Origin of the sequence: Pseudomonas sp. SC11 (assembly GCF_047039205.1) — a bacterium.
GTDB lineage: Bacteria > Pseudomonadota > Gammaproteobacteria > Pseudomonadales > Pseudomonadaceae > Aquipseudomonas > Aquipseudomonas boreofloridensis.
The window spans coordinates 3,527,920-3,643,262 of record NZ_CP178183.1; the positions used below are offsets into that span (position 1 = coordinate 3,527,920).

Consider the following 115,343-nt stretch of genomic DNA (forward strand, 5'->3'; position numbering starts at 1 on the left):
CGCCGAGAACCTCAACGCGCCCTATGGCCTGGCCTATGCCGACGGCAAGCTGTACGTGGCCAATCAGGATGCGCTGGTGCGTTTCGATTATCAGGACGGCCAGACTCAGGCCACTGGCGCACCCACCACGGTCACCGAACTGCCCTCGGCGATCAACCACCACTGGACCAAGGCGCTGACCATCAGTCCCGACGGCCGCTACCTTTACGTGGGCATTGGCTCGAACAGCAACATCACCGAGCGTGGCATGGAGGTCGAGGTCGATCGGGCGATGGTCTGGCAGATCGACGCCCAGACCGGCGCGCACAAGCCCTACGCCACCGGCCTGCGCAACCCGACCGCGCTGACCATCCAGCCCGACTCCGGTCAACTCTGGGCAGTGGTCAACGAGCGCGACGAACTGGGGCCGGACCTGGTGCCGGACTACCTCACCTCGGTCCGTGAAGGCGCCTTCTACGGCTGGCCCTGGAGCTACTGGGGGCAGAACGTGGACACCCGCGCTCAGCCGCAGAACCCAGCGAAAGTCGCCGCCGCGATCAAACCGGACTACAGCCTTGGCTCGCATGTGGCGGCACTGGGCGTCGACTTCTCGGTGGCGGCCATGGGCGAGCAGTTCGCCAATGGCGTATTCGTCGGCGAACACGGCAGTTGGAACCGGCCCAACCCGGTGGGCTACAAGGTGATCTTCGTGCCGTTCAGCGATGGCAAGCCGGCGGGCGAGCCGATCGACTTCGCCACCGGCTTTCGTGGCGAAGACGGCAAGACCCGAGGACGCCCAGTCGGGGTGACCGTCGATCCGAAAGGTGCGTTGATCATCGCCGACGATCTGGCCAACACCGTATGGCGAGTCAGCCGTAACCCGTGAACCTCAGCGGGGGCGGCGGCATGCCGCTCCTGCTCCTTCAGTAGGAAATCTCCCTGCACCACAGGTTATGCCAGCGCCGCAGTACTGTTTTCTGTAACGAAAATGTAATATTCGTTTTCGCAGATAAAACAACAACGCTGGAGCTTCCCATGCTTGCCTTCTTCCGCCCTGCCGCACACCGGGCGCCACTGCCCGCCGATCAAGTCGACAGTACTTACCGCCGCCTGCGCTGGCAGATCTTCGCCGGTATCTTCATCGGCTACGCCGGTTACTACCTGCTGCGCAAGAACTTCTCCCTGGCCATGCCCTACCTGATCGAAGAGCAGGGCTATACCCGTGGTCAATTGGGTGTGGCGATCTCCGCCATCGCCATCGCCTATGGCCTTTCCAAATTCCTCATGGGGCTGGTGTCCGACCGCTCCAACCCCCGCTATTTCCTGCCCTTCGGCCTGCTGGTGTCGGCCGCGGTGATGTTCGTGTTCGGTTTCGCACACTGGGCCACCTCCAGCGTGACCATCATGTTCGTGCTGCTGTTCATCAACGGCTGGGCCCAAGGCATGGGTTGGCCGCCCAGTGGCCGCACCATGGTGCACTGGTGGTCGCAAAAGGAACGTGGCGGTGTGGTGTCGGTGTGGAACGTGGCGCACAACGTCGGCGGCGGCCTGATCGGTCCACTGTTCATCCTGGGCCTGGGCTGGACCAACGACTGGCATGCGGCCTTCTACGTACCCGCGGCCGTCGCCGTGCTGGTGGCCGTGTTCGCCTTTGCCACCATGCGCGACACGCCGCAGTCGGTGGGCCTGCCGCCGATCGAGGAATACAAGAACGATTACCCCGAAGGCTACGATGCCAGCCACGAGCAGGAATTCAGCGCCAAGCAGATCTTCGTCAAGTATGTGCTGCGCAACAAGATGCTCTGGTACATCGCCCTGGCCAACGTGTTCGTCTACCTGCTGCGCTACGGTGTGCTCGACTGGGCGCCGACCTACCTCAAGGAAGCGAAGCACTTCACCGTCGACAAGACCTCCTGGGCCTACTTCTTCTACGAATGGGCAGGCATTCCGGGCACCCTCCTGTGCGGCTGGATGTCGGACAAGATCTTCCGGGGCAACCGTGGCCTGACCGGTATCGTGTTCATGGCGCTGGTGACCATGGCCACCCTGGTGTACTGGCTCAATCCACCGGGCAATCCTACCGTCGACATGATCGCGCTGGTATCCATCGGTTTCCTGATCTACGGCCCGGTCATGCTCATCGGCCTGCAAGCGCTGGAACTGGCGCCGAAGAAAGCCGCCGGCACCGCCGCCGGCTTCACCGGCCTGTTCGGCTATCTGGGCGGCTCGGTCGCCGCCAGCGCAGCGATGGGCTACACCGTCGATCACTTCGGTTGGGACGGTGGCTTCGTGCTGCTGATCGGTGCTTGCGTACTGGCCATCGCCTTCCTCTTGCCAACCTTGCGTCACACCCGCGTCGCGAGCAGCAGCCGCTAAGCAGAGCGCCGTTACGCCGGATAGCCATTGAACGACATGCTTTGAAACACTTGCTGACAGGCCCGCCCGTCCCGGGCCTGTCAGCCCACTTCCTCAGGTTTTCTCTCGTTTGAACGACGTTGGCTTCGTCCTACGCGACAGGGCCGCGGAAACGACTAGGCTGTTACGGCGGTCCTAGCTTGCAATGGCCTTCATTCAAACGACCCACAAGAGAAAAACGCTATGAAACGCACGCTGCTCCTCGGTCTACTCGCCAGCCTCTCCCTCGGCGCCCATGCCGCCTCCGTGGAGGTGCCGATCAACCTGGTCAGCGCTGACGGTGCGCCACAGCCGATCGGCCAGGTGACCATCAGCGAATCGGCCTACGGCCTGATCTTCACGCCTCAACTGAGCAAGCTGCCCGCTGGCATCCACGGCTTTCACGTGCACGAGAACGGCAGTTGCGATGCTGGGGTCAAGGATGGCAAGAAGGTCGCCGCACTGGCCGCTGGCGGGCACTTCGATCCGGCCAAGACCGGCAAGCACCTGGGCCCCTACGGCGACGGCCACCTCGGCGATTTGCCGGCGCTGTATGTGACCACCGATGGCAACGCCACCTATCCAGTGTTGGCACCGCGCATCAAGAAAATTTCCGAGATCAAAGGCAAGGCCCTGATGGTCCATGCTGGCGGCGACAACCATGCCGACATGCCCATGCCCTTGGGCGGTGGCGGCGACCGCATGGCCTGCGGCGTGATCTGAACCCGCGTGGCCGGGCGTCAGTAATCGCCACGCTTGCGAAATGCCCAGCGCCCGGCCAGCACCGTGAAAGTGAACACCAGCGCCACCAGCACCCAGAATCCATTGGGATCGTCGGCCAGCGGAATGCCGCCGACGTTCATACCGAAGAAGCCGGCGATGATGTTGATCGGCAGCGCCAGCACGGTTACCACCGTCAAAGTGAACAGCGTGCGGTTGTTGTCCTCGGTCAGCTTGGCCGCGATTTCTTCCTGCAACAGCTTGATGCGCTCCACCAGCGCGGTGAGGTCGTTGATGATCACCGCAAACTCCTCGGTGGCCGCACGCAACTGCCGCATGTCCTGCTCGCGCAACCACTCCGGCGGCCGGTTGAGCAGCCGCAGCAATGAGCCAGGTTCTAGCGCCAGCAGCCGCTGCAACCGCACCAGCGCCCGACGCAGGGTACTGAGCTCGGCGCGGTTGACACCCAGGCGCTGGGACAGCAACTGATCCTCGATACGGTCCACATGCAAGGTGGTTTCACGCACCACCTGGGTGAGCAGGTCGCCCTGATCGCCCAACAAATGAATCAGCAACTCGACGGTCGAGTCGAAACGCTCGCCGCGCTTGACCGACGAGCGCAAGGTATCTACCGACTGCAGCGGATGCAGGCGCGCACTGACCAACAGCCGACGGCGCGCGCAGGCCCACAATGTCGACACCTCGGAGGACACCCGTCCGAAGCTGAACACCACGTCATTGACCACGGCCAGCAAGGCCGCATCGGTGTGCTCGATGCGCGTGGAGCGAGAGCCCTCGCGCAGGGTCTCGAAAAACGTCTCCGGCAACGCCAGGTTGCTGCGCATCCAGCGTTCGCACGAAGCGTGAGCAAGATTCAGGTGCAGCCAGAGAAAATGCTCGGAGTCGTCGTCCTCCTGCATCAGATGCATGGCCTGATTGGCGTCGATCTCGCGTCCTGGCTCGCCGGGACGGAACACGAAACCGCAAAGCAGGCCATGCAGCTCGGTTTCCTGGGCACCGTGCGCGGCGCCTGCCAATGGGCGAGTTTTGTCGGATGAGGATGAATGATGTGTGGGCAAGGTGAGGCCCTGGCGCGGTGGAGGATGGCGCGATCATAGGTAAGCCAATATGACGATCTTGTGACCATGTACTGATCTTCATCCAGCCGCCCACACCGTCATTCTGGGGCCGCTGGGCGACCCCATCCTCCGGGAGGCCTCAGGCTGCCTTGCGCCCCAGGGCGATCGCCTGCGACGCCGCCAGCATTGACCGCAGCAGCACGGCGCAACCGGCTGCCAGATCTTCGGGCGCAGCGTTCTCGATCTCGTTGTGGCTGATGCCGTTCTCGCACGGCACGAAGATCATCCCCGCCGGGCCGAGTTCGGCCAGGAAGATCGCGTCGTGCCCTGCCCCGCTGACGATATCCATGTGCGACAGGCCCAGGCTTTTCGCCGACTCACGCACCGCATCGACACAGCCCTTGTCGAAATACAGCGCCGGGAAGTCGGCGGTCGGCGTCAGCTCGAAGCTCAGCCCGTGTTTCTCGCACGTGCGCTCGATGACTTCGCGCACCTCGGCGATCATCGCGTCCAGCCGCTCGCCCTGCAGATGACGGAAGTCCAAGGTCATGCGCACTTCACCCGGAATCACGTTGCGCGAGCCTGGGTAGGCTTGCAGACAGCCGACCGTGCCACAGGCATGCGGCTGGTGACCCAGGGCGGCGCGGTTGACGGCCTCGACCACTGCCGCCGCCCCCAACAATGCATCCTTGCGCAGGTGCATCGGCGTCGGCCCGGCATGCGCCTCGACGCCGCGCAGGCTCAGGTCGAACCACTTCTGCCCCAGGGCGCCGAGCACCACACCGAGGGTCTTGTGCTCGTCTTCCAGAATCGGGCCCTGCTCGATATGCGCCTCGAAGTAGGCGCCCACCGGATGCCCCAGCACCGCACGCGATCCGGCGTAGCCGATCGCCTGCAACGCCTCGCCGACGCTGACACCCTCGACATCGCGTTTGGCCAGCGTTTCCTGCAGGGTGAACTTGCCGGCGAAGACCCCCGAACCCATCATGCAGGGCGCGAAGCGCGAGCCCTCTTCGTTGGTCCAGACCACCACCTCCAGAGGCGCCTCGGTTTCCACGCCCAAGTCGTTCAAGGTACGGATGACCTCCAGGCCCGCCATCACCCCGAAGCAGCCATCGAACTTGCCGCCGGTGGGTTGGGTATCGATGTGACTGCCGGTCATCACCGGCGGCAGGTCTGGGTTACGCCCGGGACGCCGGGCGAATACGTTGCCCACCGCATCGACGCTGACGCTGCAGCCGGCGGCTTCGCACCACTGCACGAACAGGTCACGGGCCTGGCGGTCGAGGTCGGTCAGCGCCAGCCGACAGACCCCGCCCTTGGGCGTTGCGCCCAGGCGTGCAAGGTCCATCAGCGACTGCCACAAACGGGCGCTGTCGACATGGCGGTCGGTGGAATTCAGCACATGCTCGATCGGTTTCATCGCAAGTCTCCTCAGGCGTTTTCTTGTTCTCAGGGTTCAAGGCAGTGGCTTGACCAGCGGCGCCGGCCCACGCACCGCGACTCGGCCCAGGGCGTAGTACAGGCCGGCACCGAGCAGCGATCCGGTGAACCAGCCGTAGTCGTAGAACCAACTGAAGCGGCTGTTGCCGATCGACATCAGGGTCAGCGCCACGGGCACCGCGAAGGCCAGAAAGCCGGCACGGTTCCATGCGGGGTACACGTCATCGCGGTACAGTCCGGCCAGGTCCAGGCGTTGCCGACGCACCAGGAAGTAGTCCACCACCATGATGCCGGCGATAGGCCCGAGCAGGCTCGAATAGCCCAGCAGCCAGTTGGAATAGACCGTCTCCAAGCTGATATCGGAGACGATCCAGCCCAGCTTCTTGAACAGTTCGTGGGCCATCAGCGCCAGGCCGATCAACCCGGTGAGCCAGACCGCGCGGCTGCGACCGATCAGGCGCGGAGCAATGTTCTGAAAGTCGTTGGTGGGCGACACCACGTTGGCAGCGGTGTTGGTGGCCAGGGTCGCCAGCACGATCAGGGTCATGGCCACCGCCACCCAACCAGGGCTCTGGATCTTGCCGATCAGGGTCACCGGGTCGGACACCGTCTCCCCCACCAAGGAAGCGGAGGCGGCGGTCATGATCACCCCCAGCGAGGCGAACAGGAACATCGTCAGCGGCAGGCCGAATATCTGCCCCAGTACTTGGTCTTTCTGGCTGCGGGCGTAGCGGCTGAAGTCGGGGATGTTCAGTGACAAGGTGGCCCAGAAGCCGACCATGGCGGTGAGTCCGGCGCAGAAGTATCCCACTACGCTGGCGCCCTCCGGACGCTTCGGCGGCTGGGCCAACAGTTCGCTCATGGACATGTGCGGCAAGGCCCACACCAGCAGCCCCACCCCTACGGCAACCAACAGCGGTGCCGCCAGGGTTTCGAGCAGCTTGATCGACTCGGCACCGCGCAGCACCACCCATAGGTTCAGCGACCAGAACAGCATGAACCCGATCACCTCACCCGTGCCGCCCAGGCTCTTCCAGCCCTCGAACAGCGAGCCAAGCAGCAGGTGGATGGCCAGGCCACCGAACAAGGTCTGGATGCCGAACCAGCCGCAGGCCACCACCGCCCGAATCAGGCACGGCACGTTGGAGCCGAGGATGCCGAACGAAGAACGCAACAGCACCGGAAACGGAATGCCGTACTTGGTTCCGGGAAACGCATTGAGTGTGAGCGGAATCAGCACGATGAGGTTGGCCAGCAGGATTGCCAGCAACGCCTCGCCAACGCTCAGACCGAAATAGGCCGTCAGCACCCCACCCAGGGTGTAGGTCGGGACACAGATGGACATGCCGACCCATAGGGCGGTGATGTGCCATTTGTTCCAGGTGCGCTGGTGCACCTGGGTCGGTGCGATGTCGTGGTTATAACGGGGGCTGTCGAGTACATCGCTACCGGCTGCCAGTTCGTACAGCCCGTGATGTTCGATCACCTGCGATCTGCTCTGTTGCATGGGGCCTTCTCCAGAATTGTTCTAGTTATTCGCTCATCGGCTGATTCGATGGCCGGAGTAAACACATCACCAGTACTGCACCTCCGGTCCGGCCTGGCGGTGGGGCCGCAGTCAAGATGCGTGCCGAACAGGCGGGGGCACCACGCTCGGCCACTGCCAACTGGAGGTAATTCACTGATCTGCAAGGCATTGATCGACGACGCTCGACGACACCGGGGTTACCGGGTTCTGTCGATACGCTCGTCTCGGGCCGGCCCTGGCCCCTACACCGGTATCACCCTGGTGCAGCCTGGTTTTTTTTCGGTGTGGTTCGCACCGACCTGCCAGGTTTCAAACGGCTGATTTCGCATGGAAAATCTTGACCAGATTTCGATCTTGTCAAGTGCGTCAAAATGGTGAGAACGTGCCCCAGATTGGGGATTTATGCTTTTTATTGTTATTTTTCAATAAGTTATCAACCGAATAAGCTTATAAATTATTTTCTTGATCAAACGACGATCAGCATCTAGATTCCAATCTTGTCATGCGTGACAGGATTGCTCTGCACCCTCGAAACGCTGGCACTCACAATTTCAAGAACCGGCAAAACGACCGGTCAGCCTGCGAGGAAGACGGCATGTCCCTGTTGATCCGTGGCGCCACCGTGGTCACCCACGAAGAAAGCTTTCGCGCTGATGTCCTGTGTGCTGATGGTCTGATCCGCGCCGTCGGCCAAGACCTCGAAGCCCCCGGCGGTTGCCAGATTCTCGACGGCAGCGGCCAGTACCTGATGCCCGGCGGCATCGACCCCCACACCCACATGCAATTGCCGTTCATGGGCACCGTGGCCAGTGAAGATTTCTTCAGCGGCACCGCCGCAGGCTTGGCTGGCGGCACCACCTCGATCATCGACTTCGTCATCCCCAACCCGCAGCAATCGCTGCTCGAGGCCTTCCACACGTGGCGCGGCTGGGCACAAAAGTCGGCCAGCGACTACGGTTTCCACGTCGCGATCACCTGGTGGAGCGAGCAGGTCGCCGAAGAAATGGGTGAACTGGTCGCTCGGCATGGCGTGAACAGCTTCAAGCACTTCATGGCCTACAAGAACGCCATCATGGCCGCCGATGACACCCTGGTGGCCAGCTTCGAGCGCTGTCTGCAACTGGGCGCCGTGCCGACCGTACATGCAGAGAACGGTGAACTGGTGTTCCACCTGCAGAACAAGCTGCTGGCCCAAGGCATCACCGGCCCCGAGGCGCACCCGCTGTCACGTCCGGCGCAGGTGGAGGGCGAAGCGGCCAGCCGCGCGATCCGCATCGCCGAGACCTTGGGCACGCCGCTGTACCTGGTGCACATCTCCAGCCAGGAGGCGCTGGACGAAATCGCCTATGCCCGCGCCAAGGGTCAGCCGGTGTACGGCGAAGTGCTGCCGGGCCACTTGCTGATCGACGACAGCGTCTACCGTGACCCTGATTGGCACACAGCCGCCGGCTATGTGATGAGCCCACCCTTCCGCCCCCGCGAACATCAGGAAGCACTGTGGCGCGGCTTGCAGTCGGGCAACCTGCATACCACCGCCACCGACCACTGCTGCTTCTGTGCCGAGCAGAAAGCCATGGGCCGCGACGACTTCAGTCGCATCCCCAACGGTACCGCGGGTATCGAGGACCGCATGGCGGTGTTGTGGGATGCCGGGGTCAACAGCGGTCGTCTGTCGATGCACGAGTTCGTCGCCCTCACCTCCACCAATACGGCGAAGATCTTCAACCTGTTCCCGCGCAAAGGCGCGATCCGCGTTGGCGCCGACGCCGACCTGGTGCTGTGGGATCCTGAGGGCACCCGTACCATTTCGGCCACTACCCACCACCAGAAGGTCGACTTCAACATCTTCGAAGGCCGCACCGTGCGCGGCATCCCCAGCCACACCATCAGCCAGGGCCGGGTGCTCTGGGCCGACGGCGATCTGCGCGCCGAACCAGGTGCGGGCCGCTACGTGGAACGACCGGCCTACCCCTCGGTGTACGAGGTACTGGGTCGGCGAGCCGAACAACGGCGGCCGACGCCGGTTCAGCGCTGAAGCCGCAGGGCTGACCTGCAGCGTCCGACAATAACGACTCAGAAACACCTGTTGACTGCCATCCCCTGAACGGACGGGCGAGTAACCGCCGCCTGTACCCATAAGAAAAGAGAGAGGCTACAACCGTGATCGACACCCTGAACCACCTACCACGTCCCAGAGCCGGCGCCGACCAGCTCGATACCGCCTTCAGCGACCTCGCCCCGCCCCTGACTGCGCGCCAGGCCGCCGTGGAAAGCGCGCGCTGCCTGTACTGCTACGACGCACCGTGCGTCAACGCTTGCCCGAGCGAGATCGACATTCCGTCGTTCATCCACCGCATCAGCGACGACAACCTCCAGGGCGCCGCCGAGCGAATTCTCTCGGCCAACATTCTCGGCGGCAGTTGCGCGCGGGTTTGCCCCACGGAAATCCTGTGTCAGCAGGCTTGCGTGCGCAACAACGCCCAGGAATGCGCGCCCGTGTTGATCGGCCAGTTGCAACGCTATGCGCTGGACAACGCCCACTTCGCCGCCCATCCGTTCCAGCGCTCGCCGGCCACCGGCAAACGCATCGCCGTGGTCGGCGCCGGTCCTGCAGGACTGTCCTGCGCGCATCGTCTGGCGCTGCACGGGCATGAGGTCGTGGTGTTCGAGGCCCGCGAAAAAGCCGGTGGGCTGAATGAGTACGGCATCGCCCGCTACAAGCTGGTCGATGACTACACCCAGCGCGAAGTGCAGTTTCTGCTTGGCGTAGGCGGTATAGAAATCCGCCACGGGCAGCGTCTCGGGGACAACCTGAACCTGGGCGAATTACGCGAGCAATACGACGCGGTATTCCTCGGCCTCGGCCTGAACGCCGTGCGCGAACTTGGCCTGGCCGATGAAGATGCGCCGGGCATGCTCGCCGCCACCGACTACATTCGTGAACTGCGTCAGACCGACGATCTCAGCCAACTGCCTCTGGCCGAGCGCTGTCTGGTGATCGGCGCCGGCAACACCGCCATCGACATGGCCGTACAGATGAGCCGGCTGGGCGCGCGCGACGTCAACCTGGTATACCGCCGCGGCGTCGCCGACATGGGGGCCACCGACCACGAACAGGCCATTGCCAAGGCCGACCAAGTACGACTGCACACCTGGGCGCGTCCCGAGGCCGTGCTGCTCGACGAACAGGGCCGGGTCCGGGGCATGCGTTTCGTTCGCACCGCGTTGGTCGAAGGCCGTCTGACCGACACCGACGAGACCTTCGAGTTGGCCGCAGATGCGATCTTCAAGGCCATCGGCCAAGGGTTCGACCACGCCGGCCTGGCCGACCCGATTGCCGCGCAGCTGGCACGCGACGGCGAGCGCATTCGCGTCGACGCGCAGATGTGCACCAGCCTGCCTGGCGTCTATGCCGGCGGCGACTGCACCGCGCTGGGCCAGGACCTCACCGTCCAGGCCGTGCAACATGGCAAGCTGGCCGCCGAAGCCATCCATGCCCAACTCATGCTCAACGTGGAGGCTGCGTAAATGGCCGACTTGTCCATCGAATTCGCCGGCATCAAGGCGCCTAACCCGTTCTGGCTGGCCTCCGCGCCGCCCACCGACAAAGCCTACAACGTGATCCGCGCCTTCGAGGCCGGTTGGGGCGGCGTAGTGTGGAAGACGCTTGGCGAAGACCCCGCTGCAGTCAACGTGTCGTCGCGCTACTCCGCGCACTTCGGCGCCAACCGTCTGGTGCAGGGCATCAACAACATCGAGCTGATCACCGACCGTTCGCTGGAGGTCAACCTGCGTGAGATCACCCAGGTGAAGAAGGACTGGCCGGACCGTGCGCTGGTCGTCTCGCTGATGGTGCCGTGCGAGGAAGAGAGCTGGAAGTTCATCCTGCCGCTGGTGGAGGCGACCGGCGCCGACGGCATCGAGCTGAATTTCGGCTGCCCCCATGGCATGCCCGAGCGCGGCATGGGCGCGGCGGTCGGCCAGGTGCCTGAGTATGTGGAAATGGTCACACGCTGGTGCAAGACCTATTGCTCACTGCCGGTGATCGTCAAGCTCACCCCCAACATCACCGACATTCGTCAGTCGGCGCGGGCGGCCCATCGCGGGGGCGCGGATGCGGTGTCGCTGATCAACACCATCAATTCGATCACCAGCGTTGACCTGGAACGCATGGTCGCTCACCCCATCGTCGGCGATCAGAGCACTCACGGCGGCTACTGTGGTTCGGCGGTCAAGCCGATCGCGCTGAACATGGTCGCCGAAATCGCCCGCGACCCCGAAACCCGTGGCCTGCCCATCTGTGGTATCGGTGGCATCGGCACCTGGCGAGACGCCGCCGAGTTCATCGCCCTGGGCAGCGGCGCGGTGCAGGTGTGCACGGCCGCGATGCTGCATGGCTTTCGTATCGTCGAAGACCTGCAGGACGGTCTGGCGCGCTGGATGGACCAGCAGGGACACCGCAATTTGGAGGCCTTCCGGGGTCAGGCGGTGGCCCACACCACCGACTGGAAGTACCTGGACATCAACTACAAGTCGGTGGCGCACATCGATCAGTCGGCCTGCATTGGCTGCGGACGCTGTCATATCGCCTGCGAAGACACTTCGCACCAAGCCATCGCCAGTACCCTGCAGGCTGACGGTACTCACACCTACAGCGTGATCGAGGAAGAATGCGTCGGCTGCAACCTGTGCCAGATCACCTGCCCGGTGCAGGACTGCATCGAGATGGTCGCCCAGGACACCGGCAAACCGTACTTGAACTGGACCCAGGATCCACGCAACCCCTACCGTGAAGCGAGCTGACATCGCTCACCCTGCAAATGAGCCCGCTCCGTCAAGTTACAGGGGCGGGCCGCCCAGTGCAGGTGCGACTTCAGTGACCTTCACCGCTAGGGCTCCAGACCGATCCCCCGCAGAATCACGCCAGTCACCGTTTGCACGGACCGCTCGAAGGCCATGTCCGAGAGCGGCTCGCCGTCGTTGAGCAACGCCACCTGATAGCCGAAGTCGGCGTAATGCTGAGTCGAGGCCCAGATCATGTAGAGCAACGCCGACGGCTCCACCGGCAGAATGAGCCCCTGCTCCACCCATCGGCGAATCTTGGCTTGCTTGAGCTGTGCCCACGGCACCAGCGAATCGCCCAGGCTGTCACCTAGCAGCGGCGCCCCATGCAGGATTTCCTCGGCCCAGACTTTCGAACCCAGCGGACGCGAACGCGAGTGGCCCATCTTGGCGCGGATGTAGCTGGTCAGCACAACGCGCGGGTCGTCGAAACGCTCGAAGCACAGCGCATCCTGCTTCCACACCTCCAGCAAGTCCTGCAGCACCGCGCGGTACAGCTCGTCCTTGGTATTGAAGTAGTAGTGCAGGTTCGAGCGCGGCAACTGCGCACGCTCGGCGATATCGGCCATGGACGTGACGCCGTAGCCTTGCTCGGCGAATACCTGCTCGGCGGCCTGGAGAATCTTCTCGATGTTGCGACGGCGGATCTCGATCTTGTGGTTGGCCATGGGGCGTCCGAAACGGCGTTAACCGGCCAAGGCTACCACGCAGGTTCATGTGGCGCGCCCTGCAGATCGCCGACTGTGCTTCGTCCTCCAGTTGCAGCGTCACAACCCCGCCTTCGTTCTGGAAACCCCTTGCCCATGCGTCAGACTCTTCCCCTTTCCCTGCTGGCCCTGTGGGTCAGCGCCACCGCCCAGGCCGCGGAGCCCATCGAGCTGGGCCAGGTGCTGATCCAGGACCAGGAGCACGCCGAGCTGCAGGATGCCGCCGCACGCCTGCACGAGATCCCCGGTGCCAGCAACCTGGTGGACATGGACAGGGTCGACCAGGGGCGCGTGGCCAGCAACCAGGATGTGCTGGCCTATCAACCGGGCGTGTTCGCCCAGTCGGCCGGCAACGATGGCATCAAGCTGTCGATTCGCGGCTCCGGCATCAATCGCGCACCGGGCGCCCACGGCTCTGGGGTCTACACGATGTTCGACGGCTTGCCGCTCACAGGGCCAGGCGGTACGCCCTATGAGCTGTTCGAGCCGCTGTGGCTCAGCCGTGCCGAAGTCCTGCGCGGGGCCAACGGTTTCGATCGAGGCGCCCTGGCCTTGGGCGGAGCGATCGATTACGTCACCCACACCGGGCAGGATGCCGCGCCTCTGCAGGTCCGCTACGAGGTCGGCAGCCGGGGCTATCAGCGCCGGCACATCAGTTCCGGACAGGTGCTGGGCGATCTGGACTACTACGTAGCCCTGACCGACGCCGACTACGATGGCTATCAACGCCACAGCAGCGGCAGCGCCAAAGGCATCGCCGCCAATATCGGCTACCGCTTCAACCCGAACCTGCAGACCCGCTTCTACCTGCGCTACCGGGAGACCGAAAACCAGCTGGCCGGACGCCTGACCAAGGCGCAGATCAAGCACGACCCGCGCGCCGCCAATCCGGGCTATCTGGCACGCGACGACAGTCGACCTCAGCCGGGTAGCACCTGGGTCGGCAATAAAACCACCTTCTTCCTCGACGACGACTCACGCCTGGAAGCGGGACTGGTCTACCACGACTATCCCATGGACCTGCGCGAAGGCCCGATGCGCCTGAAGGTGGCCTACACCGACGTCAGCGGTACGCTCAACTACATGCGCCGCGACACACTGTTCGGCCTCGACAGCAAAACCACCGTCGGCTGGCGCACCACCAAGCATCTGCCCAACAGCGGCGCGTCGCAGTTCGTGCGTAACGGCGATGTCTTCGGCCCACGCAGCCGCGATTTCAGCTACCAAGGCTCGGATACCGTCCTGCATGCAGGCAACGACCTGGAACTGCTGCCCGACCTGTGGCTGACCACCGGCCTGGCGATGATCTACACCCGCCGGGAGAGCGCGGTCAGCTACCCGGCCAATGGCGGCAAGGTCAGCCAGCACGACTGGGACTACGCGCCACGCGTGGGCCTGCGCTACGACATCGATCCACAGACCCAGGTCTACGGTAACCTCAGCCGCTCGGTAGAGCCACCGCACCCCTGGTCGCTGATCTGGAGTTCGACGGTAGCGACTCAGCCAATCAAGCTGCAGAACCAGACCGCCACCACCCTCGAACTCGGCGCGCGCGGCGATGCCGCACTGGGGCACTGGGAGCTGGCCTGGTACTACTCGCAGGTCCGCCATGAACTGCTGGCGGTGGAAATCGTCCCGGGTCAGCCGTTCAAAGAGTTCAACGCCAGCGCCACAGTGCATCAGGGGATCGAGGCCGGGCTGGACAGCCTGCTTTGGCAGCGGCCCGGTGCCGGTAAGTTGTCGCTGCGTCAGGCCTACACCTTCAGCGATTTCCACTACCGCGACGACGACCGCTTCGGCGACAACCGCCTGCCCGGGATCCCCATGCACGCCTACCAGGCCGAACTGCGCTACGACTGGCCGAACGGCTTCAATGTCGGCGTCAATACGCAGATCGCCTCCAAAACACAGGTGGACTATGCCAACAGCTACCACGCCGATGCCTACGCGCTGCTCGGCGCGCGGCTGGGGTGGGACTCGCCCAAACGCGATTGGCAGACCTGGCTCGACCTGCGCAACCTCACCGGACAGCGCTACGCCGCCACCGTGACACCTGGCTTCGATGACCGCGGCAACGACATGGCGCGCTCGACGCCAGGCGAGGGGCTGGCCGCTTACGTGGGTGTTTCTTACACCTTGAAATAAGAAGCGGACACTTGCCAACACTTCATGCAGCCGTTGATTGCTGGGAACAGGCCTCAAAGGCTGTATGAACAACGGCAAAATTTCCAATTTCGACGGTTTATACGGAAGAACCCTACGAACATCGAATGAAAGCTCTTTCCGCTGATTGTCCGTTAACGACCGGCACAGGCCTTTGAAACGGCCGACGTCTGCCCACCTAAACGCGTCCGCTTGAAAAACCGTCGTCAAGCGGTGCAATTGTGACCCCTGGTGTCATCACGCAGCCGCCCCGCCCGTTGCCGTCTATGAGCACAGCACATGACTGGGAAACACTGTGTCTGCGGGCCATCCGGCACCGCCAAAGACACTCACTGTTCTAGGAGTTTCATCATGGGATATCTCTTTCGTGGTCTGAGCAACAAGCTGAACGAGCAGGACGCCGAGCGCGTCGAGCAACCTGTCGAACAGGCCACAGAGCAGCGCGAAGCCCTGCAACTGGCCGAGCATGAGCAGGTTGAGCTCAAAGGCGAATAACCTTGCCTGCAAGGCGGCCCTCCAGCCGCCTTGCCCCCAGGAGTCGCCATGGATATCACACAAGTCGCTGAGCGGGAGTTGCCTCTCACCTTGGCCAGCCAGCGCATAGACGAGCAACTGCGGCAGTTGTCGCTCAGCGTCCATGAGCAATGGAGCGGCACCAACGTGGGCTCGGCACGCGTCACCCTAAGTCGTCACTGCGGCGCCAGTAGCCAGGGTTGCGGCAAAGGTCTTGAGGCAGAAGCGCGGGTTGGCGCACGCTTCGAAGCGCTGGAACACTTCCTCGAGCAGCACCACGTACGCGCGACCCACCTCAGCGTGGCTGCCCGTTTGGCGCGCATGCCAGCGCTGCAGCAGGACATACTCCAGCCCTGGCTGGCCGAGCAGCCGGAAAAAACACTGGCTTGCCAGGCCTACCATGATCTGGACGGGGAATGGCTGTTCGACTATCCACTTGCCCTCAGCTTGCCTGATCATGCCGACCACCCTCTACCCGGCGAGACCTTCGACTACCGCGGCCTGCGGCGCTACAGCAGTAACGACGGTGCAGCCATCGGCGCGACCTACCTGGAGGCGGTGCTACACGCGCTGAACCAAAGCATCGAGCGCGACGCGCTGTCACTGTTTTTTCTACGTCACTATTTCTATCGGCAGCCCTCGCTGCTGCGCTGGGTCAGCAAACCAGACCCCAGCTGCGCCCTTGGCCACCTGTGGCGGCAAGCCGAGCAGTGCCTTGACGCGCAGATTCGAGTGCTGGACATCAGCAGCGAATTTGCCAGCCGCACCTACCTCGCACTTCGCATCACAACGGAGACGACGTTGCATGGCGCCTTGTTTGGTGCCGGTGCATCGCTCGACCCCTGGCATGCAGTGCGCCGAGCAGTCACAGAGCTGGTTCAGGTCCAGCTCAACAGCCAGGTTGCAGAGGCCAAAGCCGAGCTGACGCTGGCTGAGCAACAGCTACGCCCGTTCCCGCGCTTGCACGCGTGCTTGCAACTCGACCTCGGCACAGTGCATCAAGCAGCCGGCGAAGTCGTGCCGCTACCTCCAGCGCCCCCCTTCACGACGGTCCGTGAGCAGGTAGCACAGCTGTGGGCGGACCTGCGAAGGCATGGCCAACACGCCGGGGTTTGCGAGGTCTTTCGAGGCCAGAACGGCATAAGCCTGGTCAACGTGGCCATTCCCGGCCTTGAGCGTTTTCATCTCGTGTGCAGCGGAAATGTGGTCTGTCCCGGCCCCAGAGGCCGTTCCCTACAAAACCGAACACGGTGAGTCCCGTCATGCAAAAGCACTACGCCGAACGCGAATGCTGGATAGCTCGTCACCTACCGGCCTTCACTCACGAGCCAGGCACCGTAGCATGCTTCGAAGAGCCTATGGGGCACGGCCTGAATAACCTGTTCGTGCTTGAGCTGAAGGGCGTCAACTACCTCGGTCGCAAGCTGTTGGACGAAACAGGCGCGCTGGGTAGCCTCCTCAGCCCAAGGATGCTGTTAGGCCCCTTACTCAAGGCCAGACACACCCACCATTGCCTACGCCTGCACTACACCGCCCTGAGTCTGGAAGAAAAGCACCGTGTCTTCGTCCAGGCTTCATGCAGTCCCGACGCAACGGTCCACTTCCCCTTCCCTGTGCTCGACGAACACGGCAATGAGCAGGTGGCACCCTTGTCGTTCTGGGATGACACGCCACGGCTGGCTCGCCACCTGGATCCCCAGGAGACGCATTTCCGGCAGCACTGCCTCAGGTTACTGTCGAAGCGCCTTGCACCGGGGGCAGTGGTCTACGATCCGGCGTGCTCGACCGGCACGTTCATCGCCAGTCTCGCGGCAGGCTTGCCGCACGTGCAGTGTCTGGGAAGCGATATCTCGGCTGCCATGATCGACCATGCACGCGTCCAGCACGTGCATCCTAATCTGCGCTTCGCACTGACCGATGCAGTCACCCCGGCAATTGCACCCGGGCAATGCGATGTCCTGGTCCTGCGTTTTCTCAATGCCGAAGTCATGCGCCAGCATGAAGCTGTGCACTTGTTCGAACGCCTGGTTCCTCTGGTTCGGTACGGCGGACTGCTGATTGTGTTCGGACATACGCCCGTGCTGATTCCCATGAAAGCCGAAGCCAGGCGCCTGGGTCTGAACATGACAGGCGCCCTCGCCCGATGCCCCCATACCCAGGCGCTGTTCCAGCTCTTTACGCTGGAACGGTCCTGATTCGGCTCACGACGGCAACTGTACCTGTGGCGTGGTCTCGGTGAAGATGGTCCAACTGGCGATGAACAGGGCAGCGATCAGTGGCCCGATCACGAAACCATTGAGCCCGAATACCGCCAGCCCACCGAGGGTCGATACCAGGATCAGGTAGTCAGGCATACGGGTGTCCTTGCCCACCAGGATCGGCCGCAGCACATTGTCCACCAGCCCAATGACCAGCGTGCCGAATGCGGCCAGTACGACCCCTTGCCAGATGGCGCCCGTGAGCAGGAAGTACACCGCAACCGGCCCCCAGACAATGCCAGCCCCCACCGCAGGCAGCAGCGAAAGGAATGCCATCAACACCGCCCAGACCAGCGCACTGGGAATGTCCAGCGCCCAGAAGATGAAACCACCCAGGGCGCCCTGGGTGATCGCCACCAGCAGGTTGCCTTTGACGGTCGCACGCACTACACGGTTGAACTTCAGCTGCAGGCGGCGCTTCTGCTGCTCGGGCAGAGGTACAGCCTGACGCACCTTGCGCGCCAACTCCGGCCCCTCGCGCAGGAAGAAGAACAGCAGGTAGAGCATGATGCCGAAGCTGACCAGGAAATCGAAGGTGCCCTGGCCAAAGCTGAAGGCCTGGCTGGCGAGGAACCGGCTGCCCTGGGTCGCCCATTGGGTGATCTTCTCGCGCAGACCGTCGAGGTTGCCGACACCCAGGCGGTCCAGCCCGTTCTGCGCGAAGTGCGGCAGCATGTCGCGACCGCGCTCGACGTAACCGGCGATGTCCAACTGGCCACTTTCAATGCGCTGGTACAGCGTCGCGCCCTCCTGCACCAACAAGGCGCTGATGACAATAACGGGCAGAACCGCGATCAGCAAACAGATGGCAAGCGTCGCGCACGCGGCCAGATTACGCCGACGGTTGAAGCGAATAAGCAGATTGCGCTGCAAGGGCGCAAACAGAATGCCGAGGATCACGCCCCAGAAAATGGCGCCATAGTAAGGCAACAGAATCCACACGAAGGCGATGGTCACCAGCGCCAGCAAGACGGCCAGTGCCCGATTTTGTAGAGCGGTTTGATTCATGGGGATTCCTCGGTTGTCCTGGACCTTAGTGCGCAGCGCGCAGGCAAAAGTGCCATCAGCCGCTTGATTCAGATCAACACGCCACGGGCGCCCTATCGCTAGCATTCGCGCCTTTTGCCCCGGTGCGTCCATGAACTCTCTTGCCAAGCCTGAATTGCTCGCCCCTGCCGGCTCGCTCAAGACGTTGCGCTATGCCTTCGCCTACGGTGCAGACGCGGTCTATGCCGGCCAGCCGCGCTACAGCCTGCGGGTGCGCAACAACGAATTCGATCATGCCAACCTGGCCGTGGGCATCCAGGAAGCGCATGCCCTGGGCAAGCGGTTCTACGTGGTGGTCAACATCGCGCCGCACAATGCCAAGCTCAAAACCTTCCTCAAGGATCTCGAGCCGGTGATCCAGATGGCACCCGACGCGCTGATCATGTCCGATCCCGGTCTGATCATGCTTGTGCGTGAACACTTCCCGCAGATGCCGGTGCACCTTTCGGTGCAAGCCAATACGGTGAACTGGGCCAGTGTCGTGTTCTGGCAGCAAATGGGGCTGAGTCGGGTGATTCTGTCGCGCGAGCTGTCGCTGGAGGAGATCGAGGAAATACGGCGGCAGGTGCCTGACATGGAGCTGGAAGTCTTCGTACATGGTGCGCTGTGCATGGCTTACTCCGGTCGCTGCCTGCTATCGGGCTATCTGAACAAGCGCGACGCTAACCAAGGCACGTGCACCAATGCGTGCCGCTGGAAGTACCAGGCCACCGAAGCCTGCGAAAACGTCACCGGCGAGATCGTGCGTACGGTCGAGCCTACGCTGGGCGTTGGCGCGCCCAGCGATCAAGTCTTCCTGCTCCAGGAACACAACCGGCCAGATGAGCAGATGCCGGCATTCGAGGACGAGCACGGTACCTACATCATGAACGCCAAGGACCTGCGCGCCGTTCAGCACGTCGAACGCCTGACGCAGATGGGCGTGCACTCGCTGAAGATCGAGGGCCGCACCAAATCGCATTTCTATTGCGCGCGTGCCGTTCAGGCTTACCGAAAGGCCATCGACGATGCGGCGGCCGGACGGCCATTCGACCGCGGTTTGATGGACGATCTCGAATCGCTTGCCCAGCGCGGCTACACCGAAGGGTTCTTGCGCCGACACGTGCACGATGAGTATCAGAACTATCAACGCGGCCATTCGGTTTCAGAACGCCAGCAGTTTGTCGGTGAGTTGACTGGCCAGCGCGTCGACGGACTGGCTGAGGTCAAGGTCAAGAACCGTTTCACAGTGGGCGACACGCTCGAGCTCATGACCCCTCGCGGCAATTATCATTTCGACCTCGATCGTCTGAGCGATCGCCAGGGCAATGCCATCGATGTCGCCCCAGGAGACGGGCATGTGGTGTACCTGCCGGTGCCCGAGCAGGTGCCGCTGGAATTCGGACTGCTGATGCGCGACTTAGGCGAAGCACAAGAACACGCCTGACAAAACTGTCATCTGCGCTTCAGGCTAAGGTCAGACAAGGCGCTGCATGCTCGACCGTTACGTGATGCTAGCGCGCGCAATGCAGGCGCATTGATCGAGGAGTGTTTTCATGCTGAACAAGCACCTGTTGGCGTTCGTACTGCTGGCCTGCGGCGGCCTGGCCCAGGCCTGCGAGGTCGTCGATGTCTACCGCGACCCGAACTGCGGTTGCTGCAAACAGTGGATCGCCCACCTGCGCGACAACGGTTTCACGGTCAATGACCATGTCGAGCCGAACATGAGCGCGGTGAAACAGCGCCTGGGCGTCGCACCCAGACTCGCCTCGTGCCATACCGCAGTGATCGACGGCAAATTCGTCGAGGGCCATGTGCCCGCCGAGCAGGTCCGCCTGCTGGCTCAGCGAGACGATCTGGTGGGTGTGGCAGTGCCGGGAATGCCGATCGGCTCCCCGGGGATGGAGATGGGGGCGCGTAAAGACGCTTACCAGGTGATCGGCCTCACGCGCAAGGGTCGGGACACCGTGGTCGCCGAGTACTGATGATCAGTTTAGGGGCCCTGTTTCTCAGCGCCTTCGGTGCTGCCACGCTGCTGCCGCTGCAGTCCGAGGCCGTACTGGTCGGCTTGCTGCTGCGCGATCCTGACGCCTGGCTGCTCCTGCTGTTGGTGGCCACCTTCGGCAATGTGCTCGGCTCGGTGGTCAATTGGCTGCTGGGCCGGGCAATCGAACGCCTGCGTGATCGACGCTGGTTCCCGTTCAGCGCCACTCAGTTGCAACGCGCACAATGCCACTACCAGCGCTGGGGACAGTGGTCGCTTTTACTGAGCTGGGTGCCGGTGATCGGCGATCCACTGACGCTGGTCGCGGGAATCCTTCGCGAGCCGCTCTGGCGCTTTGTGTTATTGGTGACCCTGGCCAAGGCTGGTCGCTACTGGGTTCTGATACTGATTACCCTGGGCTGGTTTCACACCGGGTGACACCTTTGTCCGCTGCGCAGGTCAACCGACTGCTACAGTCGCCGCTTCCTATATGACCGAACTCGGAGTCTTCGCCATGCTGCGCATAACCGCATTGACCTTGGCATGCCTGGCCGGCGCTCCGGCCCTGGCCGCTGAATCCGTCACCTACGGCAAGCAGCTCGAAGGCTTCGCCTACCCTCATCCATTGCAACATTTCAACTTCAGCTCACAAGGCCAGACCGTGCAGATGGGCTACATGGATATACCCGCCCGAGGTCATGCCAATGGTCGCAGCGTGCTACTGATGCATGGCAAGAATTTCTGCGCCGCCACCTGGGAGTCCTCGATCGACGCTTTGAGCAAGGCCGGCTATCGGGTCATCGTTCCCGACCAAATCGGTTTCTGCACCTCCAGCAAACCCGCGTACTACCAGTACAGCTTCCAACAGCTGGCGGATAACACCCATGCGCTGCTCGAACGCTTGGGGATCGACCAGATCAGCCTGGTGGGCCACTCCACGGGGGGGATGCTAGCCACCCGCTATGCCCTGATGTACCCACAGCAGGTCGAGCGCCTGGCCATGGTCAACCCCATCGGCCTGGAAGACTGGAAAGCCCTGGGTGCGCCTTACCGCACGGTGGATCAATGGTACGAACGCGAGCTCAAGCTCAATGCCGAGGGCGTGCGCAATTATGAACGCACAACCTACTACGCCGGGCGCTGGAAGCCCGAATACGAGCGCTGGGTAGATATGTTGGTGGGCCTGAACCAAGGACCAGGACATGAAGCGGTGGCGTGGAACTCTGCGCTGATCTACGACATGATTTTCACGCAGCCGGTGGTCTACGAGTTCAAGAACCTGCAGATGCCGACGCTGCTGATGATCGGCGACCAGGACACCACTGCCATCGGCAGCGACATCGCACCGCCCGAGATCAAAGCCAAACTGGGCCACTATGCGGTACTGGGCCCTCAGGTGGAAAAACTGATACCCCAAGGCAAACTGGTGACCTTCAAAGGCTTGGGTCACGCGCCGCAAATCGAGGCGCCCGAGCGCTTTCACGACGCGCTGATCGACTGGCTGCGATAGGTCCTCAGGCGAAGCGCTGCAACTGCATTTCCTGCAAGCGACTCAAGGTTCGGCGGAAGGCAAATGACAGGTAACCTTCGGTATACAGCGCCTCGAGCGGCACGGCAGCCTCCAGGTACAAGGCGATTCGCCGGTCGTAACATTCGTCGACCAGTGCGATGAAGCGCCGCACACTGTCATCGCGCGGTGACAGCGCCGGCAGCTCGCGGTCGCCAGCGATCACGCGCTGCGCGGCATCTTCCGTCCCTCGGGCGATACGCCCGGCGCGCTGTTGGCCACCCAGTGCGGGCACGGCGCTGACCAGAATCGCGCTATAGCGATCGCACAAGGCCATGAAGTCAGTCGCCGCTAACGCTTGGTCGCACAAGTGCGTGAAGTCGCACCAGATCACCCGCTCACTGCGACGAATGACCGTGACGTGCCGTGTGCCGATCTGCAGCGCTAGCTCAGTAGCCGTTTCGCCGGCGCTCAGTTGACAGAACACGGCCGCCAACGCAGAGGCGGTGCCTGCCTCGCTCACCCAGTAGCGCTGCAACTGCGCGCCGGGATGCAGCCGGTGATCCTGATCGCCAGCCACCGCCACCCGTTGCATATGCTGCTCGATCGCCGCAATCGCCGGCAGGAAGCGCTCGCGGTTGAAGCCATCGGCATAGAGCTGATCAGGCGGTTGATTGGAGGTCGCGACCAGCACGACACCTTGTTCGAATAGCGCCTGGAACAGGCGTCCGAGGATGATCGCATCACCGATATCGGTGACGAACAGCTCGTCGAAGCACAACACACGGATGTCCTGCGCCAACGCCTGAGCCAGGGCCTGTAGAGGATCGGCGGTGCCCACGAGCTGGAACAGGCGCTGGTGCACCCAGGCCATGAAGTGATGGAAATGCTGACGCCGCGACGGCACTTCAAGGCAGCGATGGAACAGGTCCATGAGCCAGGTCTTGCCACGCCCCACCGGCCCCCACAGATAGACGCCTTGGACGGCACGTCCTTGCTGGACGGCCTCGAAACAGCGCTCAAGGGCGCTGACCGCCGAGGCCTGCGCGGCATCGGCGACGAAACCCTCGCGTTGCAAGGCTTGTAGGTAGAGCGCAGCGGGCGTCATGGCGGCATGCCTGGGCAAAGCCGCCATGATAGTGCAAGCAGCGTTGGCGTGGGGCCGCCGATCAATCCTTGCTCAAGCCCACCTTGAGTAGCGCGCCATCCTGCGCATCGGTCAGCACATAGAGATAGCCATCAGGGCCAACCCGCACGTCACGAATTCGCGCCTTGAGCTCGCCAAGCATGCGCTCTTCGTGGACCACGTTGTCGCCGTCGAGCTGGAGACGGATCAACTCCTCAGTGGCCAAGGCCCCGATGAACAGATTGTGATCCCAGGCCTTGAAGGTGGGGCTGTCATAGAAGGCCATACCACTGATGCCGGGTGATTTCTCCCAGACGTGGTGTGGGTCTTCCATGCCGTCAACATGCTTGCCCTTGGCCTCGGGAATCGGCAACAGGGAATAATCGATGCCGTGGGTGGCAATCGGCCAGCCATAGTTCTTGCCCGGTTGAGGAATATTGATTTCGTCGCCACCGCGCGGCCCATGCTCATGTGTCCAGAGCTGGCCCGTCCAAGGATTGAGCGCCGCACCCTGCTGGTTGCGGTGGCCGAACGACCAGATTTCCGGCCGCACATCTTCCTGACCAACGAAGGGGTTGTCCTTGGGTACTTCGCCATCGGGCAGGATTCGCACCAACTTACCTTGCAGCTTGTCCAGGTCCTGGGCAGTGGAGCGCTGATTGTTCTCGCCCAGGGCGATGAACAAGTAGCCGTCACGGTCGAACACCAACCGGGAGCCGAAGTGATTACCCACCGAGAGCTTCGGTTGCTGGCGGAAGATCACGTTGAAGTTCTCCAGACGCGATCGATCCTGGGACAACTGCGCCCGACCAACCGCCGTACCGGCCTTGCCGTCCGCGCCCTCCTCGGCATAGGACAGGTACACCGTCCGGTCTTTGGCGAACTCAGGTGAGAGGGCCACATCCAACAGGCCGCCCTGCCCTTGCGCCCAGACCTTCGGCACGCCCGACAACGGTGGGCCGACCTTGCCTTCGGCATTGACGATGCGCAGATTGCCTGGCTGCTCGGTGATCAGCATGTCCTTGCCACCAGGCAGGAAGGCCAGCGCCCAAGGGTGGTTGAGTCCATCGGCGACAGTGCTGACCGTCAACTCGCCTTCTTCACTGGGCAAGCGCTGTTCGGCAGCGGCCTGCGCCAGCAATGGAAACAGTGCAGCAGCCGCCAGTGTGGTCATCCAGGTACGTGGTGTCATAGGGGATTCCTTCCAGAGGGATTCAAGGCGTGCGTTGCGAGTCGCGTGGAGGCCGACGGGGCTCCAGGTTCGGTGTCTGCTGCTGACGACGCAGGTTGTCGCCATTGCCGATGCCGCGGTTTTCCAGCGTCGGGGCACGTTCAACAGGTGCCGTCGAGGGCCCCCGTACCGGGGGCGTAGCCGGCACGCTGCCCTGGCGACTGTTGGGGTTGGCGCGCTGGATCGGACTGTTGTAGGGGTTGTTCGAGTCACTGGCGGCCAGCAGGGGGAGCTGCACAGGGGCAGCCTGTACCGGCAGACACAGGAGCAGGCTGATAGCCAAGAGCGGCAGTGTGGGATTCATGCTTCACCTCCGGTACGAAAATTCGTGACCAAGCGTTGGATAGCCTAAGTCTCGACAGGTTCGCCAAAAAAGCATGAAGCCGTATGGAGTTGATTCGCGATGTTTCAGCTAGGCAGGTGGGCACTGCGAGCCCCCTGCCTTGACCAGACGCGTGCAGCCGGTCAGTACGCCAGACTCCAGGTCAGGCTGTAAGTACGACCCCTGCCTTGGTAATCATACAAGTAGGCAGGGCCGTAGGTCGGCGAATAGAACAGCGTCGCCCGTTGGCCCCATACCGTGCTGTATTGCTTGTCGAACAGGTTCTGGATACCCGCACTGAAGGTCCCGAAGCCGGTTTCCTGGCTGCCCAGCAAATCGAAGGTGGTGTAGCCGTCGATCTGATGGTCGGCATCGTCCTTGAGCGTGAAGGCCCTGTTGGCCTGCAGACGCGCGCTGCGCCCATCGCCCTTCCAACCGACGAACGCCGTAGACTTGGAGAGCGAGGCGTAACGCGCATCACGCTTGTTCCAGCCGCCGTTGGCCGCCTCCTCCTCAGAACGTACCAGGTGCAAGGTGCCGCCAGCCTCCCAGCCGCTGTCGAAGTGCCGGGTCAAGGCACCTTCGAAGCCGAAGTCGCGACTTTTCTGCTCATCGACATTGATGGTCAAGGTCTGCTGGTCGACGTTGATGATCTTGTCCGACCAGATGTAATACAGCGCCGCCTGGGCATCCCATTGCAGATCGCTGTAGCGCCAGCCCATCTCGACCTGGCGACTCTTGATGCCAGCCAGAGGGTTGTCGGCCACGGACAGCCCTGGCTTGCCGTAGTACTTGGCCGGGTCTGGCAGATCGAAACCTTCGCCGTAATTGGTCCATATCTGGTGACCGTTCTTGAAATCGTAGATCGCGCCCAGGTTGTACAGATTGACCTGATAGTCGTTGCTACCGCCCGGCACTCGTTTGAAGTCCCCCACGTCCACGTCCATCTGCTGACGCCGAGCGCCGCCGGATAGCGTGAGGTTATCGGTGAGGCGCCAATCGGCCTGGGCATAGAGCGAGACACCGTCGACCCGATAACTGGGATAGCGCGCTGCCTTGCTGGCCTTGTCCAGGTCGAGACCGCCGCTGTTCGATGAAGTCAGCGCATCGAAGGTGGTCTGCTCGGCGCTGAAGCGCTCGCGATCGATATCGACGCCGTAGGTCAGCTTCAAGCGATCCCATTGCTTGGAGAACAGCGCCTTGAGGCTGCTGACCTCGAAATTCTGCTGCGAGGCTGCGAAGTACACGCCGCGCGATCCACGCGGCGAGCCGGCGTTGTAATACGGGAACGGGTAGAAGTTGTCGTTTTCCTTGCGATACGAGGCCTGCAGGTAGAAGTCCTGGCCAAGCACATCGCTATGGTGATAGTTGGCGTTGAGCAGCAGACGCCGGGTACGCGGTTGCAAGTCGGAGGAATAGCCACCGCGCAATTGCGCGTCTTCCAGATCCGACGGCGCGTTGTGCTTGAGGTTGGGGAAGAAAATGCCCGTGCTGCCCGTGTTACCGGAGTCGTAGTACTGGGCAAGAAACTCCAGGCTCTGTTCGTCGTTCAGTTGCAGGCCGAGTGTGCCCAGTAGGTCGAGGGTGCGGTTGTACTGCAGATCGGTCTGCGTGTTGTCGATGAAGATCTGCTTGCCGGCACCGTCATAGAAGGCCTGGTTCTGCTCACCGGAGATACCCAGACGGGCGCTGATCCGCTCATTACCGCCACTGATCGACTGAGCGATGCGGGTCGCCAGGTCGTCGCTGTTGTTGAAACCGCTGCTGGCACCGATCTGCGTCTCGAAACGCGCCGGCCCCGGCTCCCCCTTCTTGGTCACGATATTGATGATTCCACCGGTGGCACCGCCGCCATAGAGGGCGCTGGCGCCGGAAAGCACCTCGACGCGCTCGACGTTGAACGGCGAAATGCTGTCGAACTGACGCGAAAGACCACGCGAGCTGTTCTGACTGACACCGTCGATCATCACCAGCACATTGCGCCCACGCATGTTCTGGCCGTAATTGGTGCGGCCTTCCGGCGCCAAGTCCAGGCCAGGGACGAGCTTGCCAATCGCCTCTTTGAGGCTCACGCCGCTGTCGATCTGCTCGCGCAGTTGCTGTTGATCCACCACCCAGACAGTACCGGGGATTTCACTGATCGCAGTGCTGGTGCGAGAGGCGACACTCACCTCGATGGGCTTGAGGTTGATGCTCTGCGGCGCTACGTCGGCCCTGCGCAGTGTGACGGTGCGGGCATCGTTGAACTGCCAGTCGATACCCGTACTGGCCAGCAGCACCTGGAGAGCTTGGTTGATGGTGTAGCTACCCTGCAGAGGTGGTCCGTCCAAACCAGCGACATCGGCCGTGGTGTAGAGCACATGCAGGCCCGCCTGGTCGGCAAAGGCGGTCAGTGAGCGATCCAGCGGTTGCGCGGGCAGGTCGAGCCGAACTTGGCGTGACTGCACCTGGGCACTGTCGAGGGACTCGGCAGCCAGCAGCGGCAGCGGGCCTGCCAGCGACAGCACGGCGCTGCAGGATGCCAGGACATATTTGAAACCACCGCCGCAGCGGTTCAGGGAATTGAGCGTGGCCTTCACAAGTGAGCTTCCAGGCGAGTCGAGGGGGGGTACGGATCAGTCCCCCTACGACGATCTGGCCAGCGGAAACTTGCAGCAGGAAATGAAAAATATTTCGATTATCTTCTCGATCAACGCACCACTGCCAGAAGAGGCAGGTAGGTCACTGTCAAACCGTAGCGCTGCTCCAGGGTACGAAGCAAACCGTCCGGCTGGTCGAGATCGAACACCCCGCTCACTTCGAGGCCTGCCAGGCGGGCATCGGAAATGATGATACGCCCATGACGGTATCGCTCCAGTTCGGCGAGTACCTGGCCAAGCGGCTTGCCATTGAAGATCAGCTTGCCGCGCCGCCAGGCGGTCCGGGCCTCGGCATCAGGGGTGAGTGCAAGCTGTCGCCCACCGAGTTGAGCTTCGCCCCGGGTCAACACCACTTCAGCACCGGACGCCTGGCGTCTCACGCTGAACAAGGCATGGCGGCCCTCGACCGGTTCGCCTCCGGCATCGACCACGAACGGACGCGGATCGCTGGCGGTATCGAACAATGCTTCACCTGTCTGCAGCACGACCTCACGCCGTGTATCGCTGAATGACACCGACAATGCGCTATTGCCGTTCAGAGTGACACGTGTGCCGTCGGCCAGAGTGAAAGTCTGACGCTGGTTCATTGCGGTGTGATAGTCAGAAAACCACATCGGCGCTTGCTGCCATCCGGTGCAAGCGATGGCGACCATCACTATCGATGCGGCCAGTGCGCGTGGCCAGCGCCGCCGAGAACGCGATAGCGGCTTGGCGTGCAACGTCCGTGCAGCCTGGGTCTGCCCGAGATCGCCCCACAGCGCCTCGGCCTCACGAGCGGCACGCGCATGGGCCGGACTGGACGCACACCAGCGCTGGTAACGCTCATGGTCATCGGCACCGGCATTACCGGAGTGGAGCACGACCTGCCAGTCGAGGGCATCGTCGCAGAGGTCGTTGTGGGGAGGTCGCGGGGTCATCGCAGGCCGCTCAGTCATGGTTTTGCTCGAGCCAGTCACGACAGTGGCGTAGGGCCTGGCCGATGTATTTTGCCACCATGCTCGGGGAAACGCCCAGGCGCTGAGCGATCTGCGCCTGAGTCAGGCCCTCGACCCGGTTCAGCAGCAGGGCCTGACGGGCGTTGCTCGGTAACTGCAGCAAGGCGTCATCCAAGATTTGCAGGCGCTCGCGAGCTAACAGCGTAGCTTCCGGGGCGGGCGAGGGACACGGGATTTCGCCCCTACCCTCCTCCGGTTCATGATTCGACGCTCGGCGTCGCTCGTGCCGCAGCGCGTCGATGGCCAGGTTGCCGGCGACGCGGAAGATGAAACTGCGTGGGTGCGCGACCGCGATGGCCTGTGCCTCGATACGCACCAGGCGCAGGTATGTTTCCTGCGCAACGTCGGCGGCGCGCTGTCGGTCTTGCATACGACGCGTGAGGAATGACAACAAGTCGTCGTAGTGCTCCTGGAAGCTTGCCAGCAGGCTGGACACGGGAGACGTCAGCATGGAGAGATGATGCCAGTAGGATTGGTGTTAATGCGAAAGAGTATCTTTCATATCCACTGTCACTTTCAACGACACGCCGCATTTGCCACACTGCGCGCTCGTCCACACGCCAAGGCGCCTGCTCATGACTGTCCGCTTTCGCTCAAGACCAGGCCTGTGCATGGTGCTGATGCTGGCCCTGCTGCTCAACGCCTGCGCGCTGTTGCAACCACGAGATCCTCTGAATATCAGCGTCATCGGTATCGAACCTCTTGCGGGGCAAGATCTAGAGTTACGCATGGCAGTCAAGATCCGGATTCAGAACCCCAACGAAACGCCTGTGGATTTCAACGGCGTTGCCTTGAATCTGGAGGTGAACGATCAACCCTTGGCGGCTGGTGTCAGCGATCAACGCGGCCACATCGGGCGTTATGAGGAGACGGTCATCGTAGTACCGGTGAGCATTACCGCGTTTTCCTTTCTACGCCAAGCCTACGGCCTGAGCCGTGCACAGTCGTTACAGGGTCTGCCCTACATACTACGTGGCAAGTTGGCCGGGGGTCCGTTGGGAACGATCCGTTTCACCGACAAGGGCAAACTCGATCTGCCCCAGCCAGGTACTTTCGGCTGGTAGCCCTCAACGATTGGCGCTGGCGGCGGCCATCATCTTGTTGATTTCGCTGCGAATCATGTTAGCGAATTCAGGGGGCGATATGCCGTCCAGCTCCGCACGCACCCACTCCGCCCACTTGCCCTTGCGCCGCGACTTTTCGGCAATCATCCTGGCCGCCTCGGCTTTGGCCTTGCCCAGGTTGTTCTGCCACAGCTCGAACAAGCGCGCCTTTTCCGACTCGATCTGCGCACGCTCGGCGAAGTCTCTATTGGCCAGATTGAAACTCATGGTCTTTCCTGCCGCTTGAAAATGAGCGATATCTTACACGCTTGCGATGCACCATCGCCAAGCCAGTGCAACTTTCGCCGACCACTGCTTTCCACTGTTTACACCAACACACCTACAAGGAGGCATCCATGGCCAGGAAATCCAACGCGACCAGCGAAACCGAGCAGATCAAGGATCAGGTCTTCAGCGAGTTGCAGGCGCTTATCGAGGAATCGGAAAAGCTTTTGGACAGCAGCGCGTCTTTGGTGGGCGAGGAAGCCGATACGCTGCGCGCCCAGCTCGGTCTGAAGCTGCGTCAAGCGCGTCAGGCCACCAGCCGTCTGGGGCAAAAAGCGCAGCCGGTGGTCGAGGCGACTGAAGAGCTGATCGGCATTCATCCTTGGCAGACTGTGGCGATCTCCGCTGGCATCGGTCTGGTGGTAGGCCTGCTACTCGGCCGTAGGCAGTAAATTAAGGAAACTTCTGGCCCACTCAGGCTGGCTGGGCCATTGGGATACCGCTGTGAAAGCGCATTTCCCCATCGGCGGAACTTATCAGTTCCGCCTCTATCTCCCGAACCTTGTGCACCACCTGCGCGATATCTGACGCCTCTCCATACTCATACGCCAGTTTCAAATAGCCTTGATAGTGGCGTGCCTCGCTTTTGAGCAAGCCGTGATAGAACGTACCCAGTTCTTCGTCCAGGTGTGGGACCAAGGCCGCGAAGCGCTCGCAACTGCGGGCCTCGATGAAAGCGCCGACCACCAGGGTATCGACCAGCTTCACCGGCTCATGGGCACGCACCACTCGCCGCAGTCCAGAGGCATAACGTCCGGCTGAAACGGGGCGCAACGGTACACCCCGACGCTTCATCAAGCGCAACACTTGCTCGTGATGCACCAGTTCCTCACGCGCCAGGCGCGACATCATATTGATCAGCTCCAAATGCGTGTTGTACTTGGCGATCAAACTGAGTGCGGTACTGGCGGCCTTGAACTCGCAGTTCTTGTGGTCGATCAGCAAGGTGTGCTCATCGGCCAACGCAGCCTCGATCCAGGCGTCGGGTGTGGGGCAGCCAAGAAAGGCATCGATTTCAGGAATCAGGGACATAAATTCACGGAGGTTGGCAACGCAGAAGCGCGGGATTATACCGACGGTGACAGCCATCGCCAGCGCTTGCGCTTGATACAGGTCAAACGGCATCGCCGCATTGGCCAACTATAGTCAGGTATGAGCCCTCGCGATCCAAGGAGTTTCATGCCATGCAAGCCGTTCGCAGCATCCTCGTCGTGCTCGACCCTGAACACGCCCACAGTCGCGCGCTGACCCGCGCCAAGCTGATTGCCGGGGTTACCGGTGCACGCCTGCATCTGCTGATGTGTGACAAGAAGCGCGACCATCACGCACTGCTGAGCTTGCTCGCCAGTCAGTTGCATGACGATGGCTACGATAGCGTCAGCCACGAACAGGCCTGGCAGGACAGCCTGCATGAGTCGATCATCGCTGTGCAGCAGGCCGAAGGCTGTGAATTGGTCATCAAAGAGCATCACCCGGATAACCCCCTGCGCAAAGCTCTGCTGACGCCTAGCGACTGGAAACTGTTGCGCAACTGTCCGTGTGCCGTACTGATGGTCAAGAGCGAGCGGCCTTGGACCGGCGGCGCCATTCTGGCGGCAGTGGATGTGGGCAATCAGGATGAAGATCACCGCCGCCTGCATGCCAGTATCATTGACCATGGCTACGCTATCGCCAGCTTGGCCAAAGGTGAACTGCACGTGATCAGCGCTCACCCTTCGCCCATGTTGGCTGCCTCCGATCCGGTGTATCAGCTCAGCGAGACTATCGAAAAGCGCTACCGTGAGGCGTGTTCAGTTTTCCAGGCGGAGTTCGACATCAGCGATCAGCGGCTGCATGTCGCCGAAGGGCCAGCGGATGTGCTGATTCCTTACACCGAAAAGAAGATCGATGCGGTGGTGACCATTATCGGAACAGTTGCGCGCACGGGTATCTCCGGGGCCCTGATTGGCAACACTGCTGAGGTGGTGCTCGACGCGCTTGAAGGCGATGTGCTTGTGCTCAAGAGTGATCAGGCTGTAAGCGCCCTCACACGACCGGTCAAGGTGTGAGAGCTCCAGTTGGGGTTGCAAGCTGCCTCCCAGGAGGGTAGCGCTGATTGTGAAAACACCAAAAAAACAAAACCCCTACCTGCTCACGCAGATAGGGGTTTTGCGAAATAAATCTTGACGATGACCTACTCTCACATGGGGAAACCCCACACTACCATCGGCGATGCATCGTTTCACTGCTGAGTTCGGGATGGGATCAGGTGGTTCCAATGCTCTATGGTCGTCAAGAAATTCGGTTGCCAGCGCGCCCTTACGGACACCCCAGCCTATTCGGATATGTGATTCTGTGGTTCGTCGCGAACTTTCGGTTCTCTCGTCTTCACCACCACAATTCGGCGCTCACGCTCAAATTGCTTGGGTGTTATATGGTCAAGCCTCACGGGCAATTAGTATGGGTTAGCTCAACGCCTCACAGCGCTTACACACCCCACCTATCAACGTCGTAGTCTTCGACGGCCCTTCAGGGGATTCTAGATCCCAGTGAGATCTCATCTTGAGGCAAGTTTCCCGCTTAGATGCTTTCAGCGGTTATCTCTTCCGAACATAGCTACCCGGCAATGCCACTGGCGTGACAACCGGAACACCAGAGGTTCGTCCACTCCGGTCCTCTCGTACTAGGAGCAGCCCCTCTCAAATCTCAAACGTCCACGGCAGATAGGGACCGAACTGTCTCACGACGTTCTAAACCCAGCTCGCGTACCACTTTAAATGGCGAACAGCCATACCCTTGGGACCGGCTTCAGCCCCAGGATGTGATGAGCCGACATCGAGGTGCCAAACACCGCCGTCGATATGAACTCTTGGGCGGTATCAGCCTGTTATCCCCGGAGTACCTTTTATCCGTTGAGCGATGGCCCTTCCATACAGAACCACCGGATCACTAAGACCTACTTTCGTACCTGCTCGACGTGTCTGTCTCGCAGTCAAGCGCGCTTTTGCCTTTATACTCTACGACCGATTTCCGACCGGTCTGAGCGCACCTTCGTACTCCTCCGTTACTCTTTGGGAGGAGACCGCCCCAGTCAAACTACCCACCATACACTGTCCTCGATCCGGATCACGGACCTGAGTTAGAACCTCAAGGTTGCCAGGGTGGTATTTCAAGGATGGCTCCATGAGAACTGGCGTCCCCACTTCAAAGCCTCCCACCTATCCTACACAAGCAAGCTCAAAGTCCAGTGCAAAGCTATAGTAAAGGTTCACGGGGTCTTTCCGTCTAGCCGCGGATACACTGCATCTTCACAGCGATTTCAATTTCACTGAGTCTCGGGTGGAGACAGCGCCGCCATCGTTACGCCATTCGTGCAGGTCGGAACTTACCCGACAAGGAATTTCGCTACCTTAGGACCGTTATAGTTACGGCCGCCGTTTACCGGGGCTTCGATCAAGAGCTTCGCTTGCGCTAACCCCATCAATTAACCTTCCGGCACCGGGCAGGCGTCACACCCTATACGTCCACTTTCGTGTTTGCAGAGTGCTGTGTTTTTAATAAACAGTCGCAGCGGCCTGGTATCTTCGACCGGCATGGGCTTACGGAGCAAGTCCTTCACCCTCGCCGGCGCACCTTCTCCCGAAGTTACGGTGCCATTTTGCCTAGTTCCTTCACCCGAGTTCTCTCAAGCGCCTTGGTATTCTCTACCTAACCACCTGTGTCGGTTTGGGGTACGGTTCCCAGTTATCTGAAGCTTAGGAGCTTTTCTTGGAAGCATGGCATCAACCACTTCGTCGCCTAAAGGCAACTCGTCATCAGCTCTCGGCCTTGAAATCCCGGATTTGCCTAAGATTTCAGCCTACCACCTTAAACCTGGACAACCAACGCCAGGCTGGCCTAGCCTTCTCCGTCCCTCCATCGCAATAACTGCAAGTACAGGAATATTAACCTGTTTTCCATCGACTACGCTTTTCAGCCTCGCCTTAGGGACCGACTAACCCTGCGTCGATTAACGTTGCGCAGGAAACCTTGGTCTTTCGGCGTGCGAGTTTTTCACTCGCATTGTCGTTACTCATGTCAGCATTCGCACTTCTGATACCTCCAGCAAGCTTCTCAACTCACCTTCACAGGCTTACAGAACGCTCCTCTACCGCATCACCAAAGGTGATACCCGTAGCTTCGGTGCATGGTTTGAGCCCCGTTACATCTTCCGCGCAGGCCGACTCGACTAGTGAGCTATTACGCTTTCTTTAAAGGATGGCTGCTTCTAAGCCAACCTCCTAGCTGTCTAAGCCTTCCCACATCGTTTCCCACTTAACCATGACTTTGGGACCTTAGCTGACGGTCTGGGTTGTTTCCCTTTTCACGACGGACGTTAGCACCCGCCGTGTGTCTCCCATGCTCGGCACTTGCTGGTATTCGGAGTTTGCATCGGTTTGGTAAGTCGGGATGACCCCCTAGCCGAAACAGTGCTCTACCCCCAGCAGTGATACATGAGGCGCTACCTAAATAGCTTTCGAGGAGAACCAGCTATCTCCGAGCTTGATTAGCCTTTCACTCCGATCCACAGGTCATCCGCTAACTTTTCAACGGTAGTCGGTTCGGTCCTCCAGTCAGTGTTACCTAACCTTCAACCTGCCCATGGATAGATCGCCCGGTTTCGGGTCTATACCCAGCGACTAAGCGCCCTATTAAGACTCGCTTTCGCTACGCCTCCCCTATTCGGTTAAGCTCGCCACTGAATATAAGTCGCTGACCCATTATACAAAAGGTACGCAGTCACCTAACAAAGTAGGCTCCCACTGCTTGTACGCATACGGTTTCAGGTTCTATTTCACTCCCCTCTCCGGGGTTCTTTTCGCCTTTCCCTCACGGTACTGGTTCACTATCGGTCAGTCAGTAGTATTTAGCCTTGGAGGATGGTCCCCCCATGTTCAGACAAAGTTTCTCGTGCTCCGTCCTACTCGATTTCATTGAAAAGAGATTTTCGTGTACGGGGCTATCACCCACTATGGCCGCACTTTCCAGAGCGTTCCACTAATCTCAAATCAACTTAAGGGCTGGTCCCCGTTCGCTCGCCACTACTAAGGGAATCTCGGTTGATTTCTATTCCTCAGGGTACTTAGATGTTTCAGTTCCCCTGGTTCGCCTCTTGCACCTATGGATTCAGTACAAGATACCTAGGTTATCCTAGGTGGGTTCCCCCATTCAGAGATCTCTGGATCACAGTCTGTTTGCCGACTCCCCAAAGCTTATCGCAGGCTACCACGTCTTTCATCGCCTCTGACTGCCAAGGCATCCACCGTATGCGCTTCTTCACTTGACCATATAACCCCAAGCAATCTGGTTATACTGTGAAGACGACATTCGCCGAAAATTCGCACGTCGCTCTTTCGAGCAGAACTCACAAATTTTACCTCAGCCTGATTTCCAGCAGTGAAACTGGTCATCAGTCTGTATCTATCACATATCCGAATTTTTAAAGAACGATCTGGCAAAAGCCAGAAATCAACATTCCAACGCGGCGTCAACGCGACGCGCGAATGCTCATTTCTGAGTTCTAACAGTGCTGTACAAAGGTGGTGGAGCCAAGCGGGATCGAACCGCTGACCTCCTGCGTGCAAGGCAGGCGCTCTCCCAGCTGAGCTATGGCCCCGTGTATCTGCTACATCTCGTAGGCCGCACCAAGTAATTGGTAGGTCTGGGCAGATTTGAACTGCCGACCTCACCCTTATCAGGGGTGCGCTCTAACCAACTGAGCTACAGACCTATAACAGGGTCGCGTTACAGCATCGTCTTTTCACAATGAATCAAGCAATTCGTGTGGGAGCTCATCAGCAGGCTGATGTCTTCGATTAAGGAGGTGATCCAGCCGCAGGTTCCCCTACGGCTACCTTGTTACGACTTCACCCCAGTCATGAATCACACCGTGGTAACCGTCCCCCCGAAGGTTAGACTAGCTACTTCTGGTGCAACCCACTCCCATGGTGTGACGGGCGGTGTGTACAAGGCCCGGGAACGTATTCACCGCGACATTCTGATTCGCGATTACTAGCGATTCCGACTTCACGCAGTCGAGTTGCAGACTGCGATCCGGACTACGATCGGTTTTGTGAGATTAGCTCCACCTCGCGGCTTGGCAACCCTCTGTACCGACCATTGTAGCACGTGTGTAGCCCAGGCCGTAAGGGCCATGATGACTTGACGTCATCCCCACCTTCCTCCGGTTTGTCACCGGCAGTCTCCTTAGAGTGCCCACCATGACGTGCTGGTAACTAAGGACAAGGGTTGCGCTCGTTACGGGACTTAACCCAACATCTCACGACACGAGCTGACGACAGCCATGCAGCACCTGTGTCAGAGTTCCCGAAGGCACCAATCCATCTCTGGAAAGTTCTCTGCATGTCAAGGCCTGGTAAGGTTCTTCGCGTTGCTTCGAATTAAACCACATGCTCCACCGCTTGTGCGGGCCCCCGTCAATTCATTTGAGTTTTAACCTTGCGGCCGTACTCCCCAGGCGGTCAACTTAATGCGTTAGCTGCGCCACTAAAATCTCAAGGATTCCAACGGCTAGTTGACATCGTTTACGGCGTGGACTACCAGGGTATCTAATCCTGTTTGCTCCCCACGCTTTCGCACCTCAGTGTCAGTATCAGTCCAGGTGGTCGCCTTCGCCACTGGTGTTCCTTCCTATATCTACGCATTTCACCGCTACACAGGAAATTCCACCACCCTCTACCGTACTCTAGCTTGCCAGTTTTGGATGCAGTTCCCAGGTTGAGCCCGGGGCTTTCACATCCAACTTAACAAACCACCTACGCGCGCTTTACGCCCAGTAATTCCGATTAACGCTTGCACCCTCTGTATTACCGCGGCTGCTGGCACAGAGTTAGCCGGTGCTTATTCTGTCGGTAACGTCAAAATTGCAGAGTATTAATCTACAACCCTTCCTCCCAACTTAAAGTGCTTTACAATCCGAAGACCTTCTTCACACACGCGGCATGGCTGGATCAGGCTTTCGCCCATTGTCCAATATTCCCCACTGCTGCCTCCCGTAGGAGTCTGGACCGTGTCTCAGTTCCAGTGTGACTGATCATCCTCTCAGACCAGTTACGGATCGTCGCCTTGGTGAGCCATTACCTCACCAACTAGCTAATCCGACCTAGGCTCATCTGATAGCGCAAGGCCCGAAGGTCCCCTGCTTTCTCCCGTAGGACGTATGCGGTATTAGCGTTCCTTTCGAAACGTTGTCCCCCACTACCAGGCAGATTCCTAGGCATTACTCACCCGTCCGCCGCTGAATCGAGAAGCAAGCTCCTCTCATCCGCTCGACTTGCATGTGTTAGGCCTGCCGCCAGCGTTCAATCTGAGCCATGATCAAACTCTTCAGTTCAATACTGCTTGGGTTTTTAAGAAACCCTAAACTTGGCTCAGCAATCTCAAATGACTATGTGATTTCTCGCATGGCCACTTGTGATGCTGATAATCTAGGCGACGATCAGTCCGTACTCACAAGCACCCACACGAATTGCTTGATTCGATTTGTTAAAGAGCGTTTGGCTAAGAGCGTTTCGTCTCAACCGAGGCCGCGCATTCTACAGCAGCCTTACTTCGTGTCAAGCGTTTATTGTGAAGTTTTTTCCGAGAAACTCGTTTAGCTTCAAACACTTGACTCGCTGCGATCTCTCGTAGCGGGAGGCGAATCATACAGCACCAACCGATGCTGTCAACCGCCTTTTTCACCGCTTTCAACCCGAGGATCGAAGCCCTTCGCACCGCGCCGAACTCGCTTAACTCGTTGATTCTCAAGAAGTTTCGCGTTCCGTTTGCTGCGGAAGTGGGGCGCATTATAAGGGGATCTGAACAGCGGTCAAGGCTTAATTTCAAATAAATTCAAATAGTTGATTGGTGCAACGGTAATCAAGGCCATCAAGCGCCGCCCCTGCGCCCTATAAATCAAGCCTCACCGATAAGCCAATCATGACCCAGTTGCATACCCAGCGACCAATTGCGCAATATAGTGCGCAACTGAATCGCCTTCCTTCTGGACTGTCCTACCCAATGAACAATACCTGCCGCGGCTTGGCCACCACGCTTTTCCCCATTGGCCTGCTGCTAATCGCCATGGCCTCGATCCAGTCAGGCGCCTCCTTGGCTAAAAGCATGTTTCCAATCGTGGGTGCCCAAGGCACTACAGCATTGCGCCTGATCTTTGCCAGCATCATCATGCTAGCCCTACTGCGGCCGTGGCGCGCCAAGCTCAACGCTCGCACTCTGCGCAGCGTCATCATTTACGGGTTGGCCTTGGGCGGCATGAACTTCCTCTTCTATATGTCTCTGCGTAGCGTACCGCTAGGCATCGCTGTGGCCTTGGAATTCACGGGACCGTTGGCGGTAGCGATCTTCGCCTCGCGCCGCGCACTCGATTTTCTCTGGATCGCGTTGGCGATCGCCGGCCTGCTCTTGCTGATGCCGACCGGACAAACTGACGCTGCCTTAGACCTCACAGGCGCTGCGTACGCATTGGGGGCGGGCGTGTGCTGGGCGCTGTACATTTTATATGGGCAACGCGCAGGCGCTGAAAATGGTATCCAGACCGCAGCCCTTGGCGTGTTGATCGCAGCCCTGTTCATCGCCCCCATTGGGATTGCACACGCAGGCAGCGCCTTGCTGACACCTGGGCTAATTCCGATAGCCCTGGGCGTGGCGGTGCTTTCTACCGCCCTACCCTACAGCCTAGAGATGGTCGCACTCACCCGCATGCCAGCTCGCACCTTCGGCACCTTGATGAGCATTGAGCCGGTCTTCGGGGCGCTGTCCGGATTGCTATTTCTCGGTGAAGTGCTGAGCTTGACACAATGGCTCGCAATTCTGGCGATCATCACGGCCTCCGTGGGCGCAACCCTTTCCATGCGCAAGGAGAACCCTCCACCTGTTGCAGTCGATTGATCTGAGAAATACTTTCATTGGCCCTTCTTCAGCCTTGTACCGGTCTATCAGGCTGTTTAAGCTGTCGAAGAATCATCATTTTCAGACGATCTACTAAGCTGGGCACGGAAGCAGGGAGTTTCAGGAAGAACGCAGTCACCACTGAAAGGGCCTACACCTGTAAACGCCCTGATAAGGACAGGAATGAAACGTATTTTTCTCATCCTGGCCATCGTGGCCATTGCTGGGTGCGCCGCTACCGCCAAGACCGAGGTGAAACGAGGAAAGAAAGGCATCCACATCAATTGCTCGGGCCTCTCCTCCTCTTGGGATAAGTGCTACGCCAACGCTCAAGCCTCTTGCAGCAGCAAAGGGTACAAAGTCATCGCTCGCTCCAGCGACAGTGAGGAGGAGCCTGGCGATTATGTGTTCGGAATCAATCCGGCCGGCTATACCAGTCGCAGCATGATCGTGATCTGCAAGTAAAGAAGGGCAGCGTTCGCTGCCCTTCTTTCAACTCTCTCATAGAGGCAGGGTCCGGCGCTCCAGCCACGCAAGGGCATCACCCTCAAGTAGAGGCGCAAGACGCTGGCGCACTGCCTGGTGATACTGATTGAGCCAATGCCGTTCTGAAGCGTCCAGTAACTCTGGTATCAGGCAGCGTGTATCGATCGGGCACAGGGTCAACGTTTCGAACGCCAGAAACTCGCCGAAGACACTTCGCCCTGCTTCGCGATTGACCACCAGGTTTTCGATCCGTACGCCCCACTCACCCGGCCTGTAGGTACCCGGCTCGATGGAACTGATCATGCCCTCCTGCATCGCTGTCTGCGGACTGGCGGAGGCTTGATAGGCAATCACCTGCGGCCCCTCGTGCACATTCATGAAGTAGCCTACCCCATGCCCTGTGCCATGCCCGTAATCGACTTGATCAACCCACAGCGGTGCCCTGGCGATGGCGTCGAGCATCGGCGAGAGAATCCCTCGCGGAAACTTCGCGCGTGATAGTGCGATCATGCCTTTGAGCACGCGCGTACAGTCTGTCTTCTGCGCCTCGCTGGGCGTACCGATCGGCACCATGCGGGTGATGTCGGTAGTCCCCCCAAAGTACTGTCCGCCCGAGTCGATGAGCAGCAAGCCATCACCCTCGATCACCGCATGGGACTGGGCAGTCGCGCGATAGTGCGGCATTGCGCCATTGGCATTGAACGCAGCAATGGTCGAGAAGCTCAACGAGACGAAGTCAGGCCGTCGCGCCCGCGCTGCACTCAAGTGCTCATCCACCGACAGCTCGGTGATGACCTCCTGTCCCAGAGTCATTTCGAACCAGGCGAAGAACTCGCACAAGGCTGCACCATCCTGTTCCATTACCTTACGGATATGCATCAGTTCGGCCTCGCTTTTGCGCGACTTACTCAACGTCGTCGGGTTGAGGCTCTCGATCCACGTAACGCGTTCATCGACAGACGCCAGAAGACCACAGGTCACACGTGCCGGATCAAACAAAAGACGGTGATCAGTTTCGATCGCGGCCAGTGCTCGATGGACTTCATTGTAATCCTGCACCTCGACACCATCGGCAGCGAGTGCCTGACGCAGGCTGGCATCGATTTTTTCCTGCGCAACGAAAAGCGTCGCTCGGTCACCACCGATCAAGGCAAACGCCACAAACACCGGGTTGTAGGAGACATCGCTACCCCGCAGATTGAGCAGCCAGGCGATGTCATCCAAGGTGGCAATGAAATGCCAATCAGCATCCTTCTCGGCCATTGTGCAGCGCAACGCTGCGAGTTTGTCAGCGCGCGCACGCGTGGCATAGGGCGCCAAGTGTTCATAGACACGATTGCCGGGTAACGCCGGACGCGCACTCCACACCTCGTCAAACACGTCCAGATGGGTGAGCAATTTCGCGTGACGTACTTTCAGACGCTCTTCCAGTTGACGGGCGGAGGTCAGGGACATCACCGCACCATCGACTGCAACCACCCCGCCACTGACGGTATGCGCGCCCAGCCAATCGAGTGCGCCGGGCCCACCTCCCTGCAGCTTCATCAGTTCGATGCCACTGCCTGACAGCTCCACTGCGGCTTGTTCCCAATAGCGGCTATCGACCCATAGACCGGCGAACTCCGCCGTGACCACCAGCGTTCCCACAGACCCCTGAAATCCAGAAAGCCACTGACGGCCTTGCCAATGCTCAGGCAGGTACTCCGACAAATGAGGATCGGCAGAAGGCACCAACAAGGCATCGACGCCTTCTCTGGCCAGCACCTGACGAACACGTGCCAGACGCGAAGGAACGGAATCCTGGGGGGTTGGGGAACGGCTCATGCACTCTCCTGCGGCAATATCGTCGACGGTTTCAGACGCTGGATAATGGAACAGCAGGCCATGTCCTGCAATCGGAGCCAGATGCCGGTGCTGCCGTCAGTTATGCCAGCGCGGCTCGATCAAACGGTCGGGGCGAAACGTCGTCGATAGTCACTGGGTGTAAAACCTGTGGCGGCCTGGAACACCTTGCGAAACGCGCCAGGATCCTGGTATCCCACCTCCCAGGCGATATGGTCCACGTTACGCCTAGTAAACTCCAACAAGCGACAAGCACGCCCCACCCGGATCTGCTGACAATAATGAGTAGGACGCAATCCAGTTGCAGCACGGAACCGGCGAAGGAAGGTGCGCTCCTCCAAACCGGCGCATGCCGCCATGCTGCTCACACTTGCGTGTTGCACCCCACCGCCCTGCAACCAATGCTGCACTTTGAGCACAGCCTCATCACCATGGTCCAGGCGAGGGACGAACAGTGCTCCCGCGACTGCGCTTGGCAGCGGCTCCAGCGAAAGGTATCGGGCAGTCTCAAAGGCGAGCGTGGCGCCAAGAAAACGCTCGAGCAATCGCAGTCCCAGCCCGGTCCAAGCCATCAAGCCCGCCGAGGTCACGACGTCGCCGTCGTCCAGTAGGGGCACATTGGCGTCAGCGCGGACCTCGGGGTAGCGCTCGAGCAAAGCGTGCACGTAGTTTTGGTGAGTGCTCGCCGGACGCCGATCCAGCACCCCGCTGGCGGCGAGGAAGAACACACCAATGCATACTGAGGCCAGCACCGCACCGCGTCCGTGCCAGTCACACAGGTGCGGACAATGACGCTCAAGCAGCTCCGAGGGGGGCGCGCCACCAAGACTGGGCGGGATCACCAACACGTTGAGCGCATGGACCGCTCCCGGGTGACTGTCATAGACAGGGGCCAATCTGCCGAAGCCATCGAGCTGCCAGTGAGTGACGCGGATCCTCGACAACTGAATATTGCCCATCTCTCCAGCCACCCTGTTGGCGACTGCGAACAGATCCGTCAAGCCGTGTACCGCCGCGATCTGCACATCCGGGTAGATCAACACGCCTACTTCCACTTCAGACCCCATGTCAGTTTTTGCCTTCAATCTGTCGGTCGCGCCAATCCCGGCCGGCCCCATCTCGGGCTAACCTCATCGCACTCTCAGCACACTTCACCGGAGACTCCCGACATGGCTAAAGAGGCCCTTATTCTCATCGATATCCAGAACGATTACTTCCCCGGCGGCAAATGGACCTTGGACGGCATCGAAGCGGCGGCCGACAACGCCGCGCGCCTGCTGGCCAAGGCTCGCGAACGCGGTGACCTGGTGGTGCATGTACGCCACGAGTTCGAGTCGGCTGACGCGCCGTTCTTCACGCCTGGATCGCACGGCGCGCAAATCCATGTAAAGGTGCTACCCACCGCCGATGAGGTGGTTGTGCTCAAGCATCAGGTCAACGCCTTTCGTGACACTGAGCTCAAGAAAGTGCTGGATGAGCAGGCGGTAAAGGCGATAACCATTGTCGGAGCCATGAGCCATATGTGCATCGACTCGGCCACCCGCGCCGCAGCAGACCACGGATACCAAGTGACAGTGGCACACGACGCCTGCGCAACGCTAGGACTTACCTTCGCCGAGCACAGCATACCGGCTGAGCAAGTGCATGGCGCAGCCATGGCCGCCCTGGCATTTGCGTTCGCTCGCGTACAAGACACCGCCTCACTGCTCCCCGAGGCGTGAAGCACTGCGCTCAAATCACTACGTTGCGCACGAAGCGAGTGGGTTGGTCGCCGTCGTTACGGTAGGCATAACGGCAATTGCTTTGGAAGATGTAGAAGTCGCCTGCTTGCAGGCGCACTTCGCCCCCCTCGATCACCACGGTCAGGCAACCTGAGCAGACATAGATCTGCTCACTCCAGCCTTCAGCATCGGCCTCACTGGCATAGTGCTCGCCTGGCCCCAGGGTCCACTCCCACAACTCCACTTCACGCCGTGCCGAACTGCTACCCAGCAATACAGCACGACTCTCGGGGTGCTGCCCAGCCCAGGCCAGTTGGTTGATGCGTGCCGAATCACGCTGTTCCGGCGCCTGGATAAGCGTACTGAACGCTACGCCCAAGGCTTCGGCGATCAGGTCAAGGGTGGTCAAGCTCACATTCTTTTCGCCAGCTTCGATGGCCACTAGCATCCGTCGGCTGACGCCCGAGCGCTCTGCCAAAAGAGTCTGGCTATAGCGTTGCTCAGTGCGCAAGCGGCGGATGTTCTGGCTGACGTATTGCAACACCGAAGCGCGGTGGGAAGAATCTCTGTGCACTATATTGCTCACCAGAAGGGGCTGCGCAGTATACTGCGCACTTTGCGGCGATTGTGCGCCGCCCTCCACGAGTGCGCAAGATCATGAGCCAGCCCAACTGCCGTCCACGGCCTTCCATCTATTTCCGCCTGAGCAAAGCTGAGATGGTGCTGGTGTTCATTACCATGCTGTGGGGCGGAACCTTCCTAATCGTCCACAACGTCATGAGCGTCAGTGGGCCGATGTACTTCGTCGGACTGCGGTTTGCCGCAGCGGCGCTGTTCGTCGGGCTGGTCTCGATGCGCGCATTGCCAGGACTGACATTCACCGAATTGAAAGCCGGGGTAGTGATTGGCGCCTCGATCATGCTCGGTTACGGACTTCAAACCATGGGCCTGCAAAGCATCAGCAGCAGTCAGTCAGCCTTCATCACCGCGCTGTACGTGCCTTTCGTGCCCGTGCTGCAGTGGCTGGTACTAGGGCGGCGGCCTGGCTTGATGCCCAGCCTCGGAATCGTCTTGGCCTTCGTTGGCCTGATGTTGTTGGCAGGCCCTGAGGGCGGCACTTTGCACATGAGCGAAGGTGAACTGGTGACGCTGATCAGCGCGGTGGCGATCGCCGGTGAAATCATCCTGATCAGCCGCTATGCCGGTAAGGTGGACGTGCGCCGAGTGACCGTGGTGCAACTGGCGACCGCTTCTGTGCTGTCATTTCTGATGACTATTCCAACTCAGGAGCGCTTGCCTGATTTCTCCTGGCTACTGCTTATCAGCGCCATTGGCCTGGGCGCCATGAGTGCAGTCATCCAAGTCGCGATGAATTGGGCGCAGAAGTCGGTATCGCCCACCCGGGCTACCTTGATCTACGCCGGCGAGCCGGTCTGGGCAGGGATTGTCGGTCGTCTTGCCGGAGAACGCCTACCGGGCTTGGCGCTGTTGGGTGGCGCATTGATCGTGACAGCGGTCGTTATCAGCGAACTGAAGGTCCGGCGCAGGAGCACCGTGCCGGACGATACCTCGGCGCCCTCACCGAACAATGCAGGCGAGAGCGGGCGTTGAACTCTCGCCCAATGACTATGCTCTGAAAAAAACTGTTATAAAAAAACTGCTTGTCACCACGCTTTTGTAGGATTCTGCCACAGCTTGCGTGTTGGTGATCCACCACCTGCGCACGTATGATCCTTGACCAACCTTCGCAGATTAGAACGCTATGTCATTGATAGTGCTATTGCTTCTGCCGTTCATCGGCAGTTGCCTGGCAGCCGTCCTGCCGCACAATGCGCGTAATGCCGAGTCCATCCTTGCCGGACTCGTAGCCCTGGTCGGCACTGTCCAGGTGGCGCTGCTGTATCCGCAGGTCGCGCACGGCGGCGTGATTCGCGAAGAATTTCTGTGGTTGCCGAGCCTGGGCTTGAACCTTGTGCTGCGCATGGACGGCTTTGCCTGGCTGTTTTCGCTGCTGGTGCTGGGCATCGGCACCCTGGTGTCTCTGTATGCGCGCTACTACATGTCGCCCCAGGATCCAGTGCCACGCTTCTTTGCCTTCTTCCTGGCCTTCATGGGTGCCATGCTCGGCTTGGTGATTTCCGGCAACCTTATTCAACTGGTGTTCTTCTGGGAGCTCACCAGCCTGTTCTCCTTCCTGCTGATTGGCTACTGGCACCACCGCGCCGACGCCCGTCGTGGCGCCTACATGGCGTTGATGGTCACCGGCGCAGGCGGGCTCTGCCTGCTGGTCGGGGCGCTACTGCTCGGACATGTGGTCGGCAGCTACGACCTGGACAAGGTACTGGCCGCCGGCGATGCCGTGCGCCAGCATGCGCTCTATCCGGTACTTCTACCGTTGATCCTCCTGGGCGCCTTGAGCAAGAGTGCGCAATTCCCCTTCCAGTTCTGGCTGCCGCACGCAATGGCTGCGCCCACGCCAGTTTCTGCCTACCTGCACTCGGCAACCATGGTCAAGGCAGGAGTGTTCCTGATGGCTCGGCTTTGGCCAACACTGGCAGGCACCGAGGAATGGTTCTGGATCGTCGGCGGTGCCGGTGCCTGCACTTTGTTACTCGGTGCGTTCGCCGCCATGTTTCAAAACGATCTCAAGGGTTTGCTGGCCTATTCGACCATCAGCCACCTGGGTCTGATCACCTTGCTACTGGGACTGAACAGCCCGCTGGCAGCGGTAGCAGCGGTCTTCCATATACTCAACCACGCCACCTTCAAGGCATCGCTGTTCATGGCCGCTGGCATCATCGACCATGAAAGCGGCACCCGAGACATCCGACGCCTCAGCGGTCTGATCCGCCTGGTGCCGTACACCGCCACTCTGGCCATGGTCGCCAGCGCATCCATGGCAGGCGTGCCGCTGATGAACGGCTTCATTTCCAAGGAAATGTTCTTCGCTGAAACCGTGTTCATCACCTCATCAGCCTGGGTCGAAATAGCCTTGCCAGTGATCGCGACTCTGGCCGGAACCTTCAGTGTGGCCTATGCGTTGCGCTTCACCGTCGACGTTTTCTTCGGACCCACTGCGCAGGACCTGCCACATACCCCGCACGAGCCGCCACGCTGGATGCGTGCACCGGTCGAGCTGTTGGTGCTGACCTGCCTGGTAGTCGGCATCTTTCCCGCCCAATCTGTCGGCCCGTTACTGGCTGCTGCGGCGCTGCCGGTGGTGGGCGGAACGCTGCCAGAGTACAGCTTGGCAATCTGGCATGGCTGGAACGCACCGATGATCATGAGCCTGATCGCCATGTGTGGCGGTGTGGTGCTGTACCTGCTGCTGCGTAAGCAACTGCGCCGGGGCCGCTTCCCTTACCCGCCGCTGATCGAACGCTTCAACGGCAAGCGCCTGTTCGAACATGGCCTGGTACGCCTGATGCTGATCGCTCGACGCGCCGAGGCCCTGTTGACCAGTCGCCGCCTGCAGACACAACTGTTCATGCTGGTAACAGCCGCGTTCATTGCCGGTCTATCACCGATGCTCTATAGCGGCATCAGCTGGGGCGACCGGCCGAAGATCCCGGGTTCCGGCGTATTCGTAGTGATGTGGCTGATCGCGATCGCCTGCGCGATCGGCGCCGCCTGGCAGGCCAAGTACCACAGGCTGGCCGCACTGATCATGGTCAGCGTGTGCGGGCTGATGACCTGTATCACCTTCGTCTGGTTCTCGGCACCCGACCTGGCGCTCACCCAATTGGTGGTCGAAGTCGTGACCACCGTTCTGATTCTGCTAGGCCTGCGCTGGTTACCACGCAGGATCGAAGGCGTCACGCCACTGCCCGGCAGCCGCGAGCGGGCGCGGGTACGACGTCTGCGCGATCTGCTGCTGGCGATCCTGGTCGGTGGCGGCATGGCGCTGCTGTCGTATGCAATGCTGACGCGTGCCACCCCCAATAACATTTCTTCGTTCTACCTCAGTCGCGCCTTGCCAGAAGGCGGAGGCACCAATGTCGTCAATGTGATGCTGGTCGATTTCCGCGGTTTCGACACCCTCGGCGAAATCACCGTACTCGTGGCCGTCGCGCTGACTGTCTTCGCCCTGCTGCGTCGCTTCCGCCCGCCAAAAGAAAGCATGCAACTGCCAGCACAGCAGCGCCACCTGGCCCCGGACCTGGTCACCGACCTGGTGAATCCGCGACAGGTTGCCGATACCGCGCTGGGCTTCATGATGGTCCCGGCAGTGCTGGTGCGATTACTGCTGCCCATCGCCCTCCTGGTGTCGATGTACCTGTTCATGCGCGGTCACAACCAACCCGGAGGAGGCTTCGTCGCTGGTTTGGTGATGTCCGTGGCCTTCATTCTTCAGTACATGGTGGCCGGCACCCAGTGGGTCGAGGCGCAGATGAGCCTGCGTCCACTGCGGTGGATGGGCACCGGATTACTGTGCGCCACTCTCACCGGTATCGGCGCCATGGTCCTCGGTTACCCATTCCTCACCACACACACCGCGCACCTGCACCTGCCTTTGCTTGGAGATATCCACGTGGCCAGCGCTCTGTTCTTCGACGTCGGCGTGTACACAGTGGTGGTCGGCTCGACCCTCCTGATCCTCACTGCTCTGGCGCACCAGTCGGTACGCGCCTACCGCCCGGGCAACCAGAAATCCAGCCAAGCAGGAGCCGCCTGATGGAAGAAGTCATCGCAGTCGCAATCGGCGTACTGACTGCCTCCGGTGTGTGGCTGGTACTGCGTCCACGCACCTATCAGGTGATCATGGGGCTGTGCTTGCTGTCCTATGGCGTGAACCTGTTCATCTTCAGCATGGGCAGCCTGTTCATCGGGAAGGAACCGATCATCAAGGAAGGCGTGCCACAGGATCTGCTGAACTACACCGATCCGCTACCACAGGCCCTGGTACTGACCGCCATCGTCATCAGTTTCGCCATGACGGCCTTGTTTCTGGTGGTGCTCCTGGCCTCGCGAGGTCTCACAGGTACCGACCACGTCGACGGCCGGGAGCGTGGGGAATGAGTGGGATGAATCAATTGATCGTAGCCCCCATCCTACTGCCGTTGGTGACTGCCGCGATCATGCTGCTGATCGGCGAGAAACACCGCCAGTTCAAGGGCCGGCTCAACCTGCTGTCCAGCCTGATCGGCCTGGGGGTCGCCATCACGCTGCTGCTGTGGGTGCGAAATCAGGGCCAGGCCGAATCCATCGGCGTGTACCTGCCGGGCAACTGGCCAGCGCCGTTTGGCATCGTACTGGTAGTCGATCATTTATCGGCGCTGATGCTGACGCTCACCGGAGTGATCGGCGTCAGTGCACTGCTGTTCGCGCGTGCCCGTTGGGATGGTGCCGGGGCCAGCTTCCACGCTCTGTTCCAGATCCAACTGATGGGTTTGTACGGCGCCTTCCTCACGGCCGACCTGTTTAACCTGTTCGTATTTTTCGAAGTCCTGCTGGCAGCGTCCTACGGCCTGTTGCTGCATGGCTCGGGCAGGGCTCGAGTCAAGGCCGGCCTGCATTACGTCGCCATAAACTTGTTCGCTTCTTCTCTGTTCCTGGTCGGGGCCGCCATGCTCTACGGCGTGACCGGCACGCTGAACATGGCCGATCTGGCATTGAAAATTCCTCTGGTGGCCGAGGCCGATCGCGGCCTGCTACACGCCGGTGCTGCGATCTTGGCCATGGCCTTCTTGGTCAAGGCCGGGGTCTGGCCGTTGAATTTCTGGCTGGTGCCGGCCTATGCCTCGGCCAGCGCACCGGTGGCGGCGCTGTTCGCTATCATGACCAAGGTTGGACTGTATGCCTTACTGCGCTTGTGGACACTGCTGTTCTCCGAACAGGCCGGCGCCTCGGCACACTTTGGTGGGCAATGGCTGGTCTATGGAGGATTGGTAACCCTGGCTGTGGCAGTGGTCTCCATTCTGGCTGCGCAGCGCCTGGAGCGCTTGGCGGCACTCAGTATTCTGGTCTCGGCCGGCACTCTGTTGGCAGCGGTCGGCTTCGGCCAGCCGGTTCTCACTGGCGCAGCGTTGTTCTATCTGGTCAGTTCCACTCTTGCACTGTGCGCCTTGTTCCTGCTCGCCGAACTGATCGAGCGTTCGCGCTCGGCCAATGAGGCGCCCCTGGATGATGAGGAAGATGCCATCCCCCCCCTGCTCGAGTCTCTACATCCGCCCAAGGGCATCAACTTGGACGATGAGCAGAAAGCCGTCATCGGACAGATCATCCCATGGACCATGGCCTTCCTCGGTCTGAGCTTTATCGCCTGTGCGCTGCTGATCATTGGTATGCCGCCACTGTCGGGCTTCATCGGAAAGCTCAATCTGATCAGCGCGCTGTTCAACCCACTGGGCCTTGGCGCTGCGCCAGAACAGCCATTATCGGCAGCGGGCTGGTGCCTGGTGGCATTACTCTTGCTCTCCGGGATGGCATCGTTGATCGCCTTCGGCCGAGTCGGCATCCAACGGTTCTGGAAACCCGAAGAGCCGGCCTCTCCTCTGTTGCGTGGCTACGAATGTATGCCGATCGTGCTATTGCTGGGCTTGTGTATCCTAATCAGCGCGCAGGCCGAGCCCCTACTGCGGTATACGCAGGATACCGCCGCTGGCCTGCAGGCACCGGATACCTACATCCAGGCGGTCTTGTCGACGCGCACCCTGCCCGGCCCAACCACGCTCTCGCAGGTACAGCCATGAAGCGACTGTTCCCCGCCCCGCTGCTGTCCCTGTCGCTGTTCGTACTGTGGCTGGCTCTGAACGTTTCGATCAGTCCCGGTAATCTGCTGCTTGCCGCAGCGCTAGGTATTCTTGCGCCCCTGCTAATGGCGCCGCTGCGCCCCCAGCATGCACACGTGCGCCGCCCCTTGACGGTCATCCGCCTAATCGCTCGCGTCGGCCTGGACGTGATTTTATCGAATCTGCAGGTGGCCTGGGGCGTGCTACGGGCGCGCACCCATCCCCCTCGCTCGTCGTTCGTGCATATCCCTTTGGCACTTCGCGATGCTCACGGGTTGGCCGCCTTATCGATGATAACCACGGTGGTTCCTGGAACAGTCTGGTCGGAGTTGGCCCTGGACCGCAGCGTGCTGTTGCTACATGTGTTTGACCTTGACGACGAAGACACCTTCATCGCGCATTTCAAACACACTTACGAACGTCCGCTGATGGAGATCTTCGAATGACTGGCCTACTTGCCAATGCCATCCTCGCCAGCCTGTTCATCTTCGTCATCGCCATGGCGCTGGCATTGATCAGGGTGTTTCGCGGCCCCTCGGCACAAGACCGAGTGCTGGCGCTGGACTACCTGTACATCCTGGCGATGCTGATGATGTTGGTGTTGGGCATCCGATATGGCAGTGACACCTACTTCGAAGGCGCCATGCTGATCGCACTGTTTGGCTTCGTCGGGTCATTCGCCCTGGCCAAGTTTCTGCTACGCGGGGAGGTGATCGAATGATCCAGACCGTTGAGTTGCCATTCTGGCTGGAGTTAGTCACCGCCGCACTGCTACTGACGGGCAGTCTGTTCGCCTTGCTCGGCGCAATCGGGCTGGTGCGACTCAGAGACTATTTCCAACGCATGCACCCACCGGCACTGGCTTCGACTCTTGGTGCCTGGTGCGTGAGCCTGGCATCGATTCTGTACTTCTCCGAGCTCAAGCACGGGCCCGTGCTGCACGCGTGGTTAATCCCCGTCTTATTGTCAATCACTGTGCCGGTGACGACATTGTTGCTGGCGCGGGCAGCATTGTTCCGCAAGCGCATGGCGGGCGATGCGGTGCCTGGAGAAGTCAGCAGCGGCAGCAATCGCATCCACTGAGCACGGATACCCAGTGCCCATTGATGAGCTGATTACTTTGCTTGAACGTTTGCAGTCTCAGTCTTGCAGACACGTCACTTGAGCAAGGCCTGGATCTGCTCGTGCAAGGTATCAAGGTCGAAAGGCTTCGCCAGAATCGGCGCCTTGCGTGCAATAGGGCTGCCCGATTCAAGAATCTCGGCTGGGTAGCCGCTGATGAAGATCACTTTCAGATCCGGCCGCAGTTTAAGCGCAGGCTCAGCGATCTCCACTCCGGAAATGCCACCCGGCAATCGGAAATCGGTGACCATGAGGTCCAAATGCGGCTTGCTGGCCAGAATGGCGAAAGCTTCTGCCCCATCTTCCGCCACCAGCACGTGGTAGCCCTGCCCTGCCAGATAGTCGCGCAGGATCATCCGGATCAGCGGTTCATCTTCCACTACCAGTACTACATCTTGTGCGTCTTCGCTCATGACAATGCCTTGAATTTCAAAAAGTTGGCTATCTGACCCCAGGGTCACGCAGAGGTTGCCTGGGTCTGGTCACTTTGTTGGCCGACAGTCGCCAGTGGCAGCAGGATACTGAATGTGGAGCCCCTGCCTTCCTCGCTGTCGACCCGGATCCGCCCGCCATGGGCGTGAACAATCTGTTCTGAAATGAACAGCCCAAGACCCAATCCACCACTGGCCTGCTGAGCGGATACCCGTTCGAACTGGTGAAAGATGCGCTGCTGGTTGGCAGCGCTGATGCCGATGCCATGATCCTGAACCTGCACGCAAGCCATCCCGCATTGCTCGAAAACCCTCACCTGCACTGGACGCCGTTCGCCATAACGCAAAGCGTTGGACAACAGATTGGCCAGCACTTGCTCAATCCGAAATTCGTCCCACTCACCCTGCAAGGGCTCGCAACGGGTCAATTCGATGGAGGTGTCCAACGCTGCGGCCTGAGCAGCGAAGCGCTCGACCAGCCCCTCGACCAGCTTGGCCAGGTCCACAGCGCGTGGCCTGATCGACAATTTGCCGGTACGGATTCGCGAAACATCCAGCATGTCTTCGATCAGGCGGATCAGGCTGTTGATCTGCCGCTCATCACGCTCGACCATGGCCTGCAAGTGCGTCTCGCTGAATGCCGCCAAGTTGCCTCGGGCCAAGTGCATCTTGCGCAATTGCGTTTCCAGAATCAGGCCATTGAGCGGCGTGCGAACTTCATGGGAAACGATCGACATGAAGTCGTCGCGCATTTGCACTGCCCGCTCGAGCTCACCGCGAGCCACCTGCAACTGCGCCAGCAACTGCTCCTGCTCCTGACGGCTGCGCTCCAGCGCTTGCAACTGGCGGCCGAGCACTTGGCGCTGCCTGTACAGATCGACGAAGACCGACACCTTGCTTTTAACCGCCTGGGTATCCAATGGTTTGTGCAGGAAATCGACCGCACCGCTTTCATAGCCTTTGAAGGCGTAATTCAGTTCGCGACCGGCGGCGCTGACGAACACAATCGGGATGTTCTTGGTCTTCTCCATACCGCGCATCAGCTCGGCCAACTCGAAACCGTCCATACCCGGCATCTGCACATCGAGAATAGCCAGGGCGAAGTCGTGCTCGAGCAGCAGCGAAAGAGCCTGCTCGGCCGACTGAGCGCGGTGCACCTCGCGATCCTCACCTTGCAGAAGAGCATCGAGGGCCAGCAGGTTTTCCGGCAGATCGTCGACGATCAGCAGTTTGGCGATGATGTGGCTTAGCATGTGCTGGTTTCCAGGGTGGCGAGCAACTGCCCGATACCGCTCAGAGAAAGAATATGATCGGGCCGATGCAGGGCCAGAGCAGCCTCGGGCATTAACGCGACCTGTGCTTCGCGGGGATCCTGAACCAGCGTCCGACCTCCGCATTTCTTGATATAGGCCAATCCCTCGGCGCCGTCTTCGTTGGCACCGGTGAGCAACACGCCAAGCAGAGCTTCGCCGTAGGCATCGGCGGCCGAATGAAATAACACATCGATTGCAGGCCGAGAGAAATGCACCGGCGCCTCTTGGCTTAGCGACAAGCTCAGGTCACGTTCCACCGAGAGGTGATAGGCCGGCCCTGCCACGTAGATGCCTCCCACCTCGATGGGCTCCTTGTCACAGGCCTCACGTACGGACCGACGCAAGCGCCGCTGCAACACCTCGGCCAACTGGCTGTGACGATCCGCCGGCAGATGCAACACGCAGAGCACCGGCGGCTGAAAATCTATCGGCAGAGCGCCAAGCACCTCGAATAGCGCCGCAACGCCACCCGCCGAGGCACCGATTACCACCGCGCGAACGCCCATCATGTTTTCCGGTAGATCCGCTCGGGCCGCACCAAAGGCTCGAAGCGATCACCGTACGCGGAAAAGTCAACTGACTCTTTGCTGCCAAGGAACAAGAAGCCCCGGTGGCACAGCGACTCGTGGAACAGACCCAGCGCACGGTCCTGCAGATCTTTGTTGAAGTAGATCAGCACATTCCGGCAGGACACCAGTTGGGTTTCGGAAAACACGCTGTCGGTAGCCAGGCTATGGTCGGCAAAGGTGACGTTGTCTCGCAAGCTGCTGTCCATGATGGCATTGCCGTAGGCCGACGTGTAGTAGTCGGAAAAGTCGCGACGCCCCCCGGCCTTGCGGTAGTTTTCTTCGTATTCGCGCAGGCTCTGCATCGAATAGATACCCTGCTTGGCTTTGTCCAGCGAGCTGGGATTGATGTCGGTGGCATAGATGATGGTGCGTTCCAGCAACCCTTCCTCGCGCAGCAGGATCGCCATGGAGTAGACCTCTTCACCCGTGCTGCATCCGGCGATCCAGATTTTCAGCGACGGCCAGGTTCGCAATAATGGCACCACCTCCTGGCGCAACGCCAGGAAATGGCCAGGATCACGAAACATTTCGCTGACCGGAATCGTCAGGAACTGCAGCAACTGCATGAACATGCCAGGATCGTGCAACACGCGTTCCTGCAATGCCGTAACGGTACGGCAGTCGAACTGACGCAAGGCATGAAGAATTCGGCGCTTGATCGAGGCACCGGAGTAATTCCTGAAGTCGTAGCTGTACTTGAGGTAGATGGCCTCGATCAGCAGACGAATTTCGATATCGGTGTTGCGCTCGCTAATCAAATTCGCTCCAGTTGCGGCAGCCAGACGCGGATCAGGGAGAACAAACGGTCCAAGTCGATTGGCTTGGCCAGGTAGTCGTTGGCGCCGGCCTGCAAGCAGCGGTGCTGGTCGTCTTTCATGGCCTTGGCAGTCACCGCGATGATCGGCAACTTGCGCCAACGAGGTTGCTGGCGGATCAACCGGGTGGCTTCGTAGCCATCCATTTCCGGCATCATCACATCCATCAACACCAGGTCGATGTCGCTATGCTGGTCAAGCCGCTCAAGGGCTTCACGACCATTGCGGCCTATCTCGACGATGGCGCCCTTGTGCTCCAGTGCACTGGTGAGGGCGAAGATGTTGCGTACATCGTCGTCCACCAGCAAGATTTTGCGCCCCTCGAACACCTTGTCACGGCTGCGGGCCGTCTTGAGCATGCGCTGGCGTTCGTGGGACAACTGCGACTCGACCTTGTGCAGGAACAGCGTCACCTCATCGAGCAGACGCTCCGGCGAGCGGGCGCCTTTGATGATGATCGAGCGCGAATACTTGAGTAGGTCGGTCTCTTCCTCGCGGGTCAGGTTACGGCCCGTATAAACGATCACTGGAGGGAAGCTGCGGATGTCATCGGCGGTCATGCGCTTTAGCAACTCGTTGCCCAGCATGTCGGGCAGCTTGAGGTCGATGATCATGCAGTCGTAGATGTTTTCGCGCAGCAGCTCCAGCGCGTCCTGAGCCATGGCCACCGCAGTGATCTCGATGTCGTCATCGCCGATCAGGCGCGCAATGCTTTCACGCTGAAGATCGTCATCCTCCACCAGCAGAATGCGCTTGAGCTTCTGCGTGAGTTTGTCTTCGAGGCGCCCGAAGACCTCCTTGAGTTCTTCACGGCTGGTCGGCTTGACCGCATAACCCACCGCACCCATGTGCATGGCTGCTTCGACGCGATCTTCCACCGAGATGATGTGCACAGGGATGTGACGGGTACTGGCCTGCTCTTTAAGACGCTGCAGCACGGTCAGTCCGGAGTGGTCGGGCAGACGCATGTCCAACAACACGGCATCGGGCAAGTACTGGGCGGCCAGGGCGAAACCGTCGTCGGCAGCATGGGCGACCAGACAGTTGTAGCCCAGCTCGTGAGCCAGATCGTAGAGAATACGGGCAAAATTGGGCTCGTCCTCGATCACCAGGATGCAGCGACCCGTGAACGGCGCCTGTGCACGGTCATCGGCGAAACTCGGAGTCAGCACTGTCGGCTGAGGCATCGGCGCGGCCCGCACTATGGGTGGCAGGCGATCGAGTGTCGGTCGAGGGCTCTGAACCTCTCCCTGCGCATCCGCCGACTCATAGCGCTCAGGAATGGTCAGACTGAAGATGCTGCCCTGACCGTCACTGCTCTGCACCGTGATCTGCCCACCCAACAGGTGTGCCAGGTCTCGCGAGATCGATAGCCCCAGGCCGGTACCGCCAAAGCGGCGATTACTGGTGCCATCGACTTGGTGGAAGGCACCGAAGATGGCCTCCTGCTGATCGGCGGGAATGCCGATTCCACTGTCACGGACGGTGAAAACGATACCCGTGTCAGGCCGATGGCTGATGCTCAGGCTGACCTGACCTCGATCGGTGAACTTGATGGCATTGGACAACAGGTTCTTGAGAATCTGCTCCAGGCGCTGGCGGTCGGTGAACAGCGTGCTCGGCACCTGCGACTCGAGCGACACCTCGAAGCCCAGTTGCTTGTCGTCGGCCAGCGGCTGGAACATGCCGCGCAAGCCTTCGACCAGGCGCACCACCTGGGTGGTCTCCGGTCGCACCTCAAGCTTGCCGGCCTCGACCTTGGCGATATCGAGGATGTCGTTGATGAGGTTGAGCAGATCGTTGCCGGCCGAGTAGATGGACTCGGCGAACTTGATCTGCTCCTGGGTAAGATTGCCTTCGCCGTTCTCGGCCAGCAACTTGGCCAGGATCAGCGAGCTATTGAGCGGCGTACGCAGCTCATGAGACATGTTGGCGAGGAACTCGGACTTGTAGCGGCTCGAACGCTGCAGGTCCTCGGCGCGGGCCTGCAGCTCCTGCTGGGCACTGTTGAGTTCGCTGTTCTTGCGGTCCAGGGCCACCGTCCGCTCGGCCAGTTGCTCGTTAGTCTGTTCCAGTTCGGCCTGCTGGGTCTCCAGATAGGCCTGGGATTCCTTGAGCACACGAGACTGCTCCTCGAGCTCTTCGTTGGCGGTCTTGAGCTCCTCTTGCTGGACCTGCAACTCTTCATTCAACTGCTGCGTCTCGGCAAGCACCTCTTGCAGTCGCTGACGATAGCGCGCGCTCTCGATGGACATGCCCAAGTTATCGGCAATGCGCTCGAGCAGTTCGCCATCGCGGTCCAGCAACGGGCGCAGGAAGCCCAACTCAAGCACGCCATTGACCTCACCTTCATCGCTCGAAGGAATCAACAAAGCACTGCGCGGCAAGCCGCTGCCCAGGCCGGAACTCAGGCGATAGTAGTCCGCGGGCAGATCGTCCAGCCGGATCAGTCGCCGCTCACGCACGCTCTGCGCCAGAAGGCCTTCGTGCTCTCCCAGGGTCTGGCTACGTTTCTGTTGCTCGGCATCCAGGCCATAGGTAGCGACGCGCACCAACTGGCCATGGGCATCGCGCACGTAGAGTGCGCCCACCACGCTCCCCAGGTAGCTGGCGAAGAAGCGCAGGACGTTGTCGCCCAGAGCCGTCAGCGTCAGCTGACCCAGCACTTGCTGCGACAATTGCTGTTGCCCGTTACGTAGCCACGCCTGGTGCTCCAAACGCTCGGCGGCACGCTGTTGAGCCTTGAGGTTGCCGACATAGCTGTCGGACAGCGCCAGCAGATCGCGGCGCCCGAGATAGGCTAGCAACCCGCTGAGGCCGACGATGAACAGCACGAACGCGGTAATGGCCGTGACTGTGACGGTGCTGACCTGCTCGGTACGGGTCTGGCGCAGTTGCTGCTCGGTTGCGATGAAGTCCTCGAATTCTTTGCGGATCTGGTCAGTGATGCGCTTGCCGCGACCGCCACCGATCGCACCCTGGAAGTCACCGCTCTGGCGACGCAGGGTGATCAGTTCGCTGCCGAAATCGTTCCAGGCGCGTTGCAGGCCTGTCAGGCGATTGATGCGATCAACCTGCGGGAGATTGTCACCGACCATTTCGCGCAGATTCTCCAGGCTGCCGAAAATCTGCGGCTTGGCCACCTCGTAGGGATCGAGAAAACGCTCATCACCCGTAATCAGGAAGCCGCGCATGCCGGTTTCCATGTCGATCGAAAGCTTGACCGTTTCATTGGCATTACCGATCACCCGGTCGGTGTGCTCCACCCACTGCATGGCCGATAGCAGGTAGTTGATTACCGCGACGAAGGCCACGGCGCCCAGCAGCCCGACACCTAACGGCAGGCCGATATTGCGGCTCAGCAGTCTGCGGAAGCTGCGTTGATCCATGGAGGCTGCTTGAATCATCTGATAACGCCCGAACGAAGAATCCATTGAAGAGTAGGTGGACGACACTGCTAGCACGGCGGCCGTCGCTGACCTTTGCATCCAGTGCTGCCACGGTCGTTAAGCACTGTGAGCGCTACTGGATCGGGGCATTTAGCCAGTATTTGAAGGCAACCCCATAGAATCGTTCCATCCAATTGCAAGGCCCGCTATTCTGAGGGAACTTCTGCGCTGGTAACAGACACAGAGTTACTACCTCTCCCTGCAACAGGATTCAATACATGCACCTTCTGGTAGTCGAAGACGACGACATCGTTCGTATGCTGATGGTCGATGTGCTCGACGAACTGGGCTACAAGGCGGTCGAGGCGGAAAATGCCACCAAAGCCTTGGCGATCCTCAAGGACAAAACCCAGCCGCTGGCGTTAATGATGACGGACGTCGGGTTACCCGATATGCGTGGCGATGAATTGGCCTGCCTAGCACGCGAGATCCGGCCCTCGCTGCCGGTTCTGTTCGCCAGCGGTTATGCGGAAACCGTGGACGTTCCGGAAGGCATGCACTTGATCGGCAAGCCATTCAGTATCGACCAATTACGCGACAAAGTGGTCAGCATTCTCGGTACGCCCTGACCCCCCCCTCGACCGGTACCCAGCTTCACCCCTCACGGCGCAACAGGTAGGTATCCATGATCCAGCCTTTGCGCCTTCGCGCCTCCAACCGTAGCGCAACGATCTGCGCTTTCACTTCCATGAGCGGCCCAGACATCAGAATCTCGTCCGCCGTTCCCAGATATGCCCCCCAATAGATCGTCAGATTTGGGTCATCCAGTTCGGCGAAGGTGGCGTGGCCATCAAGCATGACTACCACATTATCGAGTGTCTCCAGCTCGGCCAAACGGCGGGCCGGCAGTACCGTCAACGGCTCTCCGATGCGATTGAGCGTCAAGCAATGACGTGCGGCGAGCGCCTGCACACTGCTGATACCGGGAATCACCTCCAGCTTCAACGCCATCCCCTGCTCGCGCACCAGATCCAGGACGCGTAGGGTACTGTCATAGAGCGTAGGTTCCCCCCACAGCAGGAACGCCCCAATATCGCCTTCGTGGAGTTCATGCTCCATCGCTTGGCGATACAAATTCGCCCGTGCCCGGTGCCAATCCTGCACTCCGCTGATGTAATCTTGCGCACCGCCGTCTCGACACGGATCCGTCACACGCACGATTCGATAGCCGTCATGTGGAAGGTAACGCGCCAGAATGTCCTTGCGCAGATGCGCCAACTCTTCCTTGTCGCCGCCCTTCTCAATCATGAAAAAGACAGTCGCACGCCGCATCGCATCGACCGCCTCGAACGTGATCTGACGAGGATCGCCGGGGCCTATGCCAATCAGCAACAGTTGCTTCATGCTGCCTCCTCTACAAGATGATTCGGAACTATCGATCGGCGAACGACGTAGGGCTACAACGGTTTAGCCAGCCCACCGGTATACAGGGTCACGCTTTTGATGACCGCCAATCATCAATGACTATACATTCACACCGTAAATACGGCAGGCTAGCAACGTTTGAGGTATCCACGCTGTGCAGGGTGTGAAACTAACGGAATTATCCAGCAGGGAGGCATGATGTTAGAGACAGCTGCGGCGCGCTGGGCAAGCGCGGGCAATCTTCGGCCATTGCTGGAGGGCATGCCCAAGCTCGTTCATCTTCTGGGTTTCGAATTCTATCTCTTCACCAGCCCAACTTCGCAGTTGCACTCAAACCTGGGGCCGGAAGAACTGGCATGCCTGGACGCGTTCGCCAGCAGTAATCCGATTCCGGGATACGTCGAAACCCATGAACTGCCGCTACTGTGGACGGTCGACGCATTCTTGACAGCACCTGAGCTGTGGGCTGCCCTGCAAGCCAGTGGTTTGCGTCATGGCTGGGTCCAGCCGTCACATCTTGACGGCACCCACAGCAGCCTGACGGTCCTACGCCCCCGTTGTGTCATCTCCCCTCAAGAGCTCTACCGCAAAGCCGGTTTCGTCATGTGGGCGGCGCAGCAGTTGCATCGAGCCTCACTGATCCATCACCAAGGTTCTGAAGTCAGCGACACGTGCGGCCGCTGACGGCACGGGTCAGCAGGCGCCGCAAGAACACCTCAATCAGCCGTCAGCCCTTGCCTTCAAACGCTCCCGTACTCCGGCCACTACCTGCGCGATGGCGACCTCCAGTGCTCCCTCGTTGCGACACACCAGCCAGCCCTGGCCGGCCATTGCCTGCTCGAAAGCATCGGTGCAAGCTGCATGGTCCTGAGCGCTCTGCAGCACTGTGCTGCGCAGACCGCCGCGGCGTGCCTGCGCCCTGGCCCACGACAGCCCCGAGCGAGTGATTACGGCCACTTGCAGATCCGGCACTTGGACACCGCGTTCAAGATTCAGCCGCTGAATGTCCGCGAAAGAAACAGTGCGCCGAAATGCCGCATCTGAGGCGTACCAGCGGTCCATCAGGATGATGCTGCCGGGCAACTGGTTGGGCAGCACGTGACGTGAGATCCAGGCACGGCTGTCCGCCAGTTGCTCACAGATACGCAGCTCCAGTTCAACACAAGGCGCTCTGGCGAACGCATTGACGAGCGCCATGGTCTGCGCCCGGAATGGATCGTGATTACGCTCGCTGAGTCGTACTACCTTGTGACCCTCGAGCCGTAGCGCACGAGCGATGGCTTCGAGCAAGGTGGTCTTGCCGACACCTTTGGGACCGTCCAGTGAGACAAAGAGTGGTGCAGACATCACTGAATCTCGACTGTGGTAGATGGCGTGCGGCAAGCAGCGCCCACATGACAATGGACCCAATGCCTGAGGAAAAATCGGGATTGGTCAGGACGCCTCGCCAGCCGCTCTTCGAGCGCACCACATACAGGCTTGAACGAGGTTGCGAGCGAAGCGAACACCATCTCGCTGACCGCTTCCAGGGCTGACTGTTTCGTGCAGTTCATGGCGTTCGGCTGCTCGACTATGGCTACTTGGCGTTCAAGTGTACTGAAGTCCTGGATGAGCTCGCATGACAGGCGTGGATAGGCCGGTCGTAGTCTAGAAGAGGCTGAAATGAATAAAGACGCCTAATGTGCAGGTCACCTGCATGGGTACCATGAGCAATCACTCATATAGGTGACGCGACCTTGAATGCTAAGTAACCATCAGCGGCATACCGCACATTGAATCTGCCTAGGATAATGGCGCCGACACGCCGCCCTCAACCTACTTCAGATTGGCCCCTCTTGGAGCCGGGCCCCCGTGGCTGGCTCCAGATCGGACGACCGCTGCAACAATCCGCGCGGCAATTTGAAACCTTTGAAAGGCTCTTGCGTGATGGGGTTGAAAGCTTTCTCGGCGTTGAGCCGATAACGCATCACACCGTCACCGGTGCGGAAGCTCAAGTCCACGCTGGTCGCCGTGCGCCCATTGAGCGAGCCACGACTGAGCAAGCGGAACATCGACCACGGCCCGCGGTATTCCAGGCTGCTACTGTTGCCGTTCTGCCTAAGCAAAGTCAGGTTGCTACGCACATGCTGCCCCAGGGTATTAGGCCAGATGATACCGATGATCTGGCGCGGACCATGGGTGTAAGAAATCAACTGACCATCGAGGTCAAGCAGACTGGTGCGCTGGTTGGCGCTGAGCCCCAGCGGCTCAATACTAAACTGCACGCTCAGGTTGCCGCGCTGATCAAAGAACGTTTCGCGGATACGATCTGCCTGCTCCAACTGCTCGATCACATCGCTGCGAATCAACGACCGACCTTGCTTGTCAGCCTGCATGGCTTCGAGATTGTCCTTTAGGAAAACCCGCAGGTATTGATTGTTGAACTGCTGCAGCCGCCCCTTCGGCCCAAAGAACGCTTCAAAGTCATCCAGCGAAGCATCGGGTGCCCGCACCACAAAGGGGTAGCGCCCGGCCAGGCGCTGCTGGAAGAAGCTGTACACCTCGGCATCCCAACGGCGCTCGAGCTCGCGCAGCGCCTCGACGTTGAGCACTTGTGCCGTTTGATCGGCCAATTTTCCAACCTGATGGTTGATTGGCTCTGGCAAGCCGGTGGCTACGCGTTGCAGGGTGCCGATCGGATCAGGTCCTGTCATCGAGAAGCGCTGGAGCACCGCTTGGAGTGCCGCTTTGCCTCTGTCCGAACTGTCCTGCACCGCCTTCGCGTAGTCGTGTACAGCGGCGATAGCACCTAGGGTTTCATCGTAATAGCTAGGCTTTTCATCCGTTGCGCGCAGCATGGCGGACAGCCCCGCAAAGGCACGCTGAATCGCCCACGCTTGCTGTTGCTCGGACTTGCGGGTTGTCGGGCCTAACATCTCAGCCTTCGCAACTGCATCAGTCTCCACGGCGGATGTCAGCCAAGTGTTGGCCCTCACCGTGTCCAACAGCCGATGCAGGGGCGCAGCTGGACCGGTGAACTGCTGCAGCACCTCAACGCCATGATCCAGATCGCGGAAGTCGGCCACCGAGAAAGCATTCAAGGCACGCCGCCAACTGTCGATGAAATCGGCGCTGTACAAATTACGCAGCCGTTCACCCAGCGCCTCTCGGTCGGCATCCGAATAGTCGAGCTTGCCGCGCTCACCCAGTGCCCACTCGTCGACCATCGCCATTTCGGCAAAGCGCTGACTATGCGGCTCGAAGTATTGCCTGAAGCCCTTTGCCGTAAGCATGGGTGCTACCAGCACACTTTCACCCTGCCTGCCACCGACAGACGACTGGTATACCACATCGAAGGCCGGCCCGACCTGAAGACGCAGGTCCAAGTCAGTAGGCAATTGTTTTCCTGCCTGCTGCTTCAGGCTCGAATAGACCCGCTCTGGCAGCGGCATCTTGCGTAGACTTTGCTGCACCTCAGCGATTCGCTGGTTGTATTGCGGCAGCTCGGTATCGGCATAGGCCATCGCGTACTTCAGGTGCCGCATGAGGTCGCGTTGCAATTGGCCCTGGCCAGGAAATTTTTGCTGCCACTGGCGAGCCATCCAATCCTCTACCCATTCGGGTCGGCGGTTCTGGCGATCCTCCAGCATCCGGTAGACCCTTAGGGCCGCCATCTGCTGCTCACTGCCTGGGGAGGCCGTATCCATGACATCGATTACCCCGCTGGCCAAGGCCGGCAGGAAACGTTTCGAGAGCAAGCTAAGGTAAGCCTCATCGACACGCGGACCGATGACACGCCCCTGATACAAACCTAAGTCAGCCACACCCGGCCATGCGTCACGGTAGTCGCCAAATACCGACACGGCATCGCGGATCTGATCCAGCGGCTGTAGCAGGTTGTGTCCAGTCGGGTCCAGACGCTGGTCCACTTCACGATGACTGTACACTCGACTTTTGGCGAGCACGTTGGCGGCCTTCGCGCCATTGATTTCGAAATAACGTTGCCAACTGGCGATGGTCACACTAAGAGCCAGTATCCCCACACCCGTGCCAACCCAGAGTAACTGCCGCTTCCTAAGCGCCACTCTGATGTTATCCCCGGCAAGTCCGGCTTCCTGATAGATGACACGCCTGAAGGCATGTTGGATGAAATAGACCAGTGCCTTGCCCTGAGCCTTGCCCTCGCGCAGCGGAAGTTTTGTCTTGTAGGGCTGTGCGGCCTCACGAACGAATGCATTGAGCATGTCGCCTTGCTGTACCACCGAAGACCAGTACACACCACGCACCAGTGCTGGCGTGGTGAAGCGGTCACTTGCCAATGCTTCTTGCAGGAATCCCAGTAGTATCGGGCGCAGCCCAACCAATTGGGCGTGCAATGAGAAAAGACGCGCCCGCAGTGTTGCATCGCCTAATGTATCGAGTCGGTCCAGCACCTGCTCAAATACTTGGCTGATCATTCGGTCGTAGTGATCGCTAAACTCGTCCAGCCAGGCGTCGAACGTGCCAATCGCGTCCAGCTTGAAGGTGAAACCCAGCATCTTTTCCCGCGCCGCGGCGGGAAGCCCGGCGTAAAGCTGATCGAAACCATCCAATAAGTCGAACTTGCTCAATATCACATACAGCGGCAGGCGCGAGCCCAATTGGCTACTCACCTCGTACACCCGCGTGCGCAACACGTGCGCCAGCGCAATACGTTGCTCAGGCGTGCCGTGCAGCAGTGCAGGCAAATCGACGACCAGCAACACACCGTTGAGGGCTCTCTGGCTTCGGTTGCGCAGCAGCCAGTCCAGCAGGTGCTGCCATAATCTGGCCGAAGTGGCGGGTGGCACTGCGCCTGCTTCCTCGGCAGGCGAAGCGTCCCCTGATTCCTGACTGATAAAGGCGCCTGGCGGGTCAATGATCACCGCATCGTTGCTGATCCACCAACCGATCGGGTAGGCCAGTGATTGCACTTGTCGGCCGCGCGCCTGTGTCTGGTCGATACGAGTCAGAGAAAAATTCTGTTCGGTACGGTCGATCAAGCTGGTCTTGCCTGCATACTGGTCGCCCACTACCAGGTACCAGGGCAGTCGGTACAATGCACGTCGCCCACCGGCATTGTGCAGGAATCGCGACAGCCCTTGGTCCAATGCCTTCTCTTGCGCTTGAACGAACGGCAACGTTTGGTCCAGCTCGGCTGCCACGGCCTGATTGCGCTCGGACTGCAGGCGTTGATTACGCCCGCGCAGCACAACCAGCCAGCACAGCAGCGGTATTAGCACAAGCACCAGGCTTGCCAACCCCCGATGGGCCGTGCTGGCCAACGGCTGCTGCTCGTGCCACCTCCATTGCGGACCAAGCCACCAAATGGCAACGAGCATCAGCAGAGCAGCCAGCACGAGCAGCAACGGCATCGCCAGACCAATACGCGTTACCAGCGGCAAGTTCCAGCGTTTGAGTTGCTTCCATAATTGCGTCATCAAGACTCCTGCTCCTTGCTCCGTTCAACCAGCAACTGGGGGGCGGCATACTGCTGAAGCCGTTGAAAGACCTCTGGCTCCCATGCGCTGGCGGTGGTGTGCTGCATCGTCCGGGCAACGCTCGCGCACAGGTCCTGCGCCAGCCAGGACACCCCCCGCGCAGCCAGCAAGTCAGCAGCGATCACTGTGGTATGGCAGCGCTCCCGGGGCGTTCGCAAATCGGCCTGCATCCCTTGCAGCCTGAGCAGAACCGGTTCGACGCCACCGGCTTCCAGTTGGCCGGTCAGCTCCTCGCGCAAGCTTGAAAACTCCTGAGCGCCTGCGTCCTGATCAGATTGCCCTTGAGAGCCCTTGAGCCAGGCCAGGCATTGGTCATCCACGAATACCCGGCCGTCGCTGAAACACAATTGCTGCAACGCCGGCATGCGCAGCACGAACCGCGCGGTGGCAGCGCGAATAGCCTCGGCCACTTCGCCCATCGCCAACCGGGTTGCGGCGGTCGCCGCGAGGAAACTGCCGCGAATCCAGTAAGGGCAAGCCGTCACGCTTTTCTCGATCCGCTGCAGCAATGCGGCATCAAGCGTCGTGCCGCCTATGGCTTCCTCATAGTCACCGGCAATGTCCTGCGGAACCGCCATCAGTTCCGTACGATTGTCCTGCCTGGTCTGCGGCGCAGCCTGAATATGTGCCCACAGGCCGAAGCGGCGTAACTGGTAGCCGGTAGGATCGTAGGGGTCCTGCTGATTGATGAGCTCAGCCATGCTCAATAGGGCCCGCCGCGTTTCTCGCTCGTTGCTCAGCGACACTCGCGGCGCTGGCTTGGCGATGACCTGCGCAAGCGGTGCAGAGTCGGTGCTAGGAGCAAGATTAGTGGCCACGCCGGACTCGCCAACACCGCTGGCAAGCTCCAACTGTTTACGTAGCACGCGCTCCAACTCCCCCAGACCCCCGGCATCCAATTGTGCGGTGTTCTGTTGCTGCTGTAGGCGCGTCAACCCATCCAGAGCCATTGCGGCATGGGAGGTGCTGTAAGTAAAACGGTCTAGCCGCGGTAGAGCCTCGATCAAACGCGTGACCACGATGACGACCAGCTTGCGCTTGCCTAGGTAGCCCTTGGGGCCCGGTTTGGGATGAGCGGCTTCCCAATAGCGCTCAACAACACCTGCCAACAGCTCCAAGGTAAATACCCAGCGCTGCCAGCAATCGACGCGCAGCCATGCAGCACTCAGGTGGGCGACGATCCGCAAATGCTTGCACTGCTGGCCTAAGTATTGCCGGGATGCTTCTTCGATGTAGACCCAGTCGATCGAGGCTTCCTGCAGCCCGCCCAGCTTGACCATCTCCTGATCAATGGCCTGATACGTTTCGTCCTCCACATCGAACAGGCCGGCAGGTGCCTGTGGGTCAATCGGCGCAAGCAGCCGGGCGATTTCCTCAGCCGAGACCTTTGCTACCAGCGACATGTCTTGCGCGCCTTATCGATGAGTGGATCAAGCCCTTGGGCATCGAAGATCAAGCCATCGACCGCCGGGTTGTCGCTCTGAACATGGATGCGATGAGCTCCGATCAGTTGCCTAATCTGCTCGATACCCGGTAAACCTCGACCAGCATCGAGTACCTGGCCGTTTTCCAGCACCCGCCATGACGTCGCGTGTGTCGAGCGCTGCTCGCCCTGCAACCGCACCTTCACCCGACCCACATCGACAGGGCGGCCGAGGACCAACTGCAATCTGGAGATGTTCTGCACACAGCTAATGACCAGGTACGGAGCTGGGGCTGCCGATGCGATAGCGGGCGCGGAAAACAACAACCCCTCCCCTTCAGCGCTCAGGCGAAACGTCAGGTCCTCTGGCGGCCGACCCGCCTCGTGATCCAATACGCGGCGCAGGGTGGATGAGTCCTGCTCCGGCGCGGACCACCTCACCGGCTCAATGCGAGCCGGTGTTCCGGCGGACTTGTCGAAACAAGCCAGGCGCTCGAGGTTGGACACAATTCTTGGGCAATCTCGATCAGCGTATGCAAGCACCGGCATACAACCGAGTAGCAGCGAAATAGCTACGCTATATGTACTCCGCACAATCACTGACAATAACTTCCTGTTCTAGATCTGCACTTGGCCGAGACCAGGCCTGCGCACCACTCAATGTCAGCCGGGCCTGGAAACTGGCGAAAGCGTAGGCCATAGGAAAGAAAAATAACAATCAAATATTCATTTACAAATTCACGCTCGACCAAGCAGCCCGTCCCAGTGCAAGGTTTTGAATGTTCGAATCGCCGCCAACTTCTAAAGCCAAATTTCGCACTGTCATCAGAGAATTTTCCTACAAGTAATTTTTAAAATTCATATTTTCGGAAACTTCCTACATATCAAGGAGAGACTTTCAATGGTCAAGAGCACTGGCTCCGTCGCGCCCAAGGAACGTATAAATATCAAATATGTTTCGGCAACTGGAGACGAGCAAGCCGAAATAGAGCTCCCCCACAAGATGTTGGTCATGGGCGATTTCGGCTTGGATGACAACCGTGCTCTGGAGGACCGCCAGGTCATGCGTATTGATAAACACACGTTCAACAATGTACTGCATGACGCCGACGTAAGCTTAGGCATGTCCGTACCTTCCATGCTCAATGCCGCGCCAGGGACAGAGCTCGCTGTGCAATTGCAGTTCCGGTCGATCAATGACTTTGGGCCAGACCGGATCGCCCGTCAGATACCGGAGCTGAACAAACTGCTGGAGTTGCGTGAAGCACTGGTTGCCCTCAAAGGCCCGCTGGGCAATGTGCCGACATTTCGCAAGCACTTGCAGCATCTGTTGAGCAATGAGCGTGCACGAAAGCAGCTCGCTGAAGAACTGGACATAGTGTTCGAAGCACCAAAACAAGACTGAGACAACGGAGCGTCCCATGCCTAAGCAAAACATCACTCCTGTGGCCGTTGAAAAAACTGCGGACACATTGGGCTCTGCCAGTTTACTCGACGAGCTCATGGCGGAAACCAAATTGATTCCCGTACAAGAGGGTTATCAGGTCGCCAAGCAGGGCGTCTCGGCCTTTATCGCTGAACTACTTAAAAGTAATGATCCAAATCAAATAATCAATAAACATCGCGTCGATCAGATGATCGCCGAGGTGGATCGGGTACTCAGCAAACAGATGGATGCGATCCTGCACCAGCCTGAGTTCCAGCAGCTTGAGTCGTCGTGGCGCAGCCTCAAACTTCTGGTGGACCGCACTGACTTCCGCGAGAACATCAAGCTTGAAGTCCTGCATGTCAGTAAGGACGACCTACTCGACGATTTCGAGAATGCTGCCGATATCACCTGCAGCGGAATGTACAAACACGTTTACACAGCAGGTTACGGTCAATTTGGCGGCGAGCCAGTTGCGGCCATGGTGGGCAACTACAACTTCGGCCCCTCTTCCCCGGACATCAAACTGCTGAGTTACATGGCCTCCGTCGGCGCAATGTCTCACGCTCCCTTTCTCGCAGCCCCATCCCCTGAGTTCTTCAATCTGAGCAGCTTCGAAGATCTCCCCAACCTGAAAGAGATCAAGGACATTTTCGCCGGCCCGCGGCATGCCAAATGGCGAGCGTTCCGTGAAAGTGAGGATGCCCGCCATGCAGCGCTGACCGGTCCGCGTTTCATGCTCCGCTCGGCCTATCACCCGCAAGAGAACCCCGTCCAGAGCTACCACTACTACGAGAATATCGACGGGGAGCACGACAACTACCTGTGGGGCAATTCAGCGTTCCTGCTGGCCAGTTGCATCAACGACAGCTTCGCCCGATACCGTTGGTGTCCGAACATCATCGGCCCGCAGTCCGGTGGCACCGTCGAGGATCTACCGGTGCACCTGTACGAGTCCCTCGGCCAGTTGCAGGCCAAGATCCCGACTGAGGTGCTGATTTCCGACCGCAAGGAGTTCGAGTTGGCTGAAGAAGGCTTCATCGCCTTGACCATGCGCAAGGACAGCGACAACGCCGTGTTCTTCTCCGCCAACTCGGCACAAAAGCCGAAGAACTTCCCCAAGACCCCAGAAGGGCTGCAAGCGCAGACTAACTACAAACTCGGCACCCAGTTGCCCTACCTGTTCATCGTCAACCGCCTGGCCCACTACATCAAGGTGCTGCAGCGCGAGCAGATCGGCAGCTGGAAAGAGCGTCGTGACCTTGAGTCCGAGCTCAACAAATGGATCAAGCAATACGTTGCCGACCAGGAAAATCCTTCTGCCGATGTGCGCGGCCGTCGGCCATTGCGTGCCGCGAGAGTCGAGGTGTCGGACGTTGCCGGCGATCCAGGCTGGTATCAGGTTTCGCTCGCCGTACGCCCGCACTTCAAGTACATGGGGGCGAACTTCGAAATTTCCCTGGTTGGGCGGCTCGACACGCAATGAGTGGATTTTTCGATCGTTTGACGGCGAATCAATCCGTCTGCCGAGAGCCGTCCCGGCAGGAAAACGCTAGTCAAAAATTCGCTGCCATCAAGCGCCACCTCGAAATATTGCTCAACGCTCGTCAGGGTTGCTCGCAAAGCAGCCCTGAGCTGGGCCTGCGTGACTTCAACGGACACGACGCAAGCAGTGGCGATCTGCTGCAGCAAGTGAGCGCAGACATCCGTCGCACCATTCTGCGCTTCGAACCGCGCGTGCACGTGCACGCGCTCAAAGCAATGCCCGATTGCCACGCCTCGCTGGAACTGCATTTCAGGCTGGACTGCCACATACAGGTCAACAACCACTCTGAGCAGTTGCAACTGGATCTGCTGGTCAACGGCCATAACCACCACACCCGAGTGAGGTGACGCATGTCGCTCAAGGATAGATTCAGCGAAGAGTTGCGTTTCCTCCATGAGCTGGGGAATGACTTCGCCAAAGACAACCCGCAGCTTGCCCGACTGCTAGGCAAGGGTGGCAGCGACCCGGATGTCGAACGCTTGATGGAGGCTTTCGCTTTCCTCACCGCCAAGCTGCGGCTCAAGCTGGAAGACGATCTCCCTGAGCTAACGCATCCAATGCTGCAGCTGCTGTGGCCCAACTACCTGCGGCCGCTGCCGAGCGCCACGATCATTCAGTTCACGCCACGCAAGCAGGCACTCAGTCAATCCCAGCGTATACCGAGGGGTTCGCGACTGTTTTCCAAACCTGTGGATGGGGTGCCCTGCGAGTTTCGCACCTGTACCGAAGTGGACATCCATCCATTCGCGATCGACAAGGTACACGCTACCCAAACACTCGACAGTTCGGTAGTCCGGCTCGACCTGCGAACCTTGGCCAAGCGGCCGTTGAACACCATGAGCTGCCACAGCCTGGACTTCCATCTGAGCGGTGACACCCAGACCGCCCGCACCCTGTATCTCTGGATCGCTCAGTACCTCAAATATGTCAGTGTGGTGATCAATGGTGAAGTTCGCCGACTACCAGCCAGTAGCCTTGCTTTCCCAGGCTTCAGACCAGACGAGGCTTTACTGCCCTACCCGCAAAACGTCTTCGATGGTTACCGAATTCTTCAGGAATACTTCGTTTTTCCTGAGCGCTTCCATTTCTTCACGCTAACGGGTCTGGAAAGGATCTGGCCTGATCAAGTGGCCCAGCACGTGGGCTTGGAGTTCCACTTCACCCGCCAGTTGCCCGACTTACTGCATGTCGCAGAAGCAGACTTCAGCCTGTGCTGTACACCTGCGGTGAACTTATTCGCACACAGCGCGGAACCAATCGACCTTTCGAATAAGGCTGCTCAGGTCGAGCTCACGCCCAAGGGGAGCGAGCGGCATGCCTATGAGATCTTCAGTGTCGATCAGGTAATCAGCACCCGCACGACAACCGACGGTACTGTCGGCGGACACCTGCGGACCTTCCGCCCTTTCGAATCGTTCGCTCATGAGATCGAACATGCTCAAGGACGCACAGCACTGTACTACCGCTACACACTCGAGCAGTCCCTGCGCGGTGATGGCGTTACGCACCGCATCGCCTTTGTGCGCGCGGACGCCAACGCTTACATCGGCGAGCTGGAAACCGCATCCATCGATCTGACCTGCACCAATCGCGACCTACCGCTGGCACTGGCAGTGGATGATATCAATGTAACCTCCGAGGTCACGCCTCCACTTGCCAGCTACAGCAACATCTGTGCCCCTACGCGCCCCTATCGGCCGGTGTTGGACGGCCAACTGCAGTGGGTCCTGATTTCCAACATGTCACTCAACTATCTGTCGTTGCTTTCGGCTGAAGCGCTTAAGGCGATCATTCGGGCCTACGACTTCGCGGCGTTGCACGATATCCAGCAGACACGCACCACCCGCAAACGCCTCGATGGCATCCAGGATGTTCAAACAGAGCCATTGGACTGGCTGATCAAAGGACAGCCCGTTCGTGGCCTGCGGACACGATTGAAGCTGGATCAGACGGCGTTCCTCTGCGAAGGCGACCTCTACCTATTCGGTTGCGTGCTCGCACACTTCTTCGCCCTCTACGCCAGCATCAATTCCTTCCATCAACTGGAAGTGATCAACATCACCAATAATGAGCATTACACATGGCCAATCCAGACCGGCAAGCAACCGCTGATCTAGCCGACACGTTGCTCGCCGAGGCACATCAGTACAACTTCTTCCAGTTGCTGGAGCGCCTGCACGGCTTGCACGAGGATGATCTGGAACCGCGTTGGCCAGATAGAGCCACCCGCCTGCGTGTACGGCTTGGCTGCGACCCGCGGCTCACCTTTCCCATTTCGGACGTGTACAAAGCGGAACGCATGCCTGCGGCGCAAGACCGGTACCGCATCTGCACCACATTCATAGGCTTGCATGGCACGGACTCCCCGTTGCCGTCCTACTACCTGGAGCAGGTGGCGTATGAGCATGCGCACGGTATCGGTGTGCGTCCGGCCTTCTTCGATTTCTTCAATCACTACCTGCTCAGTCTGTTACACCGCATCTGGCGCAAGTACCGCTACTACATTCGTTTCCAGCCGGGTGCCAGCGATGGCTTCTCCCAATATATCTTCGCCCTGCTTGGATTGAATGACAAAAAGCTGCGCGGCGACACGGCACTGCCTTGGAGTCGACTGCTCAGTTTTGCCGGCGTGATCGCCAGTCGCAGCCGTTCGCCAGGCACCGTCGCCGGCATCATTGCCCACTGCTTCGACCTCAAGCAGGTACAGATTCGAGAGTTCGAAACCCGCTCGGTTTACACCACGACCCAGCAACGGGTAAGCCTGGGTTGCAGCAATGGCAATCTGGGCAGTTCCTTCACGATCGGCAGCCGCACACGAACTCGCAGCAGCAAGTTCACCATAGTGATCAGTGAACTCGATCAGGATCAATTGCGCGACCTGTTGCCCAGTGGCATCAACTTCAATCGCCTGCGTGCATTGATCGACTTTCTGCTACGCGATGGCCTGGCCTACGACCTGGAGCTGCGCCTCAAGCAGAACGCCCTACTGCCCTTTCGCCTGCACAACAGCCAGGGCGCCTACCTGGGCTGGACCAGTTTCGTTGATGACCGCAACGGTCAGATCGCTCCGGTTGTACGGTTCCGGGGGCGCTCATGAGCTCCTTGACCTTGAGCATCACCAACCTTGAACAACTGCGGCACAACGTCACTGCCCGACATCAGTTCGATTGCTCCGGCGGCACTATTGGCAGCGCAGGGGCTACCTGGCGGATTGATGATCGTGAAGGGAACGTTGCGCCGATCCACTGCGAGATTCGCTGGTTCGAGGGCAGTTTCTGTGTAATCGACCGCTGCCAACGCACCTATCTGAATGACAGCCTTGAGAGTGTGGGATCGCTCACCGCCAGACGGCTGTTAGAAGGTGACCAACTGCGCATTGGCGCTTGCCTGCTGCAAGCTCAAGTTTCACAAGCTGATGTGCGCTCGCTGGAAGACCTGTTCAGCCCTGACCAGAGAACCCTTGATCAATGGCTACTCGATGTACCCGCCCCAGCGTGGCAGCCCGTATCTGTCACCCGTGACGCTGCGGTTGAAATCTGTGCCGCCTTCGAATCGAACATGGGTAAAGACCCCTTGGTCGCTCTAGACACTGTGGCAGCGCCTGTACAGGAAAACCCGATGGACCACCTGATTACGGGAAAACACCCATGACCCGTTGTTCGTTCTCTGCTGGTCTGCTGACGGTGTTGATCGGAGTTTCCGGTTGCACTTCTCTGAGCAAAATCGGCCAAGTGATCATGGACCCCTCTGTACCCGTAGGCCCACCCAAGGAGCATCTCACCCAGGTCGCGTTCAGTATCAACGCCAGCCCGACACTCAACGGCAACGCTCACAGCGTCGAGGTGCCCATCGAGCAGCCTGACGCACTGGAACCGAGCCCCTACGCGGTCAGTTTGAGCGCAGGCGATCCGTACGCCTTGACCGAGAAAGTCGGGACCTTGTTCGAATACCTCCAGCAACAGTTCCCTGCCATGTCGCCGGTCTCGATGCCTCTGGACGAGGACGACGACCTGCTGCGATCGCCCATGGAAGAGAGCACTCCTGGCAGCTACGACGACCCGGCCGTGGTCCTGACCTTACCCCACACCACCACCGTGGCCGCCGAGCCTATCGCTACACCCATAGCGATCAAGATCCTGCAACTGCGTGACGACTCGCTCCTGCGCAATAGCGTCTACGAACTGCTGGAAAAGGATCCGGCCAAGGCGCTGCGCAGCACCTACATCCGTGATGACGACTACCTGCTGCGACCTGGCCAGTTCAAGTTCATCCCCTTTGCGCCTATTGATCCGGAAACCCACTTCATCGCGGTGATCGCCGGCTACCGCAACAAGGAAAACGCCACCTGGAGCCAAGTGCTGCGCATTTCCCCTCGCGGCCACCAGATCATCCTGTCGGTGTTGCTCAACGACACGCAGGTTCTGCTCAGAGAGGAAGACTGATGCCCGCCCAGCCTTCCTTTCTTAATTACGCTGACACGGAGCGCTCATGAGTTCACGCAATTCCGTCCTGTGGCCTGAAGGCCTGTTCGTCAAACCGCAGCATTTTCAACAGGCGGCTAGAGCCAGCGAAGCGGCCCTGCTCCAACGCATAGGGAGCTTGAATGCAGCTTTCTTTGGGTTCAGCGAACTGCTGTTGAACGACGAGTACCTCAGCCTGGGCAAGATCGCTATCACCCGTGCGCGGGGCATCATGCCGGATGGTACAGTGTTCGATATCCCCGCCGATCTGCCGCCCCCTCCACCATTGGAAATCGAGGATGACGGGGCGAAAGACAGCGAGATCTACCTGTGCCTGCCGCTGCGCACCGAAGGTGGCCGAGAGGTAAGCTGGCCAGGCAACGCCGCCAACTACCGATACAGCGCTCATGCCGAGGAGATCAAGGACACCCACAGCGCGGACGGTGACCTGGTACAGGTCGACTTGGCAGTGCCCAACTTTCAGCTCAAGCGCAAGGCCGATGACAGCAGTTCCTACACCCGCCTGGCCGTGACACGGATTCTGGAGCGGCGTCCCGATGGCAGCCTGCAGTTGGACGAAGGCTTCTACCCCACCAGCATTTCGGTACGCGCCATACCAGCGCTGCAGCGCTTCCTGGAAGAGATCACCCACACGCTGCGCGAACGCGCACGCAATCTAGCAGCCCGCATCGGCGCCTCTGGGCAGTCCGGTATCGCGGACATCCGCGACTTCAACCTGCTGCAGGCCATGAACCGCTGGTGGCCTTGCTTCCAGCACCTAGCCAGGCAAGGCCAGACACATCCCGAGCAGCTATATCTGTGCATGAGCCAGGCCAGTGGCGAGTTCGTCACCTTCACTGACGAGACCCGGCTGCCGCAGGAATACCCTACGTATCAGCACACCGCGCTGCGCACGTCGTTCAAACCACTGCAAGATACCCTACGCCGAGCGCTGAGCACCGTACTACAACCGCGCGCCGTTTCGTTGCCTCTGCAGACGCTGGAGTACGGCGTAATGACGACCTTACTGGAAGACCGCCGCCTGATCGACCAGGCGGACTTCATCCTGGCGGTCCGGGCCAATCTGCCACCGGACACGTTGCGGCAAATGTTCGTGCAAAAGGCAAAAGTCGTTGCGCTGGAGTCACTGAACGAGGCAGTGCCACTGCAACTGCCGGGTATTCCATTGCTTGCACTGCCCGTGGCACCTCGAGATCTGCCTTTCCATGCAGGCTTCACCTACTTCGAACTGGAGCGTCGCGGTCCGGCATGGTCGGACATGAAGACCTCGACCGGGTTCGGTATCCATGTCGCTGGCGAGTTCCCCGGGCTCGAACTGCAGTTTTGGGCAATCAGGAGTGAATGAGATGAGTGATGTTATTCACGTCAGCCAGGATGGCGACAGCGGCCTCTTCGACACGATGGCCAAGGCAAGTAGGGAAGCTAGGAAATCATCCGTCGACACCGACCCGAATGCGCAGGCAAAAACTTCTTTTCAAAGCTACTTCGCCGACCCCGACTTCCAACTGTGCGGCGGATACGCCAATCCTATGCTGGATGCTGCCGTACCTCTGTTCGGTCTGGTAATACGCCTGCGGACACTTGATGCATTGCCCAACATCAAAGATGTGTATCAGCAGGTCCGCAACCAGATTGACACCATCAGGGAGCAGGTGCGCCAGCACGGCTACGAGCATGCTCAGTTGCTGGCGTACTCGTACGGGCTATGTCTCTACATTGATGAAGCGGTCATGGAACGACCATGGGGTAAAGCCAGTTGCTGGAGTCAGGAACCCTTGCTCAGCATCTTCCACGACGAAACCTGGGGTGGGGAAAAACTCTTCACGGTGCTTGCTCGGCTGATGCAAGAACCCAAGCGCTATCACGACGTACTGGAGTTCATGTACTTCGCGTTGTGCCTAGGCCTGAAGGGCAAATACGCCATCGCTCCGAAAGGCGATGAGTCCTTGAACGCTTTGATCCACAAGCTGCACGGGATCATCCGTGAACTACGCGGCCCAGCTCCGATACACGTCTGCGATCCCTACACCAACGTGGCCCCGCGCAACTACCGCATGAACCGGCAATGGCCATGGTGGAGCCCGCTGGCAATATCTGCTGCAGCCATGGCTGTGGCCTACAGCATCTACAGCTACCGCCTGCACCTCATTACCACAGAGGTGCTGGCATCGCTCAACGGCATCTTGCAGCAGTAGTCAGCCGACATCCGGCGTAATGGAATTCAACGAATTGACGAGGCAATTGCTTCGTTGACAAGCCCATCGTTCCCGATGGCCACGCCACCGCCTGTGCGCGTGCTCAATCTACATGGACGCAGGAGAAACTGCCATGCCAACACCCGCTTACATCAAGATCGAAGGCCAGACCCAAGGCAACATTACCGCGGGCGCTTTCACGTCCGACTCGGTGGGCAATGTGTTTGTCGAGGGCCACGAAGACGAGATTCTGGTGCAGGAAATCAAGCACCAAGTGACCGTGCCCACAGATCCGCAAAGCGGTCAGCCCGCCGGACAACGGGTGCATAAACCGTTCATCTTCACCAGTTCGCTGAACAAAGCCACACCGTTGATGTATCAAGCCTTAGCCAGCGGTGAAATGCTGCCTACCGTCGAAGTCAACTGGTACCGCACCTCGGTCGAAGGCAAGCAAGAGCACTTCTTCACGACCAAGATGGAGGATGCAACCATCGTTGATATCAATACGGTGCTGCCTCATGCACAAGACAAGACTAACGCGGAGTTTACCCAGCTTATCGAGGTATCGCTGTCGTACCGCAAGATCTCTTGGACCCACGTAACCGCGGGCACCGAGGGCTCCGACGACTGGCGTAAGCCGATCGCCTGATTTAACAGAAATGCCCTGGCAGTCATCGCTGCCTGGGCCTTTCGTACCTCAGACGGCGGACAGGGATTGCTTATGCCTAGCCAATCTAAATTGCGTTACAGCTTCCATCCACTCGTTGGCAACGCCCAGTTCGAAGTGGTGTCGTTCACCCTCAACGAGGGCCTCAGTCAGCCGTTCACGCTCGAACTTCAACTGGTCAGCCACGACAACGATATCGATTTCGGCAACCTGCTCGACCAGCCCGTCCTGTTCACCCTCTGGGAAGGTGAACGCCCAGTGCGCTACGTGCATGGTCTGGTCAGCCGTTTCAGCCAGGCTGAAAGTGGCTTCTATCGCACTTACTATCACGCGCTGGTTGAGCCACAACTGGCCCGTGCCGACTTGCGCTCGAACTGGCGTATCTTCCAACAGAAGACCGTGCCGCAAATTCTTGAGTTGATGCTCAAGCGCCAGGGCATCGACCAGTACGAAATACGTGCCAGCATGGACCACCAGGTCCGCGAGTTCTGCGTCCAGGCCGGCGAGACGGACCTGGCGTTCATCGCTCGTCTTGCTGCTGAGGAAGGTTTTGTCTACCGCTTCGTGCACAGTGACAAGCTGCACAAACTGATCCTCACCGATCGACTGCAATCACTCGGGCTAATCAGTCATGGCGCCATCAAGCCCGAGGATGAAGACGAGGGCTTCTTTGATAACGACGAGCCTGTAGCCCCTGATAGCGTGCTGTACCAAGCCAGCAGTGGTGGCGATCAAGCCATGCCCTGCCTTCGGCGCTTGCGCTACAGCGAGCAGGTGCGCACCGCTGCCCAGGTTCAGCGCGACTACACCTTCACCAACCCTGCCTATCGACAGGAGCACAGAGCCGCTGGCCCCTTCCTGGAACATCAATCCAAAGACTACGAATACTTCGATTACCCAGGCCGCTACAAGCGCGATGCCGCTGGCAAGCCGTTCACCGAAAACCGGATCACGGCACTGCGCCACGATGTCCGCATTGCGGAGGTTGAGGGTGACGATGTTCGCCTGCAACCGGGCCTGAGCTTCACGCTGAACGGACACCCGCGAGGCGACCTAAATGCCCACTGGCGAGTGAACACGGTCACTCACAAGGGCAGCCAGCTCACGAGCCTGCAGGAAGAAGCCACAAGTATCGACCAGAGTACGCGCTATCAGCAGACCGCCGTACTAGTCCCCGGCCAGACCGAATGGCGACCCTCCCCACTGGCAAAACCGCGAATCGACGGCCCGCACATGGCCACCGTGGTCGGTCCGAAGGGTGAAGAGATCTATTGCGACGAGTGGGGGCGGGTCAAGGTCAGTTTCCCTTGGGATCGCGAGAGCGAGAACAACGAGTTCAGCTCCTGTTGGGTGCGCGTCTCCCAAGGCTGGGCCGGGGGCAGTTGGGGCTCGATGGCTATTCCGCGCATCGGCCAGGACGTGATCATCCAGTACGTCAATGGCGACCCCGACCAACCCATGATTACCGGGCGCACTTACTGTGGCGATCAACTGCCGCCCTATGACCTGCCCGAACACAAGACCCGCATGACAATCAAGAGCCAGACCCACAAAGGGGATGGTTTCAACGAGCTGCGCTTCGAGGATGAACTGGGACGGCAAGAGGTATTCATTCATGCCGAGCGGGATCAGAACAATGTGGTCAAGCACGATGAGACTACCCAGATTGGAAATGATAGATCTGAACGTGTCGCGCGGGATGAGCAGATCAACATTGGTCATGACCGACACGAGGAAGTGGGTAACGATCAAAGTTTGAAAGTTGGAAGAGACCATCATCGTCAAATAGGCCGGGATGACGTGCTTCAAATTGGCCGCCATCGCATGATCACAACTGCAGAAGACCGTACCGAGCAGGTGGGTAATAACAGGTGCGACAAAACCACAGCCAATCACTCGATAGAGATTGGAGGCCACTTGGAGCAACAGGTGGTTGGACATGTTGAGCTAAGGGCTGGGCAAGCGATTCGCCAAGAAACGCAAGTCATAGAGTTTCAGGTATCAAACAGTCTGACCATCAAGGCTCCGGGAGCAACATTGAGGCTCGATGGGAGCGGCATCACGCTTGACGCCGTTGCAATCAAAATCAATGGCCCCGTCGCACAAAGCCCGACAGGAAGCACACATAACCTCACCATTAGTTCCGCGCCAGCGCCTGCGGAACCTATCTGCATCAGCTGTTTACTGAAAGCCATTGCAGAAGGTCGTAATGTCATTCGCATGGAAGGGGAGAACAAATGAAAGACCTCCTCGTCGAAAAACTATTCCGTCCTCTACGGCAAGCAGAACACTATCGACTTTCCGCTGTTCTCGAACTTTCACGATTAAGCATTGACCAGTTGGAAAACCTGGTACAGCAGGAGCGCGGAATATTATGTCCACTGATGCAACAGGATGAGCTCAGCAACGTGCGCCAGTTCGGCACTGGTTTATATGCAGCCACCACCAACACCACATTACAGGGCCAATCTGATTTCTTCTGGGAGTTGAGCGAGTTCGCAACCGATGCAATCTGCGGCTGGATCATCAGCGCGTTGCCTGCTGCTGCGTTAGCCACGCACTTGGCGCAAGCCAACACCGTTCTGGCACCTGACGGCCAACGCTACTTACTGCGCTATCACACCGAACAATGTCTGCGTGTGCTGCATGCACGTAAGGATCTGCCTGGAATCATCGAATGGTTTGCGCCCATCCATAGTTGGTGGGTGCCTTATCCAGACGCCGATGAAGAAATCTGGTGCTGTCTGATGGGTGGCGACAGATCGGCAACGGATGAACTCAAAAACCTTACGCTAGACCATGCGTGCTGGGAGGCACTGGCAGGAGACCCGCTTGAACATCAACTCGCCAATCAACTGAAAAGCTCGCTGAGAGAGTGTCAGATTTTTTGTGTGCGGGCCGATAACGGCCTGCCCTCAGGCTGGCCATGCTTTTACCAGGTCGGCCTGATAAATCGATCTCCGTACAGAATCGCGAATTGATTCATCGCATTTTTCCAATCATGGGCCGCTGAGCCCCAGTTTGCCGTGATGTTCCGCAGCCCCAGCCAGATCAGCTTGGTGGCGGCCTCATCCGTTGGGAAGTGACCGCGCGTTTTGATGATCTTGCGTAGCCGGGCATTGATGCTTTCGATCGCGTTGGTCGTATAGATCACTTTTCGAATGCCTGACGGGAAGACAAAGAATGGAATCACTCGATCCCAGGCTCTTCTCCATGCCGCAACTACCGTTGGGTACTGTTTGCCCCAAGGGCCGTTTTCAAAGGCATCCAGTGCCTGCTCAGCCGCCTCGGCGTTGATGGCCTGATAGATCGGCTTGAGCGCTTTGGCCAGATCACGACGCTTATCCCACGCCGCATAATCGAGACTGTTGCGGATCAAGTGGACGATGCATGTTTGCAGCGTGGTGGCCGGAAACACGGCGCTTAGCGCCTCTGGCATCCCTTTGAGGCCGTCGGTGACGGCGATCAGCACATCCTCAACGCCGCGCGTCTTGAGGTCATTGAAGACCTTCATCCAGAACTTCGCACCTTCGGTATTTTCGATCCAGATCCCGAGAATATCGCGCGTTCCATCGGGTAGAACGCCCAGCGCCAAGTAAATCGCTTTGTTGCGCACAAGCCCTTCTTCGCGAATCTTGACTCGCAGTGCATCAAAGAAAATGACCGGGTACATCGGCTCCAGCGGCCGCTGTTGCCACGCGCCGATTTCCTCCATCACCTCGGCCGTGACCGAACTGATGAAGTCATGCGAAACATCCGTTCCGTATTGCTCGGAGAGGAATGCGCGAATTTCCCGAACGGTCATGCCTCGGGCATACATGGCGATGATCTTGTCATCGAAACCGGTGTAACGGCGCTCATGTTTGGGAATCAGAATGGGCGCAAAACTACCGTCTCGATCACGGGGGATATCCAGCCGCAGCGGCCCCTCTCCAGTCAGAACCGTCTTGCCAGTCCTGCCATTGCGCTGATTGGTTTCATCCTCTGGGCGCTGCGCGCCCGGCAGATACCCCAGATGGTGACTGAGCTCGGCGTTCAAGGCCCGTTCGATCAGCGCCTTCTTGAACGCCGCAGAGGCATCTTCGATAGCCTCCGCAGTCATCAGGCCCTCACCGAACTGCTCAAGCAGCTCCTTGGGGATTTTTGGTAGGTCACGCACGGGTTTTTTCTTGGTTGGCATACATGCACCTCTTGCTCATGTTATGCCCGAACACAAAATTTCTGACATACCCCTCGCTGACCGCAAGTGGGCAACCTGAACAATGCCACGGTGTACGTCTGGGCAGGGTACGCAAGTACCTCGCTGCTGCGCGAGAAACAGGATTTATCGAACAACAAGACTTGATCACCTACGTCACCTATTCAGCGCTGCTTGGCGACAGACTGACGCTCGACCCCATTTGGCAGGCGGCCATGAAAGAGTCTCTTGAGCAAAGACTGCCACTTGCCCAACGCCTTGAAACACACCTGCACCCGTTACTTCGCTAGGGACCGCTCATGCTAGATCTGAAGACGCTGCTAGAAATCAACCAGCAGAACTGCGAGGCGTTGCAAGATCCTTTTTCCAAAGGGCCGGAGGTCAACTGCACACGCACCTTTACGGTGCTGCCATTGCGCTACGCCGCCGTGGGTGGCAGTGCCCATCAGCGGCAACGATTACCTGCCCTGCCTGAACACCTGCGTCATCCGCATCACGTCACTGCGCTGCGCCATGCCGACTACGCCATTCGCCCGCTTCGCGAAGGCTTCCTGTATGTCATGGAAAAGCGCAAAAGCACTGGGCGACACAGTCTGCACCTACCCTATCGAATCGCCGCGAACGGGGCCCTATCGCTCGTCAATCCTGAACATCCAGAGCCTCAACCATCCGGTACACAAACCCTCCAGGCCTTCATTCGCAACATGGCTTGGGCGTTCCAGATTCAGGACCTCGATGACCTGCTTGAACTGCGCCTGTTCTACAGCCCTGACCCTTTGACCATCGCCGCCCAGCAACAATTGCTGCGTCGACGCGACAGGCTACCGGCCTTGAACATAGCGCCCTTCGCCGGTCCCAGCTGTCCGACGCCCAGGCCTTACACGCTCCGTCATGACCAATTGGAGCTTGTCGCCGACTTTGCCGCCGAATCCAACGACGCGTTGCGCACGCTGCTGGACGCCCAAGTATTCAGTGCCCCCAGCATCAGCTCACTGGCTGCGGCGCGGAAGGCACTGGGTCCTTTGGGCGATAGACCTCAAGCACGGGGCGTCGCCATCGTGGTGGAGGATGCCATCGGTATTACTCAGGAACTCAACGCCTGGCGCAACGCCGGCATGGAGCACCTCAAGCACTGGTTGGAATCCAGCGCCGAAAAAGACGGCCCTAGTAACGAGCGCAAGGTTCTGGTCGCACACGCATTCACAGAACTGCATCAGCAATTCACTGAGCGCAAAGTCGCCGCGCTGGTCGATCACCATAAAGAGGCGATGCGCGCTTATCTCGCCCCGAGCGAACAGGCCGTTCATCCGCAGATGGCCGAATGGTGGGCGCAGACCCAAGAAGCCATTCTCGACAGCGCCAGCGAACTGAAAAGGCAGAGTCTCGAGACCCGTGCGAGAAGCGGCGAATTCGCCAAGCATTTCGAAGAGCGCTACTTGTCACAGGTGAACCTACAAGGTATGCACCAACACCTTGATTCGTTCGATGCGCAGAGCCTTGAAGCACAACGTCTGGCCGAGTCCAGAGCGGCAGATCACCTCGCGTGGTTGAAGTCCTCCGAGCTGCTGAACGCACTTGCCCACTACGACGAGAACGATATCGCCAACGGCCTATGCTTTGCACACCAGACCGGGCTGTGCGTGGTCGGTCTCGAAGGCGTGCCCGCCGGCGCAGCGTTACTTGCCCGATGGTGGCACGCCGACAATATTTCCCCTGATAACTTGGCACTGCGCTCGTTTGTCTTCAACCAGCACGAGACCGCAGAGGTGCTCGAGCAAACGCGCGCAAAGCTGGCTGCATTGCCGCCGGATGGCGATCATTGGCAGCAACTGGATACGTCGCTCAAACAAGCCAAGGAACTCGCCGCACACTTCAGCCAGGTGGACAGCCACCTAGACCAGCTCGCGCAACACAGCCCTGCCAACACGGCCGGCGCGTTGGCCTGGCTCGGTCAATTGGGGCGACAGAGCTTGTCAGTGGGGGCCCCGGGCAGCGTCGATCGCTTGCTGTACCGACGCCTGAGCACTTACCTCATCGCCTCACTGGGCGAGCAAGCCGTGAACCTGCGGCTGAGTGAGCAGGCGCTAGACGGTCAAACCGCGTCAGCCGGTCGTGTCGCGGCACCTGTCGTGCGCCGCCTCGATCGAGCGTATGTCGAGACCTTGCACGGGGTACACGGCAATCAGTTTTATCGCCTGCGTGTGGCCAGTGCGCTACTACTGCTGGAGGCCGGACTGCTGCTGTTGCAAGGACGGAAAGACGACAAGAATCGACGCTTCTGGAGTGAGGTTACTGCGGCCGCATTGACCAGTGCGGCTGCAGGGATGGAACTACTTGCAGTGGGGACTGAAGTAACGCTTAGAGGTGTTGGGGAGAACAGCGTTACTGCGCGGGGTGCGCAAGTTAGCCTGGGGCGTTATCGGCTGTGGGGGGCTGGGTTGGCGACGGTGGGTGGGGTTATCAGTATGGCATGGGATGTCTCCGATGCTATAGATGCGAAAAACAAATCCAAACCAATATTAGCAACCGCTTATGGAACTAGAATAGGTGCCACTTCCGCCCTACTCGTGGGACAAGGAGGCATAGCGTTTTCACAGGCTAGTGCGTTCTTCCATTGGATGTCGGTTAGCTCACCCACTATAAGCAGAAGTATTTCAAGCGCGACTTTGTCAAGATCATCTATGCGATTAGCAGCCAACAGGGCTGCCATGCTTTGGCTTAGTCGTTTGAGCTGGATCGGGAGCACTATCGTGCTTGCTAGCAGCATCGTTTTACTGATTCTCGATGAAGATGCGTTAGAGAAATGGTGCAGAAAATGCTGCTTCCGCCTTCAACTATCTCACCCAGGTTACGCAGAGGATGCGGAAGAACTTGAAGCTTTGTTCAGTGCGATTAGCGAGGTCATATAATGTATTTTGTTGAATGGCTTTCATGGCTTGCTTATATTGATCCAAAAGAAGAGCGTGATGCTTTTGAGAAGCAGCATAAAAAAGTTAAAAAAGAAGTTTTATATGAAAGCGACAATCAAGAAATGCTCGAATACGCTAAGAGACCCGCTTGCAATACCCCCAAAAGTCGCGGGCCAGTCTATATTTACAACGAGCAAATACTAGAAATGCGCTATGGCATGTGGGAAGATAAACGAGGACTGATAAGTATACTATCACTCACGGCCATAGTTTACTCATTAGTAAACATAGCTATTGTGTTAGAGGACATAAAATTCTTATTCAGCCTATCAATCAACTACAACGGCGAGCCCTATGGTGAGCAGCTTTTCATGGTGTCCTTTTTCCTCACCATGGGCTTAGGTACATTAGCGCTTTATCTAAAATTTGGACTGCGTTTCACACGATTCGAGATGTTCACATCCCGCCACTTGCTAATACGCTTCAACCGCACTACACAACAAGTCTACCTGCATCGCCCATCATACTGCGGCGGTATCGTCACACTCCCTTGGCACGGCGTCACGTCCAGTGGCTCGGATAAAAAATATGCCACTGCCGGTGGCTTAAGCCTTCCTTTGGATCTCGTATGGCCGGCATCATTCGCCGGCGCACTTCATCCCGAATTCATCTACGTAGGCAAGGCCACCAACAACTTCGCGGAACTGCAAGCCGAATGGGAGTTCATCCGCCGCTTCATGGATGAGGGGCCAGAGGGTCTACCACGCCCCCGCATCACCTCGCACTTCCCTTGGCCCTGGCAAGCCTTCACCCCTCAATTCGAAGGGCTGACCCACTACTTTCGAACCTCCTCCCGAATTACCAAGATCGGCCTGCTCTTGATCTCCCCCGCCTTCCTGATCATCGGAACCGGTCACTGGCTGAGCCTCATGCTGTGCTGGAAACCGCGCTGGCCAAAAATCATTCGTGAAGCCGGCCTGCCCGGAAAGCCCGTTCCGCCATTCACCACGCTTGATGACTACCCACCGGCTATCCAAGAACGGTTGCGCGAAAACGCTTACCTCTGGGCTGCTCGCCCAGGCAAGCGTCCAGAGAGAAAGAAACGCACCTCTACGCGTAAGCCAAAGACCGAAGTGGAAACCTCGACCCTCGAAAAGGAGATCCCCTGTGAAACCCATCGTGCTGATCGGCCATAAACATGATTGCCCCCTTCATGGCGAGGGCGAAGTCATCTCCGGCACCTCCAGCCTCACTGTGAAAGGCCGAGCGGCCGCGCTTGTGGGGGACCGCATTAGTTGCGGCGCCATTATCCAGACCGGGACATCGAGCTTTCACGTAGAAGGGAAATCAGTCGCCCGCCAAGGCGATCGCACCGATCATGGTGGCGTGCTGATAGAAGGTGACTCTGATTGGCAAATCGCATGAAAAATGTCCCAGTCAGCCACCGCTAGGACGGCAGCGGTGAAGCTGCGGCTCAGTGGGCAGGTACTGGAAGGCCAAACCGCATCGCCCGGCCGCGTCGCGTCACCTGTCGTGCACCGTTTCGATCGACCTTAACGGGGTGCACGGTAATCAGTTCTATCGCCTACGTGTGGCCAGTGCGCTACCTGCTGGAGGCTAGGTTGCTGTTACCAGGAAGCGAGGCGACAAATTAGCCCGGGGCGCCATCGATTGTGTGGCGCCGGGTATCTGCGGGGTGGTTTTGCCTAACAAGTCGATGACTACACAGCCGCTGCAGTCATCGTGCAGCCTGTCAGGGATGTCGAGAACGGAATAGTTGCGCTTTGAAGGAGTAGATCAACAAACCGGCACGTTGCAAGTCTGGATTTCGTGGACTCATTTCTGGGCTAGAAAAGCCCGGATGGCCATGGATCGAAGTGGCTCTGACGGAAATGAAAAAAGACGCCTAAGCGTCTTTTTTCGAAGATTTGCAGATTTGAGTAAACCTGAAAATCAATATTTGGAGCGGGAAACGAGACTCGAACTCGCGACCCCGACCTTGGCAAGGTCGTGCTCTACCAACTGAGCTATTCCCGCGTCGTGATAGGCGCCATTCTAACGAGCTGCCAGCGAAGGTCAACCCCTTGATTCAAAAAAACTTTTACTTCTGCTCCGAGCCTTCGCGCAAGTGCGGCCACGCCGCCAGCAGGTAGTGCACCATCGACACCAGCGTCAATCCTGCCGACACCAGCAGCAACGCGTAGCCCAACGCGACCCAGAAGGTCAGTACTGGCGGATTGCCCAGAAGGATCACCAGCGCCAGCATTTGCGCAGCAGTCTTCCACTTGCCGAGGTTGGACACCGCCACGTGCGCCCTCGCGCCCAATTCGGCCATCCACTCGCGTAGCGCCGAGACCACGATCTCGCGACCGATGATGATGGCCGCTGGCAGCGTCAGCCAGAAGTTGGCATGCACCTGCACCAGCAGCACCAAGGCGACGGCGACCATCAGCTTGTCTGCCACAGGATCCAGGAACGCACCAAAAGGCGTGCTCTGTTGCAGTCGACGCGCCAGATAGCCGTCGAGCCAGTCGGTCGCCGCAGCAATCGCGAACACACTGCTGGCCGCTACGTAGCTCCAGTGATAAGGCACGTAGAAGAGCAGGATGAAGATTGGAATGAGCAGGACGCGTAGAACGGTGAGCAGGTTTGGAATATTCATCGATACGACTGGCTGCAGGTTGAGCCCGGCATTCTACTCGCTATGCAGGCTGGCATAAATCGACTCGGCAAGCTTTTTACTGATGCCGGGTGCCTTGGCGATCTCATCGGCACTGGCCCGGTTCAGCTCTTGCAGGCCGCCGAAATGTTTCAGCAGGTCGCGACGGCGCTTGGGGCCGACCCCGGCCACATCCTCCAGACTGGACGTTCGGCGAGCCTTGCCGCGTCGCGCACGGTGACCGGTGATGGCAAAGCGGTGAGCCTCGTCGCGAATTTGCTGGATCAGGTGCAGCGCCGGCGAGTCGCCCTTGAGGGTGAACTCGTGGGCTGCATCGTTGAGATACAGCGTTTCGAAACCGGCCTTGCGGGTCACGCCCTTGGCCACCCCGAGCAGGGTGAGGTCGGAGAAGGCCAATGACTGCATGACCTCTCGCGCCATATTCAACTGACCCTTGCCACCATCGACCAGCAGTACATCCGGCAGCTTACCCTCCCCGTCCTTGATGCGCCCGAAGCGGCGAGTCAGGGCCTGCTGCATCGCGGCATAGTCGTCTCCGGCCGTCACACCTTCGATGTTGAAACGGCGGTAGTCGGACTTGATCGGGCCCTCGGGACCGAACACCACACAAGACGCCACAGTCGCTTCGCCACTGGAATGGCTGATGTCGTAGCACTCCAGGCGTTGCGGCACCTCCGGCAGGTCCAGCACCTGCGCCAGCGCTTCGAAGCGCGCGGCCATGTGCTGACGGTTCGCCAAACGGGCATTGAGCGCTTGCTCAGCATTGGTGACCGCCAACTGCTGCCAGCGCGCACGCGTGCCACGAACCCGATGGCTGATGCTCAGCTCACGGCCTCGCAGGCTCTGCACCGCTTCGATGATTGCTTCGAAGTCCTCATGCACCACGTTGACGATCAGTTCGCTGGGCAGCTCGCGCTCGGCGTTGCCGACGTAGTACTGCGACAGGAACGCGGCCATCACTTCTGAAACTTCCTCCTCGATACCCACCTGCGGGAAGAAATTCTTGCTGCCCAACACCCGCCCGCCGCGCACACTGATCAGATGGACGCAGGCGCCGCCCGGGTTGACGAAGGCGGCGACCACGTCGACATCGCCTGAACCGCCTTCCATATGCTGCTGGTCCTGAACGCGGCGCAACAGCGCGATCTGATCACGCAACTCGGCAGCCTTCTCGAAGTTCAGTGCCATAGCGGCCTGTTCCATCTCGGCGTTGAGTTCGTTGCCCAATTGCTGGCTGCGGCCCTCGAGGAACATTACCGAATGGCGCACGTCTTCGGCATAGTCACCGGGCTCGACCAAACCCACGCACGGCGCCTTGCAACGCTTGATCTGGTATTGCAGGCAGGGGCGAGTTCGGTTGGCGTAGTAACTGTCCTCGCACTGGCGCACCGAAAAGGCCTTCTGCAGCAGACCCAGGCTTTCTCGGATCGCCCCAGCACTGGGATAGGGTCCAAAGTAGCGGCCCTTGGCCTTCTTGGCACCCCGGTGAATGCCCAGGCGCGGAAACTCGCCATCGGACAAAAACACATAGGGATAGGACTTATCGTCGCGCAGCAGGATGTTGTAGGGCGGACGCCATTCCTTGATCAGCGTCTGCTCCAGCAGGAGCGCTGCAGTTTCGTTCGCAGTGATGGTGGTTTCGACTTGGGCAATGCGCGCCACCAGGGCAGCCGTCTTCGGTGCCAAGCCAGCTTTGCGGAAATAGCTGGCCAGACGTTTCTTGAGGTTTTTCGCCTTGCCTACATAGAGCAGCCGCGACTCGGCGTCGAACATTCGGTACACGCCCGGGCGACCACTGCAGGTCGCCAGGAACGCGCTGGCATCAAAGAGTTGGGACATGAGGGATTACAGACTTGCGTCAACCATACCGTGGCGAACGGCCAGCAATGTCAGTTCGACGTCGCTGGTGACCGAGAGTTTTTCGAAGATCCGATAACGGTAAGTATTGACGGTCTTGGGGGACAGACACAACTTGTCAGAGATGACCTGCACTTTTTGACAGCCGACGATCATCAGCGCGATCTGAATTTCCCGCTCCGACAGCGCATCGAACGGCGAGCCCTGCGGCTGGAACGATTTCAGCGCCAGTTGCTGGGCGATCTGCGGGCTGATGTAGCGCTGTCCCGCGAAGGCCAGGCGAATGGCCTGGACCATTTCGTCGAGCCCGGCGCCTTTGGTCAGATAACCTGCTGCCCCGGCCTGAAGCAGACGCGTAGGAAACGGATCCTCTTCACAGACGGTGACCGCCACCACCTTGCTGTCCGGATCGCTGCGCAACAGCTTGCGTGTTGCCTCAAGGCCACCGATGCCAGGCATCTTGACGTCCATCAGCACTACATCCGGCTTGAGTTCGCGGGCCAGCTTGAGGGCTGCCTCACCAGAGTCCGCTTCGCCCACCACCTGCAGGCCATCAATATCAGCCAGCATACGGGTGATGCCGGTACGCACCAGATCGTGGTCATCGACCACCAGTACCCTAATCAAGCAGACACCTCGTAGTGGGGCGATTGGATCCGGCCACCTTAACAAAAAATTTCACCGCAAACCTAGCGCAACGCGTCATGCAGATAAGTCTGACCCTCTCCTCTGCGCTGCAGGCCGCTCCCCTGCAAATGGCCGTCCGCAACCAGGCGACCGAGCAAGTGCCAGACGGCGGCGCGATCGGCCGGCATCAACTGCCTGAGGCCGCGCAGCAGTCGGCTCTCTTCGGCACTCAAGCACTCCAACGGCGCGAGTGTGCGCGTACCCGTCAATACATAGAGCGCATCGACCCCCTTGCTGGCCACTGCGGCCAGATAGTCGATCCGCGGAGTACGCTCCCCGCTCTCATACTTGCCTTGCGCGTTGGGCTCGACCCCGCCAATGTCGCCGAATACCCGCTGGGTCATGCCCAGCCGTTCACGCTCTTCCCTCAACCGCAGTCCAAAACCTTTCATTTGATGTCCTTATCGACTCATCCGACATCCCTGGGATGCAGGCAGCCACGGGCGCTCAGCTCGGTGCCAAGGTCGCACTATGCACATTGGATCCAATGAACACAAGCCGAGCACCTACCACCCGTCCGAGCCGATCCTCTCAGCCCTCCAGAAACACTCTCACGTGGCGGCGGCGGCAGATCTGTCGACCCAGCGCTGCATTCGAACGAAACAGGCATCCTCGCCCATTTCAACAAAACCGGTAGCTGCGTAGAGTCGCCGAGCAGGGTTGGTGCTGAAGACCATCAGGCGCAGCAGTGGCAGACGGCGTTGCTGCGCCCAACAGGCCAACTGACCGAGGACCCATTTACCCACGCCCTGACCACGAAACTCAGGCAACAGGTGCAGTTCGCGAATGAACAGTGCCTGGCTATCCTGGCTCAAACTGCAGAAACCGATCACCTGTCCGCCCGAGGTAATCAGCCATTGCTCGCGCCATTCCCAGGCCTGATCGAAGGCGTCCTCAACCCAGAGCAGGTCGAATTGCTGGTAATAGGGAAGCATGGCTCGGCGGGTCAAGTCGCGAGCGAAATCGCGGTCGGCATCGCGGGCAGCGCTAAGCTGGAGCGGCAGCAAGGTCATGTGGGCAAAGCTCGGGCATGGACAGGTTGAAGCATAGCGGTGGGCAGGCAACGACGAACAGCTTGCTGTTGATCAGCGGCCCTTGCGCGGTAAGCGGATATCGACGCGTAGGCCTCCCAGCGGGCTTTCCTGAAGCTCGATCTGGCCCTGCCAAGCCTCGACAATGTCGCGAACGATACCCAAGCCCAGCCCGTGCCCCGCCACTTGCTCGTCCAGGCGAGAGCCGCGTTCGAGCACTTGCTGTCGAGACTGGTCAGGAATACCTGGACCATCATCGTCCACCCAAAGCCTATAACCTTGCGGCGTTGACCGGATCGACAGGCGAACCTGACTGTCCGCCCACTTGCAGGCGTTATCCAGCAAGTTACCCAGCAGTTCCAGCAAATCTTCACGGTCCCATGGCAGTTGCAAACGCGCCGGAACGTCCTGCTCGATCGTAAGCCCGGCGCCGTGAATCATGCTCAAGGTCGACAGAAGACTTGGGAGTTCAGCATCGCAATCGAACCGGGCACCAGGCAAAGCATCGCCGGCCAACCGCGCGCGGTTGAGCTCTCGCGTCAGACGTTGCTGGATCTGCTCCAGCTGTTCGCGCAGTTGCGACTGGAGCTGAGGCGTGTCGCGCAGGCGCTCGCTCCCGGCCAGACTCAACAGAACCGCCAAGGGCGTTTTCAGGGCATGTCCGAGATTGCCCAAGGCGTTACGCGAGCGCCGCAGGCTGTCTTCGGTGTGTGCGAGCAAATGGTTGATCTGCTCCACCAGCGGCTGCAGTTCGCTTGGCACCTCGGCATCTAGTTGCGAACGCTGACCCTGCTGTAACTGGGCGATCTGCTTGCGGGCACGCTCCAGGGGGCGCAGCGCGCGGGTGATAGTGATGCGCTGCAGGATCAGGATCAGCGCCAAGGCCACCACGCCCATGCCCAGACCTACCTGCTGCAGGCGCCTGAACGCTGCACTTACAGGTGAATAGTCCTGCGCGACACTGATCGATACCTGCTGGCCCAGACGCCGGTAATCGCCGCGATAAGCCAGCAGTTGCTGGCCTTCGGGCCCCAGCTCATGTCCATCATCCAGGCCTGGCCGCTCCGGCTTGGGCATGTCCAGATCCCAGAGCGAGCGTGAACGCCAGGTACCTTGGGCGAAGTCGATACGAAAGTAGTAGCCTGAAAACGGCCGGTGGTACGCCGCCGACACTCGTCGCTCGTCCAGCTGCAAGCCGCGCGGCCCATGCACGAGCGCCACCAGCAAGTTTTCGCTTTCCTTGCGCAATCCAGCTTCAAGGTAGCGTTGCAGGCCCGCCTCGAAAAGCCAAAGGGTCACCTGCGCCACCGCCACGCCGACCACCACCAGCACCACCACCAGACCAAGGCTCAGGCGCGCCTGGATCGACTTCACCCGCCGGCACTCCCGGCGTACACATAGCCCTGACCCCGGCGCGTCTCGATCACAGTACGACCCAGCTTGCGTCGCAAGTGATTGACATGCACCTCAAGCACGTTGGAGTCGCGTTCGGTCTCGCCGTCGTAGAGATGTTCGGCCAGATGGCTTTTCGAAAGCACCTGACGCGGGTGCAGCATGAAATACCGCAGCAAACGGAACTCGGCAGCGGTCAACTGGATGTCGACGCCGTCGCGTGTAACGCATTGCCGCCCTTCATCCAGATGCAGGCCGGCAGCCTCCAGCCGCGGCTGGTTGGCCAGGCCGCGAGCACGGCGCAGCAGCGCCTGGATGCGCAACTGTAACTCTTCCGGATGAAAAGGCTTGCTCAAATAGTCATCGGCCCCTGCTTTGAGCCCTTCGATACGTTCGGCCCACGAGCCACGGGCTGTGAGGATGAGAACTGGCACAGCCAGGGCGGCGGCGCGCCATTGCTCGAGCACTTCAAGCCCGGGCAGACCAGGCAGGCCGAGGTCGAGGATGATCAGGTCATAGGGCTCGCTCTGCCCCTGAAACACCGCGTCACGACCATCGGCCAGCCAATCCACAGCGTAACCCTGGCGCTGCAGGCTGGCCGTAAGCTCATCAGCCAGCGGGACATTGTCTTCGACAAGCAACAGGCGCATTCAGTCGTCTTCCTCGTCTTCGATCAAGACCCCAGTGCGGGCGTCGTACTTGATCTCGCGAACCACGCCATTCGGGGTCAGAAGTTCGACCTCGTATTCGTAGCGATCATGTTTTTCCTCAAGCTCGGCCTCCAACAAGCGCGCCCCGGGGTGACGCCCCAGGGCGGCTTCGAGCAGTTGTTCGAGCGGCAGGATGACACCCTGCTGGCGCAACGCCAGGGCCTCATCCTGATCCAGGTCACGGGCACTTGCCAGTGGGCAGGCGACCAGCAGTGCCAAGGCCAGGCAAGGCACTGCTCGCGGCAAGGTGTTCATCAGCTGTCTCGCGCATCCTTCAGAACTTCGCCGGTTTTGGCATCCAGGTCCACGTCCCATTCGACGTTCTGCGCATCACGCAGTTCGACCTTGTAGATGTAACGGCCATATTCCTCTTCGAGTTCGCTGTCGGTAACGGTTGAGCCAGGATGTTTGGCCACCGCAGCCGCCTTGAGTTCATCCAGCGACTTGATGGTCTTTTCGTTGACCAGCTTGACCACTTGGTCGGGCTGGACATCCTTGGCGAACGCGGCACTGGTGCCGAAAGTCAGAGCAGCGGCGGCGAACAGAGCAGTCAGGGTTTTCATGATGTTTCTCCATCGAACTTTACGAGTTGTCTACGCCTTTGAGATTAATCATTAGCCCTTAACTCAACCTGAAAATAACGGGCGACATGATAGCGCCGTTATCCAGCACTTCGGCACACACCCAGGTGACTTGCCTATAATGCGTGCTTGCCCGACTAGAGACTGCCATGAGCGCCATCCATATCAAGTACCCCGCCCTGACCTTCAAAGCGGGCAGACGCGCCTTGGTACACATTCGCGAACGCGGCCTGCGCGCTGGCGATATCGGCACACTGCCTGGCGCCGCAGGAGGCCCCAAACCCTTGGGCATCCAGGGCCTGGACCTGGCGATCTTCGGCCATTTGCTACCTTCAGCGCCGCGCCAGCGCTCGCTGATCGGCGCCTCGATAGGCGCTTGGCGCTTCGCCAGTGCCTGCCTGAACGACCCCATTGCCGGCCTGCGCCGCCTGGGCGAGCTGTACACCGAACAGGACTTCGCCAGGGGCGTAACTCCGGCGCAAGTGACCCAGAGCTGCCAGCGCATGCTCGACGACTTATTGCAAGGCCGGGACAGCGAGATCCTTGCCAACCCCAACTACCGGCTGAACATTCTGGCTGTCAAAAGCCATGGAGCGTTGGCATTTGACGGTAGGGCGACACTCGGCGCGGGATTGTCCTCAGTCATCGCCAGCAATCTGATAGGCCGTTCACGCCTGGCTCGGCATTTCGAACGGGTGATCCTTCACGACGGCCGCTGCGCGCCTCCACTGGATGCGCTCACCGACTTCCCGTCACGCTGCCTGCCGCTGCACCTGGACAACCTGCGCCAAGCCCTGCTCGCTTCCGGCTCCATCCCGATGGTGATGGAGGGGGTACGAGACATTCCCGGCGCTGGCACCGGCACCTATCGCGACGGCGGTCTGCTGGACTATCACCTGGACCTGCCCTACTGCGGTGACGATCTGGTGCTTTACCCGCACTTCACCGGCAAAGTGATACCCGGCTGGTTCGACAAGGCACTGCCCTGGCGCCGGGGCGACGCGACGCGCCTGCAGAACGTGCTGCTGATGACGCCATCACCGCAGTATCTGGCGACCCTGCCTTACGGCAAGCTTCCAGACCGTGGCGACTTCAAGCGATTCATCGGTGATGCGCCGGCACGCAAGCGTTACTGGTACAAGGCGATTGCCGAGAGCCAGCGCCTGGGCGATGAGCTACTCGAACTGGTCGCCAGCGGGCACCTGCACGAACGGTTGCAAGCCTTGTAGGAAGCATGCTGGTAGACTGCGCGCATTGTCGATTCACACAGAGTTCTGCCAGCGTGGAAATTTTCAAAGAGTTCACCTTCGAGTCCGCCCACCGCCTGCCCAACGTTCCCGCCGGCCACAAGTGCGGACGCCTGCATGGCCATTCGTTCAAGGTCGCGTTGCACCTGACCGGCCCACTCGACCCGCATACCGGCTGGATCCGCGACTTCGCAGAGGTCAAGGCGATCTTCAAACCCATCTACGAACGCCTCGACCACAACTACCTGAACGACATTCCCGGCCTGGAGAACCCCACCAGCGAAGTGATCGCCAAGTGGATCTGGGAGCAGGTCAAGCCGTTGCTGCCGGAGCTGTCCAAGGTGCGCATCCACGAGACCTGCACCAGCGGCTGCGAGTACACCGGCGACTGAGCCTGCAGTCAGGCCTTGGGTTTGGGGTGTGGGGGCACACAGGGGTTCTGAATCACCAAACTGAAGCGTCCGCTCGTGCCCTGGTGATCGTTGAGGTAGGCGACATCTTCCGCAACCCGCCGGACGCGTCGCCCCCACGGACTGTGGAGCGTCAGGTTGGTCAGTACGTCGCCAGCCTCCAAGTCCGAAGGATCGAGTTCGGGAACATGCCACAAAGGTGTTCCGCGTGAGCAGGTGAGCGTGTAGAGAGGGGTGGCGATCTCGAACGGTGGGTCGATCGGCAATGTCACCCCGGCACGAACACCAAAGGGGTCACGCACCTCAAGACGAGCCTGCTCGGTCACACACTTTCCCGCCGGTGAGCGGGCCGTGTAGAAGCCCAAGTAGCCGTTGCGACTCACATTCAGCCAGTAGTCCAAGAGTGGCCACGAGTCTACATTGTCTCCGTCGTAGGCGGGCCGGACCTCATAGAAAAAGCCGGTGGCGTGGCGATACACGCCGAACCAGAAACTTTGGCAGAAACGCCGCTGCCGTGCCTGGGGGCCCAGCAACTGGTCGATCAGAAATGATTGGATCATCTCTTCGCTGTAGTCGGCGCTGGTGATCAACCAGCCATCATTGCCATTCCAATCATCGAATTCGACCCAGAAGGGGCGCAGCAAATCGCTGTCTTCGTCCCACTGCCCAGGATGCATTGGCGCCTCGTCCAATTGCCACTGGCAGCGGGCGGTGAAACTGATCAGTGGCTCGAATTTCAATGAATCCATGACAGGTGCCTCCTCGAAATGAGGCACTACCCTGGCGGTTGTGTGCAGCGTCAGGCAGGTAGAAATCGCTACCCCTGCGTCTGTTTGAGGAAGGCGGGGGCTATGTAACGATCGTAATGCGCTTCGGACAGCAGGAAGAACTCGCGGTCGATAGCGTCGCGCAACTGGGGCAGCTCCCATTCGCGGAACTCAGGCAGCAGGGCCATGCCATAGGCGTCCAGATCACGGATCATGCGGGCACCGCGAGCGATCAATTGGTAGGCCCAGCAATACACCGACTGTTGCGGTACAAAGCGAATCGAGCGCTGCTCCAGTTGCTGACGCAGAAGGTCGCTGTCGAATATTTCCAGCTTGGCCATCATGACCTGCACCAGCAACTGTTCCAGTCGCTGCCAGACAGCCCGCTTCTGCGCTTCGTCGTATCCGTTCCAATGAATCACTTCATGGTGGAAACGCTTGCAGCCCCGACAGACGGTATCGCCATACACGGTAGAGCAAAGACCGACACAGGGCGTTTTGATGGACTGGTTGGACATGAGAAAACAATGATCTGGGGGTGGCACACCCGGGCATGTTAGCCCTTTGTCTAACCGGGGTCACGGGCTAAAGTCAGCGACGGCAACTTACCTTCCGCCTTTTTTTGCCGTAGAATCACCCCGCCTTTTCAAGGCAACCATGTCCGTTGGAAGCTGTTTTCAAAGCGTCACGAGCACAGTTGATCCGGTAGAACGGCGTTGGCCCGGAGCATGCCCCTTGCATGGCCGCGCCAACCCCTCATCAGCCTTCCGTTCTACAGGCGTAAAACTTTGAAAGCAGCTTCTGTAAGGATTCTCTGCGACCCTGGCTGGACGGCTCAAAAAGCCGTGAACCGCGCATGGGTGTGGGGAATGCTGGATGAGCGTCCCGGACTCCCTTTAGGGACCACTGATGAGGGTAATAACTGTGCTTGAAGCCTACCGCAAACACATCGAAGAGCGTGCCGCCCTGGGTATCGTGCCCCAGCCGCTGAACGCCGAACAAACTGCAGGCCTGGTCGAGCTGCTGAAAAACCCGCCGGCCGGCGAAGAAGCCTTCCTCGTAGACCTGATCACCAACCGTGTTCCGCCAGGCGTCGACGAAGCGGCCTACGTCAAGGCAGCGTTTCTGTCCGCGCTCGCCAAAGGCGAAGCCAAGTCGCCCCTGATCGACCGCAAGCACGCCACCGAGCTGCTGGGTACCATGCAAGGCGGCTACAACATCGAAACGCTGGTCGCGCTGCTGGATGACGCCGAACTGGGCGCCGTCGCGGCCGAACAGCTCAAGCACACCCTGCTGATGTTCGATGCCTTCCACGACGTGGCGGAAAAAGCCAAGGCCGGTAACGTGCACGCCAAGGCCGTCCTGGAATCCTGGGCTGCTGGCGAGTGGTTCACCTCGCGTCCGGCCATCGCCGACAAGTACACCCTGACCGTATTCAAGGTGCCTGGCGAAACCAACACCGACGACCTGTCTCCTGCGCCCGATGCCTGGTCGCGCCCGGACATCCCGCTGCACGCCCTGGCCATGCTGAAGATGGCCCGTGACGGCATCGAGCCAGAACAACCCGGCTCCGTCGGCCCGCTCAAGCAAATCGAGGCGGTCCGCGCCAAAGGCCATCCGGTAGCGTACGTCGGCGACGTGGTCGGTACCGGCTCCTCGCGTAAATCGGCCACCAACTCCGTGCTGTGGTTCTTCGGCGACGACATCCCCAACGTGCCGAACAAGCGCGCTGGCGGCTTCTGCTTCGGCACCAAGATCGCGCCGATCTTCTACAACACCATGGAAGACGCCGGCGCTCTGCCGATCGAATTCGACTGCACCAACCTGAACATGGGCGACGTGATCGACGTTTACCCATTCAAGGGCGAGGTCAAGCGCCACGACAGCGGCGAGCTGGTCACCACCTTCGAACTGAAGACCGAAGTGCTGCTCGACGAAGTCCGCGCTGGCGGCCGTATCCCTCTGATCGTCGGCCGCGGCCTGACCGAAAAGGCCCGCGCCGAACTCGGCCTGGGTGCCTCGGACCTGTTCAAGAAAGCCGAGCAGCCTGCCGACACCGGCAAGGGCTTCACCCTGGCGCAGAAGATGGTCGGTCGTGCCTGTGGCCTGGCCGAAGGCCAAGGCGTTCGCCCGGGCGCTTACTGCGAACCGAAGATGACCACCGTCGGCTCTCAGGACACCACCGGCCCGATGACCCGCGACGAGCTGAAGGACCTGGCTTGCCTGGGCTTCTCCGCCGATCTGGTCATGCAGTCGTTCTGCCACACCGCTGCTTATCCAAAGCCGATCGACGTCACCACCCACCACACCCTGCCGGACTTCATCCGCACCCGTGGCGGCGTGTCCCTGCGTCCAGGCGACGGCATCATCCACAGCTGGCTGAACCGCATGCTGCTGCCTGACACCGTCGGCACCGGCGGCGACTCGCACACCCGCTTCCCCATCGGCATTTCGTTCCCGGCCGGTTCCGGCCTGGTCGCCTTCGCCGCTGCCACCGGCGTCATGCCGCTGGACATGCCGGAGTCGGTCCTGGTGCGTTTCAAAGGCAAGCTGCAACCCGGCATCACCCTGCGTGACCTGGTCCATGCCATCCCTTACTACGCCATCCAGCAGGGTCTGCTGACCGTCGAGAAGAAGGGCAAGAAAAACGCCTTCTCCGGTCGCATCCTGGAGATCGAGGGCTTGGACGAACTGACCGTCGAGCAGGCCTTCGAGCTGTCCGATGCGTCGGCCGAGCGCTCGGCGGCGGGTTGCACCATCAAGCTGCCGGAAAAGGCCATCGCCGAGTACCTGCAGTCGAACATCACCCTGCTGCGCTGGATGATCAGCGAAGGATACGGTGATGCACGCACCATGGAGCGCCGCGCGCAGGCCATGGAGGCCTGGTTGGCCAATCCACAACTGCTCTCGGCCGACGCCGACGCCGAATACGCTGAAATCATCGAAATCGACCTGGCTGACGTCAAGGAGCCCGTGCTCTGCGCGCCGAACGACCCGGACGACGCTCGCCTGCTGTCGCAGGTCCAGGGCGAGAAGATCGACGAGGTGTTCATTGGCTCGTGCATGACCAACATCGGTCACTTCCGCGCAGCCGGCAAGCTGCTGGAGAAGGTCAAGGGCGGTATCCCGACTCGCCTGTGGCTGGCGCCGCCCACCAAGATGGACGCGCACCAGTTGACCGAGGAAGGCTACTACGGCATCTACGGCAAGGCCGGCGCACGCATGGAAATGCCAGGTTGCTCGCTGTGCATGGGTAACCAGGCACGCGTCCAGACCGGCTCGACCGTGGTGTCCACTTCGACCCGCAACTTCCCCAACCGTCTGGGCGATGCCACCAACGTCTATCTGGCGTCGGCGGAGCTGGCGGCAGTCGCCTCGATTCTCGGCAAACTGCCGACCGTCGAGGAGTACCTGCAGTACGCCAAGGACATCGACAGCATGGCTGCCGACGTCTACCGCTACCTGAGCTTCGACCAGATCGCCGAGTTCCGCGAAGCAGCGGCCAACGCCCAGATCCCGGTGGTTCAGGCGTAAGGCAGCGGCAAGCTAGAAGCTGCAAGCGACAAGAAAAAGCCCGGCCAATGTGCCGGGCTTTTTTGTGTGCCCCATCCTGAAGAAGGCTTACACCTTTTGACCTCCCTTCAGGACTAGACGCTTGGATGACCTAGAAACTATCTCCCGGGACCCGCACCCACCCTTCCATCAGCACCCGCGCACTGCGGCTCATGATGGCCTTGGTCACCGTCCATTGACCATTGACCTGATGCGCTTCGGCCCCGACCCGCAAAGTGCCGGAGGGATGCCCGAAACGGACGGCACTGCGCTCGCCACCGCCGGCAGCCAGATTGACCAGCGTGCCTGGGATCGCACCAGCGGTGCCAATGGCCACCGCAGCGGTGCCCATCATCGCGTGATGCAGCTTGCCCATCGACAGCGCCCGCACCACCAGGTCGATATCGCTGGCAGCCACTGCCTTGCCGCTGGAAGCGTTGTACCCGGTGGCGGGCGCCACGAAGGCGACCTTTGGCGTGTGCTGGCGACCGGCAGCTTGCTCGATGTGGTCGATCAGTCCCATGCGCACCGCCCCCTGGGCACGGATCGTCTCGAAACGCGCTAGCGCCTCGGCATCGCCATTGATCGCTTCCTGAAGCTCGGTACCGGTATAGCCAAGGTCTGCGGCGTTGACGAAGATGGTCGGGATCCCGGCGTTGATCAGCGTCGCCTTGAAGGTTCCTATGCCGGGCACCTCCAGGTCGTCGACCAGATTACCCGTGGGAAACATCGCCCCTCCCCCCTCACCTTCTTCATCCGCGGCGGGATCGAGAAACGCCAACTGCACTTCGGCTGCGGGAAAGGTCACGCCGTCCAGCTCGAAATCACCCGTTTCCTGCACCTGCCCTGCACTGATCGGCACATGGGCGATGATGGTCTTACCGATATTGGCCTGCCAGATCCGTACAGTGGCGACGCCGTCATGCGGTACACGTGTCGAGTCCACCAAACCGCTGGCGATGGCGAACGAGCCGACCGCCGCCGACAGGTTGCCGCAGTTGCCGCTCCAATCGACGAAAGCCTTGTCGATGGCCACCTGACCGAACAGATAGTCGACATCGTGATCGGGGCGTGTGCTTGGCGAAAGAATCACGGTCTTGCTGGTACTGGAGGTCGCGCCGCCCATACCATCGATCTGCTTGGCGTACGGGTCGGGACTGCCGATGACCCGCAACAGCAAGGCGTCGCGCGCAGGCCCAGGCACCTGAGCGCGCTCGGGAAGATCCTGCAGACGGAAGAACACGCCCTTGCTGGTGCCGCCCCGCATGTAAGTGGCGGCAATTTTGATTTGCGCTGCATGTGTCATGTCCGATTCCCCTCCTTCAGGGGGCTAGAGGTGGGTTAGGCCTTGCCTTCCAGGAAATCCTGGGCAAAGCGCTGCAATACGCCACCGGCTTCATAGATCGACACTTCCTCGGCGGTATCCAGTCGACAGGTGACCGGCACCTCCAAGCGCTCGCCATCGCGTCGGTTGACCACCAAGGTCAAGGTCGCGCGCGGTGTACGCGCGCCAAGCACGTCATAGGTTTCACTGCCGTCCAAGGCCAAGGTCAGGCGCGTGGTTCCAGGATGGAACTCCAACGGCAACACACCCATGCCGATCAGGTTGGTGCGGTGAATACGCTCGAAGCCCTCGGCAACGATGGCTTCGACCCCCGCCAGGCGCACGCCTTTGGCAGCCCAGTCGCGCGAGGAGCCTTGGCCATAATCGGCACCGGCCACAATGATCAGGGGCTGCTTGCGCTGCATGTAGGTCTCGATCGCTTCCCACATGCGCGTCACCTTGCCTTCCGGCTCGATGCGCGCCAGCGAACCCTGCCTCACGCTCCCGTCTTCGCTGCGCACCATTTCATTGAACAACTTCGGGTTGGCGAAGGTGGCGCGCTGAGCCGTCAGGTGATCGCCGCGGTGCGTGGCGTAGGAGTTGAAGTCCTCCTCCGGCAAGCCCATCTTGGCCAGGTACTCGCCGGCAGCGCTGTCGAGCATGATGGCGTTGGAGGGCGACAGGTGATCGGTGGTGATGTTGTCCGGCAACACCGCCAGCGGGCGCATGCCGCGCAGGCTGCGCTCACCGGCCAGGGCCCCTTCCCAGTAAGGCGGGCGACGGATGTAGGTGCTCATCGGGCGCCAGTCATACAGCGGTGCAACCTTCGGCCCGGTGTCCTCCTCGATGGTGAACATGGGGATGTACACCTGACGGAACTGCTCAGGCTTGACCGAGGCGCGCACCACGGCGTCGATCTCCTCATCGCTCGGCCACAGGTCCATCAGGCGGATCTGCTGACCGTCGACGACGCCGAGTACATCCTTCTCGATATCGAAGCGGATGGTCCCGGCAATGGCGTAGGCCACCACCAGAGGTGGCGAGGCCAGGAACGCTTGCTTGGCATAGGGATGGATGCGTCCGTCGAAATTGCGATTGCCCGATAGCACGGCAGTGGCGTACAGGTCACGGTCGATGATCTCTTGCTGGATCGCCGGATCCAGCGCGCCGGACATGCCGTTGCAGGTGGTGCAGGCGAAAGCGACGATGCCAAAGCCCAACTGTTCCAGTTCCTGCTCCAGGCCCGCCTCCTTGAGGTACAACTGGACCGCCTTGGAGCCCGGCGCCAGAGACGACTTCACCCACGGCTTGCGTGTCAGTCCGAGGCGGTTGGCGTTGCGCGCCAGCAGACCGGCGGCGATGACGTTGCGCGGATTGCTGGTGTTGGTGCAACTGGTGATGGCCGCGATGATCACCGCCCCATCGGGCATCTGCCCCGGCACGTCTTCCCACGCCCCCGCGATGCCCTTGGCTGCCAGGTCGCGTGTGGCCACGCGGGCATGCGGATTGGACGGACCGGCCATGTTGCGCACCACGCTCGACAGATCGAAGCTCAGGGTGCGCTCGTACTCGGCCTTGGCCAGGCTGTCGGCCCACAGGCCGGCGACCTTGGCGTAAGTCTCCACCAACTGCACTTGGCGATCCTCACGCCCGGTCAGACGCAGGTAGTCGAGGGTTTGCTGGTCGATGGCGAACATGGCCGCCGTGGCACCGTACTCAGGCGCCATGTTGGAGATGGTCGCGCGGTCGCCCAAGGTCAGCGCCTGAGCACCGACGCCGTGGAACTCGAGGTAGGCGCCGACCACTTTCTGCTTGCGCAGGAACTCGGTCAGCGCGAGCACCAAGTCGGTGGCGGTGATGCCTGGGTCGAGCTTGCCGGTGAGCTCAACGCCGACGATTTCCGGCAGGCGCATCCACGACGCACGCCCCAGCATCACGTTCTCGGCTTCGAGACCGCCCACACCGATCGCGATCACCCCTAGGGCATCGACATGCGGGGTATGGCTGTCGGTACCGACACAGGTATCCGGGAACGCTACGCCATGGTCGCTTTGAATGACCGGCGACATCTTCTCCAGGTTGATCTGATGCATGATGCCGTTGCCCGGCTGGATCACATCGACGTTCTTGAACGCCTGCTTGGTCCAGTTGATGAAATGGAAACGATCTTCGTTGCGCCGATCCTCGATGGCGCGGTTCTTTTCGAACGCTTGCGGATCGAAGCCGCCGCACTCCACGGCCAGCGAATGGTCGACGATCAGCTGCACCGGCACCACCGGGTTGACCTGTGCAGGATCGCCGCCCATGTCGGCGATGGCGTCGCGCAGGCCCGCCAGGTCTACCAATGCAGTCTGGCCAAGAATGTCGTGGCACACCACACGTGCCGGGTACCAGGGAAAATCGAGGTCGCGCTTGCGCTCGATCAACTGCGTCAGCGAGGCGTTCAGCGTCGCGGGGTCGCAACGGCGCACCAGGTTTTCGGCCAGTACGCGCGAGGTGTAGGGAAGACGGTCATAGGCGCCGGGCGTGATCGCCTCGACCGCCTGGCGAGCGTCGAAATAATCCAGGCCGGTGCCTGGCAGGAGTTTGCGGTATGCGCTGTTCATGTCGTTATCAGGCTCGTCACGGTGATCGGTAGCAGGAGCATTGCCGGGCATCGGAAGCCGCTGCGCGGCCCTTTCGCGACCCAAGGCCGCTTCCCACAGGTACAGCGCCGCCCCTGCGGGAGCGGTCTTGGATCGCAACAGGGCTGCAAGGCAGCCCCACGACCGGTGAGTCAGCGCCGGTCGATCGGCACGAACTGACGCTGCTCAACACCGGTGTATTCGGCACTGGGTCGAATGATGCGGTTGTTCGCCCGTTGCTCGAAGACATGCGCGGCCCAGCCGGTCAGCCGCGAACAGACGAAGATCGGTGTGAACAGCTTGGTCGGGATGCCCATGAAGTGATACGCCGAGGCATGGTAGAAATCGGCGTTGGGGAAAAGCCGCTTCTGCTCCCACATGGTCTTGTCGATGGCTTCGGAGACTGGGTAGAGCACGGTATCACCCACCTCGTCGGCGAGCTGTTTCGACCAGCCCTTGATCACCTCGTTGCGCGGATCGGACTCCTTGTAGATCGCATGGCCGAAGCCCATGATCTTGTCCTTGCGCTCAAGCATGCGCAGCAGTTCGGCGCTGGCCTCCTGCGGACTTTGGAAGCGCTCGATCAGCTCCATGGCCGCCTCGTTGGCGCCGCCATGCAGCGGTCCGCGCAGCGCGCCGATGGCCGCTGTGATGCACGAATAAAGATCGGACAATGTCGAGGCGCAAACGCGCGCAGTGAAGGTGGAGGCGTTGAACTCGTGCTCGGCGTAAAGGATCAGCGAGACGTTCATCACCTTCACGTGCAGATCGCTGGGCTTCTTGCCGTGCAACAGATAAAGGAAATGACCACCCAGGCTGTCCTCGTCGCTGCTGCAGTCGATGCGCACGCCGTGGTGACTGAAGCGATACCAGTAGCACATGACTGCCGGAAACAGCGCCAGCAGACGGTCGGTCCTGTCGCGCTGAGCATCGAAGGTCAGCTCCGGCTCCAGCGTGCCGAGCAGCGAACAGCCCGTGCGCATGACATCCATCGGGTGGGCGTCGCGCGGGATACGCTCGAGGACTTCCTTGAGCGCCTGCGGCAGGTCACGCAGCGCTTTCAGTCGGTGCTTGTAGTCGGCGAGCTCGGCCTTGCTCGGCAGCTCGCCATAAAGCAGCAAGTACGCCACTTCCTCGAACTCGGCACCTGCTGCCAGATCACGCACGTCGTAGCCACGGTAGGTCAGGCCGGCACCGGCCTGGCCGACGGTCGACAGCGCGGTCTGCCCGGCCACCTGGCCGCGCAGGCCGGCACCGCTGAGTACTTTTGCTTCGGCCATGGGATGGTTCTCCTTTCTTGAAATTGTTATGAAGTCTTGCTGGCTAATCGGGCCTGACCTGTTCGGTCATCAGCCTTTTTTCTGCGCGAACAACGCATCGAGGCTCTGCTCGAAGGCGTGGTAGCCAATGGCATCGTAAAGCTCCATACGCGTCTGCATCGTGTCCACCACCTGCTTCTGCGTGCCATCACGGCGCAGCGCGGTGTAGACGTTCTCGGCCGCCTTGTTCATGGCGCGGAATGCCGACAACGGATACAGCACCAAGGACACGTCGACGGCTGCCAACTCCTCGGTGGTGAACAGTGGCGTGGCGCCGAACTCAGTGATGTTGGCCAAGATAGGCGCCTTCACTCGGTCAGCGAAGGTCTTGTACATCTGCAGCTCGGTAATGGCCTCGGGGAAGATCATGTCGGCGCCCGCCTCGACACAGGCCGCAGCGCGGTCCAGGGCCGCGCTCAGCCCTTCGACTGCCAGCGCGTCGGTGCGCGCCATGATCACGAAGCTGTCATCGGTCCGCGCATCGACCGCCGCCTTGATACGATCGACCATCTCCTGCTGCGAGACGATTTCCTTGTTCGGTCGATGACCGCAGCGCTTGGCGCCGACCTGGTCCTCGATATGAATGGCTGCAGCTCCGAACTTGCTCATGGAGCGCACCGTGCGAGCCACGTTGAACGCCGAGGCGCCAAAGCCGGTGTCCACATCCACCAGAAGCGGCAGGTCGCAGACATCGGTGATCCGGCGGACATCGGTGAGTACGTCGTCCAACCCGGTGATGCCCAGGTCAGGCAACCCCAGGGAACCGGCGGCGACGCCCCCTCCAGACAGGTAGATGGCCTTGAATCCGGCACGTTTGGCCAGCAGCGCATGGTTGGCGTTGATGGTCCCGACCACCTGCAGCGGATGTTCGGCGGCGACCGCATCGCGGAAACGCTGGCCGGGAGTGCTCTTCACAGTCATGACTCACCTCGTGGACTAGTGTTGTCGGCGCCTTGGTAGTGACGCTCGATGTTGCGCTTGGACGCCGCGATGTGGCGACGCATCAGCAGTTCGGCCAATTCGCCGTCGCGTTCGGCGATGGCATCGAGAATGCGGTGGTGTTCGGCGAAAGCGTGGCGCGGCCGGTTGGGCGTGGCCGAGAACTGGATACGGTACATGCGCACCAGTTGATACAACTCGCCACAGAGCATCTTCACCAGGGTCTGGTTGCCGCTGCCCTGGATGATCCGATAGTGGAAGTCGAAATCGCCTTCCTGCTGGTAGTAACCCAGCCCTGCCTGGAAGGCTGCGTCGCGCTCGTGGGTATCGAGCACGCGGCGCAGCTCGTCGATCTGCTCCACGCTCATGCGCTCGGCGGCCAAGCGACAGGCCATACCTTCGAGCGACTCGCGGATTTCATAGAGTTCGACCAGCTCGGCAGGATCGAGCGAGACCACCCGCGCACCGACATGGGGGATGCGCACCAGCAGACGCTGCCCCTCCAGACGGTGGATGGCCTCGCGCAGAGGGCCACGGCTGATGCCATAGGTGCGCGCCAGCTCGGGCTCGGAGATCTTGCTGCCGGGCGCGATGTCGCCCTTAACGATGGCCGCCTGGATGCGGCGAAACACATGCTCGGACAGGGTTTCGCCATCCTCGGCAGCCGGGGCAAAGGCTGAGGGTGCTTGTAGCATTATTGTCGACACCTTTAGGGCTTACGACCCTGAATTTAGCCATAAACCGATTTATAGTCAAAGGCGAAAACCATATTGTCGACAATCTACCAGCGCAGAACTTACCGCCCAACGCTGCGGTCTGATCGCAGCGCGCTGGCGTCAAGACGTCGGCGTGATAGAATGCCGCGCTCCCGAAGGATCACGGATAGTGTGCCTGTCATCATTTCATGCTGTTGACAGATGAACGAGGCGCTCGCGCCCTGCCCCGAACTCAGACAGCACCGCGCCAGGACTATGAGACCCATTTTTTCTTCACTGTTGTTCTGCCTCGCCGCACTGCCGGCGCTCGGCCACGCGGGCGAGAAGACCGTGTACGGCCTGAACGAATACGCCCGCCTGGGCGACCTCGACCTCGAAGTGGCCGCCAAGTTGGACACCGGCGCCAAGACCGCGTCGCTCAGCGCCCGCGACATCAAGCGCTTCAAGCGCAACGGGGAGAGCTGGGTACGCTTCTACCTGGCCATCGACGCCGCCCACAAGCACCCCATCGAACGTCCCCTGGCCCGTATCAGCAAGATCAAGCGACGCGCCAGCGATTACGATCCCGATCAGGGCAAGGCCTACACCAATCGTCCGGTGATCGAACTGAACATCTGCATGGGTCAGGCCCTGCGCACCATCGAAGTCAACCTCACCGACCGCAGCGCGTTCCAGTTCCCGCTGCTCATCGGTTCCGAGGCGCTCAAGCACTTCGACGCGCTGGTCGACCCTAGCCTCAAATACGCGGCCGGCAAACCTGCCTGCGCCACCGAAGCTCCCAAAGTAGAGTAACCCCGATGCGCTCTCTGACCCTGCACCTGAAAGTCCTGATCACCATCCTGGTGTTGCTGGGCGTGACGGTCACTTGCTATCAGATCTTCGTCCTCGGCATCCCGGTGACCGAAGACGAGACGGACGATCTGTGGAACATCGACGCCAAGGTCGAGTTCGTCGCCAGTCCCAAGGACCCGGTGAAGATCCAGATGTACGTTCCGCCGCTGAACCGTGATTACGTCAGTCTCAACGAGAGCTTCATCTCCAACAACTATGGCGTCAGCGTCAACCGCGCTGACGGCAACCGCAAGGTCACCTGGTCGGCCCGTCGCGCCAGCGGTAACCAGACCCTTTACTACCGCCTGGTCCTGACCAAGCGCTACAGCACCGAAAAGGCCAAGATCAAAGGCCCGACTTTCCGCGACAGCCTGGCCGTCGAGGGTCCGGAGAAGATCGCCGCCGAAGCGCTCATGGCCCCTATTCGCCAGCATTCGGCCGACGTCGAGACCTTCGTCAGCGAGACCATCAAGCGCGTCAACAACCCCAACGACGACAACGCCAAGCTCCTGCTGGCCGGTGACAGCTCGCCTCTGAAAAAGGCCCAGGTCATCGACCTGCTGCTGTCGATCGCCCACGTGCCGATGGAAAAGGTCCATACCGTGCGCTTGGTGGCCGATACGCCGCAGAGCCCTGAACTGTGGCTGCGCAGCTTCAACGGCAATGACTGGCTGTACTTCAACCCGGAAACCGGCGAGCAAGGCCTGCCCAACGATCGCCTGCTGTGGTGGACGGGCGATGACAACCTGATCACCGTCGACGGCGGCAAGAAAGCCACTGTCACCTTCAGCATGAACAACAGCGAGATGAATGCCATCCGCCTGGCCAAGCTGACCGACGAGAACACCGACGCCGATTTCCTCGAGTACTCCCTGTACGGCTTGCCACTGCAAACCCAGCAAACCTTCATGATCATGGTGATGATCCCGATCGGCGTGCTGGTGATCCTGGTGCTGCGCAACCTGATCGGCATACAGACCCTGGGCACGTTCACCCCCGTACTGATCGCCCTGGCATTCCGCGAGACGCAACTGGGCTTCGGCATCGTACTGTTCACGGTGATCACGGCCTTGGGCCTGTCGCTGCGCTCTTATCTCGAACACCTGAAACTGCAGATGCTGCCGCGCTTGTCGGTGGTACTGACCTTCGTGGTCGTACTGATCGCCGCCATCAGCCTGTTCAGCCACAAGCTGGGCCTGGAACGCGGACTGTCGGTAGCCCTGTTCCCGATGGTGATCCTGACCATGACCATCGAACGCCTGTCGATCACTTGGGAAGAACGCGGTGGTGGCCATGCGATGAAAGTCGCCATCGGTACCTTGTTCGCCGCCTCGCTGGCGCACCTGCTGATGACCGTGCCGGAAGCGGTGTACTTCGTCTTCACCTTCCCGGCGGTGCTGTTGATTCTGGTGGGCTTCATGCTGGCGATGGGTCGCTACCGCGGCTACCGCCTGACCGAGCTCGTGCGCTTCAAGGCATTCCTGAAGAAGGCTGACGCCTGATGTTCGGACTGATCAAGACCTGGAAGGCCCTGGAAGCCCGGGGCATCATGGGCATCAACCGGCGCAACGCGGACTATGTGCTCAAGTACAACAAGCGCCATCTGTATCCGATCGTCGATGACAAGATCATCACCAAAGAGCGTGCACTGGCAGCCGGCATTCACGTGCCGGAAATGTACGGCGTCATCGAGACCGAAAAAGAGATCGACAAGCTCGACCAAATCATCGGCGGTCGCAGCGATTTCGTGATCAAACCGGCCCAAGGCGCAGGGGGTGATGGCATCTTGGTTGTCGCCGACCGCTTCGAGGATCGCTATCGCACGGTGTCGGGCAAGATCATCAGCCATGAAGAGATCGAGCATCAGATCTCCAGCATCCTCACCGGCTTGTACTCGCTGGGCGGGCATCGCGACCGCGCGTTGATCGAGTACCGGGTGACGCCGGATCAGATCTTCAAGAGCATCAGCTACGAAGGGGTACCGGACATCCGCATCATCGTGCTGATGGGGTATCCGGTGATGGCTATGCTTCGCCTGCCCACTCGGCAATCCGGCGGCAAGGCCAACCTGCACCAGGGCGCAATCGGCGTGGGTGTCGACCTGGCCACCGGCGTCACCCTTCGTGGCACCTGGCTGAACCGCATCATCAGCAAGCATCCGGACACCACCAACTCGGTGGACGGTGTGCAATTGCCGAACTGGGACGGTTTCATGAAGCTGGCGGCCAGTTGCTATGAACTGTGCGGCCTTGGCTACATCGGCGTGGACATGGTGCTGGACCAGGAGAAGGGTCCACTGATCCTCGAACTCAACGCCCGCCCGGGCTTGAATATTCAGATCGCCAACGACTGCGGCCTGACCCAACGTACCCATGCCATCGAGGCGCACATCGAGGCCTTGGCCAAGGATGGTATCAGCGAGGATGCCGAGACCCGCGTGCATGTGGCGCAAAACCTGTTCGGCCACGTCGTTCAGCAGTGAGGTACTGGCTCCAATAGGGCGGGTGCTAGGCACCCGTCCTACAGCGGCCTACAATCCCCCTCCTTGTTTTTCAGCGCCACCGATGCCGATGCCGACCTGCACCCTTCATCCCCTGCCCTACCGACCCAATCCAGGGCATTATTTCGGTCGCCTGCGTCAGGCTCCGGGCGCCATTCTGCTCGACAGCGCGCGCCCGAGTGCCGAGCGTGGGCGTTTCGACCTGTTCAGTGCCTGGCCCATTCAGCAACTGCAAGCCGCCGACGGCGAAAGCGGCCAGGCATTCCTGGATCGATTGCGCCAGGGACTGAGCGAACTGGGTGAAGCCAGACTTCCCAACGGCAGCGAGCTACCTTTTGCCGGCGGCCTGATCGGTTATCTGAGCTATGACTTCGGTCGACGGCTGGAGCGCCTGCCCGAGCTGGCCACGGACGACCTCAAACTAGCCGATGCGCAACTGGGCCTGTATGCCTGGGCGATGATCACGGACCATGCGCTGCATACCTCGCAACTGATGTTTCACCCGGCACTCCCCCACGCTGAACGTCTGCGCCTGATCGACCTGTTCGAGCAAACAGAGTCACCTTCAGTCGAAACCTTCAGGCTGCTGGCCCCCATGCAGGGCGATCTCGCACCGGAACACTACCGAGCTGCATTCGACCAAGTGCAGCGCTACATCCAAGCGGGCGATTGCTACCAGATCAACCTGACCCAGCGTTTTCGCGCACCCTGCCAAGGCGACGCGTGGCATGCCTACCAGGCACTGCGCGCCGCTTGCCCGACGCCCTTCTCGGGGTTCCAACAGCTCACCCCGAATAGCGCACTACTGAGTTTCTCGCCCGAGCGCTTCGTCCGCGTCAGCCAGCGGCAGGTCGAAACCCGGCCGATCAAAGGCACTCGCCCACGCGCCGAAGACCCTGCCGAGGACCTGCGCAACGCGCGCGAATTGCAAGCCAGCAAAAAAGACCGCTCCGAAAACCTGATGATCGTTGACCTGCTGCGCAACGACCTAGGGCGCACTTGCCAGATCGGCTCGGTGAGGGTACCGGAGCTGTTCAGCCTGGAAAGCTACCCAAATGTCCATCACCTGGTCAGCAGCATCACTGGCCGACTGGCTGACGACAAGGATGCGCTCGACCTGATCGCCGGCAGCTTCCCCGGTGGCTCCATCACCGGCGCACCAAAGATCCGCGCCATGCAGATCATCGACGAGCTGGAACCGACCCGAAGGGCGCTGTATTGCGGCTCGCTGCTGTACATCGACGTACGTGGCGAAATGGACAGCTCCATCGCCATCCGCAGCCTGCTGGTCAAAGACGGCCAAGTCAGTTGTTGGGGAGGCGGCGCGGTGGTAGCCGATTCGAACTGGGAAGCCGAATACGAAGAATCCATCGCCAAAGTCCGCGTGCTGATGCAAACCCTGCAAGGACTGTGATTGCAGTCGGACAGACGGAGATGGAAGCGTCTGCCACGCCATTTTTTGTTACCATCGCCCCACTACGAGCGCACAGCGCCATACACACGATGGAAACCGCCTGATGAGCCAAATCTTCGATGTCGCCACCCTGGCGGCGACCTACGCCAGCAAGTCCCCCCAGGATATTCTCAAGCTCGCCTTCGAGCATTTCGGTGACGACCTGTGGATCTCCTTCAGCGGTGCTGAAGATGTGGTGCTGGTGGACATGGCGTGGAAGCTGAACAAGCAGGTCAAGGTCTTCAGCCTGGACACCGGCCGTCTGCACCCGGAAACCTACCGTTTCATCGATCAGGTTCGCGAGCATTACAGCCTGCCGATCGAAATTCTCAGCCCGGATCGCGCCAAGCTCGACCCCTTCGTCAAGGACAAAGGGCTATTCAGTTTCTACAAGGACGGCCACGGCGAATGCTGCGGCATTCGAAAAATCGAACCTCTGCGCCGCAAGCTGGCGGGCGTCAGTGCCTGGGCGACCGGTCAGCGCCGCGACCAGAGCCCCGGCACTCGCAGCCAGGTGGCAGCACTGGAAATCGACTCGGCCTTCTCCACAGCCGAGCGCACCCTGTACAAGTTCAATCCCCTGGCACAGATGTCCAGCGAGGAAGTCTGGGGCTACATCCGCATGCTCGAGCTGCCCTACAACAGCCTCCACGAACGCGGCTTCATCAGCATCGGCTGCGAGCCGTGCACCCGCCCAGTGCTACCGAACCAACACGAACGCGAAGGCCGTTGGTGGTGGGAGGAATCGACCCAGAAGGAATGCGGCCTGCATGCCGGCAACCTGATCAGCAAAGGCTGAACAGCTGCAAGCTGCAAGCTGCAAGCAAAAAGAGCAGACCACACACGGCCTGCTCTTTCTTGAAGCTCAAAGCTTATAGCTTGCAGCTGCCGTTCTAGTGCACCGGCAGCTCGACGCCTTCGAACAGGGCCTCAAGCTCCTGCTTGTTGTGGCACTGGATGGCTTTGGCCATCACCTCGCGGGTCAGGTGAGGGGCGAACTTTTCGATGAAGTCGCACATGAAGCCGCGCAGGAAAGTGCCGCGACGGAAGCCAATCTTGGTGATGCTGGCTTCGAACAACTCGCTGGCGTCCAGGCAGACCAGATCGCTGTCAAGCTTCGCATCGACCGCCATCTTGGCCACGATGCCCACGCCCAGGCCCAAGCGTACGTAAGTCTTGATCACATCAGCGTCGGCCGCCGTGAACACCACCTTCGGCGTCAGACCGCGATGATTGAACGCCTCGTCCAGCTTCGAGCGACCGGTGAAACCAAACACATAAGTGACGATGGGGTACTCGGCCAGCGCCTCAAGGGTGAGCTTGGGCAGCTTGGTAAGCGGGTGCCCCTGAGGCACCACAACGCAACGATTCCACTTGTAGCAGGGCATCATGATCAGGTCGCCAAACAACTCCAGCGCTTCGGTGGCGATGGCGAAATCGACGGTGCCATCGGCTGCCATCTCGGCGATCTGCATCGGCGAGCCCTGGTGCATGTGCAAGGACACTTCAGGGTACTGCTTGATGAAATTGCTGATCACCGGTGGCAACGCATAGCGCGCCTGGGTGTGGGTGGTGGCGATCGACAGCGTGCCCTTCTTCTCGTTGGAGAACTCCTGGGCGATCTGTTTGATGCTCTCGACCTTGCGCAGAATTTCACCGGCAGTCGTGATGATGCGCTCACCGGCCGGCGTGACGCGGGTCAGGTGCTTGCCGCTGCGGGCGAAGACTTCGACCCCCAACTCATCCTCCAGAAGGCGGATCTGCTTGCTGATCCCCGGCTGGGAGGTGTAAAGACTCTGCGCAGTGGCAGAGACGTTGAGGTCATGGTGCGCCACTTCCCAGATGTAGCGCAGTTGTTGAAGCTTCATAGGTTTCCCTCGGATCAGCGGTAGGTCACCGGCTGCTGGCAGCGACGAGTTATAACTATATTAGTGGTCAGATGAAGAAATCTAGAACTATTTTGTTACGTCTGACGGAAAAGACCTACTGCCAGTTTCAGCCTTTCCTACGACCCAGGTGCTGAGCCAACGGCACCATATACACCGGTACAGGCGATAGTTGGAGCAGCCGCACCGCAGTCCTTCCAATCGGCACGTCGACCCCTGCGCCCTCGGCGTGACTGCCGAAGATCAGCAGGTCAACCGCCAGACGCTGGGCCTGCTCCAGAATGACTTGCGCCGGATCACCCTGACGCACGCGCACAGCCTTGATCACGGCCAGGTCAGCATCCTCGCCCAGCTCGTCGCGAAAGCTTTCCAGCACACGCTGCTCTATGTTGGCCATGACCGTATTCACTCCCTGGGAGTGCAACCGCTCGAGCGTCTGCTCATCGAGGTAGCTCTGCAGGAGCGACTCGGCGAACTGGCCCATCGGCTCGACAGCATGGATCACATACAACTGCGCCTCGAACGTGCGTGCCAGAGCCAGAGCATGCTGCAGGACGAAAGGCGCGTAGACGCCAAGATCGGTGGCGTACAGCATGGAGCGGATCATACGGCCTCCTCGACTGCCTCGGCGGGCAGAGCACGCTTGAGCTTAGCAGCGCCTGCGCGGCAGCGTCTGGCCGTCGCGGGCCGAGTTGCGCCAGTCGCTCAGTCGGCGCGGTTACGTCGGTCGATGAACGTCAGCGCCTGGTACAGGGATTCGATCCTTGGTAAATGACAACCGGCCTGCCGCGCACGGGCCAGTGGCTCGGCATAGATCGCCTGCAGTTCCAGCGGTCTGCGATGAACATGATCGTGGTACATGCTTGGCCAGTAATCGGGCATCTGATCGGTCACGCGCAACAGGTGCTCGACATAGCCCTGAGGTAAAACCTGTCCACAGGCCTGAGCCCCGATGACCACTTCGTGCATCAGCGCGCGCACCAGCTCACGGCTGTCTGGATCGCTCATCAGTGCTTTGGTGCTGGCTTGCAACAGTACTGAGAGTCCGTTGTAAGGCACATTCCACACCAGTTTCTGCCAGCGCGCCTGGCCAACGTCGTCCATCGGCTGCGAATCAACCCCTGCGGCGCGGAACAGCTCAGCGCCTTCAGCAGCGATTACGCCAGCATCAACGTCATCCGGGCCGCTGTGGTAGCCCAGGTTGATCGCACCCAGCGCTTGATGGCGAATGACCCCGGGCGCCTGGCGATTCACGCAGATGAAGCACAGCCCGCCGAGCAGATGCATGTCGTCGCGCAGCGCAGGGCGCAATTGCTCCTCGACGCCCAGTCCGTTCTGCAGCAATACGACACGGGCACCGGGTGCTGCGGCCTGGACGAGCAGCGGCGCCAGCTCGGCGTTACTGGTGGCCTTGGCGCCGACCAGCAGCCAGTCACAGGGCGGCATGTCGCCAGCCGAAGCGTAGGCCTGCACCTTCATGTGCAGTGCTCCATGGAGGGCGCTATCGATACTCAGCCCATCCTTTTGCACCACCGCGTAGTCGCTACGCAACAGAAAGTGCACATCGAAACCAGCGCGGGCCAGCATCAATCCATAGAAGCCACCGATTGCACCACTACCGATGATGCCGATGCGTGTAGTGCGGGAAACCATGCTGCCCTCCTGTCCAGGCGAAGTCTGCTCGACCGCATGCCTGCAGGCAGCGACCGCCATTTGATCGCGCCACTATACCTAGCGTCTCCGTCGGCAGGGTTAATCCTCCTGGACAGGGCCATGACCATTGTCGCGCCCGACGTAACGCGCTAAGGTTCGGCTCCCCCCGCTGCGAACAATCTGCTGCTGGGCCGCACGGGGTTTGCTGGCGGCCGGCACCCGTGACCTGACGAGTAACACGATGGCTGATTTACCGATCGATGACCTCAACGTTGCCTCCAACGAAACCCTGATCACCCCCGATCAGCTGAAGAAAGAAATCCCGCTCAGCGCCAAGGCCCTGCAGACCGTGACGGCTGGCCGCGAAGTGGTACGCGACATCCTCGACGGCAAGGATCACCGCCTGTTCGTCGTGATCGGCCCGTGCTCCATCCACGACATCAAGGCTGCCCACGAGTATGCCGAGCGCCTCAAAGTGCTGGCCGAAGAAGTGTCCGACACGCTCTATCTGGTCATGCGCGTGTACTTTGAGAAACCTCGTACCACGGTTGGCTGGAAAGGTCTGATCAACGACCCGTACCTGGATGACTCATTCAAGATCCAGGACGGTCTGCACATCGGTCGTAAGCTACTGCTGGACCTGGCCGAGATGGGCCTGCCCACCGCCACCGAAGCCTTGGACCCGATCTCACCCCAGTACCTGCAGGACTTGATCAGTTGGTCGGCCATCGGCGCGCGCACCACTGAATCCCAGACCCACCGTGAAATGGCCTCGGGACTGTCGTCGGCGGTTGGCTTCAAGAACGGGACGGACGGCGGCCTCACCGTTGCGATCAATGCCCTGCAGTCGGTCTCCAAGCCGCACCGCTTCCTGGGCATCAACCAGGAAGGTGGCGTCTCCATCGTCACCACCAAAGGCAACGCGTATGGCCACGTGGTACTGCGCGGCGGCAATGGCAAGCCCAACTACGACTCGGTCAGTGTGGCGCTGTGCGAGCAGGATCTGGCCAAAGCCAAGATCAAGCCCAATATCATGGTCGACTGCAGCCATGCCAACTCCAACAAAGACCCTGCTTTGCAGCCTCTGGTCATGGACAACGTGGCCAACCAGATCCTCGAGGGCAACCAGTCGATCATCGGCCTGATGGTGGAAAGCCATTTGAACTGGGGCTGTCAGGCGATTCCGAAAAACCTGGAAGATCTCCAGTACGGCGTCTCCGTGACCGATGCTTGTATCGATTGGGCCGCGACCGAGAAAAGCCTGCGCAGCATGCACGCCAAACTCAAGGACGTACTGCCAAAACGTCAGCGTGGCTGATGCATCGCAGTGACGGAACACCTACGAAAACGCCGGGCAATTGCCCGGCGTTTTCGTAGGTGTAAGCCGATCAGGCCTTGCTGGAATGCCGCTGCTGACGCTCCATGTAGCGTTCGACATAGGAACATGAGGGAATCACGGTGTATCCCATCTGCTCGGCATACTCCAGCGCTTTCTCCGTCAACGCGGCAGCGATGCCACGTCCGCGCAGCGCGTTTGGAACGAAGGTGCGATAAATATCGAGCGTCTGCTTGCCCAGATCCATGTAGGTGAGATAAGCACGATGACCGTCCACGTTGGTCTCGAACTGATGACCGACTTGGTCATGGTGGATGGTCAGCGCTTCACTCATCACTACTCCTCGCAGGCCTTATGGCAGACCTTGGCCTTGAACGATGATTTATCCGGCGGAGCGCGCTCGACGCCACCCAATGCCACTTCGACCACTACGCATTGGCAATCGTTCGCGGTCGCTGATGCGGTAGATAGTAGGCGGACAAGGCGCCGTTGCTCAAGCCGTGCAGACTAACAATGGCGCGCAGAAGGATCGCCTGACAGGCATCGATCAATACCAAACTGCCAGCCGGATGCTCTAGTACCTGAGACGCTGCATGACCGTGCAAGTCACCCTTAGTTCAACGAAAAGTTTCTTGGGGCAGCGCTGAGAGGCGGATGGATCAGCAGCGTCAACTTCATCGCAAGGCTTGCCATACGGGGCTTCTGGCAACATTTTTTTTACGCTTCTTGCGTTCAGTCAGTTTACTTACTACAAGTAATGGGTAGTATGTACGCCGGCCAGTTTCTCTTTTCCGAGAGATGGCTATTTAATAGAAAGTCCTTGAAGGGGAACACGATGAACAACGTTCTGAAATTCTCTGCTCTGGCTCTGGCCGCAGTTCTGGCTACC

The 115,343-nt window shown here is 60.0% G+C and carries 101 protein-coding genes, 3 tRNA genes, 3 rRNA genes and 1 pseudogene (2 of these 108 only partly in view); 55 read left to right on the forward strand and 53 right to left on the reverse strand.

The features are described 5' to 3' along the window. The 3 genes from ACK2SD_RS15760 to sodC all read left to right on the forward strand — a co-directional run. Positions 1-865, forward strand: partial view of a PQQ-dependent sugar dehydrogenase gene (locus tag ACK2SD_RS15760; protein WP_412460264.1) — the 3' portion only. The gene continues 428 nt to the left of window position 1, outside the view; the window shows 865 of its 1,293 coding nt (coding positions 429-1,293); the start codon falls outside the window, past its left edge; it ends in the stop codon at positions 863-865. A 149-nt stretch (positions 866-1,014) separates the two neighbouring features. Then, positions 1,015-2,355 carry a glycerol-3-phosphate transporter gene (glpT, locus tag ACK2SD_RS15765; RefSeq protein ID WP_412460265.1) on the forward strand — a complete coding sequence of 447 codons (1,341 nt, stop codon included), beginning with the start codon at positions 1,015-1,017 and terminating at the stop codon, positions 2,353-2,355. A gap of 222 nt (positions 2,356-2,577) precedes the next feature. Continuing rightward, the gene (sodC, locus tag ACK2SD_RS15770; RefSeq protein WP_039576844.1) at positions 2,578-3,096 is read left to right on the forward strand and encodes a superoxide dismutase family protein; all 519 of its coding nucleotides are present in this window, start codon (positions 2,578-2,580) and stop codon (positions 3,094-3,096) included. Positions 3,097-3,113: 17 nt separating this feature from the next. Here sodC and ACK2SD_RS15775 read toward each other — a convergent pair whose 3' ends face one another. The 3 genes from ACK2SD_RS15775 to ACK2SD_RS15785 form a co-directional block, all read right to left on the reverse strand. Then, positions 3,114-4,130, reverse strand: coding sequence for a CorA family divalent cation transporter (locus ACK2SD_RS15775; RefSeq protein ID WP_029613126.1), 1,017 nt, complete (start codon positions 4,128-4,130; stop codon positions 3,114-3,116). 181 nt (positions 4,131-4,311) lie between these two features. Further along, complete coding sequence (locus ACK2SD_RS15780; protein ID WP_412460266.1) at positions 4,312-5,595, reverse strand: Zn-dependent hydrolase; 1,284 nt, start codon at positions 5,593-5,595, stop codon at positions 4,312-4,314. 36 nt (positions 5,596-5,631) lie between these two features. Beyond that, positions 5,632-7,122 (reverse strand): NCS1 family nucleobase:cation symporter-1, encoded by a 1,491-nt coding sequence (locus ACK2SD_RS15785; RefSeq protein ID WP_039576836.1) that lies wholly within the window; start codon positions 7,120-7,122, stop codon positions 5,632-5,634. Positions 7,123-7,738: 616 nt separating this feature from the next. On the opposite strand from ACK2SD_RS15785, the gene hydA reads away from it, so the two are divergent. The 3 genes from hydA to preA all read left to right on the forward strand — a co-directional run bounded on the left by hydA (position 7,739) and on the right by preA (position 11,946). Continuing rightward, the gene (gene hydA, locus ACK2SD_RS15790; protein ID WP_039576834.1) at positions 7,739-9,178 is read left to right on the forward strand and encodes a dihydropyrimidinase; all 1,440 of its coding nucleotides are present in this window, start codon (positions 7,739-7,741) and stop codon (positions 9,176-9,178) included. Between the two features lie 125 nt (positions 9,179-9,303). Further along, on the forward strand, positions 9,304-10,671 hold the full coding sequence (locus ACK2SD_RS15795; RefSeq protein ID WP_412460267.1) for an NAD(P)-dependent oxidoreductase: 1,368 nt from the start codon (positions 9,304-9,306) through the stop codon (positions 10,669-10,671). Next, entirely contained in the window at positions 10,672-11,946 is a 1,275-nt protein-coding gene (gene preA, locus ACK2SD_RS15800) for an NAD-dependent dihydropyrimidine dehydrogenase subunit PreA (protein ID WP_412460268.1), read from the forward strand. 86 nt (positions 11,947-12,032) lie between these two features. On the opposite strand, the gene ACK2SD_RS15805 is transcribed toward preA, so the two are convergent. Beyond that, complete coding sequence (locus ACK2SD_RS15805; protein ID WP_295487784.1) at positions 12,033-12,653, reverse strand: TetR/AcrR family transcriptional regulator; 621 nt, start codon at positions 12,651-12,653, stop codon at positions 12,033-12,035. A gap of 135 nt (positions 12,654-12,788) precedes the next feature. On the opposite strand from ACK2SD_RS15805, the gene ACK2SD_RS15810 reads away from it, so the two are divergent. The 4 genes from ACK2SD_RS15810 to ACK2SD_RS15825 all read left to right on the forward strand — a co-directional run bounded on the left by ACK2SD_RS15810 (position 12,789) and on the right by ACK2SD_RS15825 (position 17,563). After that, positions 12,789-14,837: a TonB-dependent receptor family protein gene (locus ACK2SD_RS15810; protein WP_412460269.1), complete on the forward strand. Its 2,049-nt coding sequence runs from the start codon at positions 12,789-12,791 to the stop codon at positions 14,835-14,837. Positions 14,838-15,206: 369 nt separating this feature from the next. Further along, entirely contained in the window at positions 15,207-15,350 is a 144-nt protein-coding gene (locus ACK2SD_RS15815; RefSeq protein WP_155290516.1) for a hypothetical protein, read from the forward strand. Between the two features lie 90 nt (positions 15,351-15,440). After that, positions 15,441-16,622: a YcaO-like family protein gene (locus ACK2SD_RS15820; RefSeq protein ID WP_412460270.1), complete on the forward strand. Its 1,182-nt coding sequence runs from the start codon at positions 15,441-15,443 to the stop codon at positions 16,620-16,622. An 8-nt stretch (positions 16,623-16,630) separates the two neighbouring features. Then, positions 16,631-17,563, forward strand: a complete 933-nt coding sequence (locus ACK2SD_RS15825; RefSeq protein ID WP_412460271.1) for a class I SAM-dependent methyltransferase — start codon at positions 16,631-16,633, stop codon at positions 17,561-17,563. Between the two features lie 6 nt (positions 17,564-17,569). Here ACK2SD_RS15825 and ACK2SD_RS15830 read toward each other — a convergent pair whose 3' ends face one another. Then, positions 17,570-18,634, reverse strand: coding sequence for an AI-2E family transporter (locus tag ACK2SD_RS15830; protein ID WP_029613120.1), 1,065 nt, complete (start codon positions 18,632-18,634; stop codon positions 17,570-17,572). A gap of 130 nt (positions 18,635-18,764) precedes the next feature. Between ACK2SD_RS15830 and yegQ the strand changes: the two genes are divergently transcribed. From yegQ to ACK2SD_RS15850, 4 genes are all read left to right on the forward strand, one after another. Further along, positions 18,765-20,099: a tRNA 5-hydroxyuridine modification protein YegQ gene (gene yegQ, locus ACK2SD_RS15835; protein ID WP_412460272.1), complete on the forward strand. Its 1,335-nt coding sequence runs from the start codon at positions 18,765-18,767 to the stop codon at positions 20,097-20,099. Between the two features lie 109 nt (positions 20,100-20,208). Further along, positions 20,209-20,637 carry a DUF411 domain-containing protein gene (locus ACK2SD_RS15840; protein WP_412460273.1) on the forward strand — a complete coding sequence of 143 codons (429 nt, stop codon included), beginning with the start codon at positions 20,209-20,211 and terminating at the stop codon, positions 20,635-20,637. Next, positions 20,637-21,074 (forward strand): YqaA family protein, encoded by a 438-nt coding sequence (locus ACK2SD_RS15845; RefSeq protein WP_342649178.1) that lies wholly within the window; start codon positions 20,637-20,639, stop codon positions 21,072-21,074. The genes ACK2SD_RS15840 and ACK2SD_RS15845 overlap by 1 nt, the downstream gene beginning before the upstream one ends. Positions 21,075-21,150: 76 nt before the next feature. After that, positions 21,151-22,146, forward strand: a complete 996-nt coding sequence (locus ACK2SD_RS15850) for an alpha/beta fold hydrolase (protein WP_412460274.1) — start codon at positions 21,151-21,153, stop codon at positions 22,144-22,146. A gap of 4 nt (positions 22,147-22,150) precedes the next feature. On the opposite strand, the gene zapE is transcribed toward ACK2SD_RS15850, so the two are convergent. The 6 genes and pseudogenes from zapE to ACK2SD_RS15880 all read right to left on the reverse strand — a co-directional run. Further along, entirely contained in the window at positions 22,151-23,251 is a 1,101-nt protein-coding gene (gene zapE / locus ACK2SD_RS15855) for a cell division protein ZapE (RefSeq protein WP_295487803.1), read from the reverse strand. A gap of 61 nt (positions 23,252-23,312) precedes the next feature. Continuing rightward, positions 23,313-24,461 carry a PQQ-dependent sugar dehydrogenase gene (locus ACK2SD_RS15860; protein ID WP_412460275.1) on the reverse strand — a complete coding sequence of 383 codons (1,149 nt, stop codon included), beginning with the start codon at positions 24,459-24,461 and terminating at the stop codon, positions 23,313-23,315. Positions 24,462-24,483: 22 nt separating this feature from the next. Next, positions 24,484-24,804, reverse strand: a complete 321-nt coding sequence (locus tag ACK2SD_RS15865; RefSeq protein ID WP_412460276.1) for a hypothetical protein — start codon at positions 24,802-24,804, stop codon at positions 24,484-24,486. 161 nt (positions 24,805-24,965) lie between these two features. Further along, positions 24,966-27,380, reverse strand: a complete 2,415-nt coding sequence (locus tag ACK2SD_RS15870) for a TonB-dependent siderophore receptor (protein WP_412462328.1) — start codon at positions 27,378-27,380, stop codon at positions 24,966-24,968. 131 nt (positions 27,381-27,511) lie between these two features. After that, on the reverse strand, positions 27,512-28,396 hold the full coding sequence (locus tag ACK2SD_RS15875) for a FecR family protein (RefSeq protein ID WP_412462329.1): 885 nt from the start codon (positions 28,394-28,396) through the stop codon (positions 27,512-27,514). Continuing rightward, positions 28,397-28,907, reverse strand: a pseudogene (locus tag ACK2SD_RS15880) (RNA polymerase sigma factor); the annotation flags it as partial. Between the two features lie 124 nt (positions 28,908-29,031). Here ACK2SD_RS15880 and ACK2SD_RS15885 point away from each other — a divergent pair. Next, the gene (locus tag ACK2SD_RS15885) at positions 29,032-29,520 is read left to right on the forward strand and encodes an LEA type 2 family protein (protein WP_304484253.1); all 489 of its coding nucleotides are present in this window, start codon (positions 29,032-29,034) and stop codon (positions 29,518-29,520) included. A 3-nt stretch (positions 29,521-29,523) separates the two neighbouring features. On the opposite strand, the gene ACK2SD_RS15890 is transcribed toward ACK2SD_RS15885, so the two are convergent. Continuing rightward, positions 29,524-29,787, reverse strand: a complete 264-nt coding sequence (locus ACK2SD_RS15890) for a hypothetical protein (RefSeq protein ID WP_039576789.1) — start codon at positions 29,785-29,787, stop codon at positions 29,524-29,526. A gap of 128 nt (positions 29,788-29,915) precedes the next feature. On the opposite strand from ACK2SD_RS15890, the gene ACK2SD_RS15895 reads away from it, so the two are divergent. Continuing rightward, entirely contained in the window at positions 29,916-30,236 is a 321-nt protein-coding gene (locus ACK2SD_RS15895) for a DUF883 family protein (protein ID WP_029613111.1), read from the forward strand. A gap of 22 nt (positions 30,237-30,258) precedes the next feature. On the opposite strand, the gene ACK2SD_RS15900 is transcribed toward ACK2SD_RS15895, so the two are convergent. Then, positions 30,259-30,876 carry a tRNA-(ms[2]io[6]A)-hydroxylase gene (locus ACK2SD_RS15900; RefSeq protein ID WP_412462330.1) on the reverse strand — a complete coding sequence of 206 codons (618 nt, stop codon included), beginning with the start codon at positions 30,874-30,876 and terminating at the stop codon, positions 30,259-30,261. A gap of 152 nt (positions 30,877-31,028) precedes the next feature. Here ACK2SD_RS15900 and ACK2SD_RS15905 point away from each other — a divergent pair, with 152 nt between their 5' ends. Then, entirely contained in the window at positions 31,029-31,892 is an 864-nt protein-coding gene (locus tag ACK2SD_RS15905) for a universal stress protein (protein WP_412460277.1), read from the forward strand. Positions 31,893-32,004: 112 nt separating this feature from the next. On the opposite strand, the gene rrf is transcribed toward ACK2SD_RS15905, so the two are convergent. The 5 genes from rrf to ACK2SD_RS15930 form a co-directional block, all read right to left on the reverse strand. Further along, positions 32,005-32,120: ribosomal RNA gene (gene rrf / locus ACK2SD_RS15910) — 5S ribosomal RNA — on the reverse strand. A 137-nt stretch (positions 32,121-32,257) separates the two neighbouring features. Continuing rightward, a 23S ribosomal RNA gene (locus ACK2SD_RS15915) occupies positions 32,258-35,149 on the reverse strand. Positions 35,150-35,403: 254 nt separating this feature from the next. Beyond that, positions 35,404-35,479 (reverse strand) — tRNA-Ala (locus ACK2SD_RS15920). 37 nt (positions 35,480-35,516) lie between these two features. After that, a tRNA-Ile gene (locus ACK2SD_RS15925) sits at positions 35,517-35,593 on the reverse strand. An 86-nt stretch (positions 35,594-35,679) separates the two neighbouring features. Next, positions 35,680-37,216 (reverse strand): 16S ribosomal RNA (locus tag ACK2SD_RS15930). Together the 16S, 23S and 5S rRNA genes with 2 tRNA genes alongside form the textbook arrangement of a ribosomal RNA operon. Positions 37,217-37,884: 668 nt before the next feature. Between ACK2SD_RS15930 and rhtA the strand changes: the two genes are divergently transcribed. Continuing rightward, the gene (rhtA, locus tag ACK2SD_RS15935) at positions 37,885-38,772 is read left to right on the forward strand and encodes a threonine/homoserine exporter RhtA (RefSeq protein WP_412462331.1); all 888 of its coding nucleotides are present in this window, start codon (positions 37,885-37,887) and stop codon (positions 38,770-38,772) included. A gap of 183 nt (positions 38,773-38,955) precedes the next feature. Beyond that, positions 38,956-39,237, forward strand: a complete 282-nt coding sequence (locus ACK2SD_RS15940) for a hypothetical protein (protein ID WP_029612706.1) — start codon at positions 38,956-38,958, stop codon at positions 39,235-39,237. 36 nt (positions 39,238-39,273) lie between these two features. Here the strand turns inward: ACK2SD_RS15940 and ACK2SD_RS15945 are convergent, their stop codons facing one another. Beyond that, positions 39,274-41,082 (reverse strand): aminopeptidase P family protein, encoded by a 1,809-nt coding sequence (locus ACK2SD_RS15945; protein ID WP_412460278.1) that lies wholly within the window; start codon positions 41,080-41,082, stop codon positions 39,274-39,276. A gap of 119 nt (positions 41,083-41,201) precedes the next feature. Next, entirely contained in the window at positions 41,202-42,185 is a 984-nt protein-coding gene (locus ACK2SD_RS15950; protein ID WP_412460279.1) for a GlxA family transcriptional regulator, read from the reverse strand. A gap of 84 nt (positions 42,186-42,269) precedes the next feature. Between ACK2SD_RS15950 and ACK2SD_RS15955 the strand changes: the two genes are divergently transcribed. Then, the gene (locus ACK2SD_RS15955) at positions 42,270-42,821 is read left to right on the forward strand and encodes a cysteine hydrolase family protein (RefSeq protein WP_412460280.1); all 552 of its coding nucleotides are present in this window, start codon (positions 42,270-42,272) and stop codon (positions 42,819-42,821) included. A 10-nt stretch (positions 42,822-42,831) separates the two neighbouring features. Here ACK2SD_RS15955 and ACK2SD_RS15960 read toward each other — a convergent pair whose 3' ends face one another. Continuing rightward, on the reverse strand, positions 42,832-43,395 hold the full coding sequence (locus tag ACK2SD_RS15960; RefSeq protein WP_412460281.1) for a helix-turn-helix domain-containing protein: 564 nt from the start codon (positions 43,393-43,395) through the stop codon (positions 42,832-42,834). Between the two features lie 83 nt (positions 43,396-43,478). On the opposite strand from ACK2SD_RS15960, the gene ACK2SD_RS15965 reads away from it, so the two are divergent. From ACK2SD_RS15965 to ACK2SD_RS15995, 7 genes are all read left to right on the forward strand, one after another. Then, positions 43,479-44,432 (forward strand): DMT family transporter, encoded by a 954-nt coding sequence (locus tag ACK2SD_RS15965; RefSeq protein WP_412460282.1) that lies wholly within the window; start codon positions 43,479-43,481, stop codon positions 44,430-44,432. A gap of 151 nt (positions 44,433-44,583) precedes the next feature. Further along, positions 44,584-47,496 carry a monovalent cation/H+ antiporter subunit A gene (locus ACK2SD_RS15970; RefSeq protein WP_412460283.1) on the forward strand — a complete coding sequence of 971 codons (2,913 nt, stop codon included), beginning with the start codon at positions 44,584-44,586 and terminating at the stop codon, positions 47,494-47,496. Continuing rightward, positions 47,496-47,840, forward strand: a complete 345-nt coding sequence (locus ACK2SD_RS15975; protein WP_412460284.1) for a Na+/H+ antiporter subunit C — start codon at positions 47,496-47,498, stop codon at positions 47,838-47,840. Before ACK2SD_RS15970 ends, ACK2SD_RS15975 begins: the two co-directional genes overlap by 1 nt. Next, the gene (locus ACK2SD_RS15980; RefSeq protein ID WP_412460285.1) at positions 47,837-49,513 is read left to right on the forward strand and encodes a monovalent cation/H+ antiporter subunit D; all 1,677 of its coding nucleotides are present in this window, start codon (positions 47,837-47,839) and stop codon (positions 49,511-49,513) included. Before ACK2SD_RS15975 ends, ACK2SD_RS15980 begins: the two co-directional genes overlap by 4 nt. Then, positions 49,510-49,998 (forward strand): Na+/H+ antiporter subunit E, encoded by a 489-nt coding sequence (locus ACK2SD_RS15985; protein WP_412460286.1) that lies wholly within the window; start codon positions 49,510-49,512, stop codon positions 49,996-49,998. The genes ACK2SD_RS15980 and ACK2SD_RS15985 overlap by 4 nt, the downstream gene beginning before the upstream one ends. Then, positions 49,995-50,273 carry a K+/H+ antiporter subunit F gene (locus ACK2SD_RS15990; protein WP_029612720.1) on the forward strand — a complete coding sequence of 93 codons (279 nt, stop codon included), beginning with the start codon at positions 49,995-49,997 and terminating at the stop codon, positions 50,271-50,273. The genes ACK2SD_RS15985 and ACK2SD_RS15990 overlap by 4 nt, the downstream gene beginning before the upstream one ends. After that, positions 50,270-50,635 carry a Na+/H+ antiporter subunit G gene (locus ACK2SD_RS15995; RefSeq protein WP_412460287.1) on the forward strand — a complete coding sequence of 122 codons (366 nt, stop codon included), beginning with the start codon at positions 50,270-50,272 and terminating at the stop codon, positions 50,633-50,635. Before ACK2SD_RS15990 ends, ACK2SD_RS15995 begins: the two co-directional genes overlap by 4 nt. 74 nt (positions 50,636-50,709) lie before the next feature. Here ACK2SD_RS15995 and ACK2SD_RS16000 read toward each other — a convergent pair whose 3' ends face one another. The 5 genes from ACK2SD_RS16000 to ACK2SD_RS16020 are packed head-to-tail and all read right to left on the reverse strand — an operon-like array spanning position 50,710 to position 57,209. After that, positions 50,710-51,087: a response regulator gene (locus tag ACK2SD_RS16000; RefSeq protein ID WP_029612722.1), complete on the reverse strand. Its 378-nt coding sequence runs from the start codon at positions 51,085-51,087 to the stop codon at positions 50,710-50,712. 44 nt (positions 51,088-51,131) lie between these two features. After that, positions 51,132-52,358, reverse strand: a complete 1,227-nt coding sequence (locus tag ACK2SD_RS16005) for a hybrid sensor histidine kinase/response regulator (protein WP_039576764.1) — start codon at positions 52,356-52,358, stop codon at positions 51,132-51,134. Beyond that, positions 52,352-52,927: a chemotaxis protein CheB gene (locus tag ACK2SD_RS16010; protein WP_029612724.1), complete on the reverse strand. Its 576-nt coding sequence runs from the start codon at positions 52,925-52,927 to the stop codon at positions 52,352-52,354. Before ACK2SD_RS16010 ends, ACK2SD_RS16005 begins: the two co-directional genes overlap by 7 nt. Next, the gene (locus tag ACK2SD_RS16015) at positions 52,924-53,745 is read right to left on the reverse strand and encodes a CheR family methyltransferase (RefSeq protein ID WP_039576760.1); all 822 of its coding nucleotides are present in this window, start codon (positions 53,743-53,745) and stop codon (positions 52,924-52,926) included. The genes ACK2SD_RS16010 and ACK2SD_RS16015 overlap by 4 nt, the downstream gene beginning before the upstream one ends. Next, a complete protein-coding gene (locus ACK2SD_RS16020; protein ID WP_412460288.1) occupies positions 53,742-57,209 on the reverse strand; it encodes a response regulator in 3,468 nt (1,155 codons plus the stop codon). The genes ACK2SD_RS16015 and ACK2SD_RS16020 overlap by 4 nt, the downstream gene beginning before the upstream one ends. 260 nt (positions 57,210-57,469) lie before the next feature. Here ACK2SD_RS16020 and ACK2SD_RS16025 point away from each other — a divergent pair, with 260 nt between their 5' ends. After that, positions 57,470-57,820 carry a response regulator gene (locus ACK2SD_RS16025; protein ID WP_029612727.1) on the forward strand — a complete coding sequence of 117 codons (351 nt, stop codon included), beginning with the start codon at positions 57,470-57,472 and terminating at the stop codon, positions 57,818-57,820. A 25-nt stretch (positions 57,821-57,845) separates the two neighbouring features. On the opposite strand, the gene cobF is transcribed toward ACK2SD_RS16025, so the two are convergent. After that, complete coding sequence (cobF, locus tag ACK2SD_RS16030) at positions 57,846-58,595, reverse strand: precorrin-6A synthase (deacetylating) (RefSeq protein WP_412460289.1); 750 nt, start codon at positions 58,593-58,595, stop codon at positions 57,846-57,848. Positions 58,596-58,877: 282 nt separating this feature from the next. Between cobF and ACK2SD_RS16035 the strand changes: the two genes are divergently transcribed. Then, positions 58,878-59,300 carry an autoinducer binding domain-containing protein gene (locus ACK2SD_RS16035; RefSeq protein WP_412460290.1) on the forward strand — a complete coding sequence of 141 codons (423 nt, stop codon included), beginning with the start codon at positions 58,878-58,880 and terminating at the stop codon, positions 59,298-59,300. Between the two features lie 36 nt (positions 59,301-59,336). Here the strand turns inward: ACK2SD_RS16035 and ACK2SD_RS16040 are convergent, their stop codons facing one another. The 4 genes from ACK2SD_RS16040 to vasI all read right to left on the reverse strand — a co-directional run bounded on the left by ACK2SD_RS16040 (position 59,337) and on the right by vasI (position 66,044). Then, positions 59,337-59,963 (reverse strand): dTMP kinase, encoded by a 627-nt coding sequence (locus tag ACK2SD_RS16040; protein ID WP_412460291.1) that lies wholly within the window; start codon positions 59,961-59,963, stop codon positions 59,337-59,339. A 473-nt stretch (positions 59,964-60,436) separates the two neighbouring features. Further along, positions 60,437-64,054 (reverse strand): type VI secretion system membrane subunit TssM, encoded by a 3,618-nt coding sequence (gene tssM / locus ACK2SD_RS16045; protein ID WP_412460292.1) that lies wholly within the window; start codon positions 64,052-64,054, stop codon positions 60,437-60,439. Further along, positions 64,054-65,517 (reverse strand): type VI secretion system protein TssA, encoded by a 1,464-nt coding sequence (tssA, locus tag ACK2SD_RS16050; RefSeq protein WP_412460293.1) that lies wholly within the window; start codon positions 65,515-65,517, stop codon positions 64,054-64,056. Before tssA ends, tssM begins: the two co-directional genes overlap by 1 nt. Next, the gene (vasI, locus tag ACK2SD_RS16055) at positions 65,505-66,044 is read right to left on the reverse strand and encodes a type VI secretion system-associated protein VasI (protein WP_412460294.1); all 540 of its coding nucleotides are present in this window, start codon (positions 66,042-66,044) and stop codon (positions 65,505-65,507) included. Before vasI ends, tssA begins: the two co-directional genes overlap by 13 nt. Before the next feature lie 394 nt (positions 66,045-66,438). Here vasI and tssB point away from each other — a divergent pair, with 394 nt between their 5' ends. The 12 genes from tssB to ACK2SD_RS16115 all read left to right on the forward strand — a co-directional run bounded on the left by tssB (position 66,439) and on the right by ACK2SD_RS16115 (position 78,833). Continuing rightward, positions 66,439-66,942 (forward strand): type VI secretion system contractile sheath small subunit, encoded by a 504-nt coding sequence (gene tssB, locus ACK2SD_RS16060; RefSeq protein WP_029612731.1) that lies wholly within the window; start codon positions 66,439-66,441, stop codon positions 66,940-66,942. 16 nt (positions 66,943-66,958) lie between these two features. Next, complete coding sequence (gene tssC / locus ACK2SD_RS16065) at positions 66,959-68,449, forward strand: type VI secretion system contractile sheath large subunit (protein WP_412460295.1); 1,491 nt, start codon at positions 66,959-66,961, stop codon at positions 68,447-68,449. Beyond that, on the forward strand, positions 68,446-68,856 hold the full coding sequence (gene tssE / locus ACK2SD_RS16070) for a type VI secretion system baseplate subunit TssE (protein WP_029612733.1): 411 nt from the start codon (positions 68,446-68,448) through the stop codon (positions 68,854-68,856). Before tssC ends, tssE begins: the two co-directional genes overlap by 4 nt. A gap of 3 nt (positions 68,857-68,859) precedes the next feature. Continuing rightward, on the forward strand, positions 68,860-70,626 hold the full coding sequence (tssF, locus tag ACK2SD_RS16075) for a type VI secretion system baseplate subunit TssF (RefSeq protein ID WP_039576740.1): 1,767 nt from the start codon (positions 68,860-68,862) through the stop codon (positions 70,624-70,626). Continuing rightward, complete coding sequence (gene tssG / locus ACK2SD_RS16080) at positions 70,590-71,606, forward strand: type VI secretion system baseplate subunit TssG (RefSeq protein ID WP_412460296.1); 1,017 nt, start codon at positions 70,590-70,592, stop codon at positions 71,604-71,606. The genes tssF and tssG overlap by 37 nt, the downstream gene beginning before the upstream one ends. Next, a complete protein-coding gene (locus ACK2SD_RS16085; protein WP_412460297.1) occupies positions 71,603-72,160 on the forward strand; it encodes an FHA domain-containing protein in 558 nt (185 codons plus the stop codon). The genes tssG and ACK2SD_RS16085 overlap by 4 nt, the downstream gene beginning before the upstream one ends. Further along, positions 72,157-72,951: a type VI secretion system lipoprotein TssJ gene (gene tssJ, locus ACK2SD_RS16090; protein WP_412460298.1), complete on the forward strand. Its 795-nt coding sequence runs from the start codon at positions 72,157-72,159 to the stop codon at positions 72,949-72,951. Before ACK2SD_RS16085 ends, tssJ begins: the two co-directional genes overlap by 4 nt. A 46-nt stretch (positions 72,952-72,997) precedes the next feature. Then, positions 72,998-74,335, forward strand: coding sequence for a type VI secretion system baseplate subunit TssK (gene tssK / locus ACK2SD_RS16095; protein WP_412460299.1), 1,338 nt, complete (start codon positions 72,998-73,000; stop codon positions 74,333-74,335). 1 nt (position 74,336) lies between these two features. Then, positions 74,337-75,185, forward strand: coding sequence for a type IVB secretion system protein IcmH/DotU (gene icmH, locus ACK2SD_RS16100; RefSeq protein ID WP_412460300.1), 849 nt, complete (start codon positions 74,337-74,339; stop codon positions 75,183-75,185). Positions 75,186-75,318: 133 nt separating this feature from the next. After that, on the forward strand, positions 75,319-75,834 hold the full coding sequence (locus ACK2SD_RS16105; protein WP_412460301.1) for an Hcp family type VI secretion system effector: 516 nt from the start codon (positions 75,319-75,321) through the stop codon (positions 75,832-75,834). A gap of 72 nt (positions 75,835-75,906) precedes the next feature. Then, complete coding sequence (locus ACK2SD_RS16110; protein WP_412460302.1) at positions 75,907-78,093, forward strand: type VI secretion system Vgr family protein; 2,187 nt, start codon at positions 75,907-75,909, stop codon at positions 78,091-78,093. After that, positions 78,090-78,833: a DUF4123 domain-containing protein gene (locus tag ACK2SD_RS16115; RefSeq protein ID WP_412460303.1), complete on the forward strand. Its 744-nt coding sequence runs from the start codon at positions 78,090-78,092 to the stop codon at positions 78,831-78,833. Before ACK2SD_RS16110 ends, ACK2SD_RS16115 begins: the two co-directional genes overlap by 4 nt. Here ACK2SD_RS16115 and ACK2SD_RS16120 read toward each other — a convergent pair. Continuing rightward, entirely contained in the window at positions 78,785-80,032 is a 1,248-nt protein-coding gene (locus tag ACK2SD_RS16120) for an IS256 family transposase (protein WP_412460071.1), read from the reverse strand. The two genes, ACK2SD_RS16115 and ACK2SD_RS16120, sit on opposite strands and share 49 nt — an antisense overlap. A 2-nt stretch (positions 80,033-80,034) precedes the next feature. Here ACK2SD_RS16120 and ACK2SD_RS16125 point away from each other — a divergent pair, with 2 nt between their 5' ends. From ACK2SD_RS16125 to ACK2SD_RS16140, 4 genes are read left to right on the forward strand one after another with little or no spacing between them, the layout of a single operon-like run. Then, complete coding sequence (locus tag ACK2SD_RS16125) at positions 80,035-80,340, forward strand: hypothetical protein (protein WP_412460304.1); 306 nt, start codon at positions 80,035-80,037, stop codon at positions 80,338-80,340. Positions 80,341-80,349: 9 nt separating this feature from the next. Then, entirely contained in the window at positions 80,350-82,959 is a 2,610-nt protein-coding gene (locus ACK2SD_RS16130) for a T6SS effector BTH_I2691 family protein (RefSeq protein ID WP_412460305.1), read from the forward strand. Beyond that, positions 82,959-84,155 carry a DUF6708 domain-containing protein gene (locus ACK2SD_RS16135; RefSeq protein ID WP_412460306.1) on the forward strand — a complete coding sequence of 399 codons (1,197 nt, stop codon included), beginning with the start codon at positions 82,959-82,961 and terminating at the stop codon, positions 84,153-84,155. The genes ACK2SD_RS16130 and ACK2SD_RS16135 overlap by 1 nt, the downstream gene beginning before the upstream one ends. Beyond that, the gene (locus ACK2SD_RS16140; protein ID WP_412460307.1) at positions 84,127-84,384 is read left to right on the forward strand and encodes a PAAR domain-containing protein; all 258 of its coding nucleotides are present in this window, start codon (positions 84,127-84,129) and stop codon (positions 84,382-84,384) included. Before ACK2SD_RS16135 ends, ACK2SD_RS16140 begins: the two co-directional genes overlap by 29 nt. 536 nt (positions 84,385-84,920) lie before the next feature. Here ACK2SD_RS16140 and ACK2SD_RS16145 read toward each other — a convergent pair. The 10 genes from ACK2SD_RS16145 to ACK2SD_RS16190 all read right to left on the reverse strand — a co-directional run bounded on the left by ACK2SD_RS16145 (position 84,921) and on the right by ACK2SD_RS16190 (position 91,879). Continuing rightward, positions 84,921-84,996 (reverse strand) — tRNA-Gly (locus ACK2SD_RS16145). A gap of 64 nt (positions 84,997-85,060) precedes the next feature. Then, on the reverse strand, positions 85,061-85,621 hold the full coding sequence (gene pgsA, locus ACK2SD_RS16150) for a CDP-diacylglycerol--glycerol-3-phosphate 3-phosphatidyltransferase (protein ID WP_039576696.1): 561 nt from the start codon (positions 85,619-85,621) through the stop codon (positions 85,061-85,063). Between the two features lie 33 nt (positions 85,622-85,654). Then, positions 85,655-87,478 (reverse strand): excinuclease ABC subunit UvrC, encoded by a 1,824-nt coding sequence (uvrC, locus tag ACK2SD_RS16155; protein ID WP_412460308.1) that lies wholly within the window; start codon positions 87,476-87,478, stop codon positions 85,655-85,657. A gap of 6 nt (positions 87,479-87,484) precedes the next feature. Further along, positions 87,485-88,123, reverse strand: coding sequence for a UvrY/SirA/GacA family response regulator transcription factor (gene uvrY / locus ACK2SD_RS16160; protein ID WP_039576693.1), 639 nt, complete (start codon positions 88,121-88,123; stop codon positions 87,485-87,487). A gap of 62 nt (positions 88,124-88,185) precedes the next feature. Continuing rightward, positions 88,186-88,575 (reverse strand): helix-turn-helix domain-containing protein, encoded by a 390-nt coding sequence (locus tag ACK2SD_RS16165; protein WP_029613560.1) that lies wholly within the window; start codon positions 88,573-88,575, stop codon positions 88,186-88,188. A 159-nt stretch (positions 88,576-88,734) separates the two neighbouring features. Beyond that, a complete protein-coding gene (locus ACK2SD_RS16170; RefSeq protein WP_412462332.1) occupies positions 88,735-89,187 on the reverse strand; it encodes a GNAT family N-acetyltransferase in 453 nt (150 codons plus the stop codon). Between the two features lie 81 nt (positions 89,188-89,268). Next, a complete protein-coding gene (locus ACK2SD_RS16175) occupies positions 89,269-90,588 on the reverse strand; it encodes a sensor histidine kinase (protein WP_412460309.1) in 1,320 nt (439 codons plus the stop codon). Continuing rightward, entirely contained in the window at positions 90,585-91,256 is a 672-nt protein-coding gene (locus tag ACK2SD_RS16180; protein WP_029613559.1) for a response regulator transcription factor, read from the reverse strand. Before ACK2SD_RS16180 ends, ACK2SD_RS16175 begins: the two co-directional genes overlap by 4 nt. Continuing rightward, positions 91,257-91,571 carry a PepSY domain-containing protein gene (locus ACK2SD_RS16185; protein ID WP_412460310.1) on the reverse strand — a complete coding sequence of 105 codons (315 nt, stop codon included), beginning with the start codon at positions 91,569-91,571 and terminating at the stop codon, positions 91,257-91,259. Then, positions 91,571-91,879, reverse strand: a complete 309-nt coding sequence (locus ACK2SD_RS16190) for a PepSY domain-containing protein (RefSeq protein WP_412460311.1) — start codon at positions 91,877-91,879, stop codon at positions 91,571-91,573. The genes ACK2SD_RS16185 and ACK2SD_RS16190 overlap by 1 nt, the downstream gene beginning before the upstream one ends. A gap of 167 nt (positions 91,880-92,046) precedes the next feature. On the opposite strand from ACK2SD_RS16190, the gene ACK2SD_RS16195 reads away from it, so the two are divergent. Both ACK2SD_RS16195 and queD read left to right on the forward strand, forming a co-directional pair. Then, positions 92,047-93,126 (forward strand): patatin-like phospholipase family protein, encoded by a 1,080-nt coding sequence (locus ACK2SD_RS16195; RefSeq protein ID WP_412460312.1) that lies wholly within the window; start codon positions 92,047-92,049, stop codon positions 93,124-93,126. Positions 93,127-93,179: 53 nt separating this feature from the next. Continuing rightward, positions 93,180-93,536, forward strand: coding sequence for a 6-carboxytetrahydropterin synthase QueD (gene queD / locus ACK2SD_RS16200; protein ID WP_039576684.1), 357 nt, complete (start codon positions 93,180-93,182; stop codon positions 93,534-93,536). Positions 93,537-93,544: 8 nt separating this feature from the next. Here the strand turns inward: queD and ACK2SD_RS16205 are convergent, their stop codons facing one another. Beyond that, positions 93,545-94,303, reverse strand: coding sequence for a hypothetical protein (locus tag ACK2SD_RS16205; protein ID WP_412460313.1), 759 nt, complete (start codon positions 94,301-94,303; stop codon positions 93,545-93,547). Positions 94,304-94,371: 68 nt separating this feature from the next. Next, entirely contained in the window at positions 94,372-94,839 is a 468-nt protein-coding gene (locus tag ACK2SD_RS16210) for a DUF1289 domain-containing protein (protein WP_037027936.1), read from the reverse strand. A 406-nt stretch (positions 94,840-95,245) separates the two neighbouring features. Here ACK2SD_RS16210 and acnB point away from each other — a divergent pair, with 406 nt between their 5' ends. Further along, the gene (gene acnB / locus ACK2SD_RS16215; RefSeq protein ID WP_295483988.1) at positions 95,246-97,855 is read left to right on the forward strand and encodes a bifunctional aconitate hydratase 2/2-methylisocitrate dehydratase; all 2,610 of its coding nucleotides are present in this window, start codon (positions 95,246-95,248) and stop codon (positions 97,853-97,855) included. Between the two features lie 130 nt (positions 97,856-97,985). Here the strand turns inward: acnB and prpF are convergent, their stop codons facing one another. The 5 genes from prpF to ACK2SD_RS16240 all read right to left on the reverse strand — a co-directional run bounded on the left by prpF (position 97,986) and on the right by ACK2SD_RS16240 (position 104,774). After that, complete coding sequence (gene prpF, locus ACK2SD_RS16220) at positions 97,986-99,179, reverse strand: 2-methylaconitate cis-trans isomerase PrpF (protein ID WP_412460314.1); 1,194 nt, start codon at positions 99,177-99,179, stop codon at positions 97,986-97,988. 35 nt (positions 99,180-99,214) lie between these two features. Continuing rightward, entirely contained in the window at positions 99,215-101,803 is a 2,589-nt protein-coding gene (gene acnD, locus ACK2SD_RS16225) for a Fe/S-dependent 2-methylisocitrate dehydratase AcnD (protein ID WP_116887930.1), read from the reverse strand. A 170-nt stretch (positions 101,804-101,973) separates the two neighbouring features. Then, positions 101,974-103,101 (reverse strand): 2-methylcitrate synthase, encoded by a 1,128-nt coding sequence (gene prpC, locus ACK2SD_RS16230; protein WP_039576671.1) that lies wholly within the window; start codon positions 103,099-103,101, stop codon positions 101,974-101,976. Positions 103,102-103,170: 69 nt separating this feature from the next. Then, complete coding sequence (gene prpB, locus ACK2SD_RS16235; protein ID WP_412460315.1) at positions 103,171-104,061, reverse strand: methylisocitrate lyase; 891 nt, start codon at positions 104,059-104,061, stop codon at positions 103,171-103,173. Beyond that, a complete protein-coding gene (locus ACK2SD_RS16240) occupies positions 104,058-104,774 on the reverse strand; it encodes a GntR family transcriptional regulator (RefSeq protein ID WP_304484989.1) in 717 nt (238 codons plus the stop codon). The genes prpB and ACK2SD_RS16240 overlap by 4 nt, the downstream gene beginning before the upstream one ends. Positions 104,775-105,050: 276 nt before the next feature. Between ACK2SD_RS16240 and ACK2SD_RS16245 the strand changes: the two genes are divergently transcribed. From ACK2SD_RS16245 to ACK2SD_RS16265, 5 genes are all read left to right on the forward strand, one after another. Continuing rightward, a complete protein-coding gene (locus tag ACK2SD_RS16245; protein WP_029613551.1) occupies positions 105,051-105,587 on the forward strand; it encodes an ATP-dependent zinc protease in 537 nt (178 codons plus the stop codon). A 5-nt stretch (positions 105,588-105,592) separates the two neighbouring features. Continuing rightward, positions 105,593-107,128, forward strand: coding sequence for an inactive transglutaminase family protein (locus tag ACK2SD_RS16250; RefSeq protein ID WP_029613550.1), 1,536 nt, complete (start codon positions 105,593-105,595; stop codon positions 107,126-107,128). Further along, entirely contained in the window at positions 107,128-108,108 is a 981-nt protein-coding gene (locus ACK2SD_RS16255) for an alpha-L-glutamate ligase-like protein (protein ID WP_029613549.1), read from the forward strand. Before ACK2SD_RS16250 ends, ACK2SD_RS16255 begins: the two co-directional genes overlap by 1 nt. 88 nt (positions 108,109-108,196) lie before the next feature. Further along, complete coding sequence (gene pabB, locus ACK2SD_RS16260; protein ID WP_412460316.1) at positions 108,197-109,540, forward strand: aminodeoxychorismate synthase component I; 1,344 nt, start codon at positions 108,197-108,199, stop codon at positions 109,538-109,540. A 103-nt stretch (positions 109,541-109,643) separates the two neighbouring features. Next, positions 109,644-110,378 (forward strand): phosphoadenylyl-sulfate reductase, encoded by a 735-nt coding sequence (locus ACK2SD_RS16265; RefSeq protein WP_039576658.1) that lies wholly within the window; start codon positions 109,644-109,646, stop codon positions 110,376-110,378. 94 nt (positions 110,379-110,472) lie between these two features. Here ACK2SD_RS16265 and cysB read toward each other — a convergent pair whose 3' ends face one another. From cysB to ACK2SD_RS16280, 3 genes are all read right to left on the reverse strand, one after another. Then, positions 110,473-111,447, reverse strand: a complete 975-nt coding sequence (gene cysB, locus ACK2SD_RS16270; protein ID WP_029613547.1) for an HTH-type transcriptional regulator CysB — start codon at positions 111,445-111,447, stop codon at positions 110,473-110,475. Positions 111,448-111,574: 127 nt separating this feature from the next. After that, positions 111,575-112,072, reverse strand: coding sequence for a universal stress protein (locus tag ACK2SD_RS16275; RefSeq protein ID WP_412460317.1), 498 nt, complete (start codon positions 112,070-112,072; stop codon positions 111,575-111,577). A 98-nt stretch (positions 112,073-112,170) separates the two neighbouring features. After that, entirely contained in the window at positions 112,171-113,118 is a 948-nt protein-coding gene (locus tag ACK2SD_RS16280; protein ID WP_412460318.1) for a putative 2-dehydropantoate 2-reductase, read from the reverse strand. 241 nt (positions 113,119-113,359) lie between these two features. Between ACK2SD_RS16280 and ACK2SD_RS16285 the strand changes: the two genes are divergently transcribed. Next, positions 113,360-114,436 carry a 3-deoxy-7-phosphoheptulonate synthase gene (locus tag ACK2SD_RS16285; protein ID WP_039576648.1) on the forward strand — a complete coding sequence of 359 codons (1,077 nt, stop codon included), beginning with the start codon at positions 113,360-113,362 and terminating at the stop codon, positions 114,434-114,436. A 70-nt stretch (positions 114,437-114,506) separates the two neighbouring features. On the opposite strand, the gene ACK2SD_RS16290 is transcribed toward ACK2SD_RS16285, so the two are convergent. After that, on the reverse strand, positions 114,507-114,788 hold the full coding sequence (locus ACK2SD_RS16290; protein WP_029613543.1) for a GNAT family N-acetyltransferase: 282 nt from the start codon (positions 114,786-114,788) through the stop codon (positions 114,507-114,509). A gap of 501 nt (positions 114,789-115,289) precedes the next feature. On the opposite strand from ACK2SD_RS16290, the gene oprI reads away from it, so the two are divergent. Then, on the forward strand, positions 115,290-115,343 hold the start of the coding sequence (gene oprI, locus ACK2SD_RS16295; protein WP_003259780.1) for an outer membrane lipoprotei OprI. 198 nt of this gene lie beyond the right edge of the window; 54 of the gene's 252 nt are visible here — the first part of the coding sequence; it begins with the start codon at positions 115,290-115,292; the stop codon falls past the right edge of the window.

Bases quoted from the DNA above. Each gene is read 5' to 3' on its own strand.
- glpT (WP_412460265.1), top strand. From the start codon at position 1,015: ATGCTTGCCTTCTTCCGCCCTGCCGCACACCGGGCGCCACTGCCCGCC.
- sodC (WP_039576844.1), top strand. From the start codon at position 2,578: ATGAAACGCACGCTGCTCCTCGGTCTACTCGCCAGCCTCTCCCTCGGC.
- ACK2SD_RS15780 (WP_412460266.1), bottom strand. From the start codon at position 5,595: ATGAAACCGATCGAGCATGTGCTGAATTCCACCGACCGCCATGTCGAC.
- ACK2SD_RS15785 (WP_039576836.1), bottom strand. From the start codon at position 7,122: ATGCAACAGAGCAGATCGCAGGTGATCGAACATCACGGGCTGTACGAA.
- hydA (WP_039576834.1), top strand. From the start codon at position 7,739: ATGTCCCTGTTGATCCGTGGCGCCACCGTGGTCACCCACGAAGAAAGC.
- preA (WP_412460268.1), top strand. From the start codon at position 10,672: ATGGCCGACTTGTCCATCGAATTCGCCGGCATCAAGGCGCCTAACCCG.
- ACK2SD_RS15805 (WP_295487784.1), bottom strand. From the start codon at position 12,653: ATGGCCAACCACAAGATCGAGATCCGCCGTCGCAACATCGAGAAGATT.
- ACK2SD_RS15810 (WP_412460269.1), top strand. From the start codon at position 12,789: ATGCGTCAGACTCTTCCCCTTTCCCTGCTGGCCCTGTGGGTCAGCGCC.
- ACK2SD_RS15815 (WP_155290516.1), top strand. From the start codon at position 15,207: ATGGGATATCTCTTTCGTGGTCTGAGCAACAAGCTGAACGAGCAGGAC.
- ACK2SD_RS15825 (WP_412460271.1), top strand. From the start codon at position 16,631: ATGCAAAAGCACTACGCCGAACGCGAATGCTGGATAGCTCGTCACCTA.
- ACK2SD_RS15830 (WP_029613120.1), bottom strand. From the start codon at position 18,634: ATGAATCAAACCGCTCTACAAAATCGGGCACTGGCCGTCTTGCTGGCG.
- yegQ (WP_412460272.1), top strand. From the start codon at position 18,765: ATGAACTCTCTTGCCAAGCCTGAATTGCTCGCCCCTGCCGGCTCGCTC.
- ACK2SD_RS15840 (WP_412460273.1), top strand. From the start codon at position 20,209: ATGCTGAACAAGCACCTGTTGGCGTTCGTACTGCTGGCCTGCGGCGGC.
- ACK2SD_RS15845 (WP_342649178.1), top strand. From the start codon at position 20,637: ATGATCAGTTTAGGGGCCCTGTTTCTCAGCGCCTTCGGTGCTGCCACG.
- ACK2SD_RS15850 (WP_412460274.1), top strand. From the start codon at position 21,151: ATGCTGCGCATAACCGCATTGACCTTGGCATGCCTGGCCGGCGCTCCG.
- zapE (WP_295487803.1), bottom strand. From the start codon at position 23,251: ATGACGCCCGCTGCGCTCTACCTACAAGCCTTGCAACGCGAGGGTTTC.
- ACK2SD_RS15860 (WP_412460275.1), bottom strand. From the start codon at position 24,461: ATGACACCACGTACCTGGATGACCACACTGGCGGCTGCTGCACTGTTT.
- ACK2SD_RS15865 (WP_412460276.1), bottom strand. From the start codon at position 24,804: ATGAATCCCACACTGCCGCTCTTGGCTATCAGCCTGCTCCTGTGTCTG.
- ACK2SD_RS15875 (WP_412462329.1), bottom strand. From the start codon at position 28,396: ATGACTGAGCGGCCTGCGATGACCCCGCGACCTCCCCACAACGACCTC.
- ACK2SD_RS15885 (WP_304484253.1), top strand. From the start codon at position 29,032: ATGACTGTCCGCTTTCGCTCAAGACCAGGCCTGTGCATGGTGCTGATG.
- ACK2SD_RS15890 (WP_039576789.1), bottom strand. From the start codon at position 29,787: ATGAGTTTCAATCTGGCCAATAGAGACTTCGCCGAGCGTGCGCAGATC.
- ACK2SD_RS15895 (WP_029613111.1), top strand. From the start codon at position 29,916: ATGGCCAGGAAATCCAACGCGACCAGCGAAACCGAGCAGATCAAGGAT.
- ACK2SD_RS15900 (WP_412462330.1), bottom strand. From the start codon at position 30,876: ATGTCCCTGATTCCTGAAATCGATGCCTTTCTTGGCTGCCCCACACCC.
- ACK2SD_RS15905 (WP_412460277.1), top strand. From the start codon at position 31,029: ATGCAAGCCGTTCGCAGCATCCTCGTCGTGCTCGACCCTGAACACGCC.
- rhtA (WP_412462331.1), top strand. From the start codon at position 37,885: ATGAACAATACCTGCCGCGGCTTGGCCACCACGCTTTTCCCCATTGGC.
- ACK2SD_RS15940 (WP_029612706.1), top strand. From the start codon at position 38,956: ATGAAACGTATTTTTCTCATCCTGGCCATCGTGGCCATTGCTGGGTGC.
- ACK2SD_RS15945 (WP_412460278.1), bottom strand. From the start codon at position 41,082: ATGAGCCGTTCCCCAACCCCCCAGGATTCCGTTCCTTCGCGTCTGGCA.
- ACK2SD_RS15955 (WP_412460280.1), top strand. From the start codon at position 42,270: ATGGCTAAAGAGGCCCTTATTCTCATCGATATCCAGAACGATTACTTC.
- ACK2SD_RS15965 (WP_412460282.1), top strand. From the start codon at position 43,479: ATGAGCCAGCCCAACTGCCGTCCACGGCCTTCCATCTATTTCCGCCTG.
- ACK2SD_RS15970 (WP_412460283.1), top strand. From the start codon at position 44,584: ATGTCATTGATAGTGCTATTGCTTCTGCCGTTCATCGGCAGTTGCCTG.
- ACK2SD_RS15975 (WP_412460284.1), top strand. From the start codon at position 47,496: ATGGAAGAAGTCATCGCAGTCGCAATCGGCGTACTGACTGCCTCCGGT.
- ACK2SD_RS15980 (WP_412460285.1), top strand. From the start codon at position 47,837: ATGAGTGGGATGAATCAATTGATCGTAGCCCCCATCCTACTGCCGTTG.
- ACK2SD_RS15985 (WP_412460286.1), top strand. From the start codon at position 49,510: ATGAAGCGACTGTTCCCCGCCCCGCTGCTGTCCCTGTCGCTGTTCGTA.
- ACK2SD_RS15990 (WP_029612720.1), top strand. From the start codon at position 49,995: ATGACTGGCCTACTTGCCAATGCCATCCTCGCCAGCCTGTTCATCTTC.
- ACK2SD_RS15995 (WP_412460287.1), top strand. From the start codon at position 50,270: ATGATCCAGACCGTTGAGTTGCCATTCTGGCTGGAGTTAGTCACCGCC.
- ACK2SD_RS16000 (WP_029612722.1), bottom strand. From the start codon at position 51,087: ATGAGCGAAGACGCACAAGATGTAGTACTGGTAGTGGAAGATGAACCG.
- ACK2SD_RS16005 (WP_039576764.1), bottom strand. From the start codon at position 52,358: ATGCTAAGCCACATCATCGCCAAACTGCTGATCGTCGACGATCTGCCG.
- ACK2SD_RS16010 (WP_029612724.1), bottom strand. From the start codon at position 52,927: ATGATGGGCGTTCGCGCGGTGGTAATCGGTGCCTCGGCGGGTGGCGTT.
- ACK2SD_RS16020 (WP_412460288.1), bottom strand. From the start codon at position 57,209: ATGATTCAAGCAGCCTCCATGGATCAACGCAGCTTCCGCAGACTGCTG.
- ACK2SD_RS16025 (WP_029612727.1), top strand. From the start codon at position 57,470: ATGCACCTTCTGGTAGTCGAAGACGACGACATCGTTCGTATGCTGATG.
- cobF (WP_412460289.1), bottom strand. From the start codon at position 58,595: ATGAAGCAACTGTTGCTGATTGGCATAGGCCCCGGCGATCCTCGTCAG.
- ACK2SD_RS16035 (WP_412460290.1), top strand. From the start codon at position 58,878: ATGCCCAAGCTCGTTCATCTTCTGGGTTTCGAATTCTATCTCTTCACC.
- ACK2SD_RS16040 (WP_412460291.1), bottom strand. From the start codon at position 59,963: ATGTCTGCACCACTCTTTGTCTCACTGGACGGTCCCAAAGGTGTCGGC.
- tssM (WP_412460292.1), bottom strand. From the start codon at position 64,054: ATGACGCAATTATGGAAGCAACTCAAACGCTGGAACTTGCCGCTGGTA.
- tssA (WP_412460293.1), bottom strand. From the start codon at position 65,517: ATGTCGCTGGTAGCAAAGGTCTCGGCTGAGGAAATCGCCCGGCTGCTT.
- tssB (WP_029612731.1), top strand. From the start codon at position 66,439: ATGGTCAAGAGCACTGGCTCCGTCGCGCCCAAGGAACGTATAAATATC.
- tssC (WP_412460295.1), top strand. From the start codon at position 66,959: ATGCCTAAGCAAAACATCACTCCTGTGGCCGTTGAAAAAACTGCGGAC.
- tssE (WP_029612733.1), top strand. From the start codon at position 68,446: ATGAGTGGATTTTTCGATCGTTTGACGGCGAATCAATCCGTCTGCCGA.
- tssF (WP_039576740.1), top strand. From the start codon at position 68,860: ATGTCGCTCAAGGATAGATTCAGCGAAGAGTTGCGTTTCCTCCATGAG.
- tssG (WP_412460296.1), top strand. From the start codon at position 70,590: ATGGCCAATCCAGACCGGCAAGCAACCGCTGATCTAGCCGACACGTTG.
- ACK2SD_RS16085 (WP_412460297.1), top strand. From the start codon at position 71,603: ATGAGCTCCTTGACCTTGAGCATCACCAACCTTGAACAACTGCGGCAC.
- tssJ (WP_412460298.1), top strand. From the start codon at position 72,157: ATGACCCGTTGTTCGTTCTCTGCTGGTCTGCTGACGGTGTTGATCGGA.
- tssK (WP_412460299.1), top strand. From the start codon at position 72,998: ATGAGTTCACGCAATTCCGTCCTGTGGCCTGAAGGCCTGTTCGTCAAA.
- icmH (WP_412460300.1), top strand. From the start codon at position 74,337: ATGAGTGATGTTATTCACGTCAGCCAGGATGGCGACAGCGGCCTCTTC.
- ACK2SD_RS16105 (WP_412460301.1), top strand. From the start codon at position 75,319: ATGCCAACACCCGCTTACATCAAGATCGAAGGCCAGACCCAAGGCAAC.
- ACK2SD_RS16110 (WP_412460302.1), top strand. From the start codon at position 75,907: ATGCCTAGCCAATCTAAATTGCGTTACAGCTTCCATCCACTCGTTGGC.
- ACK2SD_RS16115 (WP_412460303.1), top strand. From the start codon at position 78,090: ATGAAAGACCTCCTCGTCGAAAAACTATTCCGTCCTCTACGGCAAGCA.
- ACK2SD_RS16120 (WP_412460071.1), bottom strand. From the start codon at position 80,032: ATGCCAACCAAGAAAAAACCCGTGCGTGACCTACCAAAAATCCCCAAG.
- ACK2SD_RS16125 (WP_412460304.1), top strand. From the start codon at position 80,035: ATGCACCTCTTGCTCATGTTATGCCCGAACACAAAATTTCTGACATAC.
- ACK2SD_RS16130 (WP_412460305.1), top strand. From the start codon at position 80,350: ATGCTAGATCTGAAGACGCTGCTAGAAATCAACCAGCAGAACTGCGAG.
- ACK2SD_RS16135 (WP_412460306.1), top strand. From the start codon at position 82,959: ATGTATTTTGTTGAATGGCTTTCATGGCTTGCTTATATTGATCCAAAA.
- pgsA (WP_039576696.1), bottom strand. From the start codon at position 85,621: ATGAATATTCCAAACCTGCTCACCGTTCTACGCGTCCTGCTCATTCCA.
- uvrC (WP_412460308.1), bottom strand. From the start codon at position 87,478: ATGTCCCAACTCTTTGATGCCAGCGCGTTCCTGGCGACCTGCAGTGGT.
- ACK2SD_RS16165 (WP_029613560.1), bottom strand. From the start codon at position 88,575: ATGAAAGGTTTTGGACTGCGGTTGAGGGAAGAGCGTGAACGGCTGGGC.
- ACK2SD_RS16180 (WP_029613559.1), bottom strand. From the start codon at position 91,256: ATGCGCCTGTTGCTTGTCGAAGACAATGTCCCGCTGGCTGATGAGCTT.
- ACK2SD_RS16185 (WP_412460310.1), bottom strand. From the start codon at position 91,571: ATGAACACCTTGCCGCGAGCAGTGCCTTGCCTGGCCTTGGCACTGCTG.
- ACK2SD_RS16190 (WP_412460311.1), bottom strand. From the start codon at position 91,879: ATGAAAACCCTGACTGCTCTGTTCGCCGCCGCTGCTCTGACTTTCGGC.
- ACK2SD_RS16195 (WP_412460312.1), top strand. From the start codon at position 92,047: ATGAGCGCCATCCATATCAAGTACCCCGCCCTGACCTTCAAAGCGGGC.
- ACK2SD_RS16205 (WP_412460313.1), bottom strand. From the start codon at position 94,303: ATGGATTCATTGAAATTCGAGCCACTGATCAGTTTCACCGCCCGCTGC.
- ACK2SD_RS16210 (WP_037027936.1), bottom strand. From the start codon at position 94,839: ATGTCCAACCAGTCCATCAAAACGCCCTGTGTCGGTCTTTGCTCTACC.
- prpF (WP_412460314.1), bottom strand. From the start codon at position 99,179: ATGACACATGCAGCGCAAATCAAAATTGCCGCCACTTACATGCGGGGC.
- acnD (WP_116887930.1), bottom strand. From the start codon at position 101,803: ATGAACAGCGCATACCGCAAACTCCTGCCAGGCACCGGCCTGGATTAT.
- prpC (WP_039576671.1), bottom strand. From the start codon at position 103,101: ATGGCCGAAGCAAAAGTACTCAGCGGTGCCGGCCTGCGCGGCCAGGTG.
- prpB (WP_412460315.1), bottom strand. From the start codon at position 104,061: ATGACTGTGAAGAGCACTCCCGGCCAGCGTTTCCGCGATGCGGTCGCC.
- ACK2SD_RS16240 (WP_304484989.1), bottom strand. From the start codon at position 104,774: ATGCTACAAGCACCCTCAGCCTTTGCCCCGGCTGCCGAGGATGGCGAA.
- ACK2SD_RS16245 (WP_029613551.1), top strand. From the start codon at position 105,051: ATGAGACCCATTTTTTCTTCACTGTTGTTCTGCCTCGCCGCACTGCCG.
- ACK2SD_RS16250 (WP_029613550.1), top strand. From the start codon at position 105,593: ATGCGCTCTCTGACCCTGCACCTGAAAGTCCTGATCACCATCCTGGTG.
- ACK2SD_RS16255 (WP_029613549.1), top strand. From the start codon at position 107,128: ATGTTCGGACTGATCAAGACCTGGAAGGCCCTGGAAGCCCGGGGCATC.
- pabB (WP_412460316.1), top strand. From the start codon at position 108,197: ATGCCGACCTGCACCCTTCATCCCCTGCCCTACCGACCCAATCCAGGG.
- ACK2SD_RS16265 (WP_039576658.1), top strand. From the start codon at position 109,644: ATGAGCCAAATCTTCGATGTCGCCACCCTGGCGGCGACCTACGCCAGC.
- cysB (WP_029613547.1), bottom strand. From the start codon at position 111,447: ATGAAGCTTCAACAACTGCGCTACATCTGGGAAGTGGCGCACCATGAC.
- ACK2SD_RS16275 (WP_412460317.1), bottom strand. From the start codon at position 112,072: ATGATCCGCTCCATGCTGTACGCCACCGATCTTGGCGTCTACGCGCCT.
- ACK2SD_RS16280 (WP_412460318.1), bottom strand. From the start codon at position 113,118: ATGGTTTCCCGCACTACACGCATCGGCATCATCGGTAGTGGTGCAATC.
- ACK2SD_RS16285 (WP_039576648.1), top strand. From the start codon at position 113,360: ATGGCTGATTTACCGATCGATGACCTCAACGTTGCCTCCAACGAAACC.
- ACK2SD_RS16290 (WP_029613543.1), bottom strand. From the start codon at position 114,788: ATGAGTGAAGCGCTGACCATCCACCATGACCAAGTCGGTCATCAGTTC.